Origin of the sequence: Lysinibacillus sp. A4 (genome assembly GCF_024919535.1) — a bacterium.
GTDB lineage: Bacteria > Bacillota > Bacilli > Bacillales_A > Planococcaceae > Lysinibacillus > Lysinibacillus capsici.
This window is the reverse complement of the sequence record NZ_JANWTB010000014.1, coordinates 1-115,343: the sequence shown is the minus strand read 5'-3', so window position 1 is coordinate 115,343 and position 115,343 is coordinate 1. Positions and strand designations below refer to the sequence as shown.

98 protein-coding genes, 2 rRNA genes, 3 pseudogenes and 1 riboswitch (1 of these 104 running past the window's edge) are annotated in these 115,343 nt (G+C 36.7%); of the genes and pseudogenes, 37 read left to right on the top strand and 66 right to left on the bottom strand.

Annotated features, from left to right (window positions below):
- Window positions 1-1,269 carry the 3' portion of a catalase gene (locus NY607_RS21815; protein ID WP_048390717.1) on the top strand. 237 nt of this gene lie to the left of the window's left edge, so 1,269 of the gene's 1,506 nt are visible here — the last part of the coding sequence; the start codon falls outside the window, past its left edge; its stop codon occupies window positions 1,267-1,269.
- Between the two features lie 123 nt (window positions 1,270-1,392).
- Here the strand turns inward: NY607_RS21815 and thiC are convergent, their stop codons facing one another.
- The 3 genes from thiC to NY607_RS21800 form a co-directional block, all read right to left on the bottom strand.
- Window positions 1,393-3,171, bottom strand: a complete 1,779-nt coding sequence (gene thiC / locus NY607_RS21810; RefSeq protein WP_259420363.1) for a phosphomethylpyrimidine synthase ThiC — start codon at window positions 3,169-3,171, stop codon at window positions 1,393-1,395.
- Between the two features lie 139 nt (window positions 3,172-3,310).
- Window positions 3,311-3,425, bottom strand: a riboswitch (TPP riboswitch).
- 60 nt (window positions 3,426-3,485) lie between these two features.
- The gene (locus tag NY607_RS21805; protein ID WP_131522197.1) at window positions 3,486-4,415 is read right to left on the bottom strand and encodes an AEC family transporter; all 930 of its coding nucleotides are present in this window, start codon (window positions 4,413-4,415) and stop codon (window positions 3,486-3,488) included.
- Between the two features lie 110 nt (window positions 4,416-4,525).
- Window positions 4,526-6,625 carry a methyl-accepting chemotaxis protein gene (locus NY607_RS21800; RefSeq protein ID WP_237899098.1) on the bottom strand — a complete coding sequence of 700 codons (2,100 nt, stop codon included), beginning with the start codon at window positions 6,623-6,625 and terminating at the stop codon, window positions 4,526-4,528.
- A gap of 254 nt (window positions 6,626-6,879) precedes the next feature.
- Here NY607_RS21800 and NY607_RS21795 point away from each other — a divergent pair, with 254 nt between their 5' ends.
- Complete coding sequence (locus NY607_RS21795; protein ID WP_259420362.1) at window positions 6,880-8,523, top strand: S-layer protein; 1,644 nt, start codon at window positions 6,880-6,882, stop codon at window positions 8,521-8,523.
- A gap of 40 nt (window positions 8,524-8,563) precedes the next feature.
- Here the strand turns inward: NY607_RS21795 and NY607_RS21790 are convergent, their stop codons facing one another.
- On the bottom strand, window positions 8,564-8,734 hold the full coding sequence (locus tag NY607_RS21790) for a bacterial transcriptional activator domain-containing protein (protein ID WP_237899095.1): 171 nt from the start codon (window positions 8,732-8,734) through the stop codon (window positions 8,564-8,566).
- 408 nt (window positions 8,735-9,142) lie between these two features.
- Between NY607_RS21790 and NY607_RS21785 the strand changes: the two genes are divergently transcribed.
- Window positions 9,143-10,420: a hypothetical protein gene (locus NY607_RS21785; RefSeq protein WP_131522194.1), complete on the top strand. Its 1,278-nt coding sequence runs from the start codon at window positions 9,143-9,145 to the stop codon at window positions 10,418-10,420.
- Between the two features lie 189 nt (window positions 10,421-10,609).
- Here NY607_RS21785 and NY607_RS21780 read toward each other — a convergent pair whose 3' ends face one another.
- Together NY607_RS21780 and NY607_RS21775 are read right to left on the bottom strand one after the other, a co-directional pair.
- On the bottom strand, window positions 10,610-12,532 hold the full coding sequence (locus NY607_RS21780; protein ID WP_259420361.1) for an AraC family transcriptional regulator: 1,923 nt from the start codon (window positions 12,530-12,532) through the stop codon (window positions 10,610-10,612).
- 328 nt (window positions 12,533-12,860) lie between these two features.
- Window positions 12,861-13,025, bottom strand: a pseudogene (locus NY607_RS21775) (MFS transporter); the annotation flags it as partial.
- Between the two features lie 219 nt (window positions 13,026-13,244).
- Here NY607_RS21775 and NY607_RS21770 point away from each other — a divergent pair.
- The 5 genes from NY607_RS21770 (at window position 13,245) to NY607_RS21750 (ending at window position 18,985) form a co-directional block, all read left to right on the top strand.
- A complete protein-coding gene (locus NY607_RS21770) occupies window positions 13,245-14,201 on the top strand; it encodes an ABC transporter substrate-binding protein (RefSeq protein WP_259420359.1) in 957 nt (318 codons plus the stop codon).
- 97 nt (window positions 14,202-14,298) lie between these two features.
- Window positions 14,299-15,927 (top strand): helix-turn-helix domain-containing protein, encoded by a 1,629-nt coding sequence (locus NY607_RS21765; protein WP_237899090.1) that lies wholly within the window; start codon window positions 14,299-14,301, stop codon window positions 15,925-15,927.
- Window positions 15,928-15,959: 32 nt separating this feature from the next.
- Window positions 15,960-17,144, top strand: a complete 1,185-nt coding sequence (locus NY607_RS21760) for a helix-turn-helix domain-containing protein (protein ID WP_259420358.1) — start codon at window positions 15,960-15,962, stop codon at window positions 17,142-17,144.
- A 45-nt stretch (window positions 17,145-17,189) separates the two neighbouring features.
- Entirely contained in the window at window positions 17,190-18,188 is a 999-nt protein-coding gene (locus tag NY607_RS21755) for an ABC transporter substrate-binding protein (RefSeq protein ID WP_131522190.1), read from the top strand.
- Window positions 18,185-18,985 (top strand): alpha/beta hydrolase, encoded by an 801-nt coding sequence (locus NY607_RS21750; protein ID WP_259420357.1) that lies wholly within the window; start codon window positions 18,185-18,187, stop codon window positions 18,983-18,985. Before NY607_RS21755 ends, NY607_RS21750 begins: the two co-directional genes overlap by 4 nt.
- A 436-nt stretch (window positions 18,986-19,421) precedes the next feature.
- Here the strand turns inward: NY607_RS21750 and NY607_RS21745 are convergent, their stop codons facing one another.
- Together NY607_RS21745 and NY607_RS21740 are read right to left on the bottom strand one after the other, a co-directional pair.
- Window positions 19,422-21,422 (bottom strand): FtsX-like permease family protein, encoded by a 2,001-nt coding sequence (locus NY607_RS21745; RefSeq protein ID WP_131522188.1) that lies wholly within the window; start codon window positions 21,420-21,422, stop codon window positions 19,422-19,424.
- A complete protein-coding gene (locus tag NY607_RS21740) occupies window positions 21,409-22,176 on the bottom strand; it encodes an ABC transporter ATP-binding protein (RefSeq protein ID WP_237899088.1) in 768 nt (255 codons plus the stop codon). Before NY607_RS21740 ends, NY607_RS21745 begins: the two co-directional genes overlap by 14 nt.
- Window positions 22,177-22,375: 199 nt before the next feature.
- On the opposite strand from NY607_RS21740, the gene NY607_RS21735 reads away from it, so the two are divergent.
- Window positions 22,376-23,038 (top strand): response regulator transcription factor, encoded by a 663-nt coding sequence (locus NY607_RS21735; protein WP_259420356.1) that lies wholly within the window; start codon window positions 22,376-22,378, stop codon window positions 23,036-23,038.
- Window positions 23,035-24,051, top strand: coding sequence for a sensor histidine kinase (locus tag NY607_RS21730; protein ID WP_259420355.1), 1,017 nt, complete (start codon window positions 23,035-23,037; stop codon window positions 24,049-24,051). Before NY607_RS21735 ends, NY607_RS21730 begins: the two co-directional genes overlap by 4 nt.
- A 10-nt stretch (window positions 24,052-24,061) precedes the next feature.
- Here NY607_RS21730 and NY607_RS21725 read toward each other — a convergent pair whose 3' ends face one another.
- The 5 genes from NY607_RS21725 to NY607_RS21705 form a co-directional block, all read right to left on the bottom strand.
- On the bottom strand, window positions 24,062-24,796 hold the full coding sequence (locus tag NY607_RS21725) for a hypothetical protein (protein WP_259420354.1): 735 nt from the start codon (window positions 24,794-24,796) through the stop codon (window positions 24,062-24,064).
- A 12-nt stretch (window positions 24,797-24,808) separates the two neighbouring features.
- A complete protein-coding gene (locus NY607_RS21720; RefSeq protein ID WP_259420353.1) occupies window positions 24,809-25,543 on the bottom strand; it encodes a hypothetical protein in 735 nt (244 codons plus the stop codon).
- Window positions 25,536-26,450, bottom strand: a complete 915-nt coding sequence (locus tag NY607_RS21715) for an ABC transporter ATP-binding protein (RefSeq protein WP_259420352.1) — start codon at window positions 26,448-26,450, stop codon at window positions 25,536-25,538. Before NY607_RS21715 ends, NY607_RS21720 begins: the two co-directional genes overlap by 8 nt.
- A gap of 722 nt (window positions 26,451-27,172) precedes the next feature.
- Window positions 27,173-31,540 (bottom strand): S-layer homology domain-containing protein, encoded by a 4,368-nt coding sequence (locus NY607_RS21710; protein WP_259420351.1) that lies wholly within the window; start codon window positions 31,538-31,540, stop codon window positions 27,173-27,175.
- Window positions 31,541-32,061: 521 nt separating this feature from the next.
- Window positions 32,062-33,630, bottom strand: a complete 1,569-nt coding sequence (locus NY607_RS21705) for a sensor domain-containing diguanylate cyclase (protein WP_112117063.1) — start codon at window positions 33,628-33,630, stop codon at window positions 32,062-32,064.
- Between the two features lie 506 nt (window positions 33,631-34,136).
- On the opposite strand from NY607_RS21705, the gene NY607_RS21700 reads away from it, so the two are divergent.
- Window positions 34,137-35,321, top strand: a complete 1,185-nt coding sequence (locus NY607_RS21700) for a CaiB/BaiF CoA transferase family protein (protein ID WP_259420350.1) — start codon at window positions 34,137-34,139, stop codon at window positions 35,319-35,321.
- A 503-nt stretch (window positions 35,322-35,824) separates the two neighbouring features.
- Here NY607_RS21700 and NY607_RS21695 read toward each other — a convergent pair.
- The 4 genes from NY607_RS21695 to NY607_RS21680 form a co-directional block, all read right to left on the bottom strand.
- Window positions 35,825-37,300, bottom strand: a complete 1,476-nt coding sequence (locus tag NY607_RS21695) for a hypothetical protein (RefSeq protein WP_131522179.1) — start codon at window positions 37,298-37,300, stop codon at window positions 35,825-35,827.
- A 199-nt stretch (window positions 37,301-37,499) separates the two neighbouring features.
- On the bottom strand, window positions 37,500-38,054 hold the full coding sequence (locus NY607_RS21690; protein ID WP_131522178.1) for an HPP family protein: 555 nt from the start codon (window positions 38,052-38,054) through the stop codon (window positions 37,500-37,502).
- A gap of 198 nt (window positions 38,055-38,252) precedes the next feature.
- A complete protein-coding gene (locus NY607_RS21685) occupies window positions 38,253-39,611 on the bottom strand; it encodes an acetamidase/formamidase family protein (protein ID WP_131522177.1) in 1,359 nt (452 codons plus the stop codon).
- Window positions 39,612-39,695: 84 nt separating this feature from the next.
- A complete protein-coding gene (locus NY607_RS21680; RefSeq protein WP_048390761.1) occupies window positions 39,696-40,310 on the bottom strand; it encodes a PH domain-containing protein in 615 nt (204 codons plus the stop codon).
- A gap of 215 nt (window positions 40,311-40,525) precedes the next feature.
- On the opposite strand from NY607_RS21680, the gene NY607_RS21675 reads away from it, so the two are divergent.
- Together NY607_RS21675 and NY607_RS21670 are read left to right on the top strand one after the other, a co-directional pair.
- The gene (locus tag NY607_RS21675) at window positions 40,526-41,248 is read left to right on the top strand and encodes a response regulator transcription factor (protein ID WP_131522175.1); all 723 of its coding nucleotides are present in this window, start codon (window positions 40,526-40,528) and stop codon (window positions 41,246-41,248) included.
- Window positions 41,245-42,630, top strand: coding sequence for a sensor histidine kinase (locus NY607_RS21670; RefSeq protein WP_237899073.1), 1,386 nt, complete (start codon window positions 41,245-41,247; stop codon window positions 42,628-42,630). The genes NY607_RS21675 and NY607_RS21670 overlap by 4 nt, the downstream gene beginning before the upstream one ends.
- Before the next feature lie 105 nt (window positions 42,631-42,735).
- On the opposite strand, the gene NY607_RS21665 is transcribed toward NY607_RS21670, so the two are convergent.
- From NY607_RS21665 to NY607_RS21635, 7 genes are all read right to left on the bottom strand, one after another.
- Window positions 42,736-43,095 carry a YxeA family protein gene (locus tag NY607_RS21665; protein ID WP_004233888.1) on the bottom strand — a complete coding sequence of 120 codons (360 nt, stop codon included), beginning with the start codon at window positions 43,093-43,095 and terminating at the stop codon, window positions 42,736-42,738.
- Between the two features lies 1 nt (window position 43,096).
- Window positions 43,097-44,965: an ABC transporter permease gene (locus tag NY607_RS21660; RefSeq protein WP_259420349.1), complete on the bottom strand. Its 1,869-nt coding sequence runs from the start codon at window positions 44,963-44,965 to the stop codon at window positions 43,097-43,099.
- Window positions 44,952-45,719, bottom strand: a complete 768-nt coding sequence (locus NY607_RS21655) for an ABC transporter ATP-binding protein (protein ID WP_054548905.1) — start codon at window positions 45,717-45,719, stop codon at window positions 44,952-44,954. Before NY607_RS21655 ends, NY607_RS21660 begins: the two co-directional genes overlap by 14 nt.
- A gap of 150 nt (window positions 45,720-45,869) precedes the next feature.
- Complete coding sequence (locus tag NY607_RS21650; protein WP_131522172.1) at window positions 45,870-46,346, bottom strand: glutathione peroxidase; 477 nt, start codon at window positions 46,344-46,346, stop codon at window positions 45,870-45,872.
- Between the two features lie 14 nt (window positions 46,347-46,360).
- Window positions 46,361-47,695: an FAD-dependent oxidoreductase gene (locus NY607_RS21645; protein WP_131522171.1), complete on the bottom strand. Its 1,335-nt coding sequence runs from the start codon at window positions 47,693-47,695 to the stop codon at window positions 46,361-46,363.
- Window positions 47,696-47,708: 13 nt separating this feature from the next.
- Window positions 47,709-48,854 (bottom strand): VanZ family protein, encoded by a 1,146-nt coding sequence (locus NY607_RS21640; protein ID WP_131522170.1) that lies wholly within the window; start codon window positions 48,852-48,854, stop codon window positions 47,709-47,711.
- A 151-nt stretch (window positions 48,855-49,005) separates the two neighbouring features.
- The gene (locus NY607_RS21635) at window positions 49,006-49,293 is read right to left on the bottom strand and encodes a DUF6509 family protein (protein WP_131522169.1); all 288 of its coding nucleotides are present in this window, start codon (window positions 49,291-49,293) and stop codon (window positions 49,006-49,008) included.
- 156 nt (window positions 49,294-49,449) lie between these two features.
- Between NY607_RS21635 and NY607_RS21630 the strand changes: the two genes are divergently transcribed.
- Entirely contained in the window at window positions 49,450-50,625 is a 1,176-nt protein-coding gene (locus NY607_RS21630; protein WP_259420348.1) for an alanyl-tRNA editing protein, read from the top strand.
- Between the two features lie 388 nt (window positions 50,626-51,013).
- Here NY607_RS21630 and NY607_RS21625 read toward each other — a convergent pair whose 3' ends face one another.
- Both NY607_RS21625 and NY607_RS21620 read right to left on the bottom strand, forming a co-directional pair.
- Window positions 51,014-51,184 carry a hypothetical protein gene (locus NY607_RS21625; RefSeq protein ID WP_259420347.1) on the bottom strand — a complete coding sequence of 57 codons (171 nt, stop codon included), beginning with the start codon at window positions 51,182-51,184 and terminating at the stop codon, window positions 51,014-51,016.
- A gap of 22 nt (window positions 51,185-51,206) precedes the next feature.
- Window positions 51,207-53,204, bottom strand: a complete 1,998-nt coding sequence (locus NY607_RS21620) for a methyl-accepting chemotaxis protein (protein WP_259420346.1) — start codon at window positions 53,202-53,204, stop codon at window positions 51,207-51,209.
- Between the two features lie 329 nt (window positions 53,205-53,533).
- Between NY607_RS21620 and NY607_RS21615 the strand changes: the two genes are divergently transcribed.
- The 4 genes from NY607_RS21615 to tatC are packed head-to-tail and all read left to right on the top strand — an operon-like array spanning window position 53,534 to window position 57,098.
- Window positions 53,534-54,283: a gluconate 2-dehydrogenase subunit 3 family protein gene (locus NY607_RS21615; protein ID WP_054548901.1), complete on the top strand. Its 750-nt coding sequence runs from the start codon at window positions 53,534-53,536 to the stop codon at window positions 54,281-54,283.
- Window positions 54,284-54,296: 13 nt separating this feature from the next.
- Window positions 54,297-56,009, top strand: coding sequence for a GMC family oxidoreductase (locus tag NY607_RS21610; RefSeq protein WP_054548900.1), 1,713 nt, complete (start codon window positions 54,297-54,299; stop codon window positions 56,007-56,009).
- 28 nt (window positions 56,010-56,037) lie between these two features.
- Complete coding sequence (gene tatA, locus NY607_RS21605) at window positions 56,038-56,241, top strand: twin-arginine translocase TatA/TatE family subunit (RefSeq protein ID WP_048390784.1); 204 nt, start codon at window positions 56,038-56,040, stop codon at window positions 56,239-56,241.
- Between the two features lie 11 nt (window positions 56,242-56,252).
- Window positions 56,253-57,098, top strand: coding sequence for a twin-arginine translocase subunit TatC (gene tatC, locus NY607_RS21600; protein WP_131522163.1), 846 nt, complete (start codon window positions 56,253-56,255; stop codon window positions 57,096-57,098).
- Window positions 57,099-57,112: 14 nt separating this feature from the next.
- Here tatC and NY607_RS21595 read toward each other — a convergent pair whose 3' ends face one another.
- Complete coding sequence (locus NY607_RS21595) at window positions 57,113-57,928, bottom strand: metallophosphoesterase (RefSeq protein ID WP_131522162.1); 816 nt, start codon at window positions 57,926-57,928, stop codon at window positions 57,113-57,115.
- Window positions 57,929-58,443: 515 nt separating this feature from the next.
- On the opposite strand from NY607_RS21595, the gene NY607_RS21590 reads away from it, so the two are divergent.
- Window positions 58,444-59,151: a response regulator transcription factor gene (locus NY607_RS21590; RefSeq protein ID WP_131522161.1), complete on the top strand. Its 708-nt coding sequence runs from the start codon at window positions 58,444-58,446 to the stop codon at window positions 59,149-59,151.
- A gap of 49 nt (window positions 59,152-59,200) precedes the next feature.
- Here NY607_RS21590 and NY607_RS21585 read toward each other — a convergent pair whose 3' ends face one another.
- From NY607_RS21585 to NY607_RS21560, 6 genes are all read right to left on the bottom strand, one after another.
- Window positions 59,201-63,637, bottom strand: coding sequence for an InlB B-repeat-containing protein (locus tag NY607_RS21585; protein ID WP_259420345.1), 4,437 nt, complete (start codon window positions 63,635-63,637; stop codon window positions 59,201-59,203).
- 20 nt (window positions 63,638-63,657) lie between these two features.
- On the bottom strand, window positions 63,658-64,284 hold the full coding sequence (locus NY607_RS21580; protein WP_131522158.1) for a phage tail protein: 627 nt from the start codon (window positions 64,282-64,284) through the stop codon (window positions 63,658-63,660).
- Between the two features lie 18 nt (window positions 64,285-64,302).
- Window positions 64,303-64,821: a GNAT family N-acetyltransferase gene (locus NY607_RS21575; RefSeq protein WP_259420344.1), complete on the bottom strand. Its 519-nt coding sequence runs from the start codon at window positions 64,819-64,821 to the stop codon at window positions 64,303-64,305.
- A gap of 14 nt (window positions 64,822-64,835) precedes the next feature.
- Window positions 64,836-65,231, bottom strand: coding sequence for a hypothetical protein (locus tag NY607_RS21570; protein ID WP_048390796.1), 396 nt, complete (start codon window positions 65,229-65,231; stop codon window positions 64,836-64,838).
- Between the two features lies 1 nt (window position 65,232).
- A complete protein-coding gene (locus NY607_RS21565; RefSeq protein ID WP_131522155.1) occupies window positions 65,233-66,381 on the bottom strand; it encodes a hypothetical protein in 1,149 nt (382 codons plus the stop codon).
- A 276-nt stretch (window positions 66,382-66,657) separates the two neighbouring features.
- The gene (locus NY607_RS21560; RefSeq protein ID WP_259420343.1) at window positions 66,658-67,710 is read right to left on the bottom strand and encodes a helix-turn-helix transcriptional regulator; all 1,053 of its coding nucleotides are present in this window, start codon (window positions 67,708-67,710) and stop codon (window positions 66,658-66,660) included.
- Between the two features lie 601 nt (window positions 67,711-68,311).
- On the opposite strand from NY607_RS21560, the gene NY607_RS21555 reads away from it, so the two are divergent.
- Together NY607_RS21555 and NY607_RS21550 are read left to right on the top strand one after the other, a co-directional pair.
- A complete protein-coding gene (locus NY607_RS21555) occupies window positions 68,312-69,016 on the top strand; it encodes a class I SAM-dependent methyltransferase (protein WP_259420342.1) in 705 nt (234 codons plus the stop codon).
- Entirely contained in the window at window positions 69,013-70,056 is a 1,044-nt protein-coding gene (locus NY607_RS21550; protein WP_259420341.1) for a saccharopine dehydrogenase family protein, read from the top strand. The genes NY607_RS21555 and NY607_RS21550 overlap by 4 nt, the downstream gene beginning before the upstream one ends.
- Before the next feature lie 52 nt (window positions 70,057-70,108).
- On the opposite strand, the gene NY607_RS21545 is transcribed toward NY607_RS21550, so the two are convergent.
- From NY607_RS21545 to NY607_RS21535, 3 genes are all read right to left on the bottom strand, one after another.
- On the bottom strand, window positions 70,109-70,831 hold the full coding sequence (locus NY607_RS21545; protein ID WP_054548544.1) for an amino acid ABC transporter ATP-binding protein: 723 nt from the start codon (window positions 70,829-70,831) through the stop codon (window positions 70,109-70,111).
- Complete coding sequence (locus tag NY607_RS21540) at window positions 70,824-71,483, bottom strand: amino acid ABC transporter permease (RefSeq protein WP_131522151.1); 660 nt, start codon at window positions 71,481-71,483, stop codon at window positions 70,824-70,826. Before NY607_RS21540 ends, NY607_RS21545 begins: the two co-directional genes overlap by 8 nt.
- Before the next feature lie 132 nt (window positions 71,484-71,615).
- The gene (locus tag NY607_RS21535) at window positions 71,616-72,410 is read right to left on the bottom strand and encodes a transporter substrate-binding domain-containing protein (protein WP_131522150.1); all 795 of its coding nucleotides are present in this window, start codon (window positions 72,408-72,410) and stop codon (window positions 71,616-71,618) included.
- A 422-nt stretch (window positions 72,411-72,832) separates the two neighbouring features.
- On the opposite strand from NY607_RS21535, the gene NY607_RS21530 reads away from it, so the two are divergent.
- Together NY607_RS21530 and NY607_RS21525 are read left to right on the top strand one after the other, a co-directional pair.
- Window positions 72,833-75,841 carry an ATP-binding protein gene (locus tag NY607_RS21530; protein ID WP_259420340.1) on the top strand — a complete coding sequence of 1,003 codons (3,009 nt, stop codon included), beginning with the start codon at window positions 72,833-72,835 and terminating at the stop codon, window positions 75,839-75,841.
- Between the two features lie 14 nt (window positions 75,842-75,855).
- The gene (locus NY607_RS21525; RefSeq protein WP_131522148.1) at window positions 75,856-76,572 is read left to right on the top strand and encodes a DNA-binding response regulator; all 717 of its coding nucleotides are present in this window, start codon (window positions 75,856-75,858) and stop codon (window positions 76,570-76,572) included.
- 202 nt (window positions 76,573-76,774) lie between these two features.
- On the opposite strand, the gene NY607_RS21520 is transcribed toward NY607_RS21525, so the two are convergent.
- Genes NY607_RS21520 through NY607_RS21490 form a run of 7 tightly spaced genes read right to left on the bottom strand, consistent with a single transcriptional unit; the run spans window position 76,775 to window position 82,550 of the window.
- A complete protein-coding gene (locus tag NY607_RS21520) occupies window positions 76,775-77,143 on the bottom strand; it encodes a Na+/H+ antiporter subunit G (protein ID WP_004233152.1) in 369 nt (122 codons plus the stop codon).
- Window positions 77,121-77,405: a Na(+)/H(+) antiporter subunit F1 gene (locus NY607_RS21515; RefSeq protein ID WP_131522147.1), complete on the bottom strand. Its 285-nt coding sequence runs from the start codon at window positions 77,403-77,405 to the stop codon at window positions 77,121-77,123. The genes NY607_RS21520 and NY607_RS21515 overlap by 23 nt, the downstream gene beginning before the upstream one ends.
- Window positions 77,405-77,887 carry a Na+/H+ antiporter subunit E gene (locus tag NY607_RS21510; protein ID WP_131522146.1) on the bottom strand — a complete coding sequence of 161 codons (483 nt, stop codon included), beginning with the start codon at window positions 77,885-77,887 and terminating at the stop codon, window positions 77,405-77,407. The genes NY607_RS21515 and NY607_RS21510 overlap by 1 nt, the downstream gene beginning before the upstream one ends.
- Window positions 77,887-79,392 carry a Na+/H+ antiporter subunit D gene (locus NY607_RS21505; RefSeq protein ID WP_131522145.1) on the bottom strand — a complete coding sequence of 502 codons (1,506 nt, stop codon included), beginning with the start codon at window positions 79,390-79,392 and terminating at the stop codon, window positions 77,887-77,889. Before NY607_RS21505 ends, NY607_RS21510 begins: the two co-directional genes overlap by 1 nt.
- The gene (locus NY607_RS21500; RefSeq protein WP_004233143.1) at window positions 79,385-79,723 is read right to left on the bottom strand and encodes a Na(+)/H(+) antiporter subunit C; all 339 of its coding nucleotides are present in this window, start codon (window positions 79,721-79,723) and stop codon (window positions 79,385-79,387) included. Before NY607_RS21500 ends, NY607_RS21505 begins: the two co-directional genes overlap by 8 nt.
- 3 nt (window positions 79,724-79,726) lie before the next feature.
- A complete protein-coding gene (locus NY607_RS21495; RefSeq protein WP_004233141.1) occupies window positions 79,727-80,149 on the bottom strand; it encodes a Na(+)/H(+) antiporter subunit B in 423 nt (140 codons plus the stop codon).
- Window positions 80,139-82,550 carry a Na+/H+ antiporter subunit A gene (locus tag NY607_RS21490; RefSeq protein ID WP_259420339.1) on the bottom strand — a complete coding sequence of 804 codons (2,412 nt, stop codon included), beginning with the start codon at window positions 82,548-82,550 and terminating at the stop codon, window positions 80,139-80,141. The genes NY607_RS21495 and NY607_RS21490 overlap by 11 nt, the downstream gene beginning before the upstream one ends.
- A 564-nt stretch (window positions 82,551-83,114) precedes the next feature.
- Here NY607_RS21490 and NY607_RS21485 point away from each other — a divergent pair.
- On the top strand, window positions 83,115-83,801 hold the full coding sequence (locus tag NY607_RS21485) for an adenine nucleotide alpha hydrolase family protein (RefSeq protein WP_036075307.1): 687 nt from the start codon (window positions 83,115-83,117) through the stop codon (window positions 83,799-83,801).
- Between the two features lie 28 nt (window positions 83,802-83,829).
- Here the strand turns inward: NY607_RS21485 and NY607_RS21480 are convergent, their stop codons facing one another.
- Window positions 83,830-85,035, bottom strand: coding sequence for an MFS transporter (locus NY607_RS21480; RefSeq protein WP_259420338.1), 1,206 nt, complete (start codon window positions 85,033-85,035; stop codon window positions 83,830-83,832).
- A 102-nt stretch (window positions 85,036-85,137) separates the two neighbouring features.
- Here NY607_RS21480 and NY607_RS21475 point away from each other — a divergent pair, with 102 nt between their 5' ends.
- Window positions 85,138-85,857, top strand: coding sequence for a DUF421 domain-containing protein (locus NY607_RS21475; RefSeq protein WP_082148191.1), 720 nt, complete (start codon window positions 85,138-85,140; stop codon window positions 85,855-85,857).
- 25 nt (window positions 85,858-85,882) lie between these two features.
- Here the strand turns inward: NY607_RS21475 and NY607_RS21470 are convergent, their stop codons facing one another.
- On the bottom strand, window positions 85,883-86,587 hold the full coding sequence (locus tag NY607_RS21470) for a CBS domain-containing protein (protein ID WP_048395772.1): 705 nt from the start codon (window positions 86,585-86,587) through the stop codon (window positions 85,883-85,885).
- A gap of 175 nt (window positions 86,588-86,762) precedes the next feature.
- On the opposite strand from NY607_RS21470, the gene NY607_RS21465 reads away from it, so the two are divergent.
- Complete coding sequence (locus NY607_RS21465; protein WP_233732282.1) at window positions 86,763-87,533, top strand: MerR family transcriptional regulator; 771 nt, start codon at window positions 86,763-86,765, stop codon at window positions 87,531-87,533.
- Window positions 87,530-88,183, top strand: coding sequence for a GAP family protein (locus tag NY607_RS21460; protein WP_237899042.1), 654 nt, complete (start codon window positions 87,530-87,532; stop codon window positions 88,181-88,183). Before NY607_RS21465 ends, NY607_RS21460 begins: the two co-directional genes overlap by 4 nt.
- A gap of 39 nt (window positions 88,184-88,222) precedes the next feature.
- Here NY607_RS21460 and NY607_RS21455 read toward each other — a convergent pair whose 3' ends face one another.
- The 5 genes from NY607_RS21455 to NY607_RS21435 form a co-directional block, all read right to left on the bottom strand.
- Entirely contained in the window at window positions 88,223-89,005 is a 783-nt protein-coding gene (locus NY607_RS21455; RefSeq protein ID WP_259420337.1) for an ABC transporter permease, read from the bottom strand.
- The gene (locus tag NY607_RS21450) at window positions 89,002-89,886 is read right to left on the bottom strand and encodes an ABC transporter ATP-binding protein (RefSeq protein ID WP_131522139.1); all 885 of its coding nucleotides are present in this window, start codon (window positions 89,884-89,886) and stop codon (window positions 89,002-89,004) included. The genes NY607_RS21455 and NY607_RS21450 overlap by 4 nt, the downstream gene beginning before the upstream one ends.
- Window positions 89,883-90,086, bottom strand: coding sequence for a PLDc N-terminal domain-containing protein (locus tag NY607_RS21445; protein WP_004233126.1), 204 nt, complete (start codon window positions 90,084-90,086; stop codon window positions 89,883-89,885). The genes NY607_RS21450 and NY607_RS21445 overlap by 4 nt, the downstream gene beginning before the upstream one ends.
- Before the next feature lie 118 nt (window positions 90,087-90,204).
- Window positions 90,205-90,636 (bottom strand): protein-tyrosine phosphatase family protein, encoded by a 432-nt coding sequence (locus tag NY607_RS21440; protein ID WP_131522138.1) that lies wholly within the window; start codon window positions 90,634-90,636, stop codon window positions 90,205-90,207.
- A 20-nt stretch (window positions 90,637-90,656) separates the two neighbouring features.
- Window positions 90,657-91,604, bottom strand: a complete 948-nt coding sequence (locus NY607_RS21435; RefSeq protein WP_054548551.1) for a carbohydrate kinase family protein — start codon at window positions 91,602-91,604, stop codon at window positions 90,657-90,659.
- A gap of 156 nt (window positions 91,605-91,760) precedes the next feature.
- Between NY607_RS21435 and NY607_RS21430 the strand changes: the two genes are divergently transcribed.
- The 7 genes from NY607_RS21430 (at window position 91,761) to NY607_RS21400 (ending at window position 99,922) form a co-directional block, all read left to right on the top strand.
- On the top strand, window positions 91,761-92,324 hold the full coding sequence (locus NY607_RS21430) for a GNAT family N-acetyltransferase (RefSeq protein WP_131522137.1): 564 nt from the start codon (window positions 91,761-91,763) through the stop codon (window positions 92,322-92,324).
- A gap of 18 nt (window positions 92,325-92,342) precedes the next feature.
- The gene (locus NY607_RS21425; protein ID WP_259420336.1) at window positions 92,343-93,257 is read left to right on the top strand and encodes an EamA family transporter; all 915 of its coding nucleotides are present in this window, start codon (window positions 92,343-92,345) and stop codon (window positions 93,255-93,257) included.
- A gap of 199 nt (window positions 93,258-93,456) precedes the next feature.
- Window positions 93,457-94,563 (top strand): extracellular solute-binding protein, encoded by a 1,107-nt coding sequence (locus tag NY607_RS21420; protein WP_131522135.1) that lies wholly within the window; start codon window positions 93,457-93,459, stop codon window positions 94,561-94,563.
- An 83-nt stretch (window positions 94,564-94,646) separates the two neighbouring features.
- Entirely contained in the window at window positions 94,647-95,717 is a 1,071-nt protein-coding gene (locus NY607_RS21415) for an ABC transporter ATP-binding protein (RefSeq protein WP_131522134.1), read from the top strand.
- Between the two features lie 12 nt (window positions 95,718-95,729).
- On the top strand, window positions 95,730-97,436 hold the full coding sequence (locus NY607_RS21410; protein ID WP_259420335.1) for an ABC transporter permease: 1,707 nt from the start codon (window positions 95,730-95,732) through the stop codon (window positions 97,434-97,436).
- A 27-nt stretch (window positions 97,437-97,463) separates the two neighbouring features.
- Entirely contained in the window at window positions 97,464-98,978 is a 1,515-nt protein-coding gene (gene argH / locus NY607_RS21405) for an argininosuccinate lyase (protein WP_131522132.1), read from the top strand.
- On the top strand, window positions 98,975-99,922 hold the full coding sequence (locus tag NY607_RS21400; protein ID WP_131522131.1) for an N-acetylglucosamine kinase: 948 nt from the start codon (window positions 98,975-98,977) through the stop codon (window positions 99,920-99,922). Before argH ends, NY607_RS21400 begins: the two co-directional genes overlap by 4 nt.
- An 18-nt stretch (window positions 99,923-99,940) precedes the next feature.
- On the opposite strand, the gene NY607_RS21395 is transcribed toward NY607_RS21400, so the two are convergent.
- The 3 genes from NY607_RS21395 to NY607_RS21385 form a co-directional block, all read right to left on the bottom strand.
- Window positions 99,941-101,245 (bottom strand): transglutaminase domain-containing protein, encoded by a 1,305-nt coding sequence (locus tag NY607_RS21395; protein WP_259420334.1) that lies wholly within the window; start codon window positions 101,243-101,245, stop codon window positions 99,941-99,943.
- Between the two features lie 145 nt (window positions 101,246-101,390).
- Window positions 101,391-101,651 carry a metal-sensitive transcriptional regulator gene (locus NY607_RS21390; protein ID WP_004233098.1) on the bottom strand — a complete coding sequence of 87 codons (261 nt, stop codon included), beginning with the start codon at window positions 101,649-101,651 and terminating at the stop codon, window positions 101,391-101,393.
- Window positions 101,652-101,736: 85 nt separating this feature from the next.
- Window positions 101,737-102,450 (bottom strand): glycosyltransferase family 2 protein, encoded by a 714-nt coding sequence (locus NY607_RS21385; RefSeq protein WP_259420333.1) that lies wholly within the window; start codon window positions 102,448-102,450, stop codon window positions 101,737-101,739.
- Window positions 102,451-102,688: 238 nt separating this feature from the next.
- Between NY607_RS21385 and NY607_RS21380 the strand changes: the two genes are divergently transcribed.
- Window positions 102,689-104,605, top strand: a complete 1,917-nt coding sequence (locus NY607_RS21380; protein ID WP_131522128.1) for an SEL1-like repeat protein — start codon at window positions 102,689-102,691, stop codon at window positions 104,603-104,605.
- 44 nt (window positions 104,606-104,649) lie between these two features.
- On the opposite strand, the gene NY607_RS21375 is transcribed toward NY607_RS21380, so the two are convergent.
- The 9 genes and pseudogenes from NY607_RS21375 to NY607_RS21335 form a co-directional block, all read right to left on the bottom strand.
- Window positions 104,650-105,057 carry a hypothetical protein gene (locus NY607_RS21375; protein ID WP_131522127.1) on the bottom strand — a complete coding sequence of 136 codons (408 nt, stop codon included), beginning with the start codon at window positions 105,055-105,057 and terminating at the stop codon, window positions 104,650-104,652.
- A gap of 71 nt (window positions 105,058-105,128) precedes the next feature.
- Window positions 105,129-106,502, bottom strand: coding sequence for a HAMP domain-containing sensor histidine kinase (locus NY607_RS21370; protein ID WP_131522126.1), 1,374 nt, complete (start codon window positions 106,500-106,502; stop codon window positions 105,129-105,131).
- Entirely contained in the window at window positions 106,499-107,170 is a 672-nt protein-coding gene (locus NY607_RS21365; protein WP_131522125.1) for a response regulator transcription factor, read from the bottom strand. The genes NY607_RS21370 and NY607_RS21365 overlap by 4 nt, the downstream gene beginning before the upstream one ends.
- A 73-nt stretch (window positions 107,171-107,243) precedes the next feature.
- Window positions 107,244-108,341: a DUF1648 domain-containing protein gene (locus NY607_RS21360; RefSeq protein WP_131522124.1), complete on the bottom strand. Its 1,098-nt coding sequence runs from the start codon at window positions 108,339-108,341 to the stop codon at window positions 107,244-107,246.
- Window positions 108,342-108,345: 4 nt separating this feature from the next.
- Window positions 108,346-108,741: a GntR family transcriptional regulator gene (locus tag NY607_RS21355; RefSeq protein WP_048395924.1), complete on the bottom strand. Its 396-nt coding sequence runs from the start codon at window positions 108,739-108,741 to the stop codon at window positions 108,346-108,348.
- A 72-nt stretch (window positions 108,742-108,813) separates the two neighbouring features.
- The gene (locus tag NY607_RS21350) at window positions 108,814-109,107 is read right to left on the bottom strand and encodes a substrate-binding domain-containing protein (RefSeq protein ID WP_259420332.1); all 294 of its coding nucleotides are present in this window, start codon (window positions 109,105-109,107) and stop codon (window positions 108,814-108,816) included.
- Window positions 109,108-109,141: 34 nt separating this feature from the next.
- Window positions 109,142-109,492: a hypothetical protein gene (locus tag NY607_RS21345; RefSeq protein ID WP_259420331.1), complete on the bottom strand. Its 351-nt coding sequence runs from the start codon at window positions 109,490-109,492 to the stop codon at window positions 109,142-109,144.
- An 88-nt stretch (window positions 109,493-109,580) separates the two neighbouring features.
- A pseudogene (locus tag NY607_RS21340) lies at window positions 109,581-109,841 on the bottom strand (recombinase family protein); the annotation flags it as partial.
- 206 nt (window positions 109,842-110,047) lie between these two features.
- Window positions 110,048-110,389, bottom strand: a complete 342-nt coding sequence (locus tag NY607_RS21335; RefSeq protein WP_237899034.1) for a hypothetical protein — start codon at window positions 110,387-110,389, stop codon at window positions 110,048-110,050.
- 121 nt (window positions 110,390-110,510) lie between these two features.
- Here NY607_RS21335 and NY607_RS21330 point away from each other — a divergent pair.
- Window positions 110,511-110,747: pseudogene (locus NY607_RS21330) on the top strand (O-methyltransferase); the annotation flags it as partial.
- Window positions 110,748-111,021: 274 nt separating this feature from the next.
- Here NY607_RS21330 and aceB read toward each other — a convergent pair.
- Both aceB and aceA read right to left on the bottom strand, forming a co-directional pair.
- The gene (aceB, locus tag NY607_RS21325; RefSeq protein ID WP_259420365.1) at window positions 111,022-112,620 is read right to left on the bottom strand and encodes a malate synthase A; all 1,599 of its coding nucleotides are present in this window, start codon (window positions 112,618-112,620) and stop codon (window positions 111,022-111,024) included.
- Between the two features lie 112 nt (window positions 112,621-112,732).
- On the bottom strand, window positions 112,733-114,016 hold the full coding sequence (gene aceA / locus NY607_RS21320; protein WP_131522757.1) for an isocitrate lyase: 1,284 nt from the start codon (window positions 114,014-114,016) through the stop codon (window positions 112,733-112,735).
- Window positions 114,017-114,230: 214 nt separating this feature from the next.
- On the opposite strand from aceA, the gene NY607_RS21315 reads away from it, so the two are divergent.
- A complete protein-coding gene (locus NY607_RS21315; RefSeq protein WP_131522756.1) occupies window positions 114,231-114,902 on the top strand; it encodes a LytTR family DNA-binding domain-containing protein in 672 nt (223 codons plus the stop codon).
- Between the two features lie 89 nt (window positions 114,903-114,991).
- Here NY607_RS21315 and rrf read toward each other — a convergent pair.
- A 5S ribosomal RNA gene (gene rrf, locus NY607_RS21310) occupies window positions 114,992-115,107 on the bottom strand.
- A gap of 111 nt (window positions 115,108-115,218) precedes the next feature.
- Window positions 115,219-115,343, bottom strand: a 23S ribosomal RNA gene (locus tag NY607_RS21305); the annotation flags it as partial.

Here is a 115,343-nt window from a genome sequence, read left to right as displayed (position 1 = left end):
AAAGCGAAAATCTTCTCAGAGATCGGCAAGAAAACTGAAATGTTCGCACGTTTCTCTACAGTAGCGGGTGAGCGCGGTGCAGCAGATGCAGAGCGAGATATTCGTGGCTTCGCCCTTAAATTTTATACAGAAGATGGAAACTGGGATTTAGTAGGGAACAATACACCAGTATTCTTCTTCCGCGATCCTTTACACTTTACAGATTTAAACCATGTGGTAAAACGTGACCCACGTACAAATATGAAAAATGCCAACTCTAACTGGGATTTCTGGACTTCATTACCTGAAGCACTTCACCAAGTGACAATTGTTATGTCTGACCGTGGTATTCCAGCTGGTTACCGTAATATGCACGGATTTGGTTCTCATACGTATAGCTTTATCAATGCTAATAATGAACGTGTTTGGGTTAAATTCCACTTCCGTACAGAGCAAGGCATTAAGAATTTAACTGGTGCCGAGGCTAATGAGATTATTGGTCAAGACCGCGAATCTTCACAACGTGATTTATATGAAGCAATTGAAAAAGGCGATTTCCCTAAATGGAAAATGTACATTCAGGTAATGACAGAGGAGCAAGCTCGTGAGCTACCATACAACCCATTTGATTTAACAAAGGTATGGTATAAAAAAGACTTCCCATTAATTCCTGTAGGTGAATTCGAGTTAAACAAAAATCCAGACAACTACTTTGCAGAAGTTGAACAAGCTGCATTCGCACCATCTAACATTGTTCCTGGCATCAGCTTCTCACCAGATAAAATGTTACAAGGTCGTATCTTTGCATATGCGGATGCCCAACGCTATCGTCTTGGTGTAAACCACTATATGCTTCCTGTCAACGCACCAAAATGTCCATTCCGTACTTTCCACCGCGATGGAGCAATGCGCTTTGATGGCAATCTTGGTTCGACATTAAGCTATGAACCAAATAGCTATGGTGAGTGGGAGCATAATTTAGACCATAAAGAGCCTGAATTACGTATTGATGGTCATGCAGGTATTCATGATTTCCGTGAAGACGATAATAATTACTTTGAACAACCAGGTAAACTATTCCGTCTATTGACTTCGGAAGAGCAGCAACGCTTATTTGAAAATACCGCGAACGATATGGCTTCTGTTGAAGAATTCATCAAACGCCGTCACATCCTTCACTGCTATCTAGCTGACCCAGCATATGGTGAAGGTGTCGCTAAAGCGATGGGTCTTTCCTTAGAAGGTATGGACCTTACAAATCCATATGTAAAACAACCAACAAACGTTTAATATTCCACGTTATTATTGATATCCAAATCCAACTTTTACTCCATGTGAATCCACTATTCACATGGAGTTTTTTGATTAAGAAAAGGCCTATGTCTATTTTTCTGACATAAGCCTTTTCTTTCATTATTGATAAATTTGACTGCCTGCTTTTTTAAACTCCTCAGCCTTTTCTTTCATACCTTGATGGATCGCTTCAGTCGTATTCAAATCCTTATCTTTCGCATAATTACGAATATCCTGTGAAATTCTCATGCTACAGAATTTAGGCCCGCACATAGAACAAAAGTGTGCTGTTTTTGCTCCCTCTGCTGGCAGTGTCTCATCATGATATTCCACTGCACGCTCGGGATCTAGTGACAGATTGAATTGATCACGCCAACGGAACTCAAAGCGCGCTTTAGACAGCGCATCGTCTCGTTGTTGTGCACCTGGATGACCTTTTGCTAAATCAGCAGCATGTGCAGCAATTTTATAAGTGATAACGCCCACACGAACGTCCTCGCGATTCGGTAAACCAAGATGCTCTTTCGGTGTCACATAACAAAGCATCGCTGTACCAAACCAGCCAATCATGGCTGCCCCAATGGCTGATGTAATGTGGTCATAACCTGGAGCAATATCTGTTGTGAGTGGTCCTAATGTATAGAAGGGCGCTTCCTTACAAACCTCTAATTGCTTGTCCATATTTTCTTTAATCAGATGCATTGGTACATGACCTGGTCCTTCAACCATCACCTGAACATCATGCTGCCAAGCAATTTGTGTTAGCTCACCTAGTGTTTCAAGCTCTGCAAATTGTGCCTCATCATTGGCATCTGCAATTGAGCCTGGGCGTAAACCATCACCTAAGGAAAAAGCAACATCATAGGCTTTCATAATTTCACAAATTTCCTCAAAGTGTGTATACAGGAAATTCTCTTGATGATGATATAAACACCACTGTGCCATGATAGAGCCACCTCGAGATACAATACCTGTCACACGATTTGCTGTAAGCGGTACATAGCGTAAAAGGACACCTGCATGAATAGTGAAATAATCCACACCCTGCTCAGCTTGCTCGATGAGGGTATCACGATAAACCTCCCACGTTAAATCCTCTGCTACACCATTTACCTTTTCTAAAGCCTGATAAATTGGCACTGTTCCCACTGGTACTGCAGCATTTCGAATAATCCATTCTCTCGTTGTATGAATATGTTTACCAGTCGATAAATCCATAATATTATCTGCGCCCCATCGAGTTGCCCAGGTCATTTTCTCAACTTCTTCTGCAATGGAAGAAGATACAGCAGAATTCCCGATATTCGCATTGATCTTTACATGAAAATTACGCCCAATAATCATTGGTTCTGCCTCAGGGTGATTAATATTAGAAGGCATTATAGCACGCCCAGCTGCAATTTCTGAACGTACAAATTCAGGATCCATATTTTCACGTATCGCTACAAACTCCATTTCAGGCGTTATCATCCCCCTTCGTGCATAGTAAAGCTGTGTCACATTTTTACCTTTTTTAGCACGAAAAGGCTTTCTCGCCAACTCAGGAAAGACATTTTCTTGAATACGCGGGTCATCAACATGACGAAAGCCATTATCCTCAGGTTTAATGGAGCGTCCCTCATATGCTTCTACATCCCCTCGCTCTTGAATCCATGCATTTCGTAAGGCAGGTAAACCTTTCGTAATATCTACTTGGTAGGCTGGATCTGTATAGGGCCCACTTGTATCATATACTCGAATAGGAGCATTTTCTTCATTTCCAAAGCTGCCTGTTGTCGGACTTAATGCAATTTCTCGCATAGGTACTAGAATATCTGGGCGTGATCCTTCCACATATACTTTTTTGCTTCCTTCAAAGCTAGACATAATGGTAATATTCTTTTCACTAATTGCTGACATGAGCTACTTCTCTCCCTTAAATATATTTTGATACAAGGACCGAATCTAGCTCACCCAACAATCCAAAAAATAAAGGCCGAATCCAAAATAATTATTTGGATCCGGCCACGAATGTAAAGGTCTATTGATTGCATACTCTGCAATAGCTTCTTAACTTTCCCACGCTGGTATGAGCCAGATCAGGTCCAAAGGGTCAAGAAACTTCGTAGCGTTTCCCTCTCAGCCTGACTCATCAGACTCCCCTAGTTAATACTATTTAGTTTGATGCTAGTGTAGCAGATAATACTAAGAGATGGAAGTTATTTTTTATCTTACTAGGTAAATAATATTTCCGCAAAATAGATCACAATGGTTACAGTTATACAGCTTACAATGGTTGAAAATAAAACAGCTTGCGCGGCTGTTGCTGATTCTACATCATATTCCAATGCTAGACTAGAACTATTACGAGATGTTGGAAAGGCACTAGCTATAAACAGTGATTGTGCGACGACTCCATCTAATCCCAATATATAAATAATGGCTAATGCAACAGAAGGTCCAATAATTAATCGCGTAAAACAGCTGATAAAGACGGTTTTATTAAACATTGATTTCATCTCTAGTTGTGATAATTGCGCGCCTAATGTAATTAAGGCCACAGCAATAAATCCATCTGCCACATGTTCTACTGGTATTTTGATAAACTGTGGAATACCAATATCAAAATAATTCATAGCTGCACCTATAATCAGCGCATGAATAATAGGCATTTTAAAAAAATCCTTAATGATTGTCATACCTGACTTTGTAGAAGAAATTAAATTGTATAAACCATATGTATACGTAGTCATATTTTGAAAGATTACGAGCATGACCTGAATGGCTACCCCAATAGGTTGCGTGGCAAATATCATTTGAGCCACTGGAATACCGTAATTGCCCGAGTTAATAAGCACCACACTATTTTTAAAGACAGCTGCCTCTGTTCTAGGTAAACCTAACCCTTTTGCCATAAAATGACTGAGCAACATTTGACTACCGATAAAAAGTACAATAAATAATCCGACCTCTGCCAGTACAGATAACTCCACATGTGTTTCATATAAATTTATAAAAACAGCTGCTGGCATAAAGCAATATGTAATAAGCTGAGACAATGCTTTTAAATTAAAGCGAAATTTCTTTTGTAGTATAGCGCCTATTACAAGTAACACTAAAATAGGTACAACAATTTGAAAGAAAATCATTCCGAGATACATCATTTCAATGTCCCCCTTCCAGTGTGAATAGTAGTGTTGAATTCCTTCTAGGTCAATTTCTCTGGCTTTCACCATAAAGAAGACTGCCTCTATATTGAAGGCAGCCTTTCTTTTTAAGCAAGCTTAAATCGGTTTACAACTTCTTGTAGCTCGTTTGAAATATCGTTCATATTTTGAATAGACTCAGCTACTTTTTGTAATTCTACTTGTTGATCCATTGCAGAAGCACTTACTTGTTCCGCAGAGGCTGCTGTTTGCTCTGAAATAGCCGAAATACTTTGGATAGCCATGATTGCTTGATTTTTATGCTCTAACATGCTAGATAGTTTATTCATTAATTCACTAATAGAATTTGCAATTGAACCTGACAAGTCACTGCTATCTTTAAATGCTAGTTGCGTGCTTTGTACGGACTCATTTTGAGATTGCATTAAATCTGCATTAGATGCAATCACAGCAACCGTCTGCTGAGAATTTTCAAGAATGCTTTCTACTGTACTCTTAATAATTTCTGTTTCATTCTTAGATTGTTCTGCTAGCTTTCTAACTTCCTCTGCAACTACAGCAAATCCTTTACCATGTTCACCAGCACGTGCAGCCTCGATACTTGCATTTAAAGCTAGCAGATTAGTCTGCTCGGTAATACTTTGGATCGAAGCAATAATCTGATTAATATTGGCAATATTGAAAGCTAATGATTCCATTTGCTGCTGAATACGCCCATTCATTTCATTTGTCTCCATATTACGCTCTCTTAAACTTTCAACCTCATGCAATCCTTTTTCTGTTGTTACACCTGTTTTATGAGATAGCTCATCCATTTCATTAGATAGAGCCGTAATCGCATCAATCTGATCTGATAAATCCATCATTCGATAATTTGTTTCTTCTGTATCCTCTGATTGCTTCGAAGCTCCTTGTGCAATCTCGTTGATAGCTACAGAAACCTCTTGACTAGAAGCAACTACCTCATTAAATGCCTCATTTACCTGATTAGAAGATTGGTTCAATAACCTTGTGGAATTTAGTACAGTTTGAATCGCACTATTGGTTTTATCTAACATATTATTATAAGCCACAGCCACTGCACCAATTTCATCAGGCTTAATATATCGCTCTTCTACCTTTTGTGTTAAATCCCCTTCGGCTGCAGTTTCAATCGATGCACGTAAAAATTTAAGTGGTTTTAGTTGTTTATAGATGAATAACACACTTGCAGCTGTCATCAAAACCACCATAATAATGGAAGCAATAATCGTAAATACAAATACATGATTATATGTTTCTAGAATCTTTGATTCAGCTAACACGACTTGAACAGTCCATGTTTCGTCAATACCCTCTAAAATCATTGGAGCAAAAACATTATAGGCCTTTTCCTTCAGTTGATTAGAGTCAACGTACATACTTGTTAGTTCACCATTTTCCATTGTCTTACTAATACTTGTCCAAGTAGGATCCTCTTGCATATTGCGCCCAACTAGCTCATCACCAAAACTGTTAGCTGTTAGCACACCTTTATTCGTAATAATTGCCGCATAACCGCCCTCTGGGGCATTCGATTTTGTTAAATCATTTAAAAAATCTATTGATACATCGGCTGTCAATACACCGAAAAATGATCCGGAAGCATTGATCAATGGCACCGAAATCGTTGTCATTAATACGGATTGTCCGTTTACATTATAATCATAGGGCTCTGTCAAAACTGCACGTCTCTCTTCTTTTGGTACCCAATACCATTCAGAAATACTCTTATCATCAATACCTTCGATTAGAGCAGTCGAGATATCATTTCCGTTCTTACTTAAATAAGGGATAAAGCGATTTTTACTATCTACTAAAGAAGCCTCAGTTGGTTCTAAAATAATAGATTCTTGCTCAAAGATTGCTCCTACTCCAAGAATGTCATTATTGCTAGCTAAATTTTTTTCCATTATGTCTATGACACCTTTGGTAGACAACGTATTATTCTTCTCCATGCTTTCTATGATACGCTTTGTTGTTTGTAATGTCGTATTGGCTTTCTTAAATCTTTCACTCATAATAGCTGCAGAGGATTCAGCAGTTTGCAATGTTCCATGCTCTGCGTCTTCAACACTTTGCTTTTTTATAATAATTCCCGTTATGACAGTATAGGATAAAAATAAAATGAGAAATAATCCTATTATAAGGGAAGAAAGTTTTAAGGCAATTCCTCTTGATTTTTTCATAACTAACACCCCCACTTTTATACTAATAATAATAGATGGATGATTGTATCACAATAAATTATTTAGCGAATAAAGTAGAAAATTTACAGAATTATAGAGAAAAATACCGATACTTTGCTAATCAATTATTTTTCAATATGAATGACTAATGACTTATTTGAATTGAGATTCATAGTAAAACATCCTCTTTGAATTCTAAATTATAGAAAAATATGATATATTAACTATTAAATAGTATGATTGGAGTGACTTACATGAAAAATAAAGCGCTATCAACATTAATGGCCACGGCTATTACAGCGACACTAGTATTACCAATGTCTACTGCGAATGCCGCATCATCTCAAATACAATCAAATTCATATGAGACACATGTAGCAGCAGCCAAAAAAGTAATAGGTGAATCCGTAACGATCAAAAATATAACAAAAGATACTGTGATAACATCTAATGGTACATTTAGAATTCAATCGGCATTAAAGCCCCTATTTGATACTTCAAATAAAGCTGCATTAACCAATGCCCGAGCTACCATTGTAGTGAAAAATGGTCAAATTACGGACGTTACCTCATTAATATTAAACAAAGCAGGTACTAGCAAAAAAACTGTCTATTTTGATGGAGGTGACGCACTAATCTCGGGAGATCTTACTGTAAACGCTGACTATGTAAAGGTTCAAGATGTTAGCGTAGATGGACAGCTTATCATTACAAACAGAGTAAAAAAAGCCGTTACACTCGATGAAGTAGTAGTAGATGAAACAATTACACTAAAACCAATTGTCACGAAAAAGGTAAGTTGGCTATACGTCAACCTAATCGATATGAAATCATCAAACATCAATTTGGGACGTACTAAAGTCAATATATCTTCTGACCAAACTCTTGCCAAAGTAGATGTAGTAGGTAAAGTGGAATCTTTTGAAGCAATGACTAATATAGAAAAACTTACAATTGATGTATTGAAAGATTTTAACCTTTATGGTGAGGGTAAAATTGAGCAAATTGTTGTAAAAGGCGGTACTAAAGTAGCTTTAGATTCAGGACATCTGGTAAACAATGTACAGGTGGACGATAGTCGTGTCTCCGTGACGCTTCCTGTCATTGATAAAAAGGAACTTAATACACTTATCGCATCCCCACCATATGTACAAGTATCTGTGAACGGCTATGATGTTTTAAATACGGACAAATGGACAACACAAGCAGACCGTACAGTGTTTGATTCTGCTGTAGCAAGTGCGAAAGCTATAGCAAATAATTCAAATGCCTCACAAGAACAGGTGAAAAATGCCATCAATCAGTATAAAAATGCACTAGCAGTCTACCAAGCTGCTCAGAAGAGTGGTACAAAATATGGTTATGGTGATAAAGCTTCCCTTCAATCTTTAATTAATTCTGTTCAATATGTTACGGTTTCATGGGACGGTTCAAATGTCCCTTATAATTCGCCTTGGACTACTCAGACGGAAAGAAACGCCATCGAAGCTGCTGTTTCGTCTGCACAGTTAATTGTCAATAATTATTATGCGACTCAAACTGATATTGCCAACGCGATCAATAATTTAAACAATGCTATTCGCACTTATAAAAATGCTTATAAGTATGGCACAAATGGTGGTTATAATGTCGAAAAATCTTATTTAGAGTCCCTTATCACTTCAGCCTATAATGACCTTGTGTCAATATCGTACAACGGAGATGGCAGTGATGTACCTTATTACTCAAAATGGACTTCACAAAATGACTGGATCTATATAAATAACTATATTGAACAAGCGAAATCTATTGTAAACAATTATTACGCAACTCAGCTTGAAGTCGTAAGTGCTTATAATAATTTGAACAGCGCATTGAGCTATTACAACTCTGCTAAACGTGATGGTTTATTACACTAAAAGAAGGACTCTGCGTCATGCAGAGTCCTTAAAATTTTAACTAATTAAAAGCATCTACTTGAGACATGGTATTAATCTGTTTCCAGCTTCTATACCAATCCTCAATCTCCTCACTTGGTTCCACTGCCAAATGCTCTTGAAGCGTCTTTTTTAACAGCCAATATTGCTCCTCAACGGCGGCTGTATTATTAAGTAGATCGTAAAGTTTCATTAAAGTAAAATAACCAACCTCTGCATCTTTAATCTATTAACTTCTTATATTATTTTTCCAAAATAACAAAAATCTCTATAACAATAGGCAATTTTAAATTATTCTAGCATTCAGAAATATACATCTTCTATACCACACATCTAAAAACCTCTTCAATCTTATTTCATGGTAGATATTAAGCACATTTGCATATGGTATTTTAAAGCAAAAGTACTTGAAGAAGTTGCAATGTTCCCTTTGTCTCTCCAACCTTTTTCTACTTACTGAGCATTTGCAATATAAACAGCACAAGTTCAACTAATAAATACAAAAAAGATTCTAGACTATGTTAAGATTAAATTAACACCATATATTGTATATACTGCCTTCAATTAACCAAGAACATTAAACACAGGAGGATTCTACATTATGAAATCTAAAAAGAAACTTGTCTTACTGTCTTTAGTGGCAGTGCCTTCACTTCTTTACACCGCGCCAGTATCGGCTGCTGAACTACCAAACTCAGCCTACATAACTGCTAACTACAATGCTAACGTGGCAAATGTTGTACAACTTATTAACAACATTAACAATACAACAGCTACCTTTCAAACAAACTTAGAGGCCGCTTTAAAAGCTTATAATGCTTTAACGGGCACGGAAAAACAGTATGTCACGAACTACTCCACTTTGTCAGCACATCAGCAAACAAGAATTGCTTATCGTAAGCTGGCAGCACAAATTGAAGAGAAATTGTATTCTGTGGATTCTACGTCCCCTAATTATTATCAAAATGTTACTGATACAAAAGATTGGTATAATACCCTGAATGCAGCGCAAAAAACATTTGTAAGTGCATCTGCGCAAAAAATTCTAACTTCCTATATCGCGCCAAATACATCTGTTGACAAGGTGGTCAATAAAATTCAATTGATTAATTCATCTCGTCTCTCGTTCCATAAAGATGTAGCCAATGCCCGAGCAGAGCTTAATGCATTACGAAGGTTTTCAAATATTTCTTTACCTGCAGGTATCGAGCAACAATTACTTGATGCAGAACAGCTGGTTGTAAAGGATAAAGCAGCAGCTAAAGAAGTTGAAAACGCTATTGCAGCTTTATCACCAAAAACATCGACAGCTCAGGATGTGCAGGCAGTCAAAACTTCTTTTGAAGCATTAACACCTGTTCAGCAGCAACTCGTCCCAAATGTTTGGACTTTAGTGGATTTTGTACAAGGAAAGCATACACTTCCTACAAAAGACAACATACCTAAAAAACCTGATTTATCAGATACGGCAGCTATTCCAGGAAAAACAACTGCGATGACAAAAAATAAAAATACTTATAGAGCCAAAATTAATGTAGCCGCATCAGAAATTGACACGGAACGTTATATTCTTACAACAAAGGACAAAATGACCATCATCATTCCGCCACTTTATACACTTGTCAATGAAGATGAAGGAATAATGGATATTCAAGTAACTAAAAAGGCAAACCGAATTACACTTCAAGCGACATTGAATAAAAAACCAGTAACCTTTGATGCCAATATGGAAATCATAATTGAAGGTTTAACAGCAAATTCATCCATCGTCCGCTCAAATGATTTGGGCAAGCGAGTTCCTGCCGATTTCATTATCAGTGGAAATCGCCATATTATCCAAACAACTATATCTGACACATTCCAAATCCTAAACAATTAAAATAAAAGCACTAAAGAAATACCAACCTGAAACGATGTTGGTTTCTTTAGTGCTATCTTTTGAAAGTGGGCTATAAAAACAATAGACAAAGTCAACTAATCGACTTTGTCTGATCGTAAATGAAAATATCTGCTCCATAAATGTTATGTATCAATAAATATTTATGGGGTAAACCATCCATTTTTTAATTTAATTTGTTGTAGCAACTAGTTGATCCACAATGAAATCTAGCTGTTTTGATAATGAATAAATGTCGTTGTAGTAACAAAAACCAAAATCCATTTCGATAAGCCTTCCTTCTTTAATGGCAGGAATGTTAGCCCAAACTGGATGATCTGTTAAATCTACCATTCCTTCATAAGATGAGCGGAACACATAATCTCCTGCATAATCTGTTAATACTTCTAATGAAACATCGATTGCCTCATTGGTGTTGTTTTTATCATCTATTTTCTTTTGAATAATATCTGGTGCTTTCATTCCTAAATACTCATAAATAGCTTGAGAACCACGTCCAAAGGTATAGCTTGTTACAACAGACATTTTTCCTTTGCCGCCTTCCATAATACTAACCGTTCTATCTGAAATACCTGCCTCTTCTAGCTTCTCTTGGCTATCCTCTACTTTTGTATAGAAACTAGCTAAAAGCTCTTTTGCTTCTTTCTCTTTCCCTAGTACTTCACCAATCTTTGTTAAACGTTCATCGAGTGAGATTGAGAAATCGATCATGATTGTAGGTGCAATTTTCTGCATTTGATCGTAAAGCTCATCCTTACTTGGAATAATGATGACATCAGGTTTTAATTGAATCACTGCCTCGACATTTGGTTCAAACCATTCACCTAAACTTTCAACTGTTTTTAATTCTTCCTCAAATGCTGCTCCCTCTTGTATTTTAGAAGAACCCACTGGTGTCACATCAAATGCTAGTACATCACCTGTATAATACATCACCACTACTCGCTCAGGGTTAACAGGTATTTCTACGTCTCCTTTCATAGTAGAGACAGTTTTTGTTTGTGATTCGCTGACTGCTTGAGTGGTAGAGGCTTGTTTTTCCCCGCCCTGTGTACTGGTTGATGCCCCACTACTGCAAGCACTTAATAAAAGCGTCAGACATAGAAAGAGTGTTGTAAAAGCTGATAAACCTCTTTTATTCATTGGTTCATATTTCCTTTCATTATATTGATAACCATTCTCAATATAATCTTGGAAGCTCCAATCGACAATGGAGTATCTTTCAGACATTGAAGGACTATCTTTTATCAGATCACTTACTTTTTGCTTTTGACGGAATTTTGTAGGAGAAACGCCTACTCTCTTTTTGAAAAGTCTACTAAAATAATAGACATCACTATAGCCGACACCCAAAGCGATATCGCGTAAGCTAGCATTTGTCCTCTCAAGTAAAATAGAAGCTTTTTCAATACGTAGCTGAATTAAATACTCAATCGGGCTGCAACCTAATTGTTGCTTGAATTGAATGGATAAATGAGATGGACTATAGCGCAATGCCTTCGCAATGGATTCTAAGGTTAAAGGCTGTGCATAATTTTGCTCTAGATAGGCTTTAATTTGACTAGAGACATTTAGCTTTTGAATGTCGTCACTGTCCTGATCTAACTGCATGAAAATTTCATTTAATAATTGATAGAATAGCGATTTAACAGTAAATTTGCTGAGGTTATTGGCATTTTCCCACTTCTTATACATAAAATATATTTTTTCAAACATTGTAATAGGTGAGTTAGGAACAAGACTGTATTGATAGTTGAAAGGATTATTTGTTTGTAACGCCCTTGCTATCATTTTATTTGAGGTTAAAGGAATGGAAGCTCGATAAAATATTAAAAAATATTCAAAGCCTTTGTCTGTAGCCATTATTTGTAGTGTGGTGCCCTTTCCACCGTGAATAAGATGAAAGCCCTCTAGTGTATAGTTTATTAAATCGATTTGAACTTCCGCACCACCACCTGTGGCATAAAGAAACATATTTGCAGGCAATCTATATGATTTTCCAATTTCCCCAGGTTTGAATAGCTCATATCTTATATCGAGCACTTTGATCGTTGCTTGATTCCAAAGAAATAGAAACTCCTCTTTTGGTAGCATCCTACATCATTCCTTCCAATTCTTCACTACCTACAAGCTTATTATAATTGATAATTATTCTCAATATAAACCTGTATAAGCATAGAAAAATCACTCAAACAATCCAATGGCTGAGTGATTTAATGGAATTTCACTTAATTTTGTTTAGTATGTTGTACTAGCATATCCAATTATTTAGCTTATTTTTTATTCGTTAGCCAGTTTGTTAATTCCTCTACCTGAGCCAACACGGCTGTTGGGTCATATACTATGAGCGCTCCTCTGGCCAAACATAAAGATGATCATTTTTTACGGCTGGCAAGCTATCCCATATAGGATCTTTCTTAAAATAACCTAAAAACAGCATTGTTCCTAAGTAACCAGATTGAGTGGTCTTGAAACTCATTCCCTCCTGCATAAACGGCAATATAACTCCATATACCATTCGACCAAATCTCCTAGTTGTAACAATTAATAGCATTCCTGTTATGACAAACACCCAATAATTTTTCATTTTTACCCCCTTTCATTACACGAATCTTAGTCCAATGAAAGGTCCATTCTCCACCAATGGAAGGATACTTATACGGTAAAACGGATTTTAATTTAAGGTTACAGTTAGATTTTTGGATAAACCTTAATGGCCCCTTTTCATTTTATCCATTGTTCTAGGTCACTGACTAATTTATGCTAGCCTATATCGATAATGATTATCATTTACGGAGGAAGAGACATGAAAAAATTAAAGCGACATATGCTCATTTATAGCTTATTACTACTGGTTAGTATCATACTGGCTGCTTGTGGTTCTACCAATGAAGAAACGAAGAAGGAAGAGACAACAGCATCAGCATCAACCACTCGGGTCTATAAGGATTATTTAGGTCATGAGGTTGAAATTCCTGTAGATCCTGAGAGAGTGGTTTATCATGGAGAAGGATACGGTGATTTACTTGCATTGAATATCAAAACAGTTGGTGCTGGCTTCTCTTGGATTACAAATTACGCTTGGGAAGATCGCGTAAAAGATGTGGAGGACGTTGGTTTTCCTATTAATGTGGAAAAAACATTGTCATTAAAGCCTGATCTTATCATTATTGGTACTTCAGATGAAAAAACATATTCACAGCTTTCTAAAATCGCCCCTACTATCGTGTTTGATACTTTTGCGCCCTTAAACCAACGCTTAACAGAGCTGGGCGATATACTTAATAAAAAAGAAGAAGCAACTCAATGGATGGATGCTTATACAGAAAAAGCGGATAAAATGTGGGAGTCGCTTGTAGCTGATGACATCATTAAACCAGATGAAACGGCATCGGTTTTAACATATTATCCAGGAGATCGATTATTTGTCATGGCACGTGCTGGACTTTCTCAAGTTTTATACGATTCAAATGTGCTTAAGCCTGGCGACAACATACAAAAAATTCTTGATGATGGAACAGGCTTTGCTGAAATCTCCACAGAACTTCTTCCTGAATATGCTGGTGATCGAATTTTCATCCTTACACCAGTCGATGATGAAGCAAAACAATCGACAAAAGAAATGATGGAAAGTCCAATTTGGAAGAACCTACCAGCAGCGAAGAACGGTCATGTCTACACATTTGATATTGAAAAAAGTGATAGCGATGCCTCAACAAGAGAATGGCTGTTATCACAATTACCTACTATGTTAAAAAAATAACTAACAAGAGACATTTCATCTTTGTTGAAATGTCTCTTTACTTTTTATACAATACAGTTAATTGATAATCATTTTCATTTACTAAGGAAGTGAACAGATGGAAGACAATAAATCAGCTTCTATTAACAATGATTTACTATTTCATTTAGAAGATATTGACTGTATTTCGCAGAGCTATCCGTTTATCTCGACTTCTCATCATACGATGATACTTTTTACAAATGGCTGTGGGACATTAACGATTGATGATATACCCTATTTGGTGACGAAAGGAAAAATTTTTCTTGTTCAGCCCCATTCTATGATTGATTTATCGGATATAAATCATGGTTACCGTTTCTATAAAATTGCCTTTTCAGCCTTTCAGCTAAAACATAAGCACCCTTCCCCACATCTAGGATCTATTTTTTCTGATGAAGTGGAATATACAATTTATCCGTATACACGATTAATTCGTCTTAGCGAAGATCTGTATAATTTAAATCCTAAATTGGATTTTCTTAAACAACAAGGAGTCTTGTATGAACTCTTAAATTTATTATTTGAACATCAGCTTCATATGAACTACCAGTTGACAAAGGCGGTTGAAGAAACTATCGACTATATACATAACTATTTTCAACAGCCTTTAACAGTGAAAAAGCTAGCGGAACTCGCTCGTATAGCTCAATGGCAATATAGTACGATCTTCCAAACCTTAACTGGGAAGAAACCGCTTGATTATATTACAGATTTACGTCTTACAAATGCCAAGGAATTATTACTACAAACAAATGAGCCATTAAAAGATATTGCGCAGCAAGTGGGATTTGATGATGAATATTATTTTAATCGCCGCTTCCGACAGGTAATTGGAATACCTCCAAAACAGTTTGCACGACAATATAAACAAAAAACTGTTGTAAAAGATTGGACAGGACACGAGGTAGCCATTCCTCGTTCACCGCATCGTGTTATTTATCATGGAGAAACGTTTGGGGATATGTTGATTTTTGATGTGCAGCCAATAGGTGGTAACAAAAACTCTATTAGTAAATCCTTCTATAAAAACCATGTTCCTTATATTCAAGATGTTGCCTTTCCAATCAATCTTGAAAAATCTTCGAAGCTGAACCCTGATTTAATTATCTTTACAAATAATGACGAGCAGCAATATCAAGCACTATCTTCTATTGCACCAACAGTTACCCTAAATTCCTGGGATTCATTGGAGGAACGCGTTCTTTTATTAGGGCAGTGGCTTAGCCAACAACAGCGTGCAGAAGATTGGCTAGAATATTTTAAAATCCAAGAAAATACTATGTGGCAGCAGCTACAAACAGTTGTAGAGCCTGGCGAAACAGCATCTGTTTTGACTTTTGATCATGGCAAACGCCTTTTTATTATGGGCTGTACAGGTCTATCCCCTGCCCTTTTTCATCCAGATGGTTTTCAGCCTCACCCACAAGTCAAAAAGCTACTTCAAGCAGGCGAAGGGTATAGAGAAATACCAATAGATCACTTACCTCAGTATGCTGGTGACCGCATCTTTATGTTGTTATCTGATAAACCCGAATCGCAAATGGCTACGATGGAGTTGATTAATAGCGATATGTGGAAAGGACTCCCTGCTGTCCAAACTAACCATACTTATTTAGTGGATGCAACAAAGTGGAATTACGGAGATGCCTTTACAAGAGAGAAGTTACTCGGTGCATTACCAAAACTATTGGTTACTGCCAAGTAATTCTCATACCTATAATAAGGGGTGACATTTATATGAAAACGGGAAGTATAACAGATACGACAACTCAAATATCATTAAAGGATATTCGAGATTATATTGCTAAAAACCATCATCAACCTCTCACGATTAAGCATCTAGCACTCATTTCGGGTCTGAGTTCCAGCTACTTTGGAGAGGCATTTAAAAAGGCATTCGGTCAAAGTGCCACAGATTATTTAACGGCGCTACGTATCGGACATGCCAAGCAATTACTGCGTGATACCGATTTATTACTTCGTGAGATTGCTAGAAAAGTAGGTTACAGTGACGAATTTTATTTTAGCCGAAAATTTAAAAAAGAAGTTGGGATTTCACCTTCTGCTTATAGTAAGATGGCTCGCCAGCGTATTTCTACTTTTTCGGTCTCCGCTACCGGAAATTTATTAGCGCTTGGTATCATACCAGTTGCAGCTCCGCTGAATGCTAAATGGAGTCCTTATTATTACAATCATTATCAAGAGAAAATTCCCGTGCATGTTAATATATTCGATACAGAATCAGAGGATAACTTCAAAAAATTAGCCTCCGCTAAGCCAGATATTCATATTTTTCAAGAGGAACCCTCCCTCTCCATGCTTAATTGGCTTCAAACTATTGGCATCAAAAGTGTCTTTATACAAGCGAAGGATTGGCGAACACAGCTGAGAGAAATAGCTGTAGCTGTTAAAAAGCAAAGCGTAGGTGAGCACTTCATTCAAACATATGAACAAAAGGTATTACAGGCGAGATTAGAAATTAATCAAGTTGCTGAAAATGATACGTTTGCTGTTCTTCGTTTATGCGGTGATCAATTATTTATGTATTGTAATAAAGGGATTCAGGATGTACTGTATACAGATTTACAGCTTCGCTCTGTCGATGCTCACCAACAAACATATAATGAGCATATTACACTTGATCAGCTAGTAAATATAGACCCTGACCGTTTGCTATTTATCATTTGTCCCGATTCACCAACCCGAAATTATTGGCTTACTCTACAATACCTTGATCGTTGGAAAGAGCTCCGTGCTGTAAAAAATGGACATGTCTATGTTTTACCTTCGAATCCTTGGTTCGAATACTCAGCTATTGCTATAAGCCGAATGCTAGATGAAATGTTACTTATGCTAACCGGAAAAAATCCAAATCCTTTTCCTGTCCCCGTCCATGGTAACGTATCAGACAGTGATTTATAATTTCATTTGAGAATGATTATCACTGGAAGGAGACTTTGATGAACAATGAAACAAAATTGTCCTATTCAATGTCATACAATTATAAAATCTGCCTATTTATCAGCGATGTTTTTGCTTACTATCGGCATACTTTCCGCCTGCAATACCCAATCAAGCAATAAAGTGGAACAGGTAGAAACGCAGGCATCCTCAGAAAGTACAAAGGAGCAAAGTATTTATCCGTTAACACTAAAAGATGAGGTTGGTAATGAGGTAACACTACCAGCTAAGCCTACTAAAATTTTTGCACCTGTCATGGAGGATTCATTACTAGCTCTTGGTATCAAGCCTACTATGCAATGGTCTAATGGTGTTAAGCCACAGCTTTATTTACAAGATCAGCTACAGGGTATACCAGAAATTAGCTTTGCAAGCGGTCCCCCATCAGCCGAAGCCATTATGGCAGATAAACCAGACTTAATTATTTTGCACAATTCATTTTATATGGAAAATGGCACCTATGAAAAATATGCAAAAATCGCACCAACCTATGTTTTTAATAATGCTGCAAGTGATTTAGAAGGCTCTATTAAAGTTTTAGGGCAACTACTTGATGAAACAGACAAGGCTGAGCAAGCCATACAGGATTATCAAGAAAAAGTAGATGCAGCAAAAACAAAGCTATCCTCTATAACAGAGGGTAAAAAAATTGCGTTAATTCGCTTTAATGCAAAAGGTATGTTTTTCATGACAGATGAGTATTTTAGTGGGTATGTCTTAACACATGAATTAGGATTTGAACAAAGCAGCTACGTGAAAAATGGTGCCTTCGAAGTATCATTGGAGATTCTACCTGAACTGGATGCCGATTATATTTTCCTAATCAATGATGGTAATCTTGGGGATGAATTTTTAAATGAGTTGAAGAACAGTAAAATTTGGCAAAGTACAGCAGCCTTCAAAAACAATCAAGTATTTGAGACATCCGCGGATTACTGGCTAAATGGCGGTATTCATGCTCAAGGAAAAGTGATAGAAGATGTATTGGAGTTTTTAGCGCCATGATAACAATGACAAAGAAACCTTATACATCAGAAAACTACTTTGAAGTTGCCATGACATCTCGTCAACAGCTAGATTATCGCATTTTAATTGCAAGCCCAACAGATGAACCACCAGCAGATGGTTATACTGTCATCTACGCCTTAGATGGGGACGCCCTTTTTCCAACACTTGCAGAGGCAGTGAAATTACAAACACGTAAACCAAAAGGCTATGATCCTATTCTTGTTATTGGCATCGGATATCCCTCAAAGGAACCTTTTGATATGGAGCGACGCTGTCTCGATTTTACACTACCTGTTACCAAAGAACATCTGCCTCCACGTCCAGATGGAACGCCTTGGCCTCCAAATGGCAAAGCTAATGAGTTCTTAGATTTTATTGAACATGAGCTCATGCCTGCTATAGCAAAGGAATGGCCTCTCAATAAAAAGAAGCAAGCGATTGTTGGTCATTCCTTAGGCGGTCTTTTCACACTATATGCTTTATGTGCAAGACCTCACTTATTCAGTCATATTGTAGCTGGCAGTCCCTCTGTTTGGTGGGCAGACAATGCAGTACTAAAAGTAATAGACAGATTTTTTGAAGATTGTAACGGTCAGCATGCTATTAATCTCTTACTTACAATCGGTGCTAACGAGTTGCCAGATATGTTAGAGGGAGCTGATCTAGCGGCTGAACAACTGAAGCGTTTAAGCGACCAAAACATTCTTACTAATTATGTGAAGTTTGATGAGGAGGACCATGTGAGCGTTCTACCCTGTATGCTTGGCCGCCTTCCTCGGTTTTTGGATTCCTAGTAGAAAAACCCAAGTGGTCATTCCACTTGGGTAGTTTTATAACATTTACTTCTCTTTCTCTAAATGATCCTTAAGTATGCTAGCGATTTCCTCAACTTGTGATTTTAAAGCAATGGATCATAAGGCCAGAAACGCACTGGGTTTAAGTTGAATACGCTATTATTTTTGACAGCTTCAATTGTCAATAGTAAAATTGTGAGGAACCAGTCATGTTAGTTCTAAGATCATTTAACCAAGATTAATACTTTTTTAAACTAAATGAATTATTAATTTTTCGCATTCTTTATTTTCTTTTTACGGATAACCTTAAATAAAATTGCTACGATGATTATGATCATTATAAAACTTAAATATGGGATCCACCATTTAATAGTTTCAACTATTCCCTCCGATAATCCAAAACCCATTAGAAATTCAGTCATAATATCTTCTCCTTTTATTTAAGTCTACTGTCTAAAATTACCTGTTTTGCACTCTGATAAGTTGCCATGAAATATATTACATATAGCAACAAAATAATACCAAAGCTTAAAAACATATTCTGTTTGATAGAAACTTCAAAAAATGGTTCTAATTTTTCTAATACAACCTTAGTAGTAAAGATCGATATGAAACTAGCTAAAATTAAAGGTGAAATAAAATAAAATCCAATTTGTCTAAATAACAACCTATTAATCATTTTTTTATCTGCACCAATTTTCGATAATGTCAGGTATCTTTCTTTGTTATCCTGTGTTTCTGTTAATTGCTGTAATGCTAGTATGGATAACGTGACAATCATTAAAATTATTCCTAAGTAACTACTAATAAAAGCTATTACTCCAAATACGCCAAAGTAAGTGTCTTGTATCACACTCTTAGTTACATAATAAATCTCTCCATCAAGAGATTTTTCGACCCATTTATTATTCATTATTTTATAGACCGTACCCTCAATTTCTTGAGAGGGAAAAACGCCATTCAATAAGAAACTATCAGGATTCATATAATTTTTCATATTGTCTGGAACAACCACTGTTCCTACATCATTTGCCCTGGTTGAATTTGTTAAGTAAGTAATGTTACCAAATATTTTTTTGTTTGCAGGAGTGAGCTCCTTATCACCAATTCTTATTTTCCCTTCTTTATTTAAGAAATATTGAATATGTTTATTAAAGGGTTCATAATTTGCATTAATAATGAATTTATTTTCTCCTAACCGAATTCCCTCTTCTCCAGATAGTTCCAATATTTTATTGTAATCTGTTTCAGTTATTAAAGTAACTTGTGACATAAGTATCTCTTGTTCTAAATCAGATAGTTTTACTTGTTGCTCTTTAAACAATTCTCCATAAGTTAAATCTGCATTAAACAACATTATCTCTACATAACTTTTAAGATTTTCTTTAAGTGGAATGCCATCTTGTTTTGCTGTTTCTAAAAGATTTTTGTTATCCTCATATGGTTTTACAATTGTTAAGTCAAATGGGGTAGCCGTGGTAACTTGTTTATTCATAGAACTTGTAACACTAAATCCTGTACCTAGAACAACCAGTGAAGCTATCAGTAATGCACTTAAGATACTTATTACTAGAAAATTGATTTGCATTTTACTTCCGAATTGTCGAAACAAAAATGAATTTAGTTCTTTAAAATATAGCTTTTTGTTTCTTTTAGCCAAGAACACCATCACACCGGAAATTGTATAATAAAACAAAATAATACCAACACCAAGAAGCGAGACTATTACAGTTAAATAATTCTTATCAAGTCCGAATTTCATTAACAATAGTATTCCAGTAGTTATTAAAGTAATTGCTACTAAAAAAAGGCTACTTGTCGCCCATTTGTTATAGACCTTTAACTCTTGATTTTTACGATTCGCAGTTAATAAATCGATAAGTTTAATGTTCATAATATTACGAGTATTAAAAAGTGCTACTATAATATAAATAATTGAAAAACTTATAATAGTTTCTTTTATAGCTTCTTTTGATAACAGCAATTTATATCCTACTGCATCACCTACAAACATTTTTAAAGCTAATATCGAAATAACTTGTGACATTAAAAATCCTAGCCCAAGGCCTATAATTAAAGCAAATAACCCTACCAAAAAGGTCTCACCTACAAAAATAAAGGATATCCGCCATTTACTCATCCCTAATGTCATATAAATACCCATTTCTTTTTTTCTTCGCTTCATTATGAATTGATTGGCATATATGATGAGAAAAGCAAACACAATTGCAATGAACCTTGTTAATAGTCCAATATACGTAACTAATGCATCCCCAAAAATCTCCATAGAATAATTTAAATCATTTAAAGCTGGTTGTGATGATACTGAATTAAATGCATAAAATAGGCTGACACCTAAGACAAGAGTTAGAAAATAGATAGCGTAATCTTTAATACTTCTGCCTACATTTTTATATATCAATTTAAAACTCATCATTGATATTTCCTCCTAGTAGTGCAACGACCTCCATTATTCGATTAAAGAAAGTTTTACGATCATCTTTTCCTCGTATTAGTTCATTAAAAATTTCTCCATCCTTTAGAAAAATAATCCTTCTGCAATAACTAGCATTATAAGGATCGTGAGTAACCATCAAAGTTGTAGCATCTTGTTGCTGATTTAATATTTCTAAATTTTTCAGCAGCATTTTAGCAGATTTACTATCAAGAGCCCCTGTTGGCTCATCGGCTAATAATAATGTAGGCCTTGTAACAATGGCTCTCGCTGCCGCGATTCTCTGCTGTTGTCCTCCTGACATTTGATATGGATATTTATACAATACTTCCTTTATATCCAAAGCGGCGGCAACTCTATCGACTTCATGTTCAATTTCATTGACTGGGTAATTAATTATAGATAATGCCAAAGAGACATTTTCAAAAGCAGTTAGTGTATCTAGTAAATTATATTCTTGAAAAATAAAACCTAACTTCTCACTTCTAAATTTTGATAATTTATGGCCCTTTAATTTTGTGACATTTTCGCCATCTATAAATACATGACCAGCTGTAGCAGTATCAATGGTTGAAATACAATTAAGTAAAGTCGATTTACCACTTCCACTTGGTCCCATAATTGCTATAAAATCGCCTTTTTGCACTTCAAATGAAATGTTTTTTAATGCATGGGTTACATTACCTTTATTACCATACACCTTTTCAATATTCTCAACTTTTAATATTGTATTCACTTCCCATTTTCACTCCTTTTATGGATGACTTATCCTTTTACTACCATAATTTTACCATTCAATGAATTAACAAAAAATCGATTATTGTATCATAATATTACCGTTTTGTAAGATTACTAACTATGCACTATAATATAATGAAAATGTATAAATAATGGAAATAAAACCAGTCATTGGTTCTATTGAGGAGAGATTAAAAATGAAAATATTCATTATCGAAGATGATCCAATTATCAGAAAGGAACTTTTTGATTTTCTAGAGAGGTATGGGTATGAATGCATAAGTGGCGATGATTTCACAAAAATTGTAGAAGATGCTCTACAAAGCATGCCGCATTTAATTATTTTAGATCTTAACCTTCCTTTTCAAGACGGTTTTCAGGTGTGTCGTGAAATTCGGAAATTGTCTTCTGTGCCCATTATTATAGTGACTAGCCGTGACACTTCCTTTGACGAACTATTAAGTCTTCAAATAGGAGCAGATGACTTTATTACAAAACCATATGATTTACAAATCCTTTTAGCTCATATTCAATCCGTTTTAAAGAGAACTTACGAAATTTCCAAAAGTGCTATTCTTTCTTATAAAGATTTAACACTGGAAATATTAAAGAGCAAAGCTATTTATAATAATATAGAAATAGAACTTACAAAAAATGAATTATGTATTCTTAGATTATTGATGATGAATAAAGGAAACGTAGTTTCTAGAGATGAAATAATGAATGAGCTTTGGCAAAACGGAGATTTTATTGATGAAAATACCTTAAATGTTAATATATCAAGGTTAAGGCGCAAATTGGAATCAATCGGTTTAAAAAAATATTTATTAACGAAGAGAGGACAGGGTTATCAGTTATGAGTTTAATTGAATTTTTTAAGGAAAAACAGTTAGCAATACTTTTTCATTTACTATCATTGCTAATTATATCTAGTGTCCTCTACTTGTATAATGAAAATGGAAGTTTAGTAATAGTAATAGATTTAATTCTTCTATTCTTCTTTTTCACACCAATTATAGTTAAATACTATCAATTAAGTAAATATTATAATGAAATAAAAAATATTTCAAAACAAATCGAAGAAAAAACATACATCGCAGATATTGTAGAGGAACCCCCTTTTTTTTCAGGGAAATTCTTCTACAACATCTTAAATGAAGCAACAAAATACATGAATGATTGTATGTTCTCTTTGAAAAACTCTCAACGTGATTATACCGACTACATTGAACTTTGGGTGCATGAAATAAAAACACCAATCACTGCCCTAAAGTTAATTTTAAGTAACCATAAGACACCTGAAAACATACTTATTCAAGAAGAACTATTAAAAATAGAAGGTTATGTTGAACAAGCTCTATACTATGCAAGAAGCAGTACTTTAAATCAAGATTATAGAATAGAAACATTTACACTTGATAAGGCTGTAAATTTAGCCATTAAATCACTATCTCTAAGTATTATTCGTGCCAACGGTAGTATATATAAGGATAACCTCGATTTGAAAGTCACATCTGATTCAAAATGGATTATTTTTATTTTGAAGCAATTAATAGATAATGCTATCAAATATCGTCATAATCCACTTAAATTATCCTTTATTGCTAAAAAAGTAGAAAACGGTACTTTATTGTTAATATCAGACAACGGTATAGGTATAGCTTCATCTGATATTGAGAGAATTTTTAAACGTGGATTCACAGGAACCAATGGTAGAAACTATGTTAAATCTACTGGTATGGGTTTGTACCTTTGTGAAACCTTGTGCAAAAAATTAGGGTTACGCATAAGTGTAGATTCTCAAGAAGATACTGGCACTACATTTAAAATATATTTCCCTGATAAACTGCGATTATTCCAAGAATCTAAATAATAGAGTTTATTTATTTCAAATCTCTTTTTTTGAGTACATAGAGACCTATTATATAAATTACTACTGAAAAGAAGCTTAAGTAAATAATATCATTAATATTGTAGTATAGAGTAGAAAAACCATCAGAAGCAATGTAAAAAGGTGTATTCTCCATAATCGTCTTTATCCAACTGTCATCTCTTTCTACAATTTGTATACCAATGTTATATAAAAAAATATATAGAACATATCCAATTATTAATGAGTAAACGCGATTGAACGTAATAGAAATTGTAAATATACCTAATGATAAGATAGAAGCGAAATAAACTATATATACAATCCAAACTGAAAATAGCGTACTTAGGATCTCCATACTAGAGAAATGTTTACCTATGAAAAGTTGAACAGTTAATCCAATTAATATATTAAAAATGCCATATAAAGAAGTATAAAATAAAAATGAAACACTTTTAATATGAATTATTTGACTTCGACTGAACATACTACTAAATACCATTTTCGAAGTTCCAAAACTAAACTCGGATCCTATCATATTACTGCCTAAGTAAATAAAGTAAATTTGTATAATAAATAAGGAAATACCAATATTTCCGCTTAACTCTACGCTTTTACTTAAGTTCATCTGATAATAAAGAACATTATCAATAATTGTAGCAATAAATAGTATTATTAAGAAAACGCATGTTGATGTATCAAATATTTTCTTTATTTCCATTCGGCTTATAGAAAACATACCAGTCATATTATCAATCTCCTAAATTTCCCTTTTATTAATAATTATTAAAGCTATTAAAAATAATACTAAGCCCGTTAATGCTAAACAAATATTATTTGACATTGATAAATTATTAAATTGCATTCCCTTATAAACCAAAGCCAGTGGATTCTCTTTAATCCAAAGAGCTAATTTTGTTGTAGCGTCTAATTTTATTAAAATAATACCTCTAATCATACTCTCAAATGAAAACATAGAAATAATGGAAACTATTGTTGCAATTTGACTGAACGTAATAAACCCAATGATGAAAGATAAACTAGAAACAAAAAAGGAAATAAGTATATAATTTGTTAGATTAGTAAAAATATCGTGTGTAAGGTTATTCAGAGTAAATTTATTATGATCCAATATCCACAATAAATTGGCTAGTAATCGGTGAATAGTTCCTACAATACATCCAATTAAAATCAATGAAAGTAATTTTGATAGGACTATATTTATACGTGAAAAAGATCCTGTGAATATAATTCTAGAAGTTTTTAATGAAAACTCTCTGGACATAATAAAAGAAGGCATAATGAGAATAATATAGTATGAAATATCACCAAAGTAATTGAAATATGTATCCAAATCCGAAGGGGTTGGGTACATGGGCCTTTTTAGATAAATTGTAATAGTGTACAAAACTGCAATAAATAAACTTGACCAAATGCCATATCTTTTGAATAATTGTTTAACCTCTAATATTGATATTCTTATAGTGCTATTCAATCTTATTTCCTCCCATTAACTCAAAAAATCTCTTTTCTAAATCTTTGCGAAGTGGATAAATAGCATTTATACTAATTTTATTTTTTACTAAATCTACTATAAGGGAATCAGAATCTTTATAAAGATATTGAAATTTTACTTTATCTTGATCAATTTCTATAAAAGGAATGTTTTGTATATCATTTAAATAGTTTTTTACCATTTCTATTTTTTTAGTTTCTATGATAAATTCATGTAGCTCTCTATCAGTCTGTTTTTCTGTTTTTAAATCAATATAATCTACTACTGTTCCCTTCTTCAAAAATAAAACTTTATCACAAACAGTTTCAATTTCTGATAAAATATGGCTGGATATAAGAATTGATATCCCTTTCTCTTTTGAAACTTTTCCTAATATTTCTCTTATTTCAGCAACTCCTTTTGGATCTAATCCATTTGTAGGTTCATCTAAAATCAATAATTTAGGATTATTAACTAATGCCTGTGCAATTCCTAACCTCTGTTTCATTCCTAAAGAATACCTTTTTACCTTCTTATGAACAAAACCTTCAATCCCCAATAAATGGACTACAGATGAAACATTATCTCTATCATATCCCCCTGAAATCTCTGCAAAATAAATAAGGTTATCCATTCCACTCATATGGGGATAAAAACTAGGGTATTCAATCAGTCCTCCAATACGTTTTATATGTTGTAAAGGTTGCTTTTCAATATCAAACCGAACCTCCCCCTCAAACTTCGTTATTAACCCCATAATTATTCGCATAAGGGTTGTCTTTCCTGCACCATTTGGTCCAACTAAACCTATTACTTCACCTTTTGGAACTGAGAAAGAAACATTATTAATTACTTTATTATTTCGATAACTTTTTGTGATATTCGTCAATGTTAAAATATTACTCATTTCTTCTCCTCCTTGTAACGCATTTTATCAATTACACGCAACAATTTTACTGATTTCCCATAAAAATGGTTTATAATAACATTTTATTAAAATAAGTATTTATTGTAAAATAATAACATTTATAAATATTATTCTTTCATAAAAAAGATATAGCAAATTGTAATTTAGTAGTCTTTCTCCCTAGCTGAAAAGCCCAAGTGGATACATCCACTTAGGCTTTGTTGTAACTTCTGTTTGTAGGAAAAAATAAGGTCTAACCTTGCCTCTCCTTCACAGTAGGTAAGGAGTTCCACAATTTCGTATAAATTGGTATATAACTATATTGCAACTGAAAGAGATTACATCATGAGTTTTGCTATTTCTTGATTTGTAGGACAGGCATGGTCGCTTTAAAAAATTCAAATAATACTCCAGCTCATCCTCTTATAGAACAATATCTTAGAGCGTTCCTTTGCTACCATGTATGACTTAAAATAATATACTCAATTTAATCTTCCTAACATAAAGCACTTTGATAGCAGCATGAGCCCACAGATATATAGAATTCAACATCCATAATGCACCTAACTCCTCCTATCTCCTTTCTTGCTACTACTATATTTGAAATGATACTCGAATAAAAGTCTGCGAAATGTTCACAATTTGACAAACGATTGAGCACTGTGAAATTTAATTGACTAAAAAAGCACCCCTCAGTATACGCTGAAGGGTGTTGGTAACTATTATGGTTTAATATCAGAGCCAATTTCAAAGTAACTATTATTCATATTATTTTGATTTTTGGCTAATACAACATTACCGAATTTATCTAAAGTGAATATAAAGAAATTATTTCCTTTTCTAAAGATAGGATTATATCCAGGAGTAGTCGATACAGGAGCAGTTAAATCCAATGTAAATTGCTTTCCTGCAGGGTTTGTTGCTGATAATACACCAGTTCCATAGACTAGTATAGAATTGTTAGGTGTGTTAGGGTCTTTAACCAAATCAATTACTAGCTGTGGATCAATTTTAGTTGCTGAGCCCGTAACTGCATAATAATATCTTTGTTCGTATGATAAATCGGCATCAATATTTACAATAGCACGCATTGTTTTTGAAGCTGGAACATTGCTTGTACCTATATTTGTACCCGTCACTACTGCATCCTCAATGCTATTTGTAACTGTACCTTGATGTACATATTTACCAAAGTCATTGATATCAAATTTATTACCAGTAAAGCCTGTAATTTGATAGTCTACTGCATCATCCTTCATTTTCACTGTAAACGTTTTGTCCATTGTACCAGACGAAGATGGTTTTATAATTAAATAACTTTCATCTGTGGTTTTTGTACCTCTTGTGTAAGAAACAAATTGATATTCTGATGTTATGTCATCACCATTTTCATTTTCAATACTTAACAAACCTAAATCATTTATAGTAGATTTGCCACTTGAATCACGCATAATAGCTTCACTAAATGTGATTGTAAATGTTTCATTAGGATTACGATAAACTATGTTCTGTTTCTTTTTCCCATCGACAATTTTTTCAAACCGTGGTGGTGTACCATCTGAATAAAAGTTTTGTTTCATCCAGCCATTTTCTGATTCATCATGATTATTACCGCCTGAATCAGCTGTGTAAACAGTAAAATTACCGTACGTATCTTGTGCACCAAAGTAGACAACATATTCTGTATGAGGGGTTAAGGAAATTCCACTCATATCTAATATACCCGAGGCACCTTTACCACTCTTTTTAATAGAAGGACTGGATTTTAGTTTATCTTCTAATTGTTTTCTTTCTGCAGCTGTGTTTATTGTAAGTTTTGCATCTGGATTTTCACTACCGTCAGCATTTTTCTTTGGAACAAACCAATAATGAAGTTCTGTTGTCTCATCAGTATTAAAGCTAATAGTAGCTTGTTTATCATCGGGTCCTTTTATAGTACCTGATTTTAACACTAAATCAGAAATTAAAGGCGCCTTAGAATCTCCAATCATTTCTCTCGATGTGATTTTAGAGACTTCTCCACCACGATCTTTTAAAACCATATAAACAGAGTAGCTTATGAATGGGTTAAGTTTGTCTTTCGAAATAGTAATTGGGAATTTTTTTGTTTTTTCTTCTAAATCAGCTGGTCCAGAGCCCATTTCAATATAAATATCTTTTCCATCTATTTGGAAATATCCGGATTTTGATGATGAATCTGAAGCAAATTCATTTACAAAATCACGCTCTGTAATTCCTTTGTCCGTTAAATATTGTTTAAATGTTTTAGTTTCACCATTATCAACAACAGTATCAGGTAGCATCATATAATAGTACGTACCAGCCTTACTTGGTTTAAACTCAACTTCTACTCGTTTGAAATTATCCGATTCATCCGGTTTATTTACAATATTCTCTATTTTAATGACAGGCATTTCAAATTTTTCATGTACGTATTCCGCAAAGTTACGGATATTTTCACCAGATTGTACTGTATTCGAATTCTCAAAGTCATTCCCTGCTAAATCCTTGACACCAGGTAAAATCGTTACACGTAATGTATCCTTGTAAACAAAACCGGTTCCTGAAGGGATGGTAAATAATACTTTTTTGTCACCTTCTTTGTATTCCACAGAAGAAGGTTTAATTTTTTTCTGACCTGTTGTATTAACAATAACTGTTCCGGATAAATCATAATTATTTACATCTCGCGCACTTTCAGGATCTAAAGCCTCATTAAGATAAACATAAAATTGGTTTTCCTTACCAGCAGGTTCGAGTTTCACATTGTCTACAAACGGATGAATACTATCAAGCTCTTTCGTTGTAAAATCCTTTGCTACAGCAGGGTCTACTGAAAAGTTGCCAGACTCATCTTTCATCACAACATAAAGCTGATAGCCTGTTTCAGCCTGTAAGCCTGTTAAAATTTCTGTTATGCCTAATGCGCCAGCCTTTGCTTTTCCTTTACTCGTTGGATTGGCAACAATATCTGCTGTTGTTGGGTCAGGCGCTGTCGTTTTTGGGCGTAAATAATAGTAATAGTCTCCAGGTTCACTAGCAGTGAATTTGAATTCAGCTCTTGTTCCACCATGTAAAGGCGTAACTTGTAAGGATTTTACTGCTGGTGGTGATGCATCTTTCATTTGGAAAGACTGTGATGCAATATCTGATGCATTTTTCGATCCATCCACTACCATAATGTAGATAACATATTCTTTTTTCTCGCCTAAATTAGAAACCTTAATAGTATTCTTATCTTTAATGGCTGCACCAGTTCCATGTGCTACGTTCTTGTTTGAAAGACGGTTGACCATTTCACTTTTATTTGGCGCCTCTACATCCTTTTCACGCACAATATAGTAGTAAGTACCGACCTCATCTGAAGTGAAATCTACTTGTATCTCACTACCATTTAGTAATTGGAGTTCCGTAATACTAACGAGAGGTTTTGTTTTATCATCAGGATTCTGGTTCTCATTATCATCTTTATCGATTGGTTTGCCATCTGGATCAGTAATTTCTCCAACATTATCTTTATCATCTAAGAAATCATCAAAGATATCATTTGGTGACACGTCCTTAGGTAAAATAACTTTATCAATATACGTATAATCTCCAATATCAATCTTGCCATATGAATTATCAACAAATAATGTGCCAATTCGGCCATCAATATACAGCTCAAGATCTTTGTAGCTATTGTAATTGATCCAATCGATATTCCCTGAACCATAAATTGTAAGCTTTGTTTCGGTATTTAAATTTAAAGTGCCAATATTCCCTTGAATTTCAAACTCTCGTACATTTCCAATGATATCTACACGTGGTAATTTTGTATTTGTTTCAATTTTTGTACCAGTTTGAGATACTACTAGTCTAGAAACACTGCTGTTATAGAATTCAAGATACTTTTCAACATTTTTCATTTCCTCTTTTTCTTTAGACCAGTTGACGAACGGCTTGTCATTATCATTATTGGGTTTTGTCCAATTTTGAAGATCGTTCGAATTGTTAGTTGACGAATCTTCTCCTTTATTGTTATCTGGATTCGACCAATTGATGAATGAGATATTGTTACTTGCCACACGTCCAAGAGCTAATGGTTGATGGTTTGCAGCCCCTATATGCAATGGTGGGCGAACTGTTTCATTGACAAACATTGTCCCTGTCAATGTCATATTAGAGAATTCGATATAATTACCATTTACTACAATCGTTGCACCTAAAGAACCGTAATTTCCATCAAAATCGAGAGAACGAGAACTTGTTCCACTTGCATTCAGCGTTAGCTTTGAAATGGATCGAATTACTTTCCCTGAAAGATCACCCTCAATATAGGCACCTTTTAAGACAGGTGCATTATAGTCGTTAAAAATATGAGAAAGGTGTTCTGGAATTGTGTAAGATTCACCATTTACATAAACTGTATCATCTTCAACACTTGTAATTTTGAAAGATGTTTCATTGCTCTTCTTCTCCTGTGAACCTACAACAAACGAAGCAAACTGTCCACGGGTTACTGGAGCAAACGGTGAGAAAGTAACTGGGGTTGTACCCTCGGTAATATTTAAGTCAATAACTGTTTGAATATAGAGGGCGTTACTTGTTTGGCTATTAACATCCTTAAAAATATTATTATAATTTTGGGATACCTCTAGATGGAATCCAACCACTACCATTTTGGCAAGTTCGCCTCGAGTAATAACTTCATTTGGCATAAATGTTCCGTTTGAATAGCCCGACATGATGCCTGCGTTTTGCAATGCAGCGACATATTTATAATATTCGCTACCTTTAGGTACGTCTTTAAAATAAGGATCTTGGATATTTTTCGTATCCAATTTTAAAACAGTTGCCAACATTTTCGCTGCCTGTCCACGTGTTACATTCACATCTGGACGAAATGTATTGTCAGCAAACCCTTTAATTACGCCTTGTGAATATAATTTTAAAATATCGTTATAATGATCTGTGTACTGGTTAATATCCGTAAAGGGAGAAGTAGCCGCTGCTGCATTTGGTGGAGGTACTACAACAGCAATCCCACTTGAAGCAAATACTGTTGCAATCAAGGCTTTATTTACTTTTTGGATTTTAGATTTATCCATTCCACTCTTCCTTTCGCTTATGTATTTTGATACGCACAAATATCATTTTGCTCATATCCTTTATATCGACCAAAGGCTAGTGTACCTTCATAGATAAATCTAAAATAGTAGGGTAAATTTTAGGGTATTGCTAAGGAGCAACAAATTTGTTGTCATCAAAAGGAAAGCTAAGTTTTCCTTAAAGGCTCCTTGTACTAATCACCTTTCTATAATTCGTATCAAAACCACAGCTTGCCAGGCTTAGAATATTCCAAAATGCAAAAAAGCCAAGGAGCATCGGTGCTCGCTTGGCTTTTGACGATATATAGGCATACATCTAGTCGTACTTGGGGTGTCATAAGGGAAAGGGGGATAACCTTACGTCTTGTCAAGTCGATCAAGAGATGTGGCCCGAGTTACATATCATTTGAACATAATTTAAAAGTCATGTGGCTGATGACTTATATACAGCTTGCCCAAATGATGTTTGCATTAATCATTACCCCAAAAATTAGGGTTGTAAGCTCTTTTGTTATATTTTTTTATTCCTTTTTTGAGACTCCAACTTTTACCTGATTTCGCCCTTCTTGTTTCGCAAGGTAAAGTGCGTCATCAGCCGCTTCAATTAGCGCTTCAGTTGTATGTGCCATTGCTGGATAGGCAGCTATTCCTGCAGATAATGTTATTGGTCTACCACATGGACTGACCGTATCGGCCAAAGTTTTTCGTAATTGTTCTGCGACTAGTGTGGCTTCCTCTATCGTCGTGTTCGGCAGAAGTATGACAAATTCCTCGCCACCGTACCGGCAACATACATCGCCTTCACGAGCTACTGATTCCATTTGTCTAGCCAAAAATTGTAAAACTTTATCGCCTACCGCATGTCCATATGTATCATTCACACTTTTAAAGTGGTCTAAATCTAACAAAATAATGACATGCGGTACCTTACTTGCTAACCATTCAGCAAGCATCGAATCCATTGTACGTCGGTTCGTAATCCCCGTCAGTGGATCAACAGTAGATTGATCTTTGAAAAAGGAGACCTGTCCATGTAGAAACGATAAACTTCGAACCAATGCATTCTTCAAAGAATAGGCTTCAAAGTACCATCCACTAACAGATTTTAAACCTTCTACATTTTTCTTATCTAAACTTTCTTCTGTTAATGATGCTAGTTGTTGTAAGGGATTCGCAATACGTGCTGCAGCCCAAAGTACAATGATAATCGAAACAAACATAAGAGGGACAGATTTTATAATGACCTCCTGTACACGATCAAATGAAGGGGCTAATGCTACTTCTAAAGGTTTCTGCGCAACAACTCCCCACCCTGTCGATGCCACCGCACTATAGCCAGCTAGCATTTTCACTCCTTTTGTATTCTCAACTAGTTGGGCGCCATCCTTGCCAGATGTAACAGCTTGAACGACTTTATTTTTCGTTACAATGTCATTAATACGACTTGGATCTTGATGATAGATAACTCGTCCATCTGAATCAACTACATATACGTAAGAACCATCTTTACTATAATGTTCTCCCAACAAGGTTTTAAAGGCATTAGGTTCCTTTAAATAAATAGTGCCAGCAATCATTCCTAGATATTCATTGGACTCCGAGAAAATAGGATGCGATATAAAAATGATGAGCCGCCCTGTCATCGCCTCATATGGCTTAGAAATAATTGGTGTCTTTTTGGCTAATGCCTCTTTAGCGCCAATTGATGTTAAAATCTCTCCTTTAATTTCTATAGATGGCGGAGAGACAGATAAAACAAGTCCCTTTGCATTTGTTATAACCACCGAATTGAACATTTGATTTTGCAATCTCAAACGCTCTGTTTCATCATTTAATATTTGTTCATCATCCATTTTCGTCCTGACCTGATCCGCGCTATATCCTAAGATTTGAAAAGCTTCATTTAGATAGGAATCAGCAGTTGAGGCCAATTTTTGAGCATAAACTCTATTCGTTTCTAGCGTATTTTCCTTAATGGAATCAATGTTCATCCTATAGCCGCCCCAAACACTACCTATGCTTGTTAAAAAGAATGCTGCCATTGCTACGCCCATTATAAGATGCTTTAATTTTAATCGGTGCGATTTCATTTTTCCCCTCCTATTTATGTTTTTTTATATGTATATTTTGAGAGATTCTTAAACAATTAGTGCCTATTAGAAGCAAAGACTCCTATAGGTAAAAGTAACATGTATTAATTGTGTAAGAAGAATCCAACACACCTCTAGGATTGTATCAATAAACGTGGATGTATCATATAGAATCTGGCAAACAAAATTCCAACATTTTAGTTATTTAGATTAAAAATTGCAACAGCTGACGCTAATTATCTGAAATTTGATAGAAAATCTAAATTCTAAATTTTTTTACTTTTATTGTTATTCTGACATATAAAAGTTGAAGCGTTTATTTTATAATAAAAATTAGCATAGGCAAGTTAAGATTTAATCTGTTATAATACTCATTAAAATATAATAAACTGTAATAATACAGAATATAGAATATGCTTTTCACACAATGGGGATTATGAGAAAAGCGCTACTCGCCATCATCATCCAGATGGTTATGTAGCCTACACAAAAAGGGGTTGGAAGATTTGGGCATTTTAAAGGGGTTAAAAATTCTCGATTTTTCTGCATTACTACCAGGACCAATGGCGACAATGATATTTGCTGATTTAGGAGCAGATGTCATCCATGTTGAATCTTCAAAGCGGGTTGATTTAACGCGAATTATGCCTCCCTATGACGATGATCATGAGGCATATATCCATCAACATTTAAATCGATCAAAAAAATCTATAACGCTAAATTTAAAATCACCAGAAGCTATCGACATTGTTAAATCACTTGTACAGGAGTATGACGTTATTATCGAAGGATTTCGACCTGGTGTAATGCAGCGACTTGGCATCGGCTATGAAGCGCTTAAAGAAATAAATCCTAAGGTTATTTATTGTGCGATTACTGGCTACGGACAAACAGGGCCTTATAGTAATCGACCAGGACATGATAATAACTATCTATCCTTAGCTGGCTTACTCGACTATTCCCGCCATAAGGATAAAAAGCCTGTTTCCATGGGCGTTCAACTAGCTGACATAGCTGGAGGGACAATGCATGCAGCAATAGGTGTGCTTGCTGCTGCTCTACATCGCGAAAAAACAGGAGAGGGACAGTTCATCGATATTAGTATGACAGATGCTGTCTTTTCACTTAATGCTATGTATGGGGCAGCATTTATTGGAGGTGGCCGTATTCCACAGCCAGAGCAAGAAATTTTAAATGGAGGCAGTTACTATGATTTTTACAAAACAAAGGATGGGCGCTTTTTCTCTGTCGGTAGTTTAGAGCCTCAATTTCGCAAATTGCTCTGTGAAGCACTCGATATTCCCGAATTGATCGATAATACCTTCAATGACTCCTACTATACGCAAATTCGTTTTAAAGAGGCTGTTCACGATGCCTTCTTGTCCAAGACATATGAGGAATGGCTTGAAGTGTTTAACGAGGATTTCGAAGGTTGTGTAGAGCCAGTTCTAACATTTCCTGAAGCATGTGAGCATCCACAGCTAAAGGCACGAGAAATGATTGTGACTATACCCAAAAGCGATGGCACTATGCAAAAACAAATTGCCTCTCCGTTTAAATTTGATGGTACGCAGCCTGAATACAAGCATGTTGGTGCTAAATTAGGCGAGCATAATGAGGAAGTTTTACTATCTCTGGGCTTTAATGCTGAACAAATTGAGGCTTTGAAGGAAAAAGGTGTTTTAGAGTAAAAAAAGGTGTCTAATACTGTGATGTATTAGACACTTTTCATGTTGTTGAAAAAGATCATGTCACTAGCAGAAAAAGATCTTTTAGCAAGGCGAGGGGTTGATTTCCGTTCCAATCAACCATTCTGCAAAGTGTCTTTACTTTTCATAGAGATTAAATCTCCCATTATCTGTATTCTTAGAGGGGATAAGCTTTTATTTTCAATGTGGGAAAGTGAAACCATCAATGACATGGGTAGTGAACACTCCATTTTATTTGTGTAACCTTTGCCAAAAAGAAAGCACTTTTGTGGGTTGGAGTGGAGGGCTACTTGACTCCCGTGGGATAGCGAGACAGGCGAAACCCTGCACGGAGCGGTAGCGGAGGAAGCGATTCGGCGCTCGCCCACAGGAAAGCAAGTAGCCTGCAACAGAAACCATTTTCACCTTTCACAAAAATTCTATGGATGTTTTGTTTTTCAACACTATGAAAGGTGTCTAATACTGTGACGTATTAGACACCTTTTTTATACATACGCACTAATAAACATACGAAGGCTTTCAAAGTGATCATCTATTAGTAGATATTTTTTGTAAATCTCCATTAACTTTTCAAAAAGCTCGTACTGCTCTGTTACAAACAAAACTCTTAAAATATTTAACATATGCAGGGAGGCACTTTGTGCTACAACATAGTATGGTGCATTTGGTTGACGATAATTGCGTCGCCACTCTTCCACAGACAAGCCAATATGTTGTAGAGAGTTATTCACATGAAGTGCTATATCCTGTTGAACATATGCTTCAATTGCAATAAGCTGTTCACTACTAAAGTTTTTTTGTACTAATGAAGAATTAATTTTTTTATTCGATGCTAAAACATGCTCTTTTAATAAAAGTAAGCCATCCTCATAACGTGCCATTTTTACATAATGCTCTAGTAGAATGGCATATAAATTTTCTAAATAATTTAACTGATAATTTTTAATAATGGCAGGTGGTGTTGGTTTACGATTTGGTAATAGCTCTTTATACTCTAGTAATATTTCAATGGCATAATTATTTATTCGTTCATCCTCTAATAAATATTCACCATAATGTATAACGTTTTCACTCTGCTGTTCTCTATTTGCTATATGAAATAAAATATAGGCAATTAACACTTTTTCCTTCTCTGATAGTGCATACATTGAGTAGCGCCATTCCGCTTCAAATGAGGTAATAAACGATTTGACACGATTAAAATCACCTTCTGATAAGCAATAATGAGTAACAATTTGATAAAGACGTAACTGTTTCTTTGCCAAACAGCTAGCATTATGCTTATCCACATGAGTTATACACTTATCCAGTATCGCTTTATAGTTATTCACAAAGTTATCCACATGTTCACAATTTTCTCTCACAGAATGCTCGAAATGTCCCATTATTTCATAAAGAAATGTGAATTGCTCTAAAGGTTTGTGGATAAGCAGTGAATAAACTTTTTTTGTGAAAAGCCAATGCCAAAAAGATGCATGCTCTTTATACATCATATGCACTAAATATTCATCTTGAAATTTATATAAAATAATTGATTGTAGCTCATTAACTGGCATAGCTATTTGCATTCTTTTCCCAAAGACTAACCAAATTAATCGTTCTAAGTCTATTGTATGTTGTGCAAAAAGCTGCTCAAAAAAAGTATCTTTACCTTTTTGTGTATAGAAAAAAGCACTGAGACGCTCATTCACAAATTTTGAATCTAAGCCATATTTGTCAAAATATATTTGCATTTCTGTTGATACATGACCCCAATATTTACGTGCTGTGGAAAAGGCAATATTCTTAGCCGTTTCTTCGTTTACTAAAAATAGATTGGGTGAAAGTGAAGTACCAAGTATTTTTGGATCTTCTTGCAGATTTGACTCTGCCTCCAGCCAAGTTGCTAGTATATTTTCAGCACCCTTTTTACTTCTTTGTTTATAAGCCATGAATAATTGCTCATCACAGTCCAACAGCATAAAAATGGATCCTCCCATCAATTTCTACCAACAAAGATCTTCCCCTATCATTCAAATACATGATTTTTACACTCTTTCTTCAATATAACAAATCTTAACTAACATATGCTAAAAAAATATGGGTATGCATAGCAAAAACGTTAACAAATATAAAAAACCATCTATATAAGTGAACACACTACATAGATGGATATCATCTTTACCAAAACAACGGATATTTTCTTTTTTCTCGTAAATTATTGATCAACAAACCGAAAAATACAATGATGATTGCTCCAATTAATACAGGGGTTAGTAAATAACTCCAACCATAACCTCCTAAAATAATAATTATAGGATTGGCGCCTGCTGGAGGATGGATGACCCCTAAAAAGGCCATAAAAAATATAGTTAATCCAACACCAAGACTAATAGACAATATATTGGAGCCTAGTAATGAATACATGGCCAACCCGATAAATGCCGAAATGAAATGACCTCCAATTATATTTCGAGGCTGGGACAAAGGTGCATTCCAGACGACAAATATAAGGACACAGCTACCGCCTAATGATGCCATTAACCATGGTGAATCGGTAAGGTTAGTTAACCATAGCAACACAAAAATGCATATTAACCCTCCCAATGCTCCAGTAAAGGCATCAGCGAAATTTGTTCGAGAAGGAGCATGACCTCCTCCTCTCATTTTTAATATAAAAGGTTTTATACTATTCTTTTTCTCTATTTTGTTTTCTACACCTATAATTTCTGTCATTAGACACCAACTTTTCTCATCTATACTCATCTATTTTATATAAGGTCCTGTTAATCATTGTTAAACTTTAACTATTATATCAACACAACAATAGATTTCAATCCAAACTTCAAATTTCAGACAAACATTTACTTATCTGACTTGTAGCTCATACAAAAAAGCAAACTTTTAAAAGTTTGCTTTTTCAAGAAATCATTATTAGTCATATTGTTTTTTAATAGTTTTATATATTCTTACCTTTTTCAATACAGTTTTAGGTACTTGGAAAGTGGCTGTAACAACCCCTGGATGGCGTCCGATTTCAATGGAGCCTGTGATAGTTGCTCTGTTTAAAACCTCTGGTTCGCTCATCTCAAATAGCTTCGCAGCTCGACTAATCGCGTTATCAGTCGCCTCATTTAACGTTTTACCAGAACCAACCACTGACACTGGGAATGCATCCTCTACCTGCTTAACACCAAATTCCTCCGCTAGCTCACGTGCGCGACGTTTTTCTTCCTTGGTAAAGGGCTTTGCTGTATAAGGTAAGTCTTCTACGTTTGGTAGTAAAATTGGGCCTTCCAAAGCTACTTTCTTCAATACCTTAACTTGAAGCTGCACAATACCCGCTACATCGGTTGTATGTCCTGCAATCTCGCCGTCCCCTTGCATAGCATGCATGTCTCCAATATATACACCACCGCCTGGTACCTTGACTGGACAAATAATAGTCGCACCTTCTCGTACTCGGCTGATATCCATATGTCCATCGGTACGATGTAAATCCAATTCTTCTTGAGTAAAAGCATATTCATGTGGTGCTCCAATTAAAAATGAACCAAAGTCACCTGCATTATGTGAATCAGGCATCGCTTTAGAAGGGGTTGTCCCAAGCTGACCTAAAAATGGTCGCATTCTCGCCAATACACCTACTAAGTCGCTTGGAGCCAATGCAACAACAGGATTTTGTACAGCGTTTTCAGGTGTTCTCATGTAGTTTCTAGCATCAAGTGCAATTCGTCTAGCACCCTCTCGCCCAACAGTTACACCCATTTGCCCTTTATGATCTAGTGCCATCGTATAGCCGTTTGTCATTTTAAAGGGTGCCGTTTCTGTATCACATGTAGAACATCGAATTGCATGTGGGCCTATTCCTTTTACAACTGTGCTTGGATGAAGCTTGCCACAGCCTGGACATTTTACAGAAACAAATGGATCACCAATGAATCGATCTACAATTGCTTCATCATGGCCAGACGAAGTTGCAAGAGATGTGACCTGAATAGATTTAATTTTTATAACAATGGCGTCTCCCACCTCTGCTCCTTCTACAAACACGGGCTTCGTTACTTCATGTCCTCCACGAATAGTAGGAGTAAGCATGGGTCCCCAACATCCAGGTGTTGTATTGGCAATAATCGTTCCACCATCCTTAAGCGGCCCTAACATCTTCTGTGATGGATCTAAAATACCATCAATAAACTCATTTACGAACAATGTTTCAGCGGCTTGAGGTTGCTGTATAAAATCATCACTTTCTACTTCTTCTTTTTCTAGCACATGCATGTCGTTTGTCATTTTCTAATCACGCTCCTAGAATAATTTTTATGTATATCGTTATATGTTAAAAATGCTCTCTACACTTGCAGAGAGCTATTTTTATCAATTGTTCATATATAAATCAAAAATATGTGAGAAGTCTTCTTTTTTATACTTATCTTTATGATCGATCATCCAAGTATTCGCAAAGCTTGTAATTTCTTTGAATGACGACGCAGGAGATATATTGTCATTGCCAATTCGACCAAGTGATGATGATGCTATGTTTAAACTTTTTTCCGCTACTTCTAGCTTATAAGCATTGTTCTTTTGTTCATAGCTAATGGCATGTAGTGCTTTATATAAATCTTTAATGTCATCAATAAAGCGTTTATGAATGTCGATGGATAGTGGGGAATTGCCGATTGTAAACTTAATTTCGACATCAAGGTCGATTGTTCCTGCTGTTTCGAGAAAAACTTCTGTCACAGTATACATTGAGTAGTCATAGCGTCGCAGTAATCGTTTCTTGCTCATAGCACTTTCGCCATCTACATGAATAATCGCACGATTTGTAAAGCAATACTCATCTGCCTTCGTTTTAATTAAAAAGTAAATTTTTTCATCAATTTCATGTAAGATAAAATCATCTGCATCTGTCTTATCATAGTCCTCTCTTGGCACAACCACACCAATATCTGAAAGTCCAAGTGCATCTGCTGCTATTTTTTTAAACATCGTCATTCCTCCTAATTTGTCATACTCTTTTTACGCTTTAGAATCTGTAAAGGTTTCATCAGGTATTGATTTATATAAAAAATGTTCTTCTTCTCTTGTAGAATAAAAACATTTACTGGTTAAGCTATATAACCCAACATTTCCTCTTTTCTATACATTTCATTTATAATAATTGTCAGTAAAGATTCTTCCAAATCGAAAGGTCGTGTGAACAAGTGCAAGAACCAACCATTTTAGTAGTGGATGATGAGGCAGATTTAGCGAATCTACTAAAAGTAAGTTTACAAAAAGAGGGCTACAAACAAATTTATACAGCTGGTACCATTCACGATGCTTGGACAAGCTTTCAACAAACAACACCCGATATTATACTTCTAGATGTCATGCTTCCCGATGGTGAGGGCTACGATTTATGTAGACGTATCCGTGAAGTATCCCATGTCCCTGTGCTCTTTATGTCTGCTAAAAATGAGGAAATTGATAAAATTTTAGGACTAGCCATTGGCGGAGACGATTATATTACAAAACCTTTTAGCCCGAAAGAAGTAGCCTATCGTGTGAAGGCGCAATTACGTAGAGCTGGCTATCAAACACAAGATACCCTAACGAATATTGTTGAAAAAGCACTCCAAATTGGGCCATTTCAGTTGAATGCCGATGAAACTGAAGTGCATAAAAATGGCGTATTATTGGAGTTAACAGCTAAGGAAATTGGATTAATGGCGTGTTTTATGCACAATCCCAATCGAATCTTAAGTAAAGAAACATTGTTTGAACGTGTATGGGGAGAGGATTTCTTCGGTTCCGATAACACTGTTATGGTGCATATTCGCCGATTGCGTGAAAAAATTGAGGAAGATGCCTCTAATCCTCTATATATCACAACGGTAAAAGGACTTGGCTATAAGTTTGTCATGCCAAAAGAGGCACAAGAATGAAGTGGAAATTAACCGCTCGCTTTCTCCTTTCTGTACTTTCTATCGTCATCATTGTTATTTTCGTCAATACAGCTATCTTCATGGGACTCCTTACTTATCGGCTAGCAACTGACTCTGAAGGCGTTTCTGCCACCAAAGAGGAGCACTTTGTGCGGGAATTTCAAAAATATATCGAGTTAAAAAATGGAGCAACCTCCATACGTGCAGACGGAATCGAAGAATTGCATCAAAGAAATGCTTGGATACAATTGCTTGATGAAAATGGTCAAGTGATTGATGCTCATTTTGCACCAGCTAAAGCACCATTGCACTATGCACCTATCGACTTAATTCAAGTATATAAATATAAAGAATTCGATTCTGATACTACGGTGTATATCGGCAGTAAGGATTCCATTAGTTATTTAATCGGTATTAAAGGTAGCGGTGTTACAAGGTTTGTTACGCATGTTTCTGGCACATCACTTTTACAGTTTATAGGGAAATTTGGCCTGTTCATCGTAATTGCGGACTTGTTAGTAGCTACATTAGTAGGGTGGCTTTTTGGTCGCACATTAACGAAACCTCTTTATGCGATGATAGATCGCATTCATCATTTAAAGAACCATGATCATACGTCTATTAAGTCTCCTGGTGGTGTCTACAAGCCGGTTTTTGAAAACTTAAATGAAGTATCACGAGAATTGGCAGCCCATGAACAGGAGCGAAAGAGACTAGAGATTATGCGTGAAGAATGGATTAGTAATGTCTCACACGATATGAAAACACCACTTGCCTCTATTCGAGGTTATGCAGAACTATTGAATGATGCACAAATAACAAATACTGAGCAAATGGAGTATGCTCGAATCGTAGAAAAGCAATCATTGCATATGCAAAATCTGCTGGATGACTTAAATTTAACGATGCGTTTAAGACATCAACAGCTTCCACTTACACTAAATGAAGTGAACATGGTGCCTTTTATTCGAGAGATAGTGATTGAAACATTAAATACACCACAATATGAACAAGCTAATCTTATGTTTGAGGCGACAACCGAGAAAAGTCTGCATCAAATCGATGAACATTTTATGCGCAGAGCTATCATGAACTTTTTACACAATGCATTGCTTCATAATGCTCCCGATGTATCTGTCCATGTGTCTGTTGATGAGCATACTCTTACAATTTCTGATAATGGCAAGGGAATAGACCCAGAGGATCTAGAACATATTTTTGAACGCTATTACCGAGGCACAAATACAGACAATACTGCTGGGACTGGTTTAGGTACAGCTATTGCTAGAGATATCATTGAGGCCCATGGAGGAACAGTGACCATCACCTCGGAAAAAGGAAAAGGTACATGCGTTATTATTGATCTACAAAAGGAATACTAAATAAATAAACCAAATTTAACCAGTTGGATTTAAACGCTAAATACTTTGCACTGAACTTTCGTGTGGAAAAGAAGGAGTCTCAAAATTTGAGACTCCTTCTTTGTGCTATTTCATTTGATCCTGCACTTTAGCAGGTAATTCATGGAATTTTACCTCATCAAATGAAGTAACTTCTGTTTCCTTTTTCACGTAAAGCTTTAAATATGCATCCTGGCGTAAATTTTTATGAGCGGAAAACTTTAATGTTTTCTCTTCCCCATTTTTATCGTAAGTAGGTAGCTCGTACCAATACATTTTAAAGATTTCACCACTATCTGCTTTATACTCCTCTACCTCACCATCAGCCGTGATATGAACATAGTAGGTATCTTTATTTAAACGGTTAAAATCTACAGTCATCAATACAATTAACCCTGCTACGAATAAGATAAACAATGCACCTATTCCGAAAAATACTTTTTTCATATTAATTCCCCTGTCTCACTATTTTATAAAACGAACGAACGGTAAAGATATAATAAATAAAGTAAATAGCTGAATAAGCAATCATCCACAAGATGACTGGTTTTGTAATATTCATGTTAAATAGCTGTGAAAATGCTAGTAATGCAAACACACTATGTGCAATACCCACAATAAGCGGCGCACTAAAGATAACAGCGACCTGTCCTGCTACTGTCTTTAAGATTTGCTTACTATTTACACCAATTTTATTTAAAATAGCATATTTTGACTGATCTTCTTCGGCTTCCGTTAAAATTTTGAAGTAGATAATACTGCCTGTTGCCGCTAGGAAGACCAATCCTAGGAAGCTTCCCACAAACAGTAGAGCACCAACTGTTGCTAAACTATCCTCATAGCTTTGCGGTACACTAGAAAATGATTCTTGTTGTTCAGAAGACAACTGCTGGTAAATGTCTTTCGACACGTCCTGTTGTTTCAAATCATTGTCCAATCCAACAACCTGCATCATAATCTCAGCGGCATCAGTAGCTTTAAACTCTTGATCATTCACAACGAGAACTGTTCCAGCTGCTATAAAGTTTAATACGCTTTCCGTGTACATCTTCTCTACATGGAAGGAGTCTCCGTTTTGTAGCTTAAAGTCCTCACCTGTAAAATCATGTGAAAATCGTTCATCATAGGCTGCATCCAGTAAAACCGTAGAGCCCTCTGGAATGTGTAGCTCTTTATCCTTGCCTTGTAATTTCGCTAAGCGATTATAGTCCGATTCCTTAAGTAATGTATATTCGAAAAATGAGAATTCATTATCCACACGTAAATTTTTCACAGCCAGTGCTTCATTATATAAGACATCCTGTTGTGAAAATTCTACTGTCTCGCCTTTCCACATAAATGTGTTTGGCAGCATCTGACGTACAGAAGCTTCTGCATTATAATACATACCGAAGACACCGCCACCTGCTGTAATCGTAGTGGCACTTAAAATTGCAATGATTGACAACGATTTGGCATTGGCTCGAATACGATACAATAGCTGAGAAACACCGATTAAATTTAAACCCTTCCAGGACCATGATGTTGCTTTCTTTAATGCTGTTAATACAAAGACACTCACACTATGGAATAGAAGGTATGTCCCTGCAATTGTTACCCCTATAACCATTAATGGCGTACCTAATACCGTAAAGAATCTCCATATTTCACTCGTAAACATATCAGAGGCAGCTGTATAATAACCAAATGCAATAAGTACAGTGCCAAGTAAAGCAGCTACTAATGATGCACGTGGAATTTGCTCTCCCTGTTTGTCTGCATGGAATAAATCAATTAGTTTAAATTGATAAATCACACGGTAACCTTGTAAGGATGTGAATAAAAACAGTAGTGTAAAAATGCCCGTTGTATTAATTAGCGCCTCCATTGAAAATGTCAGGCTACCAACCACTTCATAGCCCATTAAGCGTACTAGTATCATTAATAGCCCTTGGGACATAAAGAAACCTAGAAGGATACCAAACACAAGAGAGACAAGCCCTATGACTAAATTTTCAAAAAAGAGCATTAAGCCAATTTTTTGCTTACGTACACCTAGTAACGAGTAAAGGGCTACTTCCTTTTTCCGCTTCTTCATAAAAAACGAGTTGGAATAGGCCATAAAGATGACAATGAAGAACAGAAGTACGACTGACGAGGCACTCATTAAACCTTTAATTTGTTGTGACGATTGCTTTAAGGCTGAAAGATCATCATTATATTTGAGCGTCACAAATGTAAAGTAAATAACGATACTAAATACCATTGAGGCAATATATAAAAAGTAATTCGATAAATTGCGTTGAATATTTTTACGCGCTAAACTAAATAACGTCATTTACTCCACCCCCGATGCTAGATAGCACCTGCAAGATCTCTTGGAAAAATTGCTTCCTCGTTAGAGTCCCACGTTGAATTTCCTTAGATAGCTGTCCATCCTGAATAAATAGAATGCGCTGGCAGAAGCTAGCGGCAAAGGCATCATGTGTAACCATCATAATCGTTGCGGCTTGAGATTGGTTTAAATCACTTAAGCTTTCTAATAAATCGGTTGCAGATTTTGAATCTAGCGCACCTGTAGGCTCATCGGCAAAAATTAGTTTTGGTTCTGTCACTAATGCTCGCGACGAGGCTGTACGCTGCTTTTGCCCACCTGAAATTTGATAAGGATATTTGTTTAACAAATCACTAATTCCAAACAATGCAGCAATTCGATCAACTCTTGCATTAATAGCCTTTGTCGGCATTTTTGCAATCGCTAGTGGTAAAACAATATTTTCTCGCACTGTTAAAGAATCGAGCAAGTTATAATCCTGGAAAATAAACCCTAAATTGTCTCGACGAAAATCCGCTAATTCAGCATCCTTCATACGTGCCAAATTAGTATCTTCAATAATAATTTCACCAGTTGTTGGCGTATCAATCGTTGCTAATACATTAAGAAGCGTAGATTTTCCAGCCCCAGAAGGACCCATTACCCCAACAAACTCTCCCTTTTCTACTTCAAATGATATATTCGATAGCGCTGTAAAAGTATTTGCGCCTTTGCCGTAATTTTTCCCAACGTTTTGTACCTTTAATAATGGCGTCATATACGCTCACCTCTTCTTTCTGACTTTAGTATACGACCTCAAACTTACAGCAAATTTGTCGCAAACTTACAGCAACCTTAAATCATCTGCTTTTTGAAATGTGTAGACAAAAAAAGATTCATACACAAACTGTGCATGAATCTTTTTAATCTATTGTGCTAATACTTTTTGAACATCTTCCTCAAAGCTACTTGGCTTATCTGCTGAAGCGTATCGTCCAACAACCTCTCCATTACGGTTTACAAGGAATTTTGTAAAGTTCCATTTAACACTATTGCCTAAAAATCCTTTGGAGTGGGAAGTAAGATAATCGAAAATAGGATGTGCTTCTTTACCATTCACCTTAACAATCTCATGCATGGGAAATGTCACACCATATGTTAATCGACATTGGGAGGCCGCTTCTTCAGCTGTCGCTAGCTCTTGTTTAAATTGATTGGATGGGAAACCAAGTACAACCAGACCTTGCTCCTGATACTTTTCATAGAGACCTTCTAATTCTTCAAATTGTGGTGTAAAGCCACATTTGGAAGCTGTATTAACAATTAGCATCGGCTTTCCTTTATAACGTTCAAGGCTATAGATAGTACCATCTTCTAAAGTTACATTAATATCATAAATGCTCATCTCTCTACCTCCTATTATAAACGTCCATTCATTCTTGCCACCTGCTGCAAAGGGTCCCAAACACCATTGAATGGTGGTGCATAGGCCAAATCTAAGTCTAGCAAATCAGGTAAGGTCATTTTACTATATAATGCTGTCGCAAACACATCGATACGCTTATCGACTCCCGCTGGTCCCACGATTTGTGCACCCAATAACAATTGATCACGCTTGCGAACGACCACTTTTATAAACATACGTTGTGCACCTGGATAATAGCCGGCTATGTGGCGTGCAGATAATTTAAATGCCTCATAGTCAAAACCAAGCTCTTTAGCATCGCGCTCATTAATACCTGTTGTAGCAATAGTTAAATTGAAAAATTTTAAAATAGAAGTGCCCACAATTCCTCTAAACGGGGCAAATTTGCCTGACATGTTGAGACCTGCTAAACGGCCTTGCTTATTGGCAGTCGTTCCTAAAGGTATATAATCTAAACGTTCTTTCACAATATTAAAGTGAGTTGCACAATCGCCAGCTGCATAAATATTTTCAAGGGAAGTCTCTAAATGGCGATTTACAATGATCGCTCCATTTTTTGCAAGTGCAATCCCAGTATCCTTTAAAAACTGTGTATTTGGTTTTATGCCAGAAGCGACAATGACTAAATCCGTCTCTAGAACGCCGTTATCTGTAATCACACGTTCCACTCGTTTATTTCCTTCAAAAGCTTCAACGCTCGTATTTAATAACAGCTCTACATCGGTCTTTTTCGCTTCCTCATGAACATGCTGAGCAAGCTCTTCATCTAAAATACGAGCCACATGACTTCCGCGCTGAATAAGTCTTACCTTTTTCCCACAGGCTTGTATGGTTTCAGCCATTTCTAAACCAATATAGCCACCACCTATGATTGTTACCTGCTCAATCTCTGGTGTTAAATCTGCCATCAAATCTTCCAGTTGAGGAATTGTTTTTACCGTATGGATACCATCTAGCTCATTCCCCCTTTTCACAGGCATGACTGGACTAGCCCCCGTTGCAATAAGAAGTTTATCGTAGGCAATCTCAAATTTATCGCCACTTGCTTGTGTACCTGTAATAACCTTCTTCTCTATATCTACATTCTCTACCTCATAGCCAACTCTTGCATCAATGCCATACTTATCTCGAAAAGTTTCGACATCTCTTGCAATTAGACGTTTGGTTGATGAAATACGACCATCTACAACATAAGGCAATCCACATTGCCCATATGAATAAATAAAACCACGTTCTAAAGTAGTTATTTCTGCTCCTGGAACATTCCGATAGATTTCCATTGCTGCAGACATACCTGCAGCATCTCCCCCAATGATGACGTATTTCATTCTACAAGCCCCCTTATTTTTTCCTTGTTGCCATTAAATCTGCATATTGATCGATATACAAACGTCGTTTTCCACCACTTACGATGACCCGTACCACATGAATAGCTATTATCATTGTAAGTGCAAAACCTGCTATTGCAGCAAGTAGAGAAATGACAATTTGTAGAACATAAAATGGTGAATCCATATCTAATTGGATGTCACCTAATGTTGTAATGGCTTCTGATAAACACAAGGTAGCGATAATAGCAATACAACGACGCCATGATTGCTTTACAATACTTTTGCCATTCTTGTTGACCATTGTAAAACGCATCACCTTCATACCGAGTGTTGCACCATTCATCATACTTGGTAACACCCCAAAGAGTACCACGTACAGAGCCATTTGCACTAAGAATTCAAAAGTACCGCTATACCCTGTCAGAACACCAATAATCATCCAAACTGATTGGACGATAAATAAATCAATGGCCAAAGCTAATAAAATAGAAATCGGCTTAACAATATCATTTTTTTCCATTTCAGCAGCTTTAGCCTCAACCTCTTCATGAGAGGGGAATAATGCCCAAACAATTGGTGCTAAGAAGAAACCTAGGAGCGCACCTACACTGTTTAGTAATAAGTCATCAACATCAAAGATTCGGTATGCACAATTAAAGATGCCATATATGCCTGTTCTTTGTGTGACCTCATAAAACAATGTTAGCAAAAAGCTAATTAAAAATGCACGTTTCCAGTACCTTCTTTCTTTAAGAAAATATCGCAAGTAAACGCCGAAAGGCATTAGTAGTAAGAAATTAAAGAAGGCTTGAAAAAATGCCTGTTGTTTTGTGATAGCAAGCCATGTAGATGGATTTGTTACTACAACGCCACTATCCTTTAAAACATCATCAACAAATTGAAAAAGTCGCAAATTAGTATGAACGGTGTCCGCGGATTGAAGTGAGCAAGTATCTCTTGTAGACGGAAATGGTAGTAATACTAAACAAAGCGCAGATAAAAAGTAAAAAATAAATGAGAACATGATAATGGTTTTGGACATCGATAAGTATCCATACTTACGATACGTATAAATCAGCCATGGTATAAAAAGTACAAAGGATAAAATAATGGTTATGAAAAATGCTATAAAAATGGATTGCGTGTACGTTGACATAGAAACACCTCTCTCTTTAAATTGCCCTATTTTCTGAACACTAAAACTAAGTTTAGTCCTTCAATACGACATGTATATTTCATCAAGCTTACATAATCCTTAATTCAATAAAAAAACAGGTAAAGAATATTTACTCTCTACCTGTTACTTACTATGCTTTCGCTATTTCTTCTTTACAGAATGTCAAAATTCCTTCTAGTTCATCATCCTCTAATGCAAAGTCTAAATATTCACCTTCAGCCTTTTCCATGATGAAGTAATTTAATATAAATGGTTCTTCGTCTTTTTCACCAATTAGGACACGAATTTCAATGCCAGCTTCGTGATAAAGCTCATCCTCTTCATCAATTTCTACATCCAGAATAAATTCATAACGCTTACCTTCAATAATATTTGTTGGGTCTAAAATTTCTTCCATTGAGAATTGTGTAATTTCCATTATATTTGCTCCTTTTTCTTTAGCTGTTCTTTTCTATATTAAATCAATTTCAGCATGGGTCAACTAGAAAACCCGTATACACTTGTAGTTAATTATGCCACAATGAAATGGAATTAATTTAGAACTAAATTTCCCTACATACAAGGAGGCTTTTTCATGAAAGAGCTATTATATTATCAAGACGTTATGTTACAAGAGTTTGATGCAACTATTATTAGTAAAGGAACTGACGAATCCGACCGTCATTATGTTGTACTATCGAACACCGCTTTCTATCCAACTGGTGGTGGTCAACCTCACGATACAGGTACATTGAATGCGTTGGAGGTCATAGATGTTGAAAAAGTGGATAATGAAATTCGTCACTATATTGAAGGTGATCTATCGACTTTAGATGGTGTGGTACATGGCAAGTTAAATTGGCCAAGACGATTCGATCATATGCAGCAGCATGCTGGGCAACATATTTTAACAGCTGCTTTTGTAGAGCTTTTTAATGCGCAGACTGTAAGCTTTCATCTAGGCAGTGAGCAAGTAACAATTGATCTTGCTATAGAAACGATTTCTGAGCAACAGCTTGCAGCGGCAGAAGCAAGAGCCAATGACATTATTCTAGAGAACCGCCCCATTCAAACTATCTGGGTTACAGAGCAAGAGCTGGGCAACTATAATCTTCGTAAAGAAGTTGCAGTGACGGGAGACATTCGACTTGTGATTATCCCTAATTTTGATTACAACGGTTGTGGTGGCACTCACCCTACATCCACAGGGCAAGTTAGTTCCATCAAAATATTAGGGACTGAAAAAATGAAGGGCAATGTGCGCGTTTCTTTTGTGTGTGGTCAACGCGTTTTGACTGAGCTTGGCATGCGGAAAAAAGTATTAGCGGACGTTGCTCGTCAATTAAGTGTCCCTGAGATTGATGCTGCCACAGCACTTACAAAAGTTTTATCTACTCAAAAAACTACAGAAAAAGCACTCGCTGCTGCGAAAGAGGAATTACTCACGTATGAAGCAAAGGCACTTGTTAATAGCGAAGGTGTCGTAACGGCTGCTTTTAATCAGCGAACAATGCAAGAGCTACAAAAAATAGCCCGTATGATTGTTACGGAACAGAAAGATGTAATAGCTCTACTTGTGTCTGAAAATGAAGGCAAACTACAATTCGTTGCAGCAAGAGGTAATAATGTTTCAAAAAGCATGAAGGATGTTGCCCAAAAGGCACTGCCTCTTATTAATGGTAAGGGTGGCGGAAGTGACCAAATGGTACAAGGCGGTGGCGATTGCACCGTTTCGAAAGAAGAATTACTAGCAGCGATGCAAGACGCTTAGTTGCATTATAATAGAGGAGCTGTTATTAAAAGACGGCTCCTACTATGTTGTTGAAAAAAGAAAATGTCGCTAGCAGAAAAAGACTTCTTGACTAGGCGAGGGGTTGATTTCCGTTCCGCCAGTGTCCTTTCCAGGGGGCGTCCGATGAGTCGCTTCACTCACTTACGTTCGCTCCAGTGTCTCATCTGTGACTAAATCCCCTAGGAGTGACACTGACTCCACTTCAATTAACCATTCTGTAAAAGTGGCTTTTCCTTATCTTTCATACAGTCGTTGTGAACAAAATAGCAAATGTATAATTCGAGAAAGGATAGACTCTTAATTTCAATGGGAGAAATGATGATGATTGACCACACCTCTCCATAAAATGAGTAGTGAACACCTTCAATTAAGCCTTTGCTAAAAAGGTAACATTTTTATGAGGTGGAGTGGATGGATACCTGACTTCTGTGGGATAGCGAGACAGACGATCCCCTGTATGGAGCGGTAATCCATCTTCACCTTTCACAAAAATTGTATGAAGGGCTTTGTTTTTCAACACTCTGAGAGGAGCTGTCATTAATAGACAGCTCCTCTCTAATTTAATATTTAAATTTTTGAATGGCTTCATATAAACGTTTTGCCATTTCTGATAGTTTTTCAGTTTGATTGTTCATTACTGCTACCGTCTTCAACTGTTCCGCTGTTGCATCTGTTACCTCATGCACATAATCACTTGCCGCATGTGCAGTAGCTGCCATTTCTTCCATAGACGCGGAAACTTCCTCCGTATTGGCAGACATTTGTTCAGCTGAAGCATTCATTTCTTCAATTTGACCTGCTATTTCTCCTACTGCTTGAACCATTTCCTCGAAGCGTTCTCCCACTGCCTCAATAGAAGCTAAACCACGCTCAACATTATCTTCACCAAATTCAGCTGCGTTTACTACTTCTAATGTATAAGATTGAACTCTTTCAATGAGCACATTAATTTTAGTAGCTGATTCTGCTGTTTGCTCCGATAGCTTGCGAACTTCTTCTGCTACAACGGCAAAGCCTTTACCAGCATCTCCTGCCCGTGCTGCTTCTATAGAGGCATTCAATGCCAATAAATTTGTTTGATCGGAGATATCGGTAATCATTTTTGAAATTAAGCTAATTTCTTCTGACTCTTTTTCTAGCTTGTGAATAATTGATAGTTCATCTGTTGTGCCTTGCTGAATCTCATTCATACGTAAAACGGATTGTTGAACTGCATGATTGCTTTCACTAATTTTCTGGGAAATAAAATCTGTATTACAAGCAATTGTGGAGGCAACTTCAGCTACATTTTGTATCCCTATCGCCATTTGTTCCATTGCTGAGGCACTTTCCTCTGCCATCACAGTTTGGCTTTGTGCCCCTCGATCTACTTCACTTATTGCACCAGCAATTTGCTTTGAACGCTTTGTTACTCCATTTACATCTCCCATTAAATCACACGCAGCTTCATTCACTGCCGTTGCTTCTTGACTCACTTTGGCTATCATTTCCCGCATATTATCAGTCATGCGATCTAATGCACGTGCCATCGTTCCCATTTCATCAATACGTTTCAAATATTTTTCTGGAATTTCCTGTGTAAAGTCTCCTTCCGATAAGCCCTCACTAATGCGAAGTACATGTCGAAGTGGTCTACTAACAGAGCGAGAAATGGCAAATGAGATGCATAGCCCAAGTATTGAAACTATGATCGTAGTGACAATGAAGTTCGCCTTAAGCTTAGAAAGCCCTGAAAACATCTCATCTTCTAATGCGATAACCCCCATTTTCCAACCATTATCGAGGGTATGATAGCCCATTAGACTAGTTCCTGTATCTTCCGTTTCAAAAGAAAAATAACCGTTATCATTAGCAATCATTTCTTTAGCAGCCATTGCTCTGCCTGTCTTGATACCTGTTTCGTCTGCTTCCTTAATTGGATTGTATTGCTCCTTCACATACGAATGATTATTATGTCCAATAATTGTTCCGTTAGCATCTAACATAAATGCATAGCCACTGTCTCCAACCTTAATGCCTTCTACAATTTTAGATAGGTAATAGCCGTCAATACGTGCTAATAATAAAGCTTTTTCACCTGTCACTGTGTCAATTGGAGAAACGATTAAAATGACTGGTTCACCTGTTACACGACTAATCGTAATGTCAGACATGACAGACTTACCAGTAAAACCTTCTTTTACGTAATCACGATCCCCTAGATCAGCTGTTGTATCATCCAGATAATGGGCAACTCCATTAGCATTGACAATGCCAAAACCTAAGTAATTTTCATTACTGGCAAGACGTTTCGATAGATACTGCTTCTGCTTTTCAAAGTCCATGCTCCGAACTGCCTCTTGCTCTGCAATGGCTTCCACCTCCACTAGTGTTAATTGGAAGTGTTCTTCTATATATTGGGAAACATCCTCTGCTCTAGATACCAAATTAGATTCCACTTGCTCATTCACAGCTTTTGTACTATTTATCCAAGTAGATAGCCCAAGCGTGCCACATGTTACAAATACAAGAGCTATAATTGCAACAATTAATTTACCACCAATACCTTTTAACCACATTTCTCTTTTTCTCACTTCTTCCATTTTTAGCTATACAATCCGCATATTTTTGCATAACTTCAGAGTAAAGTCACTAAAAGTAGAAGTCAACAAAAGTTTTCCAATATGATTAATAAATGTATAATAATACCATTTACACTACCTTTATAGTGCTAACAATTTTCTACAAAATTTTCAATTCATAGATCCCCCTTGTCATTAAAAAGGAGAGTACACCATGCTAATAGAGGTAATTAAAACATTTTCCAACAAAAATTGATTATAATTCACATTTTTTGCTGATTATTAAAGATAGGATCCGTTTAACACATTTTGAGGGGAGGATTTCCATGAGTTCAGACAAAAATAATGTTTCTCGTCGAGACTTTTTAAAAACTACAGGTATTGCTGCTGGTACATTAGTCGGTGGTGGTTTAATTGGAGGATTAGTTGGTTACAACATCCATGGTAAAGGTACTTCTACCCTAGAGCATGGTGGTCATGAAACAACGAATGAGGCCACAGGCTCACCAAAAGCTAAGATGTTCTTCAGAAATGAAAAAGATTTTAGTATCTTATCAAAGGCCACAGAACGTATCTTCCCAGAGGACGATTTGGGACCAGGAGCTATTGGTTTAGACGTTCCCTATTTTATCGATCATCAACTTGCAGGAAATTATGGAAGTAACTCTAAAGAATATATGCAAGGTCCATTTGATGTTGGTGCCCCAACTCAAGGCTATCAGAGCCGTTTAACGCGAGCGGAAATTTTTAGACAGGGTATTCAAAAAATGGAGGATGAAGCACAAAAGCGTTATAAGAAAAGCTTTAACGATTTAGATGGCAAACAAATGGATGAAATATTAACTGCCTTCCAAAAAGGTGACATAGAAATGGTTGGGGTTACTTCCGCGTTCTTCTTTACATTATTACGAGCAGCTACATTAGAGGGAGCTTATTCTGACCCTATGTATGGAGGAAATCGCAATATGGATGGCTGGCGTATGAAGGGCTTCCCTGGTCACCAGATGGCTTATATTACACAAATAGAAGATGCCAAGTTCCAAAAAATTGAGCCTAATCCATTAGGCAACCACTAAGGGGGGATACAAAATGGCTAAAACATTACCGAGTGTAGACGTTGTAACAGTTGGTGTAGGTTGGACTGGCGGTATCGTCGCTGCTGAATGTGCTAAAGCTGGCTTAAAGGTAGTCGGTTTAGAGCGAGGTCAAAAGCGTGGGACCGAGGATTATTTAAATGTTCATGACGAATACCGTTATGCCATCCGATATGATTTAATGCAAAATCTTTCTAAAGAGACCGTAAGCTTTCGTAATGATCGCAATATGAAGGCATTACCAATGCGTCAGCTTGGCTCCTTCTTACTTGGAGAGGGTCTGGGTGGATCAGGAACACATTGGAATGGAATGACTTATCGATTTTTACCCTATGATTTTCAAATTAAGACATTAACAGAAAAACGTTATGGACCAAATAAGCTTGGACCAGATTATCTGATTCAGGATTGGGGATTAACATATGATCAGCTTGAGCCCTATTTCGATAAGTTCGAGAAAACAGCTGGTATTTCGGGTGATGATAAAAATAAATTTAGTGGAAAGCGTTCGAATCCCTATCCAACACCGCCTATGAAAAAAACGCCTATGCTTGCACAATTCGAAAAAGCTGCAACAAACCTGAAGCTAACACCTTATATGGTTCCATCAGCTAATGTATCAGAGGTTTATAAAAATCCAGATGGCGAAACAATCAACGCTTGCCAATATTGTGGGTTTTGTGAACGCTTTGGATGCGAATATGGTGCAAAGTCGTCCGCAGAAATTACTGTTGTCCCTACAGCCCTGAAGACAGGGAATTTTGATTTACGCTTTAATTCCAATGTTGTTGAAATTTTAAAGCAGGGTAACAAGGCTACAGGTGTAAGATATATCGATACTGTTTCGGGAGAAGAATTCATTCAGCCAGCTAATGCTGTTGTTTTAACTAGTTATGTCTTTAATAATGCCAAGCTATTAATGGTCTCTGACATTGGTGAAAGATATGACCCTACTACTGGCAAAGGAACACTTGGCAGAAACTATTGCTATCAAATTTTGCCTGGTGCTGCTGGGTTCTTCGAGGAACAATACAATACATTTATGGGTGCAGGTTCGTTAGGCATGTGTATAGACGATTACAATGGGGATAATTTTGATCATAGTGATTTAGATTTTATTCACGGAGGTAATATTGCACTTACACAGACAGGTACGCGACCAATCGGCTCAAATCCAACTCCGCCTGATACGCCTACTTGGGGACCAGAATTTAAAAAGCAATCTATTTATTACTATACACGTTCATTTGGGATTGGTGCGCAAGGAGCATCTATGCCACATAAGGAAAACTATATATCACTGGACCCTACCTATAAGGATGCTTACGGGCTGCCATTAACTCAGTTAACATACAATTTTACTGATCAGGATCGAGCTCTTCATAAATATATCTCTGCACGTGCAGCTGACATTATGAAGGAAATGGGTGCAAAAACTATTGTCCCTAACGCGGAAATTACCGATTACAATATCGTACCTTACCAAACAACGCATAATACAGGTGGTACGGTGATGAGCTTAACACCAGAGCAAGGGGTTGTGAATAATTACTTACAGCACTGGGATGTTGATAACCTTTTCGCAGTAAGTGCAGGCAACTTTGCACACAATAGTGGTTATAATCCAACAGGCACATTAGGGGCACTTGCCTACCGTTGTGCTGAGGGAGTCATCAAATACAGTCAATCAGGTGGTTCATTAGTATAAAAAAATTATTCTAAAGGAGGCAAGACTTATGGGAGGTCTAGGAGCAATTGGAGTACCTGGATTAATCATTATTTTAGTGATTGTATTAATTGTATTTGGCCCAAAAAAATTACCAGAAATCGGTGGAGCGGTTGGCAAAACGTTTGCAGAATTTAAAAAGTCTACTAAGGGACTTATGGATGATGAAGATGATACCGTGAAAAAGGTCGAAAAAAAATCTGATGCTTCGTAGGAGGGTTTCCTATGGATCCATATGAAGACGGAAAAAGAAAATATTTAAGCCCTCTAGATAAACCACAAGCCGAGCCTCCAAAGCCAGTGGAGGCTTTAGTTGAAATACCTACGGTAGCAATTGAAGAGGATCATGTGTCAGATGAACCCCTGATACCTGTTACCTCATTATTGGAGCATCTTAGTGATTTACGTAAGCAAATTATCAAAGGGTTAACGGTTTTTATTTTATTTTTCATTGTTGTCTTTTCTACTATTAATATTTGGTTTCCATTCATAACGCGAGGTCACTCACTCGTTATTTTAGGACCACTAGAAGTAGTTAAATTTTACATGACGATTTCAACAACTTTAGCTTTTGGTCTTGCAATGCCTTTCCTCGTCCACTTTCTTTGGAGCTTTATTAAACCAGGCTTAAAAGAAGAGGAAAGTCGATTTTTAGGCCTCTATGCACCAATCATGTTAGTTCTATTTTTAGTAGGAGTAGCTTTTGGCTATTTCGTCGTTAACCCACTTAGCTATACATTCTTAGTAAGCATTGGGGCTACCAATTTCGATGTCATGGTATCAGCAAATGAATATATGCACTTTTTAATCATGACTACAGTACCGCTTGGTCTATTATTTGAGTTACCGATTGTTGCCCTATTCTTATCAGCCATTGGTGTACTGACTGCTGAATCCATGAAAAAAATACGAGGCTGGTCTTATATCACAATGGGCGTAGGCTCCGCTGTTATCACGCCACCAGACTTTATAAGTCAGTTACTCGTATTAATACCAATGATTATTTTGTATGAAATAAGTATTTACCTCGTTAAACGTATAGAACGCAAACAAATTGAAAGCACTGCGTAAATTTTACGCAGTGCTTATTTTTTCTTTAGATCCATCACAATAATTTCTGGTAGATTAAAAATGCGATATGGTACTGAGCTATTACCCAGCCCTCTACTAACTACCATTTTCGTCGCGCCCGCTTCGTAGACACCAGCTGTATATTTTGGGAACAGACCCTGTCCTGGTGCAACAAGTCCTCCAAGCCCAGGAATACGAACTTGCCCACCATGCGCATGTCCCGAAAATACTAAATTTATGTGATAATTTACATACGTATTAAATATTTCTGGTCTATGTGCTAGTAACAACTTAAACATATCGTCTGGCAAATTGGCCGTTGCTATGTCCAGCATATCTTCTGTTGTTCTACCCATTAACGGATCCTCAATACCAACAATCGCCAAGCGCTCCCCGTCGCGCTCTAACACGGTCGATTCGTTGGCCATAATATGTACCCCTAACGATGACAGCGCCTCATAAATTTCATTCACCTTATTCGTCGCTACCTCATGGTTTCCTAGTACATAATAAACATCCGCTATTTTTACTAGTCCTTCCACTGCTTGTAGACTTTGTTTTAAATTATAGCGATTACTATCGATTACGTCACCTGTGATAAAAATATAATCAGGCTTTGTATCTTTTACCTTAGCAATCAATTTTTGTTGCTTGTCACCAAAGACAGCGTCATGTAAATCCGAAACTTGTACAATGCGTAGCCCATCAAAGCTGTCAGGCACACTTTCTGATTCAAACACATGCTTACTTACGACTAGCCAGTGATTGTTTACGTACAAAAAAATGACTATAAAAACAACAAAGAAGATCCCATATAATAATTTTTTCAATCGCAATCGCTCACTTTGTGGCTACTTTTTTCAGAAATATTTCTGACTTTCTTATTATAAGCAAAAAACAGAGTGATTGTAAGTATATGCACTTTAAATACACAAAATGCACAAATACACTGAGCTTTAAATTTTTCTCATTAGCTTATGATACACGGTTTAATCTATTTTTTGTTAACTATTGCATGCTATACTATGGGTAGAAAGGCATATTTTATTATCCACTCATAATACGCCACGATTTGGGAAATGCATCTCATTTACTAAAGTGCGAGAATACTAATAAACTTAAATCAGTTAAAGGAGAAAAAATTGCTGTACTGTAGGTAATGATCCAATTAGATTGGACGGTATATGGTGTTTTACCACCTAATAAATTACATAATTTTCAGAATTGAGTGATTTCAGAGTCCAGCTTCCATCGCTACATGCAAGTAGAAAATTGATGAAGAAAAATTATTTAAAGCCAGTTACGCTACATAATATTCTAAATTTAGATGATAAGAGGTGAAAAAATGTTAAAAGCCATCATAGTAGATGATGAAATTTTAGCAATTAATTTATTAGAAGCCACGTTACATGATAATAGCGCTGTTACTATTATTGGAAAATTCATAAATCCACTAGAAGCTATAGCAAACATTCCTACACTTAAACCTGATATTCTTTTTTTAGATATAGATATGGCCGAAATGAATGGTATTGAATTTGCTAATAAGATTGCAAACTTTCCTTTTTTAATGGACATTGTATTTGTCACTGCCTATGAGCGTTTTGCAATAGAAGCTTTTAATGTACAGGCTGTTGACTATATTTTAAAGCCTATTGAGAAAGAGCGTTTAATGAAGACAATCAAGAGAATATTCATGCGTAGAAAGCAATTTCAAGTTAAAGCTGCTGTACACCACATAGAGGAAGATGCTCATATAATAGAGGATTTTCACTTTCATGTTCATTCTGGAAGAGTATATATCGGTAACACAGCATTAGCCCTATCTACAAAGGAATTTCAAATTTTTTTCTTTCTAGCACAACGACCAGGACAAATTTTTCCCCCATCAGAGCTGTATAAGCTTATTTGGGCAGAGGAAAGTATCGGGCATACACAGGCATTGAAGGTTCATATTAGTAATTTACGAAAAAAGCTAGAATCCGTTGCGGGCCATAGAGCAAAGATTATAACAGTGAGGGGTTCGGGATATAAATTCCATTTCGAGCCATGAAAAGAAGGGCACTGCGATTACATTATGAATCGCGTACCCTCTTTTTTGGTTATTTTTTTGCGGCTTCTTGAATCTCATAAAATGCCCAATGGTGTTTTGGAACATCTTTAAATAATGGTGTTTGATCTTCAATGAGGACTTGACGTTCAAACAGTCGATTTAGTACCTTCACTGCTTGTGCACGTGTTAACAATCCATCTGGATTGAATGTATCTGCTGTTATTCCTGTCATAATTTCCGCTGCATTGACAGTATCAATTGCTTTTGCTGCCCAATGATGGACGCTCACATCTTTGAATGCTGCACTTTGTGAGGTTGGTGGACAGAAATCTGCATCAGGACGTTCTACACATTGCTGTTCTATCCAGCGCGCAGCCACTGTAGCCATCTGTGCACGTGTAATCAAGCCGTTTGGATTAAAGTTAGTTGCTGTAACCCCTTTAAACAGACCCTTCTCCTTCGCAAATTCGATTGCATCTTTAGCATCGTGTTGGAATGTATCTGTATAGGTTGCCTTTGCTTGCGGAATGGCATTACCTGTTAATTGACGAGCAAACATACTTGCCATCTGTGCCCTTGTAACAGGTGCATTTGGACGGAAGGTACCATCTGGATAGCCTTGAATGTAAGGTAGATGTGTAACACCCTCAGTAGTTGGTTCCTTCACTTCTTCTTCCTTCTCTAGTAAGTAGAGAATGGAGAAGGTGGAGAACTTATTCACCTCAAACTGTAAACCTGTTATTCCCTTTTGATATTCTACACTCTTCCCACGCACAACTTCTTTTGTGCCATCACTATGCTCGATAAAGATCGCCAAATTGGCAAGTTGTTCATCTGTTAAATCTGTAGGCAATGGCAATGTTAATTTAACAGGACGGCTTTGCATATTGGTTTCAATGGTCATTGGGCGACCAAGCAACTCAACAACCGCATTTCCTGCCAACTGCTGTACAACCCTTTCCTTTTTAGCTTGTTCTTTAATATCCAATTGATCAGCCAGCCCTTTTATAGGGACAAGTCGGAAATAGAGATTATCATTAAACGTTTCCAACGAAGTTTTCGGCACTTCAATTCTAACGTTATCGGTAACAATTTCGAGATGGACTGCTCCATTTTGCAGAAGTGACAGCACATTTTTCGGAATGGACACCTGGACTTGATTTACTTGATCCTTCTCATCTGGAATGATAATCCTTGCTTTATCATTCCCTTGTTCCTTTAATTTCCTAATTGTCTCTGTTGCGCTCTGGGCCGTTAATGTCACTTCATCGTTTATAGTGTTATCTACATTTTTTTTTCGTTTTATTGTTGTTTTAGAAACTAGGTCGCCATCACCAGACTCAACATCTACCACAATTTCCTCTACATTGGTTGAAGGTGTTGATGCACCAGAATCAGGATTCGCTGAAGGATCGGTATTACCGCCACCTGTATCATTACTAATCCATTTTGCATAGATTACTGTGCTAGCTGTAATTGCAGTATCAAATTTAAATGGTGTTGTATAGGCATTATTTGTATACCAGCCAACAAATGTATAGCCGGCTTTCGTTGGCTCAATCGTAGGCTGACTTGCTTTTTTACCATGTTCTACCGTTTGATTTGAGATAGCACTACCGCCGTCGACATCAAAACTCACTGTATACATCACAGGATTCCATTTTGCATAGATGGTTGTGCTCTCGGTAATGGCACTATTAAAATCATATGATGTTGTATAAGCATTACTTGTATACCAGCCACCGAATATATAGCCCGCTTTCGTTGGCTTTTGGGCTGGCTGACTTGCTTTTTTCCCATGCTCCACCGTTTGATTTGAGACTGCACTTCCTCCGTTGACATCAAAACTCACCGTATACGTTATTGGTATCCATTTTGCGTATATCGTTGTGTGCTTAGTAATGGCACTATTAAAATCATATGGTGTTGTATAGGTAGTACTCGTATACCAGCCACCGAATGTATGTCCCGCCTTGGTTGGAGGCGGTGGCTCCGTCGCCTTCTCACCATGAGCTATTGTTTGTGAAGCAACCGTACTTCCTCCGTCTACATTAAAGCTCACTGTATGTGTCACAGGACTCCATTTGGCATAAATCGTTGTGTCTCCTGTTATCGCAGTATCAAAATTAAAGGGTGTATTTCCCGTACTGCTTGGGTACCAGCCACCGAATGTATGTCCCGCCTTGGTTGGGGGCGGTGGCTCCGTTGCTTTCTCTCCATGAGCTATTGTTTGTGAAGCAACCGCACTTCCTCCGTCTACATTAAAGCTCACTGTATGCGTTACTGTCACAGGACTCCATTTGGCATAGACGATTGTGTCTCCTGTTATCGCAGTATCAAAATTAAAGGGTGTATTTCCCGTACTGCTTGGGTACCAGCCACCGAATGTATGACCCGCCTTGGTTGGGGGCGGTGGCTCCGTCGCTTTCTCTCCATGAGCTATTGTTTGTGAAGCAACCGCACTTCCTCCGTCTACATTAAAGCTCACTGTATGTGTCACAGGATTCCATTTGGCATAAATCGTTGTGTCTCCTGTTATCCCAGTATCAAAATTAAAGGGTGTATTTCCCGTACTGCTTGGGTACCAGCCACCGAATGTATGTCCCGCCTTGGTTGGAGGCGGTGGCTCCGTCGCCTTCTCTCCATGAGCTATTGTTTGTGAAGCAACCGCACTTCCTCCGTCTACATTAAAGCTCACTGTATGTGTCACAGGATTCCATTTGGCATAAATCGTTGTGTCTCCTGTTATCCCAGTATCAAAATTAAAGGGTGTATTTCCCGTACTGCTTGGGTACCAGCCACCGAATGTATGTCCCGCCTTGGTTGGGGGCGGTGGCTCCGTCGCCTTCTCTCCATGAGCTATTGTTTGTGAAGCAACCGCACTTCCTCCTTCTACATTAAAGCTCACTGTATGCGTTACTGTCACAGGACTCCATTTGGCATAGACGATTGTGTCCCCCGTTATGGCCGTATTAAAACTAAATGGCGTATCCCCTACACTGCTTGTGTACCAGCCACCGAATGTATGTCCCGCCTTGGTTGGGGGCGGTGGCTCCGTCGCCTTCTCTCCATGAGCTATTGTTTGTGAAGCAACCGTACTTCCTCCGTCTACATTAAAGCTCACTGTATGCGTTACTGTCACAGGAATCCATTTGGCATAAACGATTGTGTCTCCTGTTATGGCCGTATTAAAACTAAATGGCGTATCCCCTACACTGCTTGGGTACCAGCCACCGAATGTATGTCCCGCCTTGGTTGGGGGCGGTGGCTCCGTCGCCTTCTCTCCATGAGCTATTGTTTGTGAAGCAACCGCACTTCCTCCGTCTACATTAAAGCTCACTGTATGCGTTACTGTCACAGGACTCCATTTGGCATAAATCGTTGTGTCTCCTGTTATCGCAGTATCAAAATTAAAGGGTGTATTTCCCGTACTGCTTGGGTACCAGCCACCGAATGTATGTCCCGCCTTGGTTGGAGGCGGTGGCTCCGTTGCTTTTTCTCCATGAACTATTGTTTGTGCTGGGACTGTACTTCCTCCGTCTACCTCAAAGCTTACAGAATATGCTTTAAGTGTAGTTACATTCACCATAGTATAGGCTGTTTTATTTCCTGCTGCATCCTTCACTATGATGTTAAAATAGTAGGTTGTATTTTGTAATAAATCAGGTATATCAAATGTTGCGATATCCTTTGAATAGTTTCCTAAAGCAATGCCATTTGTCTCTATATGACTAACTGTATCAATATTGTTACTTGTAGATTGATAAACTTGATACTCTAAATCTTCTGTAGAAGTAATATTATCTGTTGCTTTTAGCCAGTTTAATCTCACGCTATTATTACTATTATTCTTAACAAGAATAGATGGATTGCTTATTTCTGGAGGTATTAAATCTTCTATACTCGTAACTGGTGCACTTACATCCAAATGATAAATCCTCACAAATATATCTGCAACTCCATCTGTTCTACTAATTCTAATTTCATCGATATTTTGCCATGGTTCTCCCGTTAATGGAACTTCAATTTTTTTAAAAGGCATGTACTGATTTATAACTACAGCTCCGCTAACAAATGTATTATCTCTATATCCTTCTATTTTGAGTTCTACAATTTCATTAACCGCACTTTCTAATCGTAATGAGTTTAGCTTAAAATTTCCTTTAATAGACTTAATAGAAGCTGTAGTAACAATACCAGGGTAACCCGACATCCCTAAACTCTTATCAGTTGGATAAAAATCGTCAATATCATTGTTACTATTATTTGAATCATCAAAAGTACCATCAATTTTTAATAATGCAAATTTCCAATCTCCTATAATACGGGGATTTGTTCCCACGCCGTCACTAGATTCAAAATCCTCGCTTGATGGAAATGTAGTTGCTGAAACTCTTGGAACCTCTACAATTGTCATCGAAGAAAGATTTAGTACCATCATACAAATGCACAGAATGCCTATCTTTAACCTAGAAAATATTTTCATCATAACACGCCCCTAAATTACTAAGGTCTCGGTGGATATAGTCCTTCGATACAAATAATATAGTTCACTGCTAAATAAGGTTGGCGATTATCAAATGAAGTACCACTACCTGTCTCTCCTATTATCCCACTAATTGATACATCACCAGTTACCGGGGCATCAAAGGACTTTAGAGTGCCGTTTGAAGTATTCTTACTATAAATATTAGCGTCCCTGCCATTAGAAATGCCTTTTCCGAGGGTACTGTTATCATCTGGAATATTAGTCGTACCATCATTATTTACAACTGGAATAGCCACACTAGCACTAGCGTTTTTAAGGATACCACCTGCGCTACTAAAAAGATGATTGTGTCTTGGTAAATTATTTATACTTAAAGTCGTCTGCTCTGTACCACCCTTACTACCATTCGAATAAGATGATATTCCTGCATCTCTTTGTCCCCCCATATCGGCACCTACTGGAACACGGCCATTAAGGTTGGGCAAATTAAAAACCGTTTTTCCATCCCCTCCGTATTGAAATCCAATCACTGCATACAAAGCTTGGTATTGATTAATTTGTAATTGTTGTCCATTACAAAATAACCATCCTCTTGGGGCATATGTTCCTGCCCAAGGTAAAATTACACCTATAAATGCTTCCATAAATATCTCTCCTTAAGTTTATTTTCTCCAGTACATATCAAATGTTGCTTCTTTATCCATGACAATCTTAAACCCTAGCTTTTTATATAACTGATAGGCAGCTATATTAAATTTAGCCACTTCAAGTTCTATGCCCTTCATATAATGAGTTGCTTCCTTCATCATAGATTGAATAATATACTTCCCAATACCTTTGCTTCTCCACGTATGAAGGAATCCTATCCAAATTAATCGATAGTCTGTATTTGTTTTATCAATGGTATATCTCCCGATTGGCTTCCCTTTATATTGAACAATTATCTTTTCTGCCCTCGGGAACATCTTCTTAGTTTGCACATCATCTAATTCATATTGTTGTTGTACAATACTTTTCCTTACATTTTCATCCTCTATATAGGATAACTCCATTCGTGATTCTTCAAATATTCGATATAATACCGCTTGGTCTTCCTTTGTAGCGAGACGTAAGCTTATTTCATCAAAATTTATCGAATTATCAGAAAAATTAGATGTAATTCCTTTCATATTTATCACCATACAATCAATTACTCTTAGGAGTTCTTATTTGTAACAATGATGGAACGCACAAAGTTATGCCCTTTTTCCGGTAGTTTTTCCCAACTATCTATATGAAATTGATGATCAGCCAAGCATTCAGCTCTATTTTGACTTTTTTGCGGTACGTCTAATGATAACGAGATGGTACCATAGGATTTTTCACCTGGCGGTACCTTATCTCGCCAAGAGCACGAACATTCATAGCCATTAGGCCCTGTTGAAGCCTTAATTCCTAAAGCCTGAATAGTTGTATTAGGCGGAACATTCATAGGCTCTTTGCCCTCAATATCCTCTGTATTCCAAATACCCCAAGTTCTCTCCTTATGAAAAACTTCTAATTCACGATCTGTTGCATTTGTTATCATTAACGAAAAAGTCCAAGTTGCCATTTTAATTCTCCCCTCCTGTTGTTACTTTTATCTTTGCATTATCCATAACATCGAATTCATGTGTACGGTTCAAAATTGCGTAATCCCATTCGGATGCTCCGATTAAGGTTGTCACATTTTCTTTATCAGTTCGATATAAAAGAATCATCTTACTAAAAATCCAAGGTATAACATCCATATCTTTATCGTTTGGTGCTTCAAATTCTCTATCAATTGACTTTCTTTCTGTTTGTTGTTGTTCTGTAGTCACAGAATTTAATATATTAAACTTCGCTCTTAATTCCGTCTGTAATTCTTGCTCAACACTCGCCTTCACTATCTTATCTTCAGAAACTGAAGCTTTTTCCGAAAATTTCAGTGCGGTTTCAATCGTGCTAACCTTTTCTATTACTTTTTTACTTGTAGTCGATATAAATCGTTCATCTTTTACTTTTATTTTTCCTCTTCTAGTGACAGTTTCAATTTTTGAAGCATCTGCTCTTATGCAAGTAACCTCAACAGAAAAATAATCATTAACTTCACGCTTTTTTAAATAAAGGCTATCAAAATCTACATCATTAACCCCATCCCAAAGTTTTTTCGAAATTTTAAATATAGATGTTTTAAATATTGCTTTCTTTTCAAAGTTAACTCCGCTAGGAATATACTGATTTAGATCAATAGTTTCTACATTCTCAACAACTTTTAATGAGTCTATTTTGGACCAATCTGTATATAAACTATTAGGTACTTCCTTTTTTCTAATCCTGTCCATCTTATTCGAAATCTGTATATCTCGAACAAAGTTATGTCCATCATGAGTAATACCCTTCCATCCATTCACTTCAAAATACCCATTCGCTCTGCAAGTTGCTTCATTGGGATTGTTATATGGCACATTAACATAAAGGCTTACTACACCATATGGTTCCAGCATATTCCCTTCATAATTCTTGTTATTATCCTTCCATGAACAAGAAAATTCGTAACCATTCGGACCAAAGGCAGATTTGACCCCAACGGCCTGTATTGTTTGTCCTGCTTTAATTGATTGGGGTGCTTTATCCTCTTCACCATTTGTATTCCAGTATCCCCAGTGCAATTGTGATTCCACCAATTCTAAATCTCGATCTGTGTCATTTGTAACGTTTAAACTAAATGTCCATGCCATAGCTTGGTACCTCCGATTAAAATATTTTAATATTCAGAAATCAATTTATATAAAAATAATTCTTATTACCTAATAAAAAATCTAAATGTCATATTTTTTAGTTCTTTATAACTTTTTTTCATTATATTATAGGTCCATAGATTCCGCTATGAGTTTATTCCATTTTTTAGGTTAATTTTTCTTAACCTTTTAACTTCTAATCAGAAATCTACTGATTAAAATGCTAATAAACAAAAGAATCTGCTAGAGAGCTAGCAGATTCTTTTGTTCAACTTATTAATCTAATTGGAAGCGGCAGAAGATCTTCCATACTAGCTCATTCCGATTTGAGACATTTACTTTTTGAAAAATTACCTTTAAATGATCTTGTACCGTGTAGGTTGAAATATCAAGATTATAAGCAATCTCTTTTGTAGGAATCCCTTTAATAACTTCAAATACTACTTCCTTTTCTCTAGGGGTAAGATTATAGGCCGTTATTAAGAAATTGAGCATTTCTCTTGATGATGCTTCATTTATTAATAAAGCAATTTGCTGTTCTTTTTGGCTCGTCAGCAAAAGTGATGCCCGAATAGCGATATAGCCTGTATCTTTGATAGGTACTATTAAAGAAGTATTTGAATTGTAATTGTCAGCAAGTAGTTTTGCGCAGATAGCTTGAATAGGCTTAGGAACTTGAATTTCTGCTAAACTTTCATACTTTCTTAAAATGGATAGCAATTCACAAGCTTTGGTATTACTTGAAAGAATTTTTAACCCTTTATCAAAAATAACAATGCCTTGTTCTCCTTCTACAGCTGGAATTCTCTCCTCAATAATATAATGATGGAACTTCTTTAATGATTCGCCCATAATTGGCATCAGTCTTTTTAAAAGCACTAGATCTTTATCTTTAAATAAAGACTGCTCATTTTTAGCTCTTTTGAAAAGTGTTAAAAAACCATAGCATTGTCCTTGGTAAGTTAATACGGCTCTTACTTCATCACTAAAACCATTGGGCATTAAAACTTCTCTATAGCGAAAGCTTCGACTTGAGGAATCACTTAACCTGCCTATGTTTTGCCCACTGTGCACTAAGAATCCATATTTATTTACATCTTCTGTCGTATATTCCAAATCCATAATTTCCTGATGAATCGCCTCTATTGATTGTTCAGTGACTGCTCCTACAGAAAAAAGTGTATGTGTATCCGTTAATGTACAGCAATACGCATCAAAATTTATATGTGTCCGTAGAGCTTCGATCATCAATTGGCGATATTCGAATGAATTTTTGCTGTGCTTTAAGCAATGGTCAGATTTTTGTTGCCAATATTGTGTTTCCTTCATAAACACCTACCTCCCCCCAGAAATATGGGATAGTTCTTTTTTTCTGAAAGTTTATAATTGAGAATAATTCTTAATTGAATTGTACAGAAGTTCAACAAGGAGGAATACTATTTTGAAGTAAATGTTTACTTTTTATTGTCTTGCTAGCTACTTCCGTTATTAGTGGCTGCTCAGAGAAATCTTCTCAAGCAATTGTGGGTGGTGAGAATTCAGATTAAAGCTACTATTAGTGCCCCTAACTCACCTGCTATTTTTCCAAGCATCCTGTTGGCAGAACAAAAGAGGATATTGAACTTATTACCTGGGAAACAGTAGATACCCTTTTAGCTCAAATACAAAAAACAAGCACAATTTATGGTACTTCCTCTTAATATGGGAGCTAATCTATATGCAAAAAGAGTGCCATTACAACTTATAGGAGGTTTAGCACATCAAACTATTTTCGTACCTAGTCAAGGTGGTCTACCAGATATTTTTATGGAATAGTCCACACAAATACTAGGTGACTTCACTAAACAATCATCAAAATGATTGCTTAAAGATGAAGAAATTGCTCTCAAAATCTTAACGCATAAAAATAAATTGTTTTGGAGGTATTTTAATGAATAGATCTATACATAGCTGGGACAGTCCTTCTGTCAACAATTATCAACAGTCCATTCGACAAAAAATCATAGGCTATGATCTTATTTATGACATGATGGTCAATATACTTCAGAATTTCACTCCTGCAAATAAATTTTTAGTGGTAGGTGCTGGAGGTGGACAGGAATTACTCACTTTAGGCAAATCATTTCCTTCTGCCCATTTCACAGCAGTCGATTCCTCAAAGGAAATGCTGGAGCTGGCTGCTAAACAAATTGAATCGCTACCACATCGACCTACTATTATGTGGGTTGAGAAGGATCTACTATCCTTAAGAGTAAATGAGGTCTTCGATGTAGTTAGTTGTCATTTGGTTTTGCATTTCATAGAAAGCCTTGATCAAAAGAAAACAATGCTTCAAAAGATTGCGGATAGCTTAAAAGAAAATGGAGTGTTATTTATTTCATCGATAAATGCTGATTTAACTTCACAAACATTCAAACATGAGCTTTGTTATTGGCGAAGCTCCATGCTTCATAACGGAATAGGTGAGGATCATTGGCAACGCTTTGAGCAATCCTTTAGCGTCACAACCCATCCGATTAATCTTGAATTGCTTATTAATTTACTGAAAGAGGCTGGCTTTACAACAATCCTTCCCTATTTTAAAACACATATGATTGACGCTTTAGTCGCTATTAAGGGAGAAACTACTATATGAAAAATGGGAATATCTTAATCATCGGAGGCTATGGTGAAGTGGGAGGGAAAATTGCAAAATTATTGTTGCAAAGCTATCCCAACAGAATATGGATTGCCGGAAGAAATATAGAAAAGGCTAAGGATTTCTGTGTCGAGCACAAAAACTTAGTAAGACCTCTTCAATTGGATGTGTCAGAAAAAGTGCATCCAGAGCAATTAGAAAATGTAGCACTGGTCATTATGTGTCTAGAGCAAAAGGATACTGCATTTGCACAGCTCTGCTTAAATGAAGGGATTATCTATATCGATATTACTGCAAGCTATACCTTCCTTAAAAAGTTAGAGGCACTCCACTCACTAGCTGTACAAAAACAATCTACAGCCATTTTTAGTGTTGGTATGGCTCCAGGATTGACCAACTTAATGGCCATGCATGCTGCAAGGCAATTATCCTCCCTCGAGAAGATGCATATTTCCATCTTACTTGGGGCAGGCGATACACATGGCACTGCGGCAATTCTTTGGATATTACAACAATTAAATAAACCCTTTAGTAGCTACAACAATCAGAAGGTTGCTAATTTTACTAATAAGAGAACCGTGAAATTTAAAAAGATTGGGAAACGAAGTGTGTATCAATTTAATTTCTCTGACCAGCATACATTAACAAAGCATTTCCCTTCTATTCCTATCGTCACAAGATTAGGCTTTGATGTTGAGCCACTCAATAAATTCGTATCCTTTTTACAAAAGAGTAGAATTGCTTACTTATTAAAATTTAACCGTATACAAATCTTGCTCGCTTCACTTATTCAAAAATTTAAAATTGGTTCTGATGTGTGTGGCATACAAATTGAAGCCATTGGGAAAAAACATCATAAAGAAGTAATATTTACATTAGACTTTCTTGATCGCGATGAATCTCTCGTAACAGCGAAAGTAGCAGCATTTATAGCTAAAGAATTTCTTAACAATAAACATCCAGCAGGAGCCTATCATATTGAGGAATTATTTACATTAGACACCTTACAGACTCAATTTGATATGTCCCTTCAATAAAAAAGGCATTTAGCTCTCATCTAAACGGAGAAGCTAAATGCCTGTTGTTTTTTTATAAGACCTTCTCTAAAAAATCCTTTGCACGCTGTGTTGATGGCGCTGAAAAAAACTGTTCTGGAGGAGCATCCTCAATGAGCTTGCCGCCATCAAGGAAAAGAATACGATCAGCAACCTCACGAGCAAAGCCCATCTCATGTGTCACAATCAACATGGTCATCCCAGAATCTGCGAGGTTTTTCATAACAGCCAATACCTCTTTAACCATTTCAGGGTCAAGTGCCGATGTAGGCTCATCAAATAATATAACTTTAGGGTCCATGGCAAGTGCTCGCGCAATAGCAACACGTTGCTTTTGTCCTCCCGATAAACGATTTGGATATTCTAGACGCTTCTCAAACAGACCTACTTTCTTTAGTAACTCTTCTGCTTTGTTGATAGCTGTAGCCTTATCCAAACCCTTCACATTGATTGGCGCATATGTTAAATTTTCAAGCACAGTTTTATGAGGGAAAAGATGAAAATGCTGAAATACCATACCTACTTCTTCACGTATTTTCATTATATTTGTCCCTTTATCTGTCAGGACATCCCCTGCAATCGTTACCTTCCCACTTGTCGGAGTTTCTAATAAATTTAAGCAACGAAGAAATGTCGATTTACCTGATCCTGAAGGTCCGATAATAGCAATTACTTCTTTTTCTTTAACTTCAGTTGATATACCCTTTAGTACTTCATTCTGCCCATAAGATTTGTGTAAATCTTCTATTTTAATCACTTTTTCTCATTCCTTTCTCGATTCGTTTACCAAGGAACGTTAAAACAAGCGTCATAATGTAATAGATTATCCCTGCAAAAAGTAATGGCTCAAGATAACGGTATGTCGAACCTCCTACAATATAGGCACGACGCATAATATCTAATGCACTGATTACTGTCACAACTGCTGTTTCTTTATTTAATGTAATAAATTCATTTACTAAGGATGGTAAAATATTTTTTACTGCTTGCGGAATAATAATATCCTTCATCATTTTTGCATATGGAATACCCAATGCTTGTGCAGCTTCCATTTGTCCTTTATCAACTGCATTGATACCAGCACGGATAATCTCCGAAATATATGCACCTGAATTTAAACCAAAGGCAATAATAGCTGTTGGTATAGGCTCAATTTGGATATCTAGTAATTGCGGTACTGCATAATAAATAATTAGTAATTGTAATACAAGAGGTGTACCGCGGAAAATCGACGTATAGAAATCAGCAAACCAACGTAAAAAATTCACTTTACCAATTTTACATAATGCTAAAAGTATACCTACGATAAAACCAATGATGGATGCACCAATTGCAATTTGAAGTGTAACACCTATCCCTTTTAAAATATAAGGAATAGAGGGAACGATAGCTGTAAAATCTAAATTCACAGCGCTCCCTCCTTTCTTTTTCATCATGATGAGCTTTGTTTTTTGTACCAAACACAAATTTAGAAGAGGCTTAAAGGATAATAATGAAAAGCACAAGCGATAGCCCAAAAGTAGAGCTATCGCACGCAATTATTATTCAGCTTTTTCTAACCATTTTTCTTCTAGCTCTTTGATTTTGCCTTCTTCAGCTAGCTCTTTTAAAGCTTTATTAATTTTATCTTTTAAATCGCTTCCTTTTGGAACAGCGATTGCTTTGAAATCTTCAGGCTGTTCTTCTACAGGAAAAGCTTCTAATTGATCATTCGTTTTTAAATAGCCTTTCGCAACGCCACCCTCTAAAATACCTGCGTCTAAACGTTTAGACATCATATCTTGCACAATCTCAGGGATTCGCGTACGTCCTTCTACTGTTACATCAACCTTTTTCGCAATTTCATTACCTAAGTTTTCCTGAATAGATGCAGTTTGTACACCTATTTTTTTACCAGCTAAGTCAGCTTCTTTTTTAATACCGCTATCCTTTTTAACAAGGATTACTTGCTCTGTTTCATTATATTTATCTGAGAAATCTACCACTTTTTCACGCTCTGGATTCGGTGTCATACCAGAAATAACGACATCAATTTTCCCTGCTTGAAGTGCTGGCACTAAACTGTTAAAGTCCATATCTTGCACTTGCATATCAACGCCTATTTTTTCTCCAACTAATTTGATTAGATCAATATCAAATCCAATAATTTCTTCGCCTTTTGCTGCATCCACATATTCAAATGGCGCATAGTCAGCTGATGTACCAACTTTTAATACTTGCTTACCCTCTGTATCCGTAGTAGATCCTGTATCGCTTGCATTATTGTCTTTAGTGCCACATGCTGCAAGTACACCTATTACTAGTACCAGCATCATGATGAATAACTTGTTCTTCATAAACTGTAACTCCTTTTATTTATAATTTATTGTGTATGAGAATACATTTCTCGAATATAGTTGATTGGATATTTATTCATGTTGAAGAATAAAAAATCTATCTGCTAATTAAGATATACTCTTTTGAAATAATAATCAAGATAAACTAAAAAAATTTTAGCTAAATATTATATGCATAATTTTCTGATAAGTCAATTTATTTTTGTTTTCATTCATTTTACATAGTAACTTTACTATTTTCCGTTTTAGCATTATTTATTCCTCCATCATAAAAACAACTTAATTTCAACAGTTCAGAGATAGAGATTATCGCCATCCTTTAAGCTCGCAATATTTAGATTTCATCGCTAGTAGGAATTTTGTATGAATGCCGTAAGTTATCTTGTATAATCCAAATAAATCATTTGAAAGGGATTTTTACGATGAAAAAATTATCGTTATTGCTCGCAATTATTATTGGCTCAGTGCTGATAGCAGGCATTACCTTTTTCTTAACTCAACCTAAGTCGCATGGGCCGCAAGCGATTGAAGGTGTGATGGATTTACGTCATCATTCATTTCACGATAATACGCCTATCAAATTAGATGGGGAGTGGGAATTTATCCCGAATCATTTAGTGGACGGTGAAGCCTTTGATTCCTATCAAAGCTATCTTGTTAATGTCCCTTCAGCTTGGACAAAATATACAATTGATGGGCAACAAATACCTGTATTTGAAAGTGGGACTTATCGTCTCAAGGTTTTAATCGATGATACCGAAGATATTTTAGGAATTAAAACGAGTAACATTCGAATGTCGAACACATTGTATATTAATGGAAAGCGAGTTGGACATAGTGGAGAGCCAGCTGAGGATAACAGCTATACACCCCACAATACCCCATATACCGCTTATTTTTCGCCTGATAAAAAAGAACTTGAATTAATTGTTCATGTAGCCAATTTTGATTATGCGCCAGGAGGAGGAATTATTAGCTCCATTTTTTTAGGGGATCAATCTAGTATTGCAAAGCTTCGAGAGGGTGCCATATTCTACGATTTAATTACCCTAGCAGGTTTTTTAACAATGTTTATCTACTTTTTTGGCTCATATCTTTATTCAAAATTTGGTATAGAACAGCTTTACTTCTCTATATTTTGTTTCGCAAGTGGGGTTTACACCCTTACTCATGGCGAAAAGTTATTACTAGACTTTATAAATATTTCCTATGCTCCATTTCAGAAAATGCAAATGATCTCTAGTATAGCTGTAGGCCTTTTTATATTGTTGTATTTTTATCGTGCTCTAATAAAACATATGAATCGTTTAGTTGTGAAAGTGTTTTGTGCAATAGGTACCCTTCTAATGCTGGTTGCATTGCTTCCAACATCCATTAATTCACTATTTCAGAATATCAACTCATTGTATGTATTCGCAAATATTGTTTATATCTTCTATGTACAAATTATAGCAATTTACAAACGTGCTACTGGAGTAATGTATTTAACATTAAGCTCTCTAGCCATTTTGCTTTATTTTATCGTTGCTACTTTAAATACAAATATTAATCTTGAACTGAGTGCTCTACCACCATTGTTGCCATTTATTTGCCTGACAATGCTTTCCCTATATATTTCTCATCGTTTTGCAGATTCTTATTTAGAAAAAGGCAAGCTAACGGAGGCACTGATACGTGTAGATAAATTAAAGGATGAGTTTCTAGCTAAAACATCTCATGAATTCCAAACGCCCTTACATGGCATTATAGGCATTTCACAATCTATGCTGAAGGATAATAGTTTACCTATCTCAGCGGACGAACAAAAAGAAAAAGTATCACTTATTTTCAATATTGCAGAACGTCTATCCTATTTAGTCAATGATTTACTTGATTTTTCAAAGCTGAAGGAGAATGAATTAACATTGCGGATGGCATCTGTTGATTTATATGCCATTACACATATGACTGTTGAAGTGCTTTCCTACACGATTAGCAAGAATGTCAAAATTTATAATCATATAGAACGGGGAACCTTTGTCCAAGCTGATGAAAACCGTCTTCGCCAAATTTTATATAATTTAATTCATAACGCAGTGAAGTATACAAATGAAGGAAAAATTGATATAACTTGTTATGAGAAACAGTCATTCCTTGTGATTGAAGTTAAGGATACTGGGTGTGGGATAGCACCAGAAAATTTAAAAACCATTTTTAACCCGTTCCAACAATTCAATTATTCAATCGGTGGCAGTGGATTAGGTTTACATATTACAAAGGAGCTTGTCGAGCGGCAGGGTGGAAAAATATTTGTGGATTCTATTGTCGGACAAGGTACTACCTTTTCATTCAAATTACGAAAAGGTCTGCCGACAAATGAGGAATTACCTTCAATGCCAATCCAAACATACCAGCATCCTTTCCTAACATTCCCACATATTGTTGAAAAAATAGGAAAGAAAAAAATTCTTATTGTGGATGACGATGCTGTTAATTTAAAGGTACTAATAGATATATTGACCCAAGAAAACTATTCCATTATAGCAATTGATAATGGACATCATGTATTTGAGTACCTTACACAACAACCTAGTATTGATTTATTAATTTTAGATATTATGATGCCCTCTATTTCTGGCTATGAGATATGTCAACAGGTTAGACAAAATTACACGTCTACAGAGCTACCTATTCTAATGTTGACTGCGGCGGTTCGACCAGAGGATATGATTGCAGCCTTTCAATCTGGTGCAAATGATTTTTTACATAAACCTTTAGATGCTACCGAGCTAAAGACTAGGGTTCGCAATCTTCTTTTATTGAAGGAGTCTGCAGAAACAGCTGTGAAAATGGAGACCGCGTTTTTACAAGCACAAATTAAACCTCATTTTATTTATAATGTCTTAAATTCCATTCTGTCCCTAAGCTATTTAGACTTAGATAAATCACGGGCAATGATTACAGATTTTGCTACATTTTTACGTAATAGCTTTGCCTTTGAAAATGCCAACAGTCTTGTCCCTTTGGAAAAGGAGCTTAGTCTTATTGAGGCCTATGTAAATATTCATCGCACTAGATATCCTGAGCAATTAGAATTTAATATTTGCATGGATGAGCCTATCCAATGTCTTATTCCTCCTTTACTGCTTCAGCCTTTAGTTGAGAATGCCCTTCTTCATGGTTTGAAAGTCAGAAAAGAGCTTAGCGAGCTACAATTAGTTATAAGGCAGGAAGAGCATATGGTGATTTTCCAACTGATTGACAATGGCATTGGTATATCTTCAGAGCTTTTAAGACAAATTCAAAATGGCGAAAAAACAGCTAGTCAAGGCATTGGTATTTTAAATATTTCCAAACGATTAAAAAAATTCGACAAAGCTACTATCCATTTTGATAGCCACGAAAACAAAGGAACGACTGTTGAAATAAGATTTCCAATAATTACTTTATAGAGGATGTGAGCAGCTTGTTAAAAGCAGTTATTATAGATGATGAAATTTTAGCCATTCGTTTATTAGAATCCATGCTAAAGGCAAGTGGCTCTATTGAGATTATTGGAACCTTCCAGAATCCAAAAGATGGTTTAGTAAATATCGGCATGTTAAAACCTGATATTTTGTTTTTAGACATTGAAATGACTGAAATGACTGGTCTTGAATTTGCTTCTAAAATAGAAGATGTCTCAAGCTATATAGATATTGTCTTTGTTACAGCTTATGAAAATTATGCGTTAGAGGCCTTTAATGTTCAGGCTATAGATTATATTTTAAAGCCAATTGACCACACCCGACTCTTAAAAACAATTGATAGGCTACTTGAACGAAGGCAGCAAAAAAAGCTGATACAACCAATTGATCATGCTTCTGTAAATGAAGGGACCAAAATTATTCATACATTACACTTCCATATACACTCAGGAAAAGTTTCAATTGGTGATACTGTATTAACTTTATCAACAAAAGAATTTCAAATTTTGTTCTTTTTAGCACAGCATTGCAATCAAGCTTTTCCAGCTGTCGAGCTGTACCGACTTATTTGGGACGAGGATAGCTTTGGACAAACACAAGCCTTACGAGTTCATATCAGCAATTTAAGAAAGAAACTCGAAGCAATTCCAGGACACACAGCTAAAATTTCTATGGTAAGAGGCTCTGGCTATCAATTAATTTTTCAAGCTGAATAATTTAAAAGGGAAGTTGATTAAACCGAGCAACTTCCCTTTTCCTCTTGAATTGCCCAATGATTACTGATTAGAATCCACTGCTCTCTCATCTAGTTCAAAAATTTTATCCCCTTGGAACAATCAATTCATCAATTTTACAATTCTATTTTTCATTTTTTTTGCACTAAAAAGACTGTTTGCTTTAGGGCAAACAGTCCTCCTTCTATTTTATCGTATGTTCTTCAGGGAACAATTTTGACTTTAATTCATCTTCACCAGAGCCCTTGGCTAGTGGAACGCGAGAACGATAGGCTGCACGACAAATTAAATGCCCTGCAACGGGTGCTGTCACAAAGACGAAAAGAATACCTAAAATGAGCCGTACACTAACAAAACCATCATGTACCCAAAAATAGATAAACGCTCCTAACAAACAGGTTAAAACTGATAATGTAGAGCTTTTCGTAGCAGCATGTGATCGTGTATAGACATCTGGTAGGCGAATCATTCCAAATGCGCTAATAACACTCACAATGGAACCTATAAGAATAAGGATAACTGCTGCCCATTCAATCATTTGATTTACGTTCAACAATCACACCTCTTTCTATATATTTTGTAAATGCAATCGTTCCGATAAACGCTAAAATGCCCAAAATAAGAATAGCTTCTAAATATGCTTTAGTCTTCAATATTATAGAGACAATCGCAATAGCTGATAATAAATTAACTCCAATTGTATCGAGAGCTATCGCTCGATCAGGCAGTGACGGACCACGGATAACACGATATAACGACAGCGCAATGGAAATACTGAAGAAAGCAAGTGCAAGAAGTAATATATTGTTAATCATTAGCGTGTCACCTCCATTATTGCTTGTTCGAATTTTCCAATTGATCGTATAACTGCATCCTTTGACTGTTCGATGTCCATAGCATGGATATAAAAGACATCTCCCTCTTCCGATACCTCCATGACGACAGAGCCAGGTGTTAATGTTAACAATAAGGCAAGAGCTGTAATCTCCCAATCACCCTTTAATACAGTTTTATATGTGAAAATACCAGGTGTAATATTTAGCTTAGGCGTAGTGATTTGTCTTAATACACTATAGCTTGATAAAAATAGCTCCCAGTTAAACAGCCATAATAACTTGATAATGGAAAAGACTCTCCGCATGTAAAATTGAGTACCATAAAAGCGATGCATCGCATATAGAATACCCATACCTACTACAAAACCCATTAGAAATGTCGAAAATTGTGGTGTCACTTCATCCTTTAGAAGTAACCAAAGTGTTGCGATAAATAAATTTAAAATAAACTGCATCGCCATTATTTATTCACCTCACCTTGCCATTGTTCGCCATCTAAAACTGCATCGATATAGATAGATGGTGTATAAAGTGTTTCAGCTGCATCTGTGACAAATGGTGCCAGTTTTTCTGCCCCAATCCCTAATCCAAATGTGCAAACAGCCAGTAATGTTAAAGGCAACAATATACGTTTAGGTAAAGGTTTTTCATCCTCTAAGCTAATAATGGTTTCGCCGAAAAAGGAAGAAAGAAATATCCTTAACAATGAATATAAAACAATTAAACTAGAGAAAAACCCTAGACCTAATAGAACGAAATGGCCACCTTCTATCGCACCTTGTCCAATTAAAACCTTTCCTAAAAAACCACTCAGTGGGGGTATACCAGCTAGTGAACACATTGCTATAAAGAACAACCATCCAAAAATGGGGTAGTTACGAATAAGTCCACTCATCTTATCAATTACTGTTTCCCCAGTGAGATATATCATCATGCCAACAGCTAAGAACAACATAGCCTTAGCTATCATATCGTGCATTAAATAGTAGATAACACCTTGTAAGGCTGACTCTGTGCCTACAGCTAGCCCAATTATTATAAAACCAACGCCAATTAGTACATTGTAAGAGGCTATTGTTCTAACATCACGACCTGAAAGTGCACCGATACAGCCTGCTATAATTGTGAGTCCAGCCATGATGCCAAGAGCTGTGTGTGTGACTTCAGGATTGTTAGGGAACAGCAATGTAAAGGAACGTACAAGTGCATACATCCCTACCTTTGTTAATAAAGCAGCAAATAAAGCAGCAATGGCAGTTGGTGGTACACTATACGAGCCTGGCAACCAGAAGAATAATAAAAGCCCAGCCTTCAAGCTAAAGACGATTAAGAAAATAAGCGCTACTGTTGTAATAAGAGGATTAGCTCCTGCCTCCATTACACGAACTGAAATATGTGCCATATTTAATGTGCCTACCGTTCCATACAGAAAAGCTAGTGCCACTAAGAAAATCCAAGAGGCAACAATGTTGATGAGCACATATTTCAATGCTTCACGTAGCTGAATTTTTTCGCCACCTAAGCTAATCAATGCATAGGAAGCGAGCAACATTACTTCAAAACACACAAATAAGTTAAAAATATCGCCCGTCAAAAATGAGCCATTGACACCTGCTATCATCAGCAAGGTAAATGGATAAAAATACATTTTTTCATATCTTAGCTCCATTGTAAAAATTGCATATAGCATACAAATGAGGGCTACAATATTTGCAACTAACACTAATAGTGTCGCAAATGAATCGGCTACAAATGAGATTCCAAATGGTGGTGCCCATCCACTAAAATCAATGCGCATCACTCCCTGTTCTTGAATCTCTACTAATAAAATGACGCTAATGATAATAATAAAGCTCAATGTCAATAAGCTGATGATACGTTGTAGCGTCACATGCTCTTTTAAAAACACCAGTAAAATAGCCGTAATTACTGGTACAATTAATGGTAAAACAATCATATTACTCATCAGGCGTACCTCTCAATTCATCAAAATTCCCTGAACCATTTGTTTTGTACGCGCGATACCCTAAAACGAGAACAAAAGCAGTGACAGCAAAGCTAATCACAATCGCTGTTAATATTAATGCTTGAGGTAATGCATCTGTATATGGTCCCTCTGATTCTCCTAATAACGGGACATCCCCTTTTTTTAAACCTCCCATAGTCAAAATCAGTAAGTGGGCAGCATGAGATAAAACAGCGGTGCCTAAAATAACACGCAATAACTGCTTCGAGAGGATTAAGTACGTCGCAACAGCTACTAATATACCTACTAAAACAAGTATTAAAGACTCCATTGGCTACTCATCCTCACTTATACTTAAAATAATTGTTACAACAACCCCCACCACTGTTAAAGCCACACCTGCTTCAAAAATAGTGACAGTTGAAAAGCCCATTTTCCCAAAGATAGGAACATCTATATACGTATGTGCTTGTGTTAAAAATGGGACATCAAAAAACAACGAACCTATTGCTGTTCCAGTTGCTAGCAATACACCAAGAGCTGCAACTTTTTTGAAGTCGAAAGGCATCCCTTTATGAACAGTTTCAATATCATAGGCTAGATATAACAAAACAATGCCTGAGGCTAACACCAGACCACCTATAAAGCCACCACCAGGAGCATGATGCCCAGCAAAGAATAAATACACGCCGAGTGTTAAAATAATGAACACAACGGCTTTGGTGACGGTTCTTAAAATCACATCATTAATTTTCATGATCTGCTTCCTCCTTTCGTGGCTTAAGCTTTGTCAGAGCATAGACCCCTAAGCCAGCAATTAGAAGAACAACAACCTCTAGCATCGTATCAAAAGCACGGAAATCCCCTAGTATTGTATTAACGATGTTGGAACCGCCAGCCAATTCATAGGCATCATTGAAGTAAGTAGCCACTGGTTCAAAGCGATCATAGTGTACGACGGCTAAACCAACAATAGTTACGGTTGCACCAACAAAAATAGAAATTAATGCTTTTGACCATTGAACCCTTTTACGTGGTAGCTCTGGCATTAAATCTGGCAAATATTTAAAACATAAAAGGAATAAAGCTGTTGTGACCGATTCAACAACTAGTTGTGTTAAAGCTAGGTCTGGTGCACGGAAAATAACAAAGAAGAAGGCAATAGAATAGCCTAGTACACCATTTAGCAACATGGCTGTCACCCGACCCTTTGCGAAAATCATCCAAACAGCAGCAAAAATCATGACAAACACAAGGATTAACTCGTAGGATTCTATAGCGGAATCTTTGTCAAAATTAAAGGTCATGGCATCTGACCAAACAAAATAACCAGCGATAAGTGCAACAAAAAATACATATATATAGACAAAATAATGTGTTAAATTACCTGTCATATATTTATTGGTAAGCTTCTGTGAGCCATTTTCACTCATCTCTATCATTCGATTGTAATACGTATTAAACGTATACTTTTGTGAAAATAGACGATAAAGTGGCTTCCAGCTTTTTAATGTTTTAAACAAGATAATTCCAATAATAATGACACCTACTGTCATCAATAACTCTGCATTGATGCCATGCCATGCATGAATATGTGGTGTTAACTCACTTGTAGTTGGGAATGTTGGATAAATACTAGCCATAGCAGGCTCTAAAATATAATGACCTAATATATTTGGGAAGAAAAAGATACCAACTACCAACAAGCATAAAATAATTGGCGATATTAACATGCCAAGTGGAGCCTCGTGTGGTTTTTTATCAATCTTCTCTGGCTGTAGTTTACCCAAAAATGTACGACTAATTAAAATCAAACTATAGACAAAGGTAAAGATACTTGCCACCCATGCTACTATCGGGAAAAACAGCCCTATATCAGCAATAGAGAATGCTTCTACATCACGAATAGCCAATACTGCTGCAAAAAACATTTCCTTACTTAAAAAGCCATTAAATGGTGGCAATCCTGCCATTGAGAAGCTACCTATCACTGCGATTGTAAAAGTGATAGGCATGAAAGACATTAAGCCACCTAAACGACGAATATCACGAGTACCTACTTCATGATCGACAATTCCAACCATCATGAATAAAGCTCCTTTAAAGGTCGAATGATTCACAAGGTGGAATAGCGCTGCAAAGCTTGCTTGAGTGTAAAGAATTGAGTTTTCCTCATAGCCATAATAATGACCAACAGACCCAAGACCAAAGAGACTCATAATTAAACCAAGCTGACTCACTGTTGAAAAGGCTAATAATGCTTTTAAATCCGTCTGACGGACAGCATTAAATGAGCCCCAGAATAATGTAACAAGGCCGATAACACTAACTAGCCAGAACCATACTGCCTCTCCTCCAAAAACCGGTGAAAAACGAGCAACTAAATAAATACCTGCCTTCACCATTGTTGCGGAATGTAAGTAAGCACTAACTGGTGTTGGGGCCTCCATAGCATCAGGCAACCAAATGTGGAATGGAAATTGTGCAGATTTTGTAAAGGCCCCTAATAAAATTAGAATAAGGGCTGGCGTAAATAAGGCATGATCTCGTATAACCTCTACATTAGCTACAATTTCACGAATACTAAATGTATGAGAAGCCACATAGAGCATTAAGAAACCCACAAGCATTGAGAGTCCGCCAAAGACTGTAATCATCATCGCTTTTTTAGCTCCTGCGCGAGAAGCCTTTCTATGATGCCAAAATGCGATTAATAGGAATGATGACACACTTGTTAATTCCCAAAATGTGTATAATACCATTAGGTTATCTGAAAAAACAACGCCAAGCATAGCGCCCATGAATAGTAATAAATAGCAGTAAAAATGATGAAGAGATTCTTTCGTTGATAAATAAAAAATAGAATATAAAATGACTAAACTACCTACACCTGTAATCAGCAGACCAAAAATCATACTGAGTCCATCTAGGTAAGTTGTGAAATTTATATTAAAAGAGGGAATCCACTCATATGTATGAATAACGGTTTTACCCTCGGCTAATTGAGGAATATAGCGAGCGAGTAAAAGAAACAAGATGAATGGAACAGATAAAACAAACCAGCCAAGATGTGTGACACGCCTTAGTCGCCTGTAAAGCAATGGAATTAGAGCAGCACAAACAAATGGCAAAAGTATCGCAATGAGAACTGTGACCAAATGAAAACCTCCTACTATCTAAATCATCTAGCAAATTTTTGTGGTGATGGGCATGTAAAGTGCTAAGACTTTAGAAATTTGTTCAAGCTAAGTAACATATTAGATGTATTCTTGAAATTATTTAATGGAATATGGTGGGGTGTTAAAGTGCTTAATTGTTTATTAAAAAGGTTATTTTAGTTATTTAGTCACTTCTAACCCGATGCAAGCCTAAATAACTTGTGGAAAATCAGATAATTTATACAGTTACAATTCAGTTAATATCAGCATGATGAAGACACTTGACTATCTATTTAACTCACTGCATAATAGTGTGGCATATGAAAGCAAAGTAGCATAGATGCACAGAATGCATAAATTAAATAATCTCTAATTATCGATTTAGGCTTAATCCTTCAAGGGTTTTCCAATACATTTTCGTTAACTTTTATACATTTTTAAGTATACAATATAAATGAGCATAATGCACTGTAACAGCATCGATTTTAGCTGTTTTAGGATAATTTTTTCAAAATCAACAGTGAAATTAACAAAATACCAACAGATAAGAGGTGTACATTTTTTATGAAGCATGTAAAAGGGCGTTTGGATGAAAGTATATTAGTTTGTGTTTACTACGGCTTAAATGGCGAACGTTTGATTCGTCGTGGTCATAAGATGGCCACAATGCTTGATTGCCCACTCTATATTCTTTCAGTCGATTCGCAACCCCTTGATGCATTTGACGCAGAGAAATCTAGTTATATAGAGCAATGGAAAAAGTTATCAGATGAACTTGAGGTTGAAAAATTTATTTTGCAAGATAATGAAAAACGCCCCATACAAAAGGTTATTGCAGAGGTCGCAAAGAATTATAGTATTTCGCAAATAATCGTAGGGCAAAGCGCACAAAGCCGTTGGGAGGAAATCACTAAAGGCTCGTTCTTAAACGTACTGTTAAAGGAAGTTCCTTTTGTTGATTTTCATATCGTAGCTGTTCAACGCCCAACCGATGATGATGCAAATGAAACATATGAAAAAGGAGTACGTGCTTACTTAATTAAAGAACAGGAGAACTTTAAAGTAGCATTTACATGTCCTAAGTATGTATCGATTGAAGGTATATTCTTTAAAGAAATTGGCACAGATTTTGACAACGGCATCTTTAAATTTACTTACAACGATAAAATGCATGAAGTTCATATTTCAGAGGGCTATGTAATTGATCAGGAAAAATTGCCAGCAGAATTTTTAGCTCCATTAAGACAATAAAAAAACGCGTAGATACGCGTTTTTTTTATTAGACAGCAGCTGAAGCAGGTTTATCTTTCGGTAAGAAGAAGGCAACTAGTAATAATAAAGGTAATAATGAAACAACAATCATTGTAAAATCAATGCCTTTATGATCCATTAAAACGCCGATAACCATTGCCCCTATTGCGCCCATACCAAAAGCAAATCCTGTTGTTAAACCAGCCATTGTGCCAATTTTTGTTGGGACTAACTCTTGCGCATAGACCACTGTTACGGAGAAGCTAATCATAATCAACGTACCAATAATAATCAAAAATATCATAGCCGCCCATAATGGTACATATGGCAATGCTAAACAAAATGGCATAGGGCCAACTACAGAAAGGATAATAACATTTTTCCTACCAATACGGTCTGATAAAGAGCCTCCGAAAAAGGTACCTACTACACCAAATGCCATGAAGGTGAAGATTAATATTTGCCCTAGTCGAAGGCTGACCTCATAGTGATCCATTAGATAAAACACATAAAAACTTGTTATATTTGTTGTATAAAATGATCGTGCAAAAATAATTGTAAATAATAATGTTAATGCGATTCCAACTTGTTTTTTTGTTAATGGAGGCAATGTTGAAACGAGTACACGCTTTTTCTTGGTTGTACGCTCCTGCTCCAATTGTTTTTTATACCATGTAGCAATTTTACTTAATAAAATGATACCAAACGTTGCAATGACTAATATGATCGCAGCCCCACGTTGCCCTAAAATATCAAAGATGTAAGCACTAATTAATGGTGCTAGTGCTTGCCCTGAATTTCCCCCCACTTGATAAATTGACTGTGCAAGTCCTCGTTTAGATCCAGCTGCCATAAAGGAAACTCTCGATCCCTCAGGGTGAAAAATAGCTGACCCAAAGCCTATAAATAATACCGCAATAATAATAATCCAATACTGCGTTGTGAACGCTATAATAGCAATCCCTATAAATGAACTAATCATACCGATAGGTAAAGCATAAGGCATTGGTTTTTTATCACTGATAAAGCCTACCGCAGGCTGCAATGCAGAAGCAAATATGTTTAATACAAAAGAAATCATTCCAATTTGTGTAAAGGTCAATCCTAATTCACTCTTAAATATCGGAAACATCGCTGGGATAACAGCTTGCATCGTATCATTTATTAGGTGAGCAACACCGATTGCAATCATTATTGGATAGATTGGATTGGTTACATTTAATTGTTTATTCATGTTGCCACCTCACTCTTATTTTGTTTAAACATGATTGTCGCATACTATCGACCATTTTGCACAAGCTATAGTTCGACAGCTGTAAAAGGAGTTGATATATGCATGGAAAGCTTTATTCATGCTCACTTTTGGGAAATGATTCTACGAACAACACTTTCGTTTTTTGCCTTACTAATTCTGGCACGTCTACTTGGTAAAAAACAATTAGGCCAGTTAACGTTTTTCCATTACATTACAGGTATTACATTTGGGTCGATCGCTTCAGAAATTGCCTCTCAGGAAGAAACACCTTTTTTAGATGGTTTGATTTCCCTCGTTTGGTGGAGTGCTTTAACGTATTTGATGACCGTTATTACGATTAAATCTAAAAAAGCTCGCGTTCTCATTGATGATAAACCAACAATTGTTATTCAAAAGGGTCTTATTTTAGAATCAGCACTACAAAAAAACCGTCTTCATCTAGATGAGCTTACAATGATGTTACGTGAACAAGCCATTTTCTCCGTACAGGACGTTGAGTATGCTTTACTAGAAACGAATGGAAAGCTCAGTGTGCTACAAAAAACCTCTGAACAAGTGGCTACAAAGCAGGATGTTAAAGCCGATGTATCACCACCTACCTACCTTCCTACAGAAGTTATTTCTGATGGTCAACTTATTACCGAGAATATTGTTGAACTTGAGCTGACAGAAGACTGGGTAATAAAGAAATTGAAAAAGCAAAATGTGCATTCTGTAGAAGAAGTTTATTTTGCTCAAGTCCAAACAAATGGTTCCTTGTACATCAGCTTAAAAGATAAAGCGAGACATTCAAGCCCTTAATTGCTTGTCTAGTCTCGTTTTTTTGTTAATCAATTTTGACAATATCTAAGGGCGTAATAATACCGAGTAATCTTTGATGTGGTTGACCATGCTCCGTTATTAATAATGCCTCAAAGCGTCTCCCTCTTTCGACTCCTTGTTTAAATATTTCCTCAGCCTCATAGATGGATATCGTTCTACTGACAAATTTGTAATTCACTCTATTTTTCTCATGCAATAAGATATCATGCAGTGTTGGTATTCTTTTCGGTAAATGATCACCACCCATCTTTGACGCAAGCCAATTTGTGATTCCTACTGTTGTGATGAGCCCCTTAAACTGCTTATTATAATAAACAGGAAATTGTGTATATTTGCGCTGACGTATCACTTTTAAAACATGTTTTAAAGAATCATTTTCTTGAAAAATCAATACTCTTTTACGGAACATTTGCCCCACAAGCGTTGGCTTAGCAAGGGTAGCATCTATGTATTCAATTCGTTCTACAACATCAGTATGTGGCTCTGCAATCACATAATGTAATGATGTACGATGATGCACAATCGCATTTCGTAAGTCTGCATATGAGCGGAGATCATCTTCATATTTCTTCACCAAGACATCCTTTTTCTTTGCTTGATCAATCAGCCGATAAAAAGGCATAAAATCCTTCGCACCTACAATATCTCTCAGTCTATGATCTATTCGATTAAACGCTGTCAGGAAACGATCGGAATTTTCAGTTCCCACTTTTCATGTCCCTTCTTTCTATAGTAGTCTATATATTTTCCGAGTTATTTGACAAATTTCGAGTTACACACCCATTATATTCCTAAGTTATAGAGATTCCAAGAAAGGAGTTTTACAATCCCTCTTGAAAGTGACGTTACGTCATTTTATATAATGTCATTAACAGAGAGGAGGAGTGATTACCTTGCTTACGATTCACAATGTATCAAAACAAACTGGCATTTCTGTTCGAACGTTACGTTACTATGAGGAGATCGGCTTGTTACTTCCTATAGCAAAGACTGAGGGGGGACATAGGATTTACGGAGAGAACGAGCTCAAAACGTTACAACAGATTGTATTTTTAAAGGCATTGGGCTTCAAGTTGAAAGAAATTCAGACACTTATCAATAATTCATGGAACTGGGAAGCAAGTTTAGACCATCAGTTAGCTTTTGTAGCAGAAGAGCAAAAGAAACTACAGCAAATGAAGAACACTATTCTTGGATTAAAGAATGCTTCGTCTATCGAAGGTGGGTTGACAGAGTCCCTTATCCAAAAGTACATTAAGCTTTCAAATCAAGAACGAGATAATAAGCAAGCCTTCCGCCAGCAGATTTTCGCAGCTACAGAAATGGAACTACTTAGAAAATTACCCAATTTAAATAAAAATGATCCTAATTCTTTAGAGTGGATTGGTTTATTAGGTCAATTAAAGCAGCTTCATAAGGAAAGTCCTGAAGCCGATTCCGTTCAGTTTATTATTAAACGAATGATGGAAAAAGCCGAGGTAGAATATAACGGAAATGATGAATTTTTAGAGAAGATGTGGACCATAAGAAAATCTACTTATAAATCCGAACAAATTGGATTATATCCTTTAGAGGAAGAATTTCTACATTTTATAGAGCAGGCTTTTCATGTTTATGAAACAAAAAAACAGGCGTTAGGAAAATCACAATCATGAACATAGAAATGTTGCTACTGATTGGTACTTTAGCTTTGTTAGACATGTTTAGTCCTTCTATAATTGGCGTATCCGTCTATGTATTGCTTGTGGCTAAAAAACAGCAGATCCGCCTTTTATTAACCTATTTAATGACTGTTGGGTTGTTTTACTTTAGTACTGGGATTTTTTTAATGTTAGGTCTAGGTGTCATATTCAACCCTATTTCTAATTTGCTAGATAGTTACTCAGCTCGATTAATCATGACCATGGTAGGGGGAATTTTATTTATTGGCAGTTGGTTAGTTCCAAAAAGAAAGGCAAATGGATCCCCTAAACCAAAATCTTTACATGTGAGCTCTATGGTAGCTTTAGGTTTCACAACTTCTATTTTAGAAGTTGCAACTGCTCTTCCTTATTTCGCGGCAATAGGTATTTTAACGAGTAATCAAATAGTGTTTTATGAATGGTTACCTTTATTGGCAGGATACAATTTAGTAATGATTGCACCAGGGATCATCCTACTATGCTTTCATCTATTATTCCGCCGATTTATGAATAAACCTTTAAGAAAAATTCAAACGCTTTTTGATCAAAGAACAAGCTCGACACTTTCTTGGATGATGTTCTTTGTAGGATTGATTTTGCTTATAAATGGTAGGATGATTTAAAATAAAAAACGGTAAAAATCCATTTTTACCGTTTTCTCTTCAGATTTTTGTCATAGACGCATTTCTTTTCATCATCACGATACCAATGCCGATGCAGATAATTGTCAATGCTAGCGTAATGACTAAGCTCCACCAGTAATCTGATATCTCTATTGTTCCTCGAAATTTTGCAATTCCGTAGCTTGCTAGTTTCCACGGTGATATTGTCCAAAAGATTCCTATAATCATATCGATAATTTGCCCAACAAAGATCACTGTAAAGGCACATGTTGTAGCAATAACTGTTTTAAAGCTGGCACTCATCATTAACGTAACAGCTATCACAAATAGCAACCAAATATAGTACGTAGAAAAGCTTACTAACAGTGCACCTATATCCAACGTTCCATATAAAATAGTTGTATAATAGACACTTGCACCAAACCCAGCTAAAATACTAACAAAACAAATGGTGCTCATAACAACAAATTTACTCAAAAAATATGCGCCAAATGAAATAGGCCGAGCATATAGTAATGTTGCCATACCATTAGCACGTTCCTTACTAATAGCTCCTACAAACGAAGCCATCATCACCAATAAGCCAATTGTTTGAAATTGCCCGATAGATGCTTGAATTAAATCCAGTGGCATTAATTCTGGCATCAACATTTCAAAGCCCTCTGGAACATTCCCAACAGCCTTTAAAATATCCATCATATAATAGTTTGTTAGTGGATCACTCATTCCAAGCAAAGCAAACACTAGAGGAATCCATAGAAACTTCCAACTCCGCCATGCTTCTCTAAATTCCTTTTGAATAAGTACATTGAATCCTCTCATGCCTTTTTCGCCACCTTCATGAAAATTTCTTCCAAAGATGCTGTCTGTCGCTCTACCTTTCTAATTGTATAAGGACATTCACTTAACCGTTGAAGCAACATTTTCATCGTCGGCTCTTCATTCACGATCTCAATATACACATTACAACCTATTACATGATTAAATGGATTTGCAAAAAGCTTAGCCTCTTCTTCACTGCCAAATTCAATGACATAATTTTGCTCATCATAACGTTGCCGTACTTCACGTAATGTTCCCTGCTCTACTAGTTTCCCATTTTGCAAAAATAATAGTTGATCTGTCATTTCTTCAGCATCATTTAAAATATGCGTTGAGTATAAAATAGTCGTCTCTTGCTGTAGTCCTTTTAATAAATCAAGTACTTCTCTACGACCAACTGGATCTAATGCTGAAACAGGTTCGTCTAATAGCAGTAATTTAGGCTTATGCACTATTGCTTGGGAAATACCAAGTCGCTGCTTCATTCCACCTGAAAAAGAGGCTATTTTTTTATGTTGTACGTCCCCTAACCCTACAAATTCTAAGGTTTTTTGTGCTTCTAATTTAGCTTTTTTGGCTGCTACACCATTCAACTTTGCAGCCATTTCTGTAAACTCTAACGCAGTTAGCCAAGGATGAAATTGTGGATATTGGGGTAAAAAACCTATATTCGCACGTAAATCATTACCTAGCATCTTTACATTTCCAGCAGTCGGTCTTAAAAGCCCCGTTAACATAGATAAAGTGGTTGTCTTGCCAGCTCCATTTGGACCAATTAAAGCCGTAGAGGTTTTTTCCTCTAAGTTGAAATGAATGGCATCTACAACTTTGTGCTCTGCAAATTGCTTGGTCAAACCTATAACTTGAAGTAAAGTTGTCATGACTGCTTTCTCCCCACTATAAAGTACGCAATTGACCCTAATAGATTAGCAAAAAGAATTATAAACACCCAAAGAATTTTAGGGCCATTTGTTGCATGAATTTTTCGTAAATCAATAAGTGCTACGATCATCAAAATAATTTGAACGATGATGAGCGGTGCTATAACTGCCCATGGAACTTTTGCTAATTCCTCCATCATACAGATCACCTCATTATTTGTTATATACTAACTATAACAAATTTGTTCTAATATGTATAGAACAATCTATCTCTTACATCATAAAAAAAGATGTACCTTAATTAGTACATCTTCTCAATTATTTATAAAGTTTTTGCAGAGCATCTTCCATTTTAGGGCGTATAGTTACCACTGGACGAGCTTTTTTGACAGCTGCCTGTGCTGCTTCTAATGAATCAGCTATTCCCAACTCCATTAATATAGCGGTAGCTGCAACCCCTGCACGTCCACCACCACTTCCACAGTGAACATATATTTTCTGCCCTGTCTCAAAGGCTTTAGCAGCTTCTTGCGCGACTTGTTGGATGGATGATGCTACCTCACTATCTTCATCTGCTATAGGCATATGTTTATAAGAATAAGGAACTGTCTCCTGGTCTTGAGGGGATAGCCCTTGAACACGAACATCTATCACAACATCAATGGATTCTTGTGTAAATGCAGCCTCTGCATCTTTTGCACCGCCAAAGAACAGTTGATCCTTTACTAAAACATCGTAGTCTTTCCCCATATTCTCCACGCCTCACATGTTTATTTTAGTAAATGCTTAATATCCTCATAATATGGTAGAGCCGTTAAAGCACCTGCTTTTGTTGCGGCAAACGCTCCTAATTTGTTGCCAAAGCTTGTACAACGCACTAGTTCTTCTTTTGTTGTAGGTAAACCATTGTAATGGACATCACGTAGGACACCTGCCATAAATGCATCTCCCGCACCTGTTGTATCCACAGGCACTACTTTCTCAGTCGGTACATGTATAACTTCACCATTAAGGACTGCATAAGTCCCGTTTTCTCCTACGGTAATTAAAATAATAGGCACTAAATAGCTATTTAATTGCTCGATACCTTCTTCTAAGCTACTTGTCTCTGTCAGGAAGAATAGCTCATCATCCGTCACCTTTAAAATATCGACATCCTCAAAAAATGATGTAATCGTATCTCGACAAATTTCTTCACTGCTCCAACGTAAAGGACGAATATTTGCATCCATTGCAATAATCGCACCCTTGTCCTTAGCCATTTCTACTGCAGCTCGTGTTGTAGCAAGAGCTGTTGGATGGAACATTGTGCCTGAACACACCGTTAAAGCAGAGGCATGCTTAAAAGCTGCTTCATTTAGCTGTGATGGTTCAACTTGTAAATCAGGTGTTTCATCAACATAATCCTTAAAAATTCGCTCACATGCTTCTGTTAGATGCACATATACACCACTTACCCGTTTTGCTGGATCAAATACGGCATAATCCAGTTTCACACCCTCTTGGGCAAGCCCATCTCGCACAAATTGTGAGCCCTCGTCATCCCCCGTAATTGTAATCAATGCGGAAGGTGCACCAATGCGGCTAATACCCGCTGCAACATTAACCGTTGCGCCACCCATATATTTAGTAAATGATGTGTTTGTTACATCATCAGCAATATAGTCAATAAAAGCATCTCCATAGACTAATATAAAATCCTTCTCTTGCTTTGTCATGATAGTCCTCCTGAAAGTCTAGTCATTATAGATTAACACGAAAATTGTCATTCTATAAAGGTTTTTACTTTTGGCATTTCTTTATGAGAGGATGGATAACTTGAGTCATCCCCTATCTTTGTTATACTTGCCTATAGAAAGGTAGGGATTATCAAAATGAGTATTACAATTCGACAAGCGCAACCACAAGATGCCCATGCCGTTGTGCCTTTAATTATCGACGCCATTGGCGATATTGCTAATCGCTTAACTGGTGAGCAATCAACGGAGGCTGTTATGCAGGAGCTGACTGTTCTTTTTCACCAAGAAGACAATCGACATTCTTATTTAAATACTTTTGTTGCTACTGAAAATGAACAGATTTTGGGGATTCTCGTTTATTATCACGGCGAACAAGCCGTTCACATGGACGCTAACCTTGTTAAATGGCTTGAAGCAAAAAATGCGCCATCCATTGTTATTGACCAAGAAGCCCATGAAGATGAGGCTTACATTGATACAGTTTGTGTTGCACCAGCTGCACGTGGTAAAGGAATCGGAACATTGCTATTACAATTTGCCGAAGAGCTGACAAAGCAACGCGGCTATACAAAATTATCATTAAATGTTGAAACCCAAAAAGAAGAAGCGCGCCGTCTTTATGAACGACTAGGCTTTGTTATTACGGAGCCTTGGTCAATTATTGATGAGCCTTTTCATCATATGGTTAAACAGTTTTAGGAAGTGAATAACTAATATATGAAAAACAATTTGATTTACCCTCTTTTGATTGTTATTGCATCTAGTAGTTACGGGATATTGTCGACTATTGTCAAAGTAGCTATGCAGCATGGCTTTACATCAGCGGAGGCTGTATCAAGCCAGTATATTATTGGCTTTTTACTCGTAATATCCATCTTTATTTTTACTGACAGAAAATTACCAAGACCGTCCAAGAAGGGCTTACTTATTTTAATATGTGCAGGAATTTTTACAGGGACAACAGGTATCGTATACGGAGAATCTTTAAAGTATCTTCCTGCTTCTCTTGCAGTAGTCATGCTATTCCAATTTACATGGATTGGTCTACTGATTGATTGTGCCCTCCATAAAAGATTACCAAGTAGACCTGAAGTAATTTCGATCGTGATCTTATTTATCGGAACGATTCTAGCTGCAGGTGTATTAAATGTAGATTTAAGTGACATTCCTATTCAAGGATGGCTATTCGGTTTTACAGCAGCCGTTACTTTTGCATGTTTCATTCAATTTAATTCTCGACCTGTCGAGGGCGTGACTACCACATCAAGGGTATTAATCGTTTCCTCTGTGGCGTTTATTATGATCAGTATTTTCCTAAGTCCTGAGGTTATTTGGAACGGTAAACTATTCATGCAAGGCCTGTGGAAATACGGACTAGCACTAGGTCTTTTCGGTATCATTTTACCAATTTATCTATTTTCAATTGCTATCCCTAAAATCGGTGGTGCGCTTGCTTCTATTTTAAGCGCCATTGAATTACCAGTGGCTGTTACTGTTTCTGTTATTGTTTTGCATGAACCTTTAACTACTGTACAAATTATCGGGATTGTACTGGTGATTGCTGGCATGATGCTGCCAACCATTGTTGCACAACGTCAACAAAAGGATAGCTTATTAGAAGCACATTCATAAAACGACAAAAAACTCCCTAAAAATGGAACGATTCCTTTTTAAGGAGTTTTTTTGAACTTTAATGAAATGCCATTGCTTACCATTATGCACTTCGCTATGATGAATGCAAATGTAATTTTTTAATAATTCTAACATTAATGTTCCCCTTCAGTATTATACTGCAATATGCAAGTAACTTACTTTAAGAAAGGGGAAGTTGATGAAAAAAGCCTATGTTCTTGGTTTTTTCCTTATGTTAATGCTTTTCGTTTTAGCTGCTTGTAATGGCAAAGATCAGCAAAATTCTACAAATGATGCAGCAAGTAATGACGAGGCATCGGATGGTAAAAAAACAGAAGTAGCAGCAACGTCGCCTTCAGGCAAGCTAGTAATTTACACTGGACGTGACGAAGAAATGGTGCAAAATGTGATCGATCAGTTTAATGAAAAATATCCAGACATTGAAGTAGAATTTCTAACGATGGGTGCTCAACAAATTTTAGAACGTCTTCGTGGAGAGAAAGCCAATCCTCAAGCAGATTTTTGGTGGGGCGGAACGCAATCAGCGCTCATTGTTGGCGCCAATGAAGACTTACTACATGCTTGGCAGCCGAGCTTTATTGACGCTATTGATACCACACACAAAGATGTAGATGGACGATGGTTCGGCGAGATGCTGTTACCAGAAGTAATTATGATTAATAGTGATTTACTAACAAAAGAAACTGGTCCACAGGACTGGGATGACTTATTAGATCCTAAATGGAAGGATCAAATTTTAATCAGAGGTGTACTTGCGTCAGGCACAATGCGTACGATTTATTCTTCCATGATCGTACGACAAGGTGCAGATTCACCTGATAAAGGCTATGAATGGTTACTACAATTAGATGCCAACACAAAGGAGTACACACAAGACCCTAATGCCTTGTATTTAAAGCTAACACGTCAAGAAGGCAGTGTCTCCCTATGGAATCTACAAGATATTTTGTTAAAAAAATATACGACAGATTATCCTTTTGATTATATTTATCCTAAAAGTGGAGCACCTATTTTAGTAGACGGTGTAGCAGTTGTAAACAATGCGAAAAACCTAGAAAATGCAAAACTATTTGTAGAGTTTTTATTTGAAAAAGAGATGGTAACACAATTAGCTAATGATTACTATCAAATTCCTACACGTTCTGATATCGACAAAGCCTCCATGCCAGAATGGTATCAGGAATTAGATTTAAAAACATTTGATATTGATTGGCAGCTAATGTCTGACAAAGAAGCAGAATGGATGGAATACTGGGATAACAATATTAAAGGGCGCGGTAAATAGTAGAACGGGTAAAAATTCGGCTTATACAGCGAATTTTTACCTTCCTGTATTATCTAGATTCTTTGTTAGAGAGGAGTTAATGATTGAGAAGTGTCAGAATCGAAAACGTCTCGAAGCAATTTGGTCAAGTGTATGGTGTGAAAGACTTAAACCTTGAAATAAAAGCTGGTGAATTTTTTACTTTTCTCGGTCCTAGCGGCTGTGGCAAAACAACCACTTTAAGAATGCTTGCAGGCTTTTATTATCCTACTAAAGGCAAAATTCTTTTTGATGATCGAGATGTCACTCGACTTCAGCCCAATAAGCGCAATATCGGCATGGTATTTCAAAATTATGCCCTTTTTCCCCATATGACGGTTGATGAGAATATTGCATTTGGTTTACAAGTTCGAAAATTTTCAAAAGCTGAGATTCAGCACAAGGTTGATCGAATTAGAGGTCAAGTGCATCTTGCTGCTTACGGCAACAGAAAAATAAATGAGCTATCTGGTGGGCAGCAGCAGCGTGTTGCTTTAGCTAGAGCACTCGTGATAGAGCCAGATATTTTATTGCTTGATGAACCTCTCTCCAATCTAGATGCAAAATTGCGTGAGGAAACACGTATTGAAATCAAACGAATCCAATCTGAGCTTGGAGTCACAACGATATACGTTACTCACGATCAAATGGAGGCCATGTCTATGTCGGATCGAATTATGGTCATGGAAAATGGCTATATCAAACAAATTGGGACTCCTCAGGAAATTTATCATCAACCCAAGGATCGTTTTGTGGCAAATTTTATTGGGGAAACTAATTTAATTGAATGCTCAATCCAAGCTATTGATGGGGAAAATGTACAAGTACGAACAGTGAATGGACATAATTTAACTGGGCGAAAGCAACAAAGCTCTCCCTCCTTAACGCATATGATTGGAGACAAAGTATTTATTTCTATTCGTCCAGAATCGATTCAACTTGGTACTGGTGAAAACACATTAACAGGAAAAATTACATTTGTTGAATTCACAGGCATTAGCGTTAATTACATTGTAGATTTTACTGCGTTCTCACTTAAAGTAATGCTTATTAATTCTTATGACCAAATCAAAAAGATCGGTGAAGATATTACAATCCATATGGCACAAGATTCACTATACTTTTTAGGGGAATAGGAGGAAGCCAATATGGAGAAACAGTCTGAAAGTACGTGGACGCGAATTTTTCATGCTAATTGGTTTGTCTATGTTTTAATATCGCCATTATTTTTAGTGTTATTCGCCTATGTGGTTTATCCCTTCTATCAAACTTTCATCCAAAGCTTTGCTGGCGATGAAGCATTCTTTCACTATAAGAAATTTTTTGATATAGCTAGTCCAGCAAATTTAGAGGCCTTGTGGACCAGTATTTATATTTCATTTATCAGTGTTATTTGCTGTGCACTTGTTGGGGTAACAATGGCCTTTTTACTAGAACGCTATAATTTCCCTGGGAGACGGATATTGTCTGTTTTAGTTTTGGTTCCAATGGCACTTCCTCCTCTAGTAGGTGTTTTGTCCTTTTCATTTTTATATGGTGATAGCGGGATTTTTCCACGAATTTTTCAGCATCTATTTGGGTTGGATCACGTTCCTTTTGCCTTGAAGGGAATATGGGGCGTCATCGTTGTTCATACATTCACAATGTATACGTACTTCTATTTGACTGCCTCTGCTGCTATTAAGGGGCTTGATCCTGCTCTTGAAGAGGCAGCTACTAGTCTGGGTGCAGGGCGTATTCGCGTATGGACAAAGGTTATTTTACCAATGCTCACACCTTCTATTGTTGCCTCATCCTTATTGGTGTTTATGATTTCTATGGCTTCTTATACTGCACCTTTGATGTTTGGTGTAGAGCGTACTATGACGATGCAAATTTATTTATCACGTACAAATGGGAATCTTGAGATGGCTGCAACACAGTCGATGATATTATCTTTTGTATCTATCACTTTTTTAATCATTATGCGCTGGTATCAAAATCGCAGAAATTATCAAAATCTAAGTAAGGGAATTAGTGTTCATCGTTCAGAGGTATCCTCAAAAAAAGTAAAAATTATCGCAACAATTGCTTCTTTTGTTGGCACATTAATATTGATACTGCCTATTTTAGTGTTGATATTGATCTCTTTCTCTGTGGATGGAGCGTGGAAAACGCAAATTCTCCCAACCGACTATACAATCGATCATTATATTGCCCTTTTTACTGATGAACGCACATGGCGACCTATTTGGAACTCCATTCAAATGGGTGTTATTGCAACACTGGGCAATATCATCTTTGGTGTCGCGGCTGCTTATGCTATGGTGCGCTTAAATTTTAAAGGGAAAACCATGCTCGACATTTTGATAATGGTACCTTGGGCTTTGCCAGGAACAGTTGTTGCTGTTAATTTAATTGCTGCCTTTAGTACAGAAAGTATCTTTAGTTTTAATCAAGTATTGATCGGGACATTTTGGATTTTGCCATTAGCCTACTTTATTCGACATTTACCACTTGTTTTTCGATCAACATCCGCCTCTCTTGTACAGCTAGATCAATCAATTGAAGAGGCATCACGTGGCTTAGGGGCCAACTGGTGGTATACATTTAGACGTATTGTCGTGCCTTTAACATTCACCGGGATTTTAGCAGGGACACTCTTAGCCCTCGTGCAAAGCTTTGGTGAATTTGTTGCATCCATTCTAATTTACAGTACATCCACTATTCCATTGTCTGTAGCGATATTCCAAAAATTATATGCATTTAAATTTGGGACCGCCTGTGCTTATGGTGTCTTACAAATTTGTTTAATTTTAGTTGTCCTTATTATTTCTGAAAAACTATCAAAAGGCAGTGCTGGTACAGCCATCTAGCTGCCAATCTATTAGGGGGCCATGACAATGTTTGAAGATTTTCGCAATAAAACACAGCTGGAAGATGGGATGATATTCCCTTCTAACATCTATCGAAAAATTGTTTTACAGCCAGCTTATGATGAAGCAAAGAAAAATTTTTTAACAATTATGCTACAAATCAATATTGCTCATTTAAAAATGTTAGAAGAACAAGGACTTGTAAAAAAAGATGAAGCAAAGCAAATTGGGATAGCTCTAAAAAAAATTGACTTAAACTATTATCGTATAGAGGATTACAGTCCCCAATATGAGGATTTATTTTTCCGCATTGAAAATAAATTAATAGAGCTTGCTGGTGATATTGCTGGAAATCTTCACATTGGCAGAAGCCGAAATGATATGGGTATCGCCATCTATCGAATGACATTAAGAAAAAAATTATTATTATTAATGCGCGAGTTACTAACATTACGTGATGATTTAATCGCTGCTGCAGAGGAACATGTCGATACCATTATGATTGGCTACACACATACACAGCAGGCCCAGCCTACAACCTTCGCCCATTATTTAAAGGCCGTCATCGACCAGCTAGAGCGTGATTTTGAACGAATGCAGCATGTCTATAAAACGGTCAATCGTAGCAGTATGGGAGCCGCTGCCTTAACAACGACAGGCTTTAATATTAGTAGAGAACGTATGCGTGATCTACTAGCCTTTGATGATATTATCGAAAATGCATGGGATGCGGTTGCAGGGGCAGATTATATAGCTGAGGCTGCAAGTATTATACAGCTCGCTGCACTCAACCTTGGCCGTACTTCTCAAGATTTTTTATTATGGGCTACTCAGGAGTTTAATGCGTTTACACTCGCAAGTCCATATGTGCAAATAAGCTCTATTATGCCTCAAAAGCGTAATCCTGTTTCTATAGAACATACACGCTCATTACTATCTGCGGTTGTAGGAGATGCAAGTACAGTATTACAGATGGTACATAATACACCTTTTGGAGATATCGTAGACACTGAGGATGATATGCAGCCTTATTTATGGCGTGCCATTGACCGCTTAATTGGTATTTACAAGTTGTTTGGTTCGCTTGTTGTTACAATGGATGTCAATAAGAAGAAGTTAAAAAATCGCGCTGAAAATAGCTTTGCGAATGTCACTGAGCTAGCTGATACATTAGTCCGTTCAGAGGGAATTTCCTTCCGGCAAGCACATAGTATTGTTAGTAAATGTATTAAGGTTCTACTTGCTCATGGAGAGGAATCATTAGCTAGTCTTACATGGGGACTTGCAAATACACAATCGAAATTGATCACGGGCAAGGAATTAACTATTTCAGAAGAGGATTTCTATAAGACATTAAAACCAGAATCTTTTGTTGGTGTACGAACATTACTAGGTGGACCCGCTCCAGCCACTATGAAAGCTGCTCTTGAACGCTCCAAACTGAATGCCCACGATTTTTATGAATGGATTCGCTTAAAGGAAAATTCCATTATTGAAGCAGAAAAAGAGCTAACAGCCTTTCTAGAGGAATGGAATCAATGAAGCAATGGTTATTAATTATTGATGGTGGGGCGACAAAAACAGCATGTGCAGTTGTTCATGCTGAATCTGGTGACATTGAATATTCTATATCCGCTAAAGGCTCTAATTATCAAGCCATTGGTGTTGAATCAGCTACAGCAATTTTACAAGAGCTTTTAGCAAATGTTGAAACATTTTTGCAAAAGTATCCTAATTCTCAAATTGCTGTAGCTACCTTTGCTCTAGCGGGTATTGATTCTCCGAAGGATCATGCAGCTGTCGTAGCTATTGTTCAAAATGCTCTTAAGTTCACACAGCTACAAATAGACACAATGATTATTGAAAATGATGCGGAGGCTACACTATTAGGTGTGACTGCTGGACAGGCAGGTGCACTACTCATCGCTGGAACAGGAGCTATTGCCTATGCCTTTGATGGGCGGCGGATTGTACGTGCAGGAGGTTGGGGACATCGGGCTGGCGATGAGGGAAGTGGATATTGGCTAGGGCAGGAAGTCGTAAGAGCTATATTTAAAATGGAGGATGGTCGCGGGAAACCAACACTCTTAAAGGAAGCTGTCTATCAATCTTTAGGTATACAAGATGTTACAGAGCTCGCTGAATGGCTCTTCCGCCCTTCCTATACAAATGCACAATTGGCCAAGATGGGTTCCTTTGTGGCAAAGGCAGTCGAGCAAGAAGACGCATGCGCCATCCAAATATCTCAGCAAGCAGCCCATGAACTAGCTATTCTGGCGAATGCTGTATTGAAAAAAATTAACTATCAGAATTCACCATTTACTCTATATTGTAATGGTGGAGCCATTAAACATAATCCACTCATTTTAAAGAATTTCACAGATGAAATAACCTGCATGTATCCTCAAGTGGACATTACCCTTTGTCAGCATCAGCCTATTACTTATTTAATTGAACGAACTAAAAGGGCATATGACTGTTTATAAGTCATTGCCCTTTTCTTTTTAAAGTGCCAGTCTCTTCAATTCATTCGTCGTAAAATAGAGATACCCATCCTTTATAAATAAATCCTTCGAATCCTCCCTATTTAGTACCTCTTCTCCACTACCATCCGGACGAATCTTTGTTAAATACGCCCCTCGGGAATAATTACTAAAGTAGAGCCAACCATCCGAATAAACGATATATTGTGCACGAGAATTTGTGACACGCTTCATTTTACCAGTTTTCATATCTAGTACATATAGCTTATTATCATCTGCAATATTACTATAAAACAATTGGTCTCCAACCTGTGCTGGGAAGTCTATATCATGATAATAACTATATAGTGTGCTTGTTGCTTTTGGATAGTCTTCAGCAATCCACGTGTGATCCTTCGCCATTGTACGGTCATCTACTAAAAAGTATTGATAGCGTATTGCGCCCTTACGATCTGGTACTGGATCATTCCATGTTGTATCAAGATGATACCACTGTCCATCCAACTTGACTAGGTTCCACGCATGTCCCTCTTGACCTACATAGCCCACGATATATTTTGTTTCAATACCCAATTTTTGAAGCATAGAGTGAGCAAGTAAAGCATAGCCCTGACATACTCCCCCGTGCTCGGCAAGAACCGTATAAGCGCTGTGTGGGCTAGAATTCGTTTGTTCTGTATAGGAAGTATTGGCCACAATATAGTCATTGACAGCTCGTACCTTTTCTACATCCGTCATAGATTTTTTACTAATCTTAGCGATAATTTCTTGAACATTCATCTCTACATATGCCGCCTGCTCTGGCGTCATTAAATAGCTCTGTTCTCCAAAAATAGTCGCTTTATTTCGCCCATATTCATATCGAATTGAATGTTTACTTACATGGCCGTAAACATAGTCATCGCGTTTGATAGCATTGTTATAGGCCTCTTCTACAATTTGTTCAATTCGCTGTGTATTCCCTTTATATTGAATTTCAAACTTTGGTGAAAAGCTATTATAATACGCATACATCGCATCAGCTAGCTCCTCGGCATTTGTCACCACTAACTTTGTTTCAGGTTTCTGTATAGGTGGAGCTGTAGGGGCTACCTCCGCTTCATGTACATCTTCTATAGGTAGGGCTGTTTCAATTGAGGCATTATCTGAAAGTCTTGCAGTAACATCTACGATCTTGTCCTTTGTTGACAGTAGCATAGTTTCTATTTCATCATTATTTGTCCAATCGACCACCTGCTGAACAACAGCCTTACCAGCCGTATAAATAGGATCAATAAAAATAATAATAATGGCAATTATAGCCAATTTCTTCCACAAACTCCTCACCTCCAACCGTCTTCCTTACATTATATACAAAAAAAGCACAAAGAACTCACTTAAGGGCCCATTTGTGCTTGTTAATATTTGTTTGTTGATTTCAGAAAGTTTTTAGTCACTCTACTTTATATTGTTGTTACGAAATTCATATCTTTTATCTACTTTTCACCACTAAATTAACTGCTTCCTGAATGGCTTCGTTCATTTTTTCGCCATCCCCTTCAGCATTCTGTACACATTCCAATAGGTTTGTGCTAACAATAACCCCAACTGTACGGTCTACAGCAGAGCGTACTGCTGATAATTGTGTAATGACTGCCTTACAGTCTTTTTCCTCCTCCATCATTTTCAAAATGCCACGTAGCTGTCCTTCCATCCGTTTCACACGATTTTTCACTTGATCTGAATATTCCATATACATTGCTCCTTCTCTTATACTCGCTACGCTCTAATGAGTGATCGTTATTCTTTATCCTAGCTCATTATTTTAAATTTGAAACCTAGCCGTTACTATTCCTTGGCTTTAAATAATTTATGAGCATTCTCGTAATAATCGTACCAGCGTTTGTTATTTCATCGTACTGAATTATTGAATTCTTCTTTATACGTAATTGCCCAATTTCTACCTCGAAAACTGGACACTTTCTTTTAAGTGCAGCAATTAACATGTTTGTATCATAATCATAGCGTTCACCTTTTACTTTCATTAACCAAGGCAACTCATTGATGGAAATATAACGTAAACCTGTTTGTGTATCCATTAATTTCTTATGATACAGTAACTCGAAAAATAAGCTTGTTGCACGATTTCCCCAGTAAGAAAGAAATGTACTATCAGTTGAACGAAAGTTACGTACACCAAGCACAATCCCTTCAGAAAACACCTTTGTCATTGTTAAAACAAGCTTCACATCTTGTAAAGTATGTTGCCCATGGGCCCCCACTGTAAGGACACCATGGCACCTTGCTTGTTGTTCTCGTATATATGCAAAGGCGGTCTTAAGTGCGCTACCCTTACCAATATTGCAATCATGCTGGAGTACTTGGCAGCGTTCAATTTTATCTAGGTTTTCAAAAATATCTTTATATTTTTGATCACTCCCATCATTGACAATGATGATTTGAGTAATAGTCGTTGCTAATAATTGATGTACATAGGTAATGAGTGATTGTTGTGGATTATATGCTGGTATAATAGCTGCAATATTTTTCATTTCGATCCCCCACCTAAAGGCTGACAGGTTCTCCGTAGCTACGAATCTCCCTTATATCAAATAGTATCATGTAACAGCAACAATTCAACTGATGAATCCCATTAAAACATATCAATAATATCGATTTTTCTCCGATATATGAACAAAGAGATGAAGAGGCGCTTTGTAAAAAGGTTTAATAGGAAAATGCTTGCAATGACGCCGAGGTAATTAACTGAAAGAGGTGAGTACTTTCGTCATGCATTATGAAAATCTTGAAGAACAATGTCAAAAATTAAGACAGCTGTCCTTCACAATATTAGCTAAAAATTTACAGGATGCTAGTTTGCTCGCCATTTCAACCCCAGCAGAATCCTTACAGAAGTCACTTTTTGTATTAGAGGAAATTTTATATGAGATTTATCGATTGGAAATGCATACCGAACCTAAATTCAAAAATGTCCGAATGCTATTAAATAATCGAAGTTTTGTAGGGCAAATTCATCCTCGTCGGATTTATTTATTGATGAATCTAATTCATAAAATGACAAGCCATACTAGTAATGACATTGTAGAAGCCAAAGCAGCTAAAATTGTTTTAGATTATCTTAGCGATATTGTTGAATGGTTTATGAAGCGCTATGATCGTAGCTTCAAATCCAACCGCCTGCCTTCTCATATCACAGAACTTCCTTCAATATTTGATGAAAATATACTTCAGCATGAGCAGTCTCAAGAGGCTTACGAACATGCTGTCAAATGGTTTGAAGTAGCTGCCCAGAACGGAGATGCAAGCGCTCAATATAACTTAGGTGCTCTTTACAATCATGGTCGAGGGGTAAAAAGGGACTATAGGCTTGCAAAAATGTGGTATGAACGAGCTGCCGCACAAAATGACGCAAATGCTCACTATAGCCTCGGTGTACTTTATCATCTAGGCCAAGGTGTTATACAGGATTATCTAGAGGCTGCACGTCATTACCAAATAGCGGCTGATTTAGAGAATGCTGACGCCCAATACAATTTAGGTGTACTCTATAATCAAGGCTTAGGCCTATCTCAAAATTTTAACGAAGCTGCCAAGTGGTATACCTTAGCTGCCAATCAAGGTAATACTAGTGCCCAAAACAATCTAGGCTTTCTTTATCATAATGGCACGGGTTTGGAGCAAAGCTATGATAAGGCCGTCGCTTATTTCAAAATGGCTGCCCTAACTGGAGATGCAAGTGCTCAATACAATCTCGGCTATATGCATCTTAAAGGGCGTGGTATTCCCCAAAACCAAGAAGAAGCGGCAAAATGGTTTCATATGGCTGCTTTACAGGACCATGTGAATGCAGAGTTTCAACTGGCCATGCTCTATAATACTGGGCAAGGAATGATGAAAGATCATATAGAAGCTCTAAAATGGTTTAAGCTAGCGGCACATAAAGGACATTTAAATGCTCAATACTGTCTTGGCCTGCTGTATGAAAAAGAGCAGAATCTTGTGTCAGCAGAAAAGTGGCTACTACTAGCTGCTGACAATGGCCATATCAGCGCTGGCTTCGAGCTAGGACGTCTATATGTATATCAGCTTCAAGACCCAGCCAAAGCAATGTCATATTTTAGGACAGCGGCTGAAAAAGGCTATGCAGATGCACAGTATGAGCTTGGCCTATTACTGACATCTGGCACTGCTGTTCCTATAAATTATAAGGAGGCCGTGAAATGGTGGCGAGCAGCAACCGATCAATCACATATTCAAGCAGAATATCAATTAGGCCTACTATATGAACAGGGATTAGGGGTAGCCTTGAATCTTGAGGAGGCCCGCAGATGTTATCGCCTTGCAGCCATTCAAGGACATGCAGGTGCGCAGTATCAACTGGGCAATTTATTTGATAAAGGTAAAGGGGTAGAACAGGATTACACAGAGGCAGCTAAATGGATTGAACAGGCTGCGTCACAAGGACATATGAAGGCACAATACCAATTAGCCCAAATGCACATTCATGGACAGGGCGTACCAAAGGACTTTGCAAAGGCTGCCCAGCTTTATCGACTATCTGCTAATCAAGGGCATCAAAAAGCTCAATTCCAGCTTGGTATGCTCTACAAAAAAGGGCATGGTGTTGCACAAGACTATCAAGAGGCGACAAGATGGCTGAAAAAGTCACTTGAAGAAATTAAATAAATATTTTAAAACCTACCGCATCACATAAGACACGGTAGGTTTTATTAATGACTGCTAGTATCCTTTTGTTGTTGAATCATAAATGTTACAACAATAAATAAAGCAAAGCTAATTAATAGCGTAGTTCCTCCTACAATAAAGAAGACTAATGTAAAAGTGCTACCAAAATTAAATGGATTTATATTGTAAAACCACATGCCTAACGTTAAGCCCAGAACACCTACAATAGCTGTCCAACCATGAATGGTTACTAATTTTTGTGATTTCACTTTGAAGGCTCGATAAAAAATACCCCAGGCAAACATACTAAGCCAGCCAACAAGTAAAATATGTGCATGTATCGGTCTATATTCATAGCTACCTGATCCCGACATATGTGAACCTAAATACGTGCCGATTAAAGCAAAAATTGCCGCTAATCGAATAAGGCGTATGCTCCACTTTTGTTCCATACGATAACCCCCTAGTTATGTTTCAACTAAGTAGCAGTTTATCGTGTGAACATGAACTTTATATGAACTCCTTATGACAAAATTGGTAGATGGATATAAACCTTTGTGCCTGCATGCACCGTACTTTGCATCTGTATGGTCCCTCCATGTAGCTCAACAATTTGTTTGACAATCGCTAATCCTAGTCCTGTCCCTTGCTTGGTTCTAGACGCATCAGCGCGATAAAAACGGTCATATACTTTTGCTAATTGATCCTCAGTCATTCCTATCCCACTGTCCTCAACAAGAATTTCAAGTGAAGTAGATCTTTTTTGTAAACGTAGATGTATTTGTCCACCCTCTACATTGTATTTAATGGCATTTGTCAGTAAATTATCCCATACATTTTGTAAAAGCCCTGCATCGCCATCAAAAATAATTTGCTCAAGCTTATACGATATTTGAAGCTGTGACTCTTCCATTTGCCAACGATACTTTCGTACGGTTTCCTTGAGCTGTTCATCTAAGCGATAAGACTCACGTTTTACAATTCTTGTCGATTGGTCAAGGGAGGTTAATAATAATAACTGCTTGGTTAATGTAGATAGGCGTTTTGTTTCTAGCTCAATGATTGCTGCATATTCCTGTCTTTCCTGTTCAGTAAGGGAAGGATTTTTCAGTAAATCTACATACCCTTGAATATTTAATAAAGGCGACTGAAAATCATGTGATACATTACTAATAAATTCCTTCCGTGTACGATCAGTTTCCTGTAATCTCTCGGTCATCCTATTAAAGCTTGATGCTAATTGGCCAATTTCATCTGCACGATCAATATCTAGAACTGTATCAAATTTTTCATGCGCTAGCTGTTGAGTGGCTGCTGTTAATTTCGTAATGGGGCGAATTAATGCTTTAGCAAATAGTAGCATGGCAAGAAGGCTCAGTACTGTCATAACCAACATTAATCCTGCAAGTATTGTATGCACCTCAGAAAACAATAAACGAATATCTGGTCTTATGAACAATGCATAGGACTTGCTTTCATAGGTAAATGGCACACCAATTGTATTATTCAGTTCGTTAGCAAAAAATCCTGTTACAAAGGTTTCTTTAGGAAAATCTCGCATACCATGATAGGTTTCCCCATTTAAAACATGCTCCACAACAGATGTTGACAATGTTTTATCACGATATGGACCGCCAAAAAAATGCCCCTCCTCACCAGTTGTCACATATATTTGATAGCCGATTTCACCCAATGTTGTTAGATAGCTATTTAAATCTTCTGGTTTGTTTGTCTCAATATAATGCACAATATCCTGTGCTATGCTAACGTTTTTCGCATCATTTTTTTCTTTTACAACTTGATGGTAATAGGTATTCGTTGCCAGAAAGCCCATACATAAGCTTCCGAGCATTACTAGCATTGTGGTTACAACAAACTTACTATATAACGTTTTCATGTTGTTTCCTCTAGCTTATAGCCAACACCTCTTACTGTTGTAATTTCAACAGCCGTGTCATATCGGTTTAATCTTTCACGAATCCGCTTCACATGCGTATTTAACGTTTGCTCATCTCCATCATAGTCATAGCCCCATACTTGTTCCATAATATAGCTACGAGTAAACACTTGATGGGGTCGTGATGCTAACAAAGCCAGTAATTCAAATTCCTTTAAAGGTAATATAAGTGTATCTTCCCCTATTACAACCTCAAAGCTTCGTCGGTCAATTACTAGTTTACCTACTTGAATGGTTACTTGATTTTTTTTATCAAATCTCCTCAAAATTGCAGCTATACGAAATAATAATTCCTTTGGTTCAAAGGGCTTTACAACATAATCGTCAGATCCTGCTAAAAAGCCACGTTCTTTATCCTCTAGCTCACCTTTTGCTGTTAATAATAAAACAGGAATATCATAATCTTGAGTTAAATACTCTGTTAGTGTAAAACCATCCATTCCTGGCATCATCACATCGACAACAGCTAAATCAGGCAGATTCCCTTCGAGTAAGGCTAGTGCCTGCTTTGCATTTTCAGCAAGTAGCACCTGGTAGCCTTCCTTTGTAAGATAAATATTGACTAGCTGTAAAATATGAACATCATCATCGACAACAAGGATCTTCATCTGCCCACCTCCAGTTAATAAGAAAAAATCCGATCATATAGAACGAATTTTTTCAGCACAAATTACTATTATTTTATAACGAAAATATAGAAATCAACAGCAATAAGAGAAAAGGTAAACCAATTACAATATAGCCTCTAGGATTGGCAAGGTTCATGGTCCATCCTACCCCGAAGCGTTTCTCCACAAAAACGGATGGGTCTTGTCGATTCATATAAATTAAGCCGCCCTTCCAATAACGATCCTCATCCACGTCCATTACTTGGGAATCTATATTTGCTTCATAGCGTACTTTATGTTTATACTTTTTCACCACATATATCAGTAATGAACCCAGCAAAACAACTAAGAACAAAATAAATACTGGTAATAGCTTATAGCCTACTGTCATAGAAGGATAGATGTTGCTTAATTGTAAAATTGTTAATAAAGCTGTTAATGCAGAACTTATCAGTAGTATTTGCCAACTCATGTATTTTCGTGTTTTTAGCTGATCCTCCAACGATTCCTCTTTGCGATTTACAGCTAATTTAATTGCCGAACGTTTAATGGAGTCGGTAATTCCCCACATCATACATTGCATCATTAGCATTACCAGTGGCAGTGAAATAGCCGTAAAATAGGTCTTGCTTCTCCAGGCATCCGCTTCGCCACTTGGCCCCCAATGTACTGCTATATTATTTGGCATGAGATCGTAATGAAGGTATGTGTAAATGATCAAAAATACGGATATTCCTAATGGTACAGCAAAAAAAGACCAAGGAAGCATTTCATCACGGCTTCTTGCAGTTAAATCCACTGCCCGTACTTGTTTAATATTTGCACCCCACTGCTCTTGTTTTTTCAACTTCGATACCTTTTGATGATTTATCCAATACAACGCCATACTTACTGTAAGCATACTAAACAAACAGCTTAATAAAACAATACTTTGAATAGCTTCAGAAGGAGCAAATTGATTGTAACTTATAATCATGATGATTAGAAATACTATACCTGTGCCCCCTACGAACTGCACATACTGTTTTTTCAACTGAGCTAAGAGGGGATGCTTAATAATTTGATCAGGCACTGTGACTCCAAAAACGATAGTCTCTCTTACAATATAGGGAACGACTATTTGCAAAGCTAATGTCATGATGTAAATGGTTATAAAAACGCCAAGTAGCATTTTGCTACACTCCCTCTGCTGGAATTTGCAAATCGGCAAATACTTTTTTCATCATGTGCTCAATTTGTTCAGCTGTTGCGCCGAGCACCATTCCTTCTGCCACAACAGGTTTCAAATTCTTTTCGATTTGACGTAGTTGCTCAGGTGATAAAGCTCTCTCCTCTGCTGAACTTATAATAGCTCCAGATTTTGGCCGAATGGTAATAATCCCTTTCGCCTCTAATTCATGATAACTCTTATTAACAGTATGCATATTAACACCTAAATCGGCAGCTAAACTCCGCACAGACGGCAAAGTATCACCTGGCTTCATTTCTCCTCTAGCAATTCCTTCGATAATTTGACGTGTTACCTGCTCATAAATAGGTACGTCTGATTGAAATTCTATTTGAATAAACATGTTTATCAGCTCCAGATTTGTTATATAACTAATATAACAAATTTCTCTACACCTTGCATGAGATTCAAATGTTTAAATGGGGGAATTTTTTATGGTTTCAATAAATCTTTGCACAAGTAAATTCTGCTTCTCATTATTCCTTGTACAAATTGCAATTTTATGTTTAATGGCATGTATATCCTTCACATAAACTCTCGCCAATTGCCCACTCTCTACATACTCTCTAACCGCAAGAGGAGAAATAAAATTTGCACCATAGCCCGCCATGACTGAACGAATTGTTTCATGAATGCCATTAAATTGGAGTGCGATATTTGATGGTTTCACTTGGTAGGTTTGACATAATGAGAAAGGATGCTCTTTCATTTTAAAATGCTTTCAAAATTGATATGTTGCGCATCTATAATGACACGACACCCACTATTCGTCTTTCCTGATTTGTTTCTGGAAAGGATAATAGCTTTGATTGCTCCATATACTTAAAAGCTGTTGAGATTGTATTGAATCCTACCTCTAATTTGTTACTCAAATGCTCTCGGCTTACTTTGATAATGCCATTGTATGTAAAATCATAAATCAATTTTTCTAGCACTCTATGTACTTTCCATCCAGGATAAATACCTTGTGTGGCCAGTACGTCTTCTAATTGCTGCAGGCGTTCTTCTTTGAGTTGCCGATCTCCTTTTTGATTGCCGTATGTCATAAATGTTTGGACTGCTTGGTTTGGTGTAGTTTTTAGTTTATTTTTCATGATAGTTGCTCCTTTTTTGAAGCAAAAAAGCATTTTACATCGCTGTAGTAACGATACAAAACGCTTTCGATGACGGAAATTTTTTTAATAAATTTACGCATTTGGCGAATAACCGTTCAATGATCTCGATGCCTTCTTTAGTGTTTTGAGCAAATCGATCCAATTTGGTTACAACAAGCTTGTCACCTTCATTTAATTTAGACAGCAGCTCATTTAATTGTGGCCGGTCTGTTTTCGTTCCTGTGAATTTCTCTTTATAAATAACAGTCGCTCCTTCACTCTCCAACGCTTGAAGCTGAACCTCTAATTCCTGTGATACAGTCGATACCCTTGCATAACCGTAAATCATAGAAAAATACCTCATTTCTGCACTACACTTATAGACCTAAGTTATGACACCTTTTTACACCTTGATATTACTGCATCAACATTCTGGTGTCAAAACTATATTAAGTTTTGGCACTGTATAAATAAAAAAGACCACCTCGTATGAGATGGATACATCATTCTATCTATTCAATTAAAGCACCACGTTTGTTGAACAAGGAATTTTGTTTACCCTTCAACAATTGCAAGATATTTTTTGATTTCTCCTTCAGATTCAACAATTAAAATATCTCCTCGTTCTTTGGTGGAAAAAATCTTTGTACCAACAGGAAGTTTATTCGACATCTCATCTCTAAAATCTGTATTAGCATCATTTTTTGTTTTTATTTCACCGATTTGAACATCTTTTGTTAAAGACAATTCTTCAACCCAATCAATATTAGCTTTGTAGATAACTCCATCATACTGAAAAATATCAGCATCAGAATCTAATGTTAAAGCTTCTTCGGCATCTATACTGTCAATTGATACTGTTGTAGTTCCCCCTTGAATATTACATCCCATAATCATGAATAAAGCTAATGCGATCAAACCATAGAATAATTTTTTTATTTTATTTACCCACCTCTTTTATATAGACACCAATTATCCACCAAAAGTTACATATTCAACTAAATTTCTTCGTTAGTTGAATAACCCCGCTTACTTGAGGTGGGCGTTAAAATTAGCAAACTCTGGCGCTCTTATTATTGCAGATAATGTTGTACGTAATGGTGAGGTAATTAATGAAAATAGTGAGGTTGAACGTGTTACAGGCGTACAAGAATTTATGGATTTAATAAAAGCAAACCCGAGAATTGAAGCAACAGCTATACAAACAGTTGGTGTCAAAGGGTATGACGGCTTTGTACTAGCCGTAGTAAATTAGCATAGAAAAACCGCGTAACTAAAAAAACAGTTACGCGGATGTACTATATAAAAGATGCCTTACTGCTCCCCATCTAAGCTAGTAAGACATCTTTATCCCTTAAAATCTCTTAACTTTTATTTATAGACCCCTTTTAAATCAATCGTGCTCATCTCTTTAAACGGGGGAACAGACCCCGTCACGTTATGTTAGTGGAATAGGCTGGATTGTACCCGAGGGCAACCCATTTATAGTTATTAGGAAAGTTTGATATGTTGGATAGTAGACTTATATTTTATGCTAATTTTTCATACCCTGGAAGTGTCAAGAATTCCGCAAATTCATCTTGTTCAATTAAGGATTTAAACAGTTCAGCAGCTTCTTCATAGCGACCACTGTTATAAGCTTGTTCCCCAACAGCCTCTTTAATTTTCACAAGTTCTTCTTCCAATATTTCTAAAACAAATGCTAATGTAATACCACGTCCATCATCTAAGATTCCTTTCGGATGACGGATCCATTGCCATACTTGTGTACGAGAGATTTCTGCTGTTGCAGCATCCTCCATCAAGTTATTAATTGGTGCCGCTCCGTTACCTCGAAGCCATGAAGCAATATATTGTACACCAACACTACAGTTAATGCGTAGTCCTTCAATTGTAATTGTTCCTTCTGGTACAGCTACTAAATCTTCGGCAGATACTTGTACATCCTCACGCTTTTTATGAATTTGGTTAGGCGTTATCATAATAGCATCAAATTGCTCCATCGCTGTTGCAACCATACCAGGATGTGCTACCCATGTACCGTCATGCCCCTCTGTTGCCTCACGACGTTTATCTTCTGCCACCTTTGCAAATGCGACTGCATTCGCCTCATCATCATTTTTAACTGGAATTTGAGCTGCCATTCCGCCCATTGCTGGTGCATTTCGCTTGTGACATGTTTGAATACATAAAGATGTATAGGCTTTCATGAAAGGTACCGTCATCGTTACTTGCCCACGGTCTGGCAAAATAACATCCGCTTGATTGCGTAGACGCTTAATGTAGCTGAAAATATAATCCCAACGGCCACAATTCAAACCAGCTGAATGTTCACGTAGCTCATATAAAATTTCATCCATCTCAAAAGCAGCTAAAATTGTTTCGATTAATACAGTAGCTTTTATTGTCCCCTGTGGAATACCAATATAATCTTGAGCAAACACAAAGACATCATTCCATAGTTGAGCCTCTAAATGACTTTCAAGCTTTGGTAGATAGAAATATGGCCCTGTACCTTGTGCAAGTGCGTTTTTGGCATTGTGGAATAGATATAAACCGAAGTCAAAGAAACTGCCTGAAATCGGCTCTCCATCCACCAGGACATGCTTCTCAAGCAAGTGTAGACCTCGTGGACGAACTAACAGCACTGCTGTCTCATCATTTAATTTATATGTTTTACCATTGGATGCTTGTGTAAATTCAATCGTCTTATTAATAGCATCACGCATATTAATTTGACCGCCAATCATATTTTCCCATGTCGGAGAAGATGCATCCTCAAAGCATGCCATGAACATTTTTGCTCCAGAATTTAACGCATTAATAACCATTTTCCGATCAACTGGCCCTGTAATTTCAACACGGCGATCTTGCAGGTCGTTTGGAAGTGGTGCGATTACCCAATCACCTTCACGAATATGCTTTGTCTCTGGTAGGAAATCCAGCTTCTCTCCCGCATCAAGTCGTTTTTGGCGTTCTTGTCGAGCCTCCAACAGCTCCTTGCGGCGAGCATCAAATTTTTCGTGCAGGGCAAGAACAAATTCAAGAGCTTCAGGTGTCAAAATTTCATTAGTTTGCTCGTTTTGTTCTCCAACAATTTTAAGCTTACCTGTCGTTGCTTGTTCCATTAGCTGTTTACCCACCTTTGCCATTTTAGTTTCGTCATCCTCCGCTTTAGGAGGAGCGGAGGAGACTATTCTATGATTATGAATTTAGGAAAACACGTATTTAAACTACGACTTATACAAACTGTTCTGTTTCAGTAGAACCTGCCATTGCTGTTGTAGAAGAAGTACCACCAGAGATAACTTGAGAGATTTCATCAAAGTATCCAGTACCTACTTCGCGTTGGTGACGTGTAGCTGTATAGCCTTTAGACTCAGAAGCAAATTCTGCTTGCTGTAGCTTAGAATATGCAGCCATACCATTATCTTTATAGTCATGAGCAAGCTCAAACATAGAGTGGTTAAGCGCATGGAAACCTGCTAAAGTAACGAATTGGAATTTATAGCCTAACTTACCAAGTTCGCGTTGATACTCTGCAATTTCTTCTTCTGAAAGATTTGCCTTCCAGTTGAATGAAGGTGAGCAGTTGTATGCAAGCATTTTACCTGGGAACTCAGCATGAATAGCTTCAGCAAATTCTCTAGCTTCTTCAAGTGATGGTTTAGAAGTTTCACACCAAATTAAATCTGCATATGGAGCGTAAGCTAAACCACGAGCAATTGCTTGTTTGATTCCAGCTTTTGTACGGAAGAAGCCTTCAGGTGTGCGTTCACCTGTGATGAACTCTGCATCACGTGGATCAATATCTGATGTAACCATATCAGCAGCATCAGCATCTGTACGTGCAATTAAAATTGTATCTACACCCATAACATCTGTTGCTAAACGTGCAGCTACTAAGTTACGAACAGCATTTTGTGTTGGAAGTAATACTTTACCTCCAAGGTGTCCACATTTCTTTTCAGATGCTAATTGATCTTCTAAGTGAACACCCGCTGCTCCTGCTTCAATCATACCTTTTACAAGCTCGAATACGTTTAGAGGCCCACCAAAACCTGCTTCTGCGTCTGCTACGATTGGCGCGAACCAATCAAATTGATCAACACGTCCTTCAGCATGATCAATTTGATCTGCACGTTGAAGCGCTTGATTAATTCGTTTTACTACTGCTGGTACAGAGTTAGCTGGATATAATGATTGGTCAGGATACATTTGACCAGACAGGTTTGCATCAGCAGCTACTTGCCAGCCTGATAGATAGATAGCCTTTAATCCAGCTTTTACTTGTTGTACTGCCTGATTCCCCGTTAATGCCCCCAATGCATTGATAAAAGGTTCCTCATGTAATGAATTCCAAAGTCGAGTAGCACCTTTTTGTGCTAGTGTTTGTTCAATTACTACTGTCCCCTGTAATTTAACAACCTCTTCAGCTGAATATGTGCGTTCAATACCAGCCCAACGTGGGTTTTCAGCCCAATGTTTTTCTAAAGCTTCGATTCTTTCTTGACGAGTTGACATATTGAAATTCCACCTTCCCCTTTGTGTACAATATACTCTGTTAAAAAACTTTTAATTATCTGTTCCATAACAGGTTTATTTGTTGTAAATTAATATATAACAGACTATTTGAATTTTCATTATTTTTCGATAAAAGATCAAATTTTAAGGATAAAACTACCTTTTTTGACGATGAAATTTGGAAGACTGTTTACAAACAAGGGGGATATTCACAATGAATAATGAGTTAAATTCTTTCGTAAAAGATATTTCACAACAATATATTTTTATGTTGAAAGACTGGATACCTGCTGATTCATCCATTGCGATTGCTGTTGAAAATGCTTATATTTATTTTCACTCTGGTCACCACAGTATTCATTTAGAGATAGGTCAACAAGTATTACCTGGGAGTATTGCGGACCAAGTGTTACAGACTCAAAAAAAAACAGATGCTATTTTAGATAATTCCCTATTCGATACGCCTTATTACGGCATTGGTTATCCCATATACATTCAAAATAAGCCTGCTGCTCTTGTCATTGTCCTACCGTCATCATTTACAACAAAAAGAGCAGAACCATTTCAATTTTTAACCGGAAAGCAAGAGGAGGAATGGAATCCTGTAGCAATTAATAAAATATCTCATATTGAAAGCCTACAGAAAAAAACATGGTTTTATGTAGAGGGTGATCAGTATAAAACGAGTATTACACTGAAAGAACTTCAATTACGATTACCATCATATTTTATTCGTATCCATAGATCTTACATTGTAAATATACATTTCATAAAAAAAATGGCACGTGATTTAACGTCAAATTTTATTGTCACTTTAATTGATGGAAGTGAGTTACCAGTGAGTCAATCTTACCTAAATGATCTTCGGAGTGCTCTTGAGTTTTAAGTATATAGGACTGTCCTTTTCGGGGGATAGCCTACTTTAGACTGAGCACAACAAAAAAGACCAGAGAATAAATTCTCTGGTCTTTTTTTGCCTAGCGACGTCCTACTCTCACAGGGGGAAGCCCCCAACTACCATCGGCGCTAAAGAGCTTAACTTCCGTGTTCGGTATGGGAACGGGTGTGACCTCTTTGCCATCATCACTAGACTATGATCGACCTTCCATACACGGATTATTGGTGTATCTAGAAGCTCTCTTTTTAGAAAGATTTGCTCTTTCAAAACTGGATAAACGGCACATTGAATGTTTCAAACGTTTTTGGTTAAGTCCTCGATCGATTAGTATTCGTCAGCTCCATGTGTCACCACACTTCCACCTCGAACCTATCTACCTCATCGTCTTTGAGGGATCTTACTTACTTGCGTAATGGGAAATCTCATCTT

What these genes read in the sequence shown, in the direction of transcription:
- thiC (WP_259420363.1), bottom strand. Translation starts at nt 3,171, where the DNA reads ATGTCAGCAATTAGTGAAAAGAATATTACCATTATGTCTAGCTTTGAA.
- NY607_RS21805 (WP_131522197.1), bottom strand. Translation starts at nt 4,415, where the DNA reads ATGATGTATCTCGGAATGATTTTCTTTCAAATTGTTGTACCTATTTTA.
- NY607_RS21800 (WP_237899098.1), bottom strand. Translation starts at nt 6,625, where the DNA reads ATGAAAAAATCAAGAGGAATTGCCTTAAAACTTTCTTCCCTTATAATA.
- NY607_RS21795 (WP_259420362.1), top strand. Translation starts at nt 6,880, where the DNA reads ATGAAAAATAAAGCGCTATCAACATTAATGGCCACGGCTATTACAGCG.
- NY607_RS21790 (WP_237899095.1), bottom strand. Translation starts at nt 8,734, where the DNA reads ATGAAACTTTACGATCTACTTAATAATACAGCCGCCGTTGAGGAGCAA.
- NY607_RS21785 (WP_131522194.1), top strand. Translation starts at nt 9,143, where the DNA reads ATGAAATCTAAAAAGAAACTTGTCTTACTGTCTTTAGTGGCAGTGCCT.
- NY607_RS21780 (WP_259420361.1), bottom strand. Translation starts at nt 12,532, where the DNA reads ATGCTACCAAAAGAGGAGTTTCTATTTCTTTGGAATCAAGCAACGATC.
- NY607_RS21770 (WP_259420359.1), top strand. Translation starts at nt 13,245, where the DNA reads ATGAAAAAATTAAAGCGACATATGCTCATTTATAGCTTATTACTACTG.
- NY607_RS21765 (WP_237899090.1), top strand. Translation starts at nt 14,299, where the DNA reads ATGGAAGACAATAAATCAGCTTCTATTAACAATGATTTACTATTTCAT.
- NY607_RS21760 (WP_259420358.1), top strand. Translation starts at nt 15,960, where the DNA reads ATGAAAACGGGAAGTATAACAGATACGACAACTCAAATATCATTAAAG.
- NY607_RS21755 (WP_131522190.1), top strand. Translation starts at nt 17,190, where the DNA reads ATGAAACAAAATTGTCCTATTCAATGTCATACAATTATAAAATCTGCC.
- NY607_RS21750 (WP_259420357.1), top strand. Translation starts at nt 18,185, where the DNA reads ATGATAACAATGACAAAGAAACCTTATACATCAGAAAACTACTTTGAA.
- NY607_RS21745 (WP_131522188.1), bottom strand. Translation starts at nt 21,422, where the DNA reads ATGATGAGTTTTAAATTGATATATAAAAATGTAGGCAGAAGTATTAAA.
- NY607_RS21735 (WP_259420356.1), top strand. Translation starts at nt 22,376, where the DNA reads ATGAAAATATTCATTATCGAAGATGATCCAATTATCAGAAAGGAACTT.
- NY607_RS21730 (WP_259420355.1), top strand. Translation starts at nt 23,035, where the DNA reads ATGAGTTTAATTGAATTTTTTAAGGAAAAACAGTTAGCAATACTTTTT.
- NY607_RS21725 (WP_259420354.1), bottom strand. Translation starts at nt 24,796, where the DNA reads ATGACTGGTATGTTTTCTATAAGCCGAATGGAAATAAAGAAAATATTT.
- NY607_RS21715 (WP_259420352.1), bottom strand. Translation starts at nt 26,450, where the DNA reads ATGAGTAATATTTTAACATTGACGAATATCACAAAAAGTTATCGAAAT.
- NY607_RS21710 (WP_259420351.1), bottom strand. Translation starts at nt 31,540, where the DNA reads ATGGATAAATCTAAAATCCAAAAAGTAAATAAAGCCTTGATTGCAACA.
- NY607_RS21705 (WP_112117063.1), bottom strand. Translation starts at nt 33,630, where the DNA reads ATGAAATCGCACCGATTAAAATTAAAGCATCTTATAATGGGCGTAGCA.
- NY607_RS21695 (WP_131522179.1), bottom strand. Translation starts at nt 37,300, where the DNA reads ATGCTGTTGGACTGTGATGAGCAATTATTCATGGCTTATAAACAAAGA.
- NY607_RS21690 (WP_131522178.1), bottom strand. Translation starts at nt 38,054, where the DNA reads ATGACAGAAATTATAGGTGTAGAAAACAAAATAGAGAAAAAGAATAGT.
- NY607_RS21685 (WP_131522177.1), bottom strand. Translation starts at nt 39,611, where the DNA reads ATGACAAACGACATGCATGTGCTAGAAAAAGAAGAAGTAGAAAGTGAT.
- NY607_RS21680 (WP_048390761.1), bottom strand. Translation starts at nt 40,310, where the DNA reads ATGTTTAAAAAAATAGCAGCAGATGCACTTGGACTTTCAGATATTGGT.
- NY607_RS21670 (WP_237899073.1), top strand. Translation starts at nt 41,245, where the DNA reads ATGAAGTGGAAATTAACCGCTCGCTTTCTCCTTTCTGTACTTTCTATC.
- NY607_RS21665 (WP_004233888.1), bottom strand. Translation starts at nt 43,095, where the DNA reads ATGAAAAAAGTATTTTTCGGAATAGGTGCATTGTTTATCTTATTCGTA.
- NY607_RS21660 (WP_259420349.1), bottom strand. Translation starts at nt 44,965, where the DNA reads ATGACGTTATTTAGTTTAGCGCGTAAAAATATTCAACGCAATTTATCG.
- NY607_RS21655 (WP_054548905.1), bottom strand. Translation starts at nt 45,719, where the DNA reads ATGACGCCATTATTAAAGGTACAAAACGTTGGGAAAAATTACGGCAAA.
- NY607_RS21650 (WP_131522172.1), bottom strand. Translation starts at nt 46,346, where the DNA reads ATGAGCATTTATGATATTAATGTAACTTTAGAAGATGGTACTATCTAT.
- NY607_RS21645 (WP_131522171.1), bottom strand. Translation starts at nt 47,695, where the DNA reads ATGAAATACGTCATCATTGGGGGAGATGCTGCAGGTATGTCTGCAGCA.
- NY607_RS21640 (WP_131522170.1), bottom strand. Translation starts at nt 48,854, where the DNA reads ATGTCAACGTACACGCAATCCATTTTTATAGCATTTTTCATAACCATT.
- NY607_RS21635 (WP_131522169.1), bottom strand. Translation starts at nt 49,293, where the DNA reads ATGGAAATTACACAATTCTCAATGGAAGAAATTTTAGACCCAACAAAT.
- NY607_RS21630 (WP_259420348.1), top strand. Translation starts at nt 49,450, where the DNA reads ATGAAAGAGCTATTATATTATCAAGACGTTATGTTACAAGAGTTTGAT.
- NY607_RS21625 (WP_259420347.1), bottom strand. Translation starts at nt 51,184, where the DNA reads ATGACAGCTCCTCTCAGAGTGTTGAAAAACAAAGCCCTTCATACAATT.
- NY607_RS21620 (WP_259420346.1), bottom strand. Translation starts at nt 53,204, where the DNA reads ATGTGGTTAAAAGGTATTGGTGGTAAATTAATTGTTGCAATTATAGCT.
- NY607_RS21615 (WP_054548901.1), top strand. Translation starts at nt 53,534, where the DNA reads ATGAGTTCAGACAAAAATAATGTTTCTCGTCGAGACTTTTTAAAAACT.
- NY607_RS21610 (WP_054548900.1), top strand. Translation starts at nt 54,297, where the DNA reads ATGGCTAAAACATTACCGAGTGTAGACGTTGTAACAGTTGGTGTAGGT.
- tatA (WP_048390784.1), top strand. Translation starts at nt 56,038, where the DNA reads ATGGGAGGTCTAGGAGCAATTGGAGTACCTGGATTAATCATTATTTTA.
- tatC (WP_131522163.1), top strand. Translation starts at nt 56,253, where the DNA reads ATGGATCCATATGAAGACGGAAAAAGAAAATATTTAAGCCCTCTAGAT.
- NY607_RS21590 (WP_131522161.1), top strand. Translation starts at nt 58,444, where the DNA reads ATGTTAAAAGCCATCATAGTAGATGATGAAATTTTAGCAATTAATTTA.
- NY607_RS21585 (WP_259420345.1), bottom strand. Translation starts at nt 63,637, where the DNA reads ATGAAAATATTTTCTAGGTTAAAGATAGGCATTCTGTGCATTTGTATG.
- NY607_RS21580 (WP_131522158.1), bottom strand. Translation starts at nt 64,284, where the DNA reads ATGGAAGCATTTATAGGTGTAATTTTACCTTGGGCAGGAACATATGCC.
- NY607_RS21575 (WP_259420344.1), bottom strand. Translation starts at nt 64,821, where the DNA reads ATGGTGATAAATATGAAAGGAATTACATCTAATTTTTCTGATAATTCG.
- NY607_RS21570 (WP_048390796.1), bottom strand. Translation starts at nt 65,231, where the DNA reads ATGGCAACTTGGACTTTTTCGTTAATGATAACAAATGCAACAGATCGT.
- NY607_RS21565 (WP_131522155.1), bottom strand. Translation starts at nt 66,381, where the DNA reads ATGGCATGGACATTTAGTTTAAACGTTACAAATGACACAGATCGAGAT.
- NY607_RS21560 (WP_259420343.1), bottom strand. Translation starts at nt 67,710, where the DNA reads ATGAAGGAAACACAATATTGGCAACAAAAATCTGACCATTGCTTAAAG.
- NY607_RS21555 (WP_259420342.1), top strand. Translation starts at nt 68,312, where the DNA reads ATGAATAGATCTATACATAGCTGGGACAGTCCTTCTGTCAACAATTAT.
- NY607_RS21550 (WP_259420341.1), top strand. Translation starts at nt 69,013, where the DNA reads ATGAAAAATGGGAATATCTTAATCATCGGAGGCTATGGTGAAGTGGGA.
- NY607_RS21535 (WP_131522150.1), bottom strand. Translation starts at nt 72,410, where the DNA reads ATGAAGAACAAGTTATTCATCATGATGCTGGTACTAGTAATAGGTGTA.
- NY607_RS21530 (WP_259420340.1), top strand. Translation starts at nt 72,833, where the DNA reads ATGAAAAAATTATCGTTATTGCTCGCAATTATTATTGGCTCAGTGCTG.
- NY607_RS21515 (WP_131522147.1), bottom strand. Translation starts at nt 77,405, where the DNA reads ATGATTAACAATATATTACTTCTTGCACTTGCTTTCTTCAGTATTTCC.
- NY607_RS21510 (WP_131522146.1), bottom strand. Translation starts at nt 77,887, where the DNA reads ATGGCGATGCAGTTTATTTTAAATTTATTTATCGCAACACTTTGGTTA.
- NY607_RS21505 (WP_131522145.1), bottom strand. Translation starts at nt 79,392, where the DNA reads ATGAGTAATATGATTGTTTTACCATTAATTGTACCAGTAATTACGGCT.
- NY607_RS21500 (WP_004233143.1), bottom strand. Translation starts at nt 79,723, where the DNA reads ATGGAGTCTTTAATACTTGTTTTAGTAGGTATATTAGTAGCTGTTGCG.
- NY607_RS21495 (WP_004233141.1), bottom strand. Translation starts at nt 80,149, where the DNA reads ATGAAAATTAATGATGTGATTTTAAGAACCGTCACCAAAGCCGTTGTG.
- NY607_RS21485 (WP_036075307.1), top strand. Translation starts at nt 83,115, where the DNA reads ATGAAGCATGTAAAAGGGCGTTTGGATGAAAGTATATTAGTTTGTGTT.
- NY607_RS21480 (WP_259420338.1), bottom strand. Translation starts at nt 85,035, where the DNA reads ATGAATAAACAATTAAATGTAACCAATCCAATCTATCCAATAATGATT.
- NY607_RS21475 (WP_082148191.1), top strand. Translation starts at nt 85,138, where the DNA reads ATGGAAAGCTTTATTCATGCTCACTTTTGGGAAATGATTCTACGAACA.
- NY607_RS21460 (WP_237899042.1), top strand. Translation starts at nt 87,530, where the DNA reads ATGAACATAGAAATGTTGCTACTGATTGGTACTTTAGCTTTGTTAGAC.
- NY607_RS21455 (WP_259420337.1), bottom strand. Translation starts at nt 89,005, where the DNA reads ATGAGAGGATTCAATGTACTTATTCAAAAGGAATTTAGAGAAGCATGG.
- NY607_RS21450 (WP_131522139.1), bottom strand. Translation starts at nt 89,886, where the DNA reads ATGACAACTTTACTTCAAGTTATAGGTTTGACCAAGCAATTTGCAGAG.
- NY607_RS21445 (WP_004233126.1), bottom strand. Translation starts at nt 90,086, where the DNA reads ATGATGGAGGAATTAGCAAAAGTTCCATGGGCAGTTATAGCACCGCTC.
- NY607_RS21440 (WP_131522138.1), bottom strand. Translation starts at nt 90,636, where the DNA reads ATGGGGAAAGACTACGATGTTTTAGTAAAGGATCAACTGTTCTTTGGC.
- NY607_RS21435 (WP_054548551.1), bottom strand. Translation starts at nt 91,604, where the DNA reads ATGACAAAGCAAGAGAAGGATTTTATATTAGTCTATGGAGATGCTTTT.
- NY607_RS21430 (WP_131522137.1), top strand. Translation starts at nt 91,761, where the DNA reads ATGAGTATTACAATTCGACAAGCGCAACCACAAGATGCCCATGCCGTT.
- NY607_RS21425 (WP_259420336.1), top strand. Translation starts at nt 92,343, where the DNA reads ATGAAAAACAATTTGATTTACCCTCTTTTGATTGTTATTGCATCTAGT.
- NY607_RS21420 (WP_131522135.1), top strand. Translation starts at nt 93,457, where the DNA reads ATGAAAAAAGCCTATGTTCTTGGTTTTTTCCTTATGTTAATGCTTTTC.
- NY607_RS21410 (WP_259420335.1), top strand. Translation starts at nt 95,730, where the DNA reads ATGGAGAAACAGTCTGAAAGTACGTGGACGCGAATTTTTCATGCTAAT.
- argH (WP_131522132.1), top strand. Translation starts at nt 97,464, where the DNA reads ATGTTTGAAGATTTTCGCAATAAAACACAGCTGGAAGATGGGATGATA.
- NY607_RS21400 (WP_131522131.1), top strand. Translation starts at nt 98,975, where the DNA reads ATGAAGCAATGGTTATTAATTATTGATGGTGGGGCGACAAAAACAGCA.
- NY607_RS21390 (WP_004233098.1), bottom strand. Translation starts at nt 101,651, where the DNA reads ATGGAATATTCAGATCAAGTGAAAAATCGTGTGAAACGGATGGAAGGA.
- NY607_RS21385 (WP_259420333.1), bottom strand. Translation starts at nt 102,450, where the DNA reads ATGAAAAATATTGCAGCTATTATACCAGCATATAATCCACAACAATCA.
- NY607_RS21380 (WP_131522128.1), top strand. Translation starts at nt 102,689, where the DNA reads ATGCATTATGAAAATCTTGAAGAACAATGTCAAAAATTAAGACAGCTG.
- NY607_RS21375 (WP_131522127.1), bottom strand. Translation starts at nt 105,057, where the DNA reads ATGGAACAAAAGTGGAGCATACGCCTTATTCGATTAGCGGCAATTTTT.
- NY607_RS21370 (WP_131522126.1), bottom strand. Translation starts at nt 106,502, where the DNA reads ATGAAAACGTTATATAGTAAGTTTGTTGTAACCACAATGCTAGTAATG.
- NY607_RS21365 (WP_131522125.1), bottom strand. Translation starts at nt 107,170, where the DNA reads ATGAAGATCCTTGTTGTCGATGATGATGTTCATATTTTACAGCTAGTC.
- NY607_RS21360 (WP_131522124.1), bottom strand. Translation starts at nt 108,341, where the DNA reads ATGCTACTTGGCGTTTTTATAACCATTTACATCATGACATTAGCTTTG.
- NY607_RS21355 (WP_048395924.1), bottom strand. Translation starts at nt 108,741, where the DNA reads ATGTTTATTCAAATAGAATTTCAATCAGACGTACCTATTTATGAGCAG.
- NY607_RS21350 (WP_259420332.1), bottom strand. Translation starts at nt 109,107, where the DNA reads ATGAAAGAGCATCCTTTCTCATTATGTCAAACCTACCAAGTGAAACCA.
- NY607_RS21345 (WP_259420331.1), bottom strand. Translation starts at nt 109,492, where the DNA reads ATGAAAAATAAACTAAAAACTACACCAAACCAAGCAGTCCAAACATTT.
- NY607_RS21335 (WP_237899034.1), bottom strand. Translation starts at nt 110,389, where the DNA reads ATGATTATGGGATGTAATATTCAAGGGGGAACTACAACAGTATCAATT.
- aceB (WP_259420365.1), bottom strand. Translation starts at nt 112,620, where the DNA reads ATGGAACAAGCAACGACAGGTAAGCTTAAAATTGTTGGAGAACAAAAC.
- aceA (WP_131522757.1), bottom strand. Translation starts at nt 114,016, where the DNA reads ATGTCAACTCGTCAAGAAAGAATCGAAGCTTTAGAAAAACATTGGGCT.
- NY607_RS21315 (WP_131522756.1), top strand. Translation starts at nt 114,231, where the DNA reads ATGAATAATGAGTTAAATTCTTTCGTAAAAGATATTTCACAACAATAT.